The sequence below is a fragment of the Pseudonocardia sp. genome, from assembly GCF_035305885.1.
Classification (GTDB): Bacteria; Actinomycetota; Actinomycetes; order Mycobacteriales; family Pseudonocardiaceae; genus Pseudonocardia.
Map to the genome: position 1 here is coordinate 110,468 of NZ_DATGOP010000115.1, position 111,530 is coordinate 221,997.

Consider the following 111,530-nt stretch of genomic DNA (forward strand, 5'->3'; position numbering starts at 1 on the left):
GGCGCTGAAGGGCACCGACATCGAGGCCGTCAAGTCGGCCATGGAGAAGCTCGCCACCGAGTCCCAGAAGATGGGTTCGGCCCTCTACCAGCAGGCCGGCGCCGACGGTGCGGCCGGGGCCGCCACCGGTGGCGCGAGCCAGGCCGGCGGCCAGCAGGCCGGCGGCTCTGACGATGTCGTGGACGCCGAGATCGTCGACGAGGAGAAGGACAAGAAGTGAGTGACCACGACAACCGCAACGACGCTGTCGAGAACGGCGACGGGGAGCGGGTCGTGGTCCGGGACCGGCGCCGGATCGACCCGGTGACCGGCGAGGTGCGCTCTCCGGCCGAGGAGTCGGCCGGGGGCGGCCCCGACGCCACACCCGAGCAGCAGGCTGGGGAGGCGACCGGGCCGGACGCCGTCGCCGCAGCGGAGCTCGCCGCTCAGGTCGCCGAGCGCACGGCCGACCTGCAGCGGGTCACCGCCGAGTACGCCAACTACCGGCGCCGCGTGGAGCGCGACCGGGAGAACGTGCAGATCAACGCGCGCGTGCAGCTCATGTCCGAGCTGGTCACCGTGCTCGACGACATCGAGCGCGCCGAGGCCCACGGTGATCTCACCGGTCCGTTCAAGGCGGTGGCCGACAAGCTGGTGGCCGTCACGCAGAAGCTCGGCCTCGAGCCGTTCGGGATGGAGGGCGAGCCGTTCGACCCGTCCGTGCACGAGGCGGTGCAGCACGAGCCGAGCACCGTGGACGGGCCGACCGTCACCGTGATCTCCTCGGTGCTGCGCCGCGGCTACCGCATCGCCGACCGCGTGCTGCGGCCGGCGATGGTCGCGGTGGCCGACCGCCCCGACGAACTGGGGTCCGCCGACCGGAGCGAGGAGGACGGCACCAGCACGACGACCGATCCGGCCGAAGAGCCCTGATCAACGGGAAGGAGGCGGGGTGACCCAGCGGGACTGGATCGAGAAGGACTACTACCGCGAGCTGGGCGTGCCCCCCGACGCTTCGGCCGACGAGATCAAGAAGGCGTACCGGAGGCTCGCCCGTGAGCTGCACCCGGATGCCAACCCCGGCGACGCCGAGGCCGAGGCCCGGTTCAAGAGGGTCTCCGAGGCGTACGGGGTGCTGTCCGACGAGAAGAAGCGTCGCGAGTACGACGAGACGCGCGCGCTCTTCGCCGGTGGTGGCGGCCGGTTCGCCGGCGGCGGGTTCCCGGGTGGGTTCGGGACCGCCGCCGGCCCCGGCTTCGACCTGAACGACCTGTTCGGGGGCGCCTCCGGCGCCGGTGGACTCGGTGACCTGTTCGGCGGTCTGTTCGGCGGCCGGGGCGCGGGCACCACCACGACCACGCGCAGCCGGCGGGGCGCCGACGTCGAGAGCGAGCTGCGGATCGACTTCGTCGACGCCGTGCGCGGCGCCGAGGTGCAGCTGCGGCTGACCTCGCCGGGTCGCTGCGAACGCTGTGGCGGCACCGGGGCGCGGCCGGGGAGCACCCCGCGCACCTGCCCCACGTGCGGCGGCGTCGGTCTGGTCAGCCGCAGCCAGGGCGCGTTCGCGTTCTCCGAGCCGTGCCGCGACTGCCGCGGCACGGGCCGGATCATCGACGACCCCTGCCCCGAATGCGGTGGCGAGGGCATGAGCACCCGCACCCGCACGATCACCGTGCGCATCCCGCCCGGGGTGCAGGACGGGCAGCAGATCCGGCTCAAGGGGCAGGGCGAACCGGGCCGCGGCGGCGCGCCCGCTGGGGACCTGTACGTGAGGGTGCACGTCACCCCGCATCGGATCTTCGGCCGGTCGGAGCGCAACCCGGACGACATCACCCTCACCGTTCCGGTCAGCTACCCGGAGCTCGCGCTCGGCAGCACGATCACCGTGCCCACGCTGGACTCCACCGTCACGCTGCGGATCCCGCCGGGCACGGCGAGCGGGCGCACGTTCCGGGTGCGCGGGCGCGGGGTGCAGCGCAAGGGCAAGGCCGGCGACCTGCTCGTCACCGTCGAGCTGGCCGTGCCGTCGCGGCTCGACGACAAGGCCGTCGAGGCGTTGCAGTCGTACGCCGAAGCCACGAAGGACTTCGACCCGCGGGCTGACCTGTTCGGAGGTGCGCGATGACGACTGACGGCCGCGGGCTCCCGCCGGGCGCGGACATGGACAGCCCCATGTTCGTGATCTCCGTAGCGGCCGAGCTCGCGGGCCTGCACGCCCAGACGCTGCGCAGCTACGACCGGCTGGGCCTGGTGAGCCCCGGCCGGGCCGCGGGCGGTGGACGGCGGTACTCGCCGCGTGACATCGCCCTGCTCCGCGAGGTGCAGCGGCTCTCCCAGCAGGAGGGCGTCAACCTCGCGGGCATCAAGCGGATCATTGAGCTGGAACAGACGATCGACGAGCTGCGCAACCGCGTGGAGGAGCTGGAACGGGAGCTCGCCGCCGCCCGGGTCGCCGCCGAGGAGGCTGCCGCGGCGGTGCACGCCTCGTACCGGCGCGAGCTGGTCCCGGTCGACCGCCGCCAGGCGCTCGTCGTCTGGCGGCCGAAGCCGCGCGGCTGACCGGCCGTCGGCGGCCGGGCGGCCGGTTCCCGCTCCCTCCGGCGGCACGAAGTCGGGCGGCGCCCCGTCGGGCGCGCCCGACCCGGACCCGCGGAACCCGGACTGCGCCGCGCGAACGCCAGGTCAGTCCACCGTGAACGGGTCGTACTTGATCCGGTCCAGCGGGGTGCCCGCGACCAGCATCCGGGAGACGGTGGCCCGGATCATCGCGGGCGAGCCGCAGACCAGCACGTCGTGGTCGGCCCACGCCCCGTACCGGGTGACGACGTCGGCGAGGGTGCCGCGCTCGGCGCCCGAGGCGCCGTCGTCCTCCTCGACGACGGGGATCACGTCGAGCCAGGTGTTGCTGTAGGAGAACTTGCGCAGGCTCGTGAAGTCGTAGAGGTCGTCCCAGGTGCGGCCGCCGACGAAGACCTGCGTCCGGGGCTGCTCGGGACGCTGCGCGATGTCCTCCAGCAGCGCCTTCATGGGGGCGACGCCGGTGCCGCCGCAGACCATCAGCACCTCGCGCCCGGTGCCGGGGTCGACGTGCATCCGGCCCATCGGCGAGCCGAAGCGCCAGGTGTCGCCGATGTTGGTGTGGGCGACGATCGCGCGGCTGACCCACCCGCCCTCGACGGCGCGGACGTGGAAGTCCAGCGTGCCGTCCTCGCGGGGGGCGTTGGCGGGCGAGAGGTAGCGCCACAGCCGCGGCCGTTGTGGGACCTCGACGCTCAGGTACTGGCCCGCCCGGTAGGGGATCGGTTCGGGGGCCTGCACGGTGATGATCGCGATGTCCCAGCCGATGCGCTCGTGGGCGACCACCTCGCCGAACCACGTGGCGGGGCCGCGCTCGGACTCGACCGCGGTGCGCATGGCGCCGGACACGAACTCGTAGGCGTGGACCCAGGCCTCGCGCACCTCGGGGGTCCAGACGGGGCCCGCTGTGTCGGCGAGCGCGGCGAACAGCGCCTCGCCGACGGCCTCGAAGTGCCGCGCGACCACGCCGAACTTGCGGTGGTCGCGGCCGAGCTGCTCGAGGAAGGGCGTGAGCTCGTCCGGCCGGTCGATCATCTGCACGACGTGCACGAGCGCGCGCACGAGCCGGCTGCGCTGCACCTGCAGGTTGACCGGGAACAGGTCGCGGGTCTCGGGGGCGATGCGGAACAGGTTGGCGTAGAACAGCCGCCCCAGCTCGTCGACGTCCGGTTCGATCTGCGCCCAGCTGTCCCTGATGAGCCGCGCTCTTCCGTGCTCTTCACCGCGGGGCTCGCCGATGCCGGACAGGTCAGCGGTGAGCAACTGTTCAGCGGTCATGAAGGCCGGTGTCTTCCTGCTCGTCGGAACGGGGAGCCGGGACCGGGGTCCTCGCGGGCCAGCTTAACCCGGGGGCGGCCGTCCAACGGCCCTTCGAGCGCCCGGACGCCCTGGTGGGGCGGTGGACGGCGGGCACGCCGTCGAGCGCCCACCGCTAGCGCTGCGCCGCCCTTTTCCGAGTGTCCTTCCGACGAGGCGCGCCCGACGCGGTGAGGGAGGGACGTGGTGATGACCGAGCGGACCACCGGCGCGGCCGCGGATGACGCCGCGGCGCGGAACGTGGCGGTGCTGCGCACGGGGTACGCGGCGTTCGAGTCCTGGGACGTCCCGATCGTGCTCGCGCTGCTGGACCCGGACGTGCGGTGGGTGGAGGCGTCCGGCGGCCCGTTCGCGGGCACGTTCGTCGGGCCGGAGGACGTCGCGGCCGGGGTGTTCGGCCGGGTCGCGTCCGAGTGGGCGGAGTTCCACGTGGAGCCGGAGGAGTACATCGCGTCCGGGGATGCGGTCGCGGTGCTCGGCACCTGCCGTGGCACGTACCGGTCGACCGGGAAGTCGATGACGTCCCGGTTCGTTCACCTGTACCGGTTCAGGGACGGGCGGATCACCCGCTACGAGAGCATCGACGACACCGCGGTGCTCAACACCGTCGTCGGCTGATCGGGCCCGGTCCCGGGGTACGCAGTTCTGCGACTGTGCCCGTGTGGCCCCACGGCGCCACGCTGGGCGGCAGCCGGAGCGGGAACAACGCCGGGGACGAGGAGGACCCATGAGCACCGACCAGGCCGCCGCGGGCGCGGCGATCGACAACGTCGCGGCGCTGCGCGCCGGGTACGCGGCGTACGCGAACGGCGACATCCCGACGGTGCTCGCGCTGCTCGACCGGGACGTCGAGTGGGTCGGGGCGGCGGGCTCGCCGTACGCGGGCACCTACCGCGGGCCCCAGGCCGTGCTGGACGGCGTGTTCCGGCGCATCGGCGCCGAGTGGGCCGGGTTCGCGGTCGAGGCCGAGGAGTTCATCGGGACCGGGGACGCGATCGCGGTGGTGCTCACCTACCGGGGCACCTACCGGGCGACCGGCCGGTCCATGCAGGCGCGGGCGGTGCACGTGTGGCACTTCCGCGCGGGCAAGGCGATCCGGTTCGAGCAGGTCGCGGACACGGCGGTGGTGAACTCCGCGCTCGGCTGACCCGCACCGGCACAACGCACGAAACGAACCAACCTTGAGTGGAACACACTCAACTTTCCTGACGTTGTTGGTATCGACGGGCACGATGGTGCCCTGACGGACCACGTGCAGGAGGACCCGAGGGGATGGATTCCTTCAACCCCACCACCAAGACGCAGCAGGCCATCTCGGCCGCGGCGCAGGCGGCGACGCTCGCCGGCAACCCGGACGTGGGCCCCGTGCACCTGCTCGGCGCGCTGCTGGCCCAGACCGACGGTATCGCTGGGCCGCTGCTGGCCGCCGTCGGTGCCGACGCCGCAGCGGTGCGCAACGACCTCAACCAGCTGTCCAACCGGCTGCCCTCGGCGTCGGGCTCGACGGTGAGCGCTCCCCAGCTCTCCCGCGAGGCGATCGCCGCGATCAACGCCGCCCAGCGCCTCGCCACCGAGATGGGCGACGAGTACGTCTCCACCGAGCACCTTCTGGTCGGCCTCGCCACGGCTCCCAGCCAGGTCGCCGACCTGCTGCGCCGCCACGGTGCCACCCCCGACGCCCTGCGGGAGGCCTTCACGAAGGTCCGCGGGTCGGCCCGGGTCACGAGCCCCGACCCGGAGGGCACCTACCAGGCGTTGCAGAAGTACGGCGTCGACCTCACCGAGCGGGCGCGCAAGGGCGAGCTCGACCCGGTGATCGGGCGTGACGCCGAGATCCGCCGCGTCGTGCAGGTGCTGTCGCGGCGCACCAAGAACAACCCGGTGCTGATCGGTGAGCCGGGCGTCGGCAAGACCGCCATCGTCGAGGGCCTCGCCCAGCGCATCGTCGCCGGGGACGTCCCGGAGTCCCTGCGCGGCAAGCGGGTCGTGTCGCTCGACCTGGGCGCGATGGTCGCGGGCGCGAAGTACCGCGGTGAGTTCGAGGAGCGGCTCAAGGCCGTCCTGAAGGAGATCACCGAGTCGGCCGGGCAGATCATCACGTTCATCGACGAGCTGCACACGATCGTCGGGGCGGGCGCCACCGGCGAGGGCGCGATGGACGCCGGCAACATGATCAAGCCGATGCTCGCCCGCGGCGAGCTGCGGATGGTCGGCGCCACCACGCTCGACGAGTACCGCGAGCGCATCGAGAAGGACCCCGCGCTGGAGCGCCGCTTCCAGCAGGTGCTGGTGGGTGAGCCGTCGGTGGAGGACACCGTCGGCATCCTGCGCGGGCTCAAGGAGCGCTACGAGGTCCACCACGGTGTGCGGATCACCGACGCCGCGCTCGTGGCCGCCGCCACCCTGTCCGACCGCTACATCACCGCGCGGTTCCTGCCGGACAAGGCGATCGACCTCGTCGACGAGGCCGCGTCCCGGCTGCGGATGGAGATCGACTCCCGGCCCGTCGAGATCGACAGCGTCGAACGCGCCGTGCGCCGGCTGGAGATCGAGGAGATGGCGCTGGAGAAGGAGGACGACCCGGCGTCCCGCGAGCGGCTCGAGGCGCTGCGCGCCGAGCTGGCCGAGAAGCGGGAGGAGCTGTCGGCCCTCACCGCCCGGTGGCAGAACGAGAAGAAGGCCATCGAGTCGGTGCGCGAGCTGAAGGAGCAGCTCGAGGCGCTCCGCGGCGAGTCGGAGCGCGCCGAGCGCGACGGCGACCTGGGCAAGGCCGCCGAGCTGCGCTACGGGCGCATCCCGGCGCTGGAGAAGAAGCTCGCCGAGGCCACGGCCAACACGGCACCCGACGGCGACGTGATGCTGAAGGAGGAGGTCGGCCCGGACGACGTCGCCGACGTCGTCTCCGCGTGGACCGGCATCCCGGCCGGGCGGCTGCTCGAGGGCGAGACCGCCAAGCTGCTGCGGATGGAGGACGAACTCGCCAAGCGCGTCGTCGGCCAGACCGAGGCCGTGCGCGCCGTCTCCGACGCCGTGCGCCGCGCCCGGGCGGGCATCTCCGACGAGAACCGGCCCACCGGCTCGTTCCTGTTCCTCGGGCCCACCGGCGTCGGCAAGACCGAGCTGGCCAAGGCCCTCGCCGAGTTCCTGTTCGACGACGAGCGGGCGATGATCCGCATCGACATGAGCGAGTACTCCGAGAAGCACTCGGTGGCCCGCCTCGTCGGTGCCCCGCCCGGCTACGTCGGCTACGACCAGGGCGGTCAGCTCACCGAGGCGGTCCGCAGGCGCCCGTACTCGGTGGTGCTGTTCGACGAGGTCGAGAAGGCGCACTCGGACGTCTTCGACATCCTGCTGCAGGTGCTCGACGACGGGCGGCTCACCGACGGCCAGGGCCGCACGGTCGACTTCCGCAACACGATCCTCGTGCTCACGTCGAACCTGGGCTCGCAGGCCATCGCCGACCCGGCGCTCGACGACCAGGGCCGCAAGGATGCGGTGATGACGATCGTGCGCCAGCACTTCAAGCCGGAGTTCCTGAACCGGCTCGACGACGTCGTGGTCTTCCACTCGCTGTCGACCGAGGAGCTCACGGCGATCGTCGACATCCAGCTCGACCGGCTGCGGGAGCGGCTGGCCAAGCGCAGGCTGACCCTGCAGGTCACCGACGCCGGCCGGGAGTGGCTGGCCATGAACGGCTTCGACCCGGTCTACGGGGCGCGGCCGCTGCGCAGGCTGGTGCAGACCGCGATCGGCGACCAGCTGGCCAAGGAGCTGCTGGCCGGCGAGATCCGCGAGGGCGACACCGTGCGGGTCGACCTCGACCCCATGGCCGAGGGCGGCACCGGCGCCCTGATCGTCGGCCGGGGCATGCCGGTCGCCACGAGCTGACGCGATCGGGCCGGGACCGATGCCCGGCCCGATCATGCGTGGCGTTGCCGCTCGTCGGGCCGGTACCGGGCTACGCTGCTCGACCGTGGGTCTCTCGTCGACGGTGTGGTTCGTCATCGCCGTGATCGCGCTGTTGATCGGCGCAGCTCTGCTGCTGATCGACAGCCGTCGCGGCTCCGGGGCGAAGGACCGGAAGCGGTGGGCCGCCATGCGCGGCTGGGAGTTCCTGGACACCGATCCGGTGCTCCCGAGCCGCTGGCGCTACGGCACCATCCACCAGGGCGGCCCCGGCGTGGCCCGCAACCTGATCAGCGGCGACGTGCCCACCCCGGACGGGCCCCGCATGGCGTACGTGTTCGACCACGAACAGGCCGGGCGCCTGACCTCGATCCTGGTGGCCGTCCAGCTGCAGGAGCCGCTTCCCGCGGCCGTCGAGCTGCGGCTCCCGTCGGCCCCGCTGCCCGACGACGCCGGGCTCGACCTGCTTCAGCCGGTCGGCGAGCGGTACGCGTTCGTCTCCGACGCCGCGGCGGTCCGCCCGCTGCTCACCCCGCGCCTCGCCACGGCCGCCGACGCCCTCGGCGACGATGTCGAGCTCCTGTGGGGCGAGGAGTCGTGGGTGCTGGCCACCGCGCCGCTCGGCTCCAGCGTCGAGCGCGTGCAGGACCTGCTCGCCGACCTCGCCGAGTTCGCCACCGCGCTCGAGCAGGGCCTGGGCGTCCGCCTGCGCAAGGAGTGACCGGCGCGGTTCAGCGCCGTGGCCGCGTCGGCCACGAGATCCACAGCGTGCCCGAGCGGAAGAAGTAGGGTCGGGCCGTGCCCACAGCGCTCATCACCGGTGCGACGTCCGGCATCGGGGCCGCGTTCGCCGAGCGGCTCGCCCGGGACGGCCGGGACCTCGTGCTCGTCGCGCGCGACCGCGGCCGGTTGGAGGCGGCCGCCGCCCGGCACCGCGAGCGCGGGGTGTCCGCGGAGGTGCTGGCCGCCGACCTCTCGACCGCCGAGGGGCGCGAGCGCGTCGCGGAGCGGCTGGCCGCCGATGCGGCGCCGGTCGACCTGCTGGTCAACAACGCCGGGGCCGCCCAGGGGAGGTCGTTCCTGAAGGCCGACCCGGCCGCGCTGCTCGCCCAGCACGACCTGAACGTCACCGCCGTGCTGCAGCTGACGCGGGCCGCACTGCCCGGCATGGTCGAACGGGGCCGTGGCGCCGTGATCAACGTGGCGAGCATGCTGGGCCTGGTCACCGGCAGCCGCTCGACCTACACCGCCGAGAAGGCGTGGGTCACGGTCTTCACCGAGGGCCTCGCGGCCTCGCTCGCCGGCACCGGGGTGCGGGCGCTCGTGCTGTGCCCCGGCTTCGTGCGCACGGAGTTCCACGAGCGCGCGGGTTTGGACGTGGGTGCGCGCCGCGGGCCGCTGTGGCTGGACGCGGAGCGCGTCGTGGAGGAATGTCTCGCCGACCTGGCGAGGGGGAAGGTGGTATCCGTGCCGAGCCCGCAGTACAAGGTGCTCGCCGCCCTGATCGACCTGCTGCCGCGGCCGGTGCTGCGGCGGGTGATCGCCGCGGGTGAGCGATGAGCGCGGACACCGAGCGGGAGCAGCTCGCGGCGCTCGTCCGGGAGCTGGGCGTGGTGCACGGGCGGGTCACGCTGTCGTCCGGCGCCGAGGCCGACTACTACATCGACCTGCGCCGGGTGACCCTCGACCACCGCGCCGCACCGCTGGTCGGGCGGCTGCTGCGGGTGCTCACGGCCGACTGGGAGTACTCCGCGGTCGGCGGCCTCACCCTGGGCGCCGACCCGGTGGCCGACGCCGTGCTGCACGCGGCCGCCGCCGAGCGGGCCGTCGCACCCGAGACGCCCCCGGTCGACGCGTTCGTCGTCCGCAAGGACACCAAGAAGCACGGGATGCAGCGGCGCATCGAGGGGCCGGACATCGCCGGCCGCAAGGTGCTCGTCGTGGAGGACACCTCGACGACCGGCAACTCGGTGCTCACGGCCGTCCGCGCGGTGCAGGAGGCCGGAGCAGAGGTCACCGGTGTCGCGACCGTGGTGGACCGCGACACCGGTGCCCGGGAGGCGATCGAGGCCGAGGGGTTGCGCTACCGCGCGCTGCTCGGCCTGGCCGACATCGGCCTCGCCTGATCGTTCCTGCTCACTCGACGGTGATGCGGACCGCGTCGAAGGCCGGGGTCTGGTCCGCGCGCTGCATCATCGGGATGCGGTGCGACCCGTCACCGGCCCACACGGCGCACTGCGCGGTGCCCGCGGTCGGCATGCCGGACACGGTGATCTCGACGAAGTCCGGGCCCTCGCCGCCCTCGTTGTCCTGGGTGGCGAGGAAGAACTCCGGCTCCGGCTCGGCGTCGGGGGCCTCGCTGGTGCTCTCGAGCATGCGGCACGCGGTGTGGAAGTGGCCGCGCTGGATGCCGTCCTCGTTGAGGAACGAGCTCTCCAGGTAGTAACCGCCCGCGGCAGCGCCGAGGAAGCGGTCGCGGATCAGGTTGCGGGTGCTCACCGTGATCGTGAACTCCTCGCCGGCCTTCACGGTCTCCGGCGACTCGGTGATCAGCAGCGACGGGCTCTTCTCCTCGGACGCGACCTCGCCGAACGCGGTGTCGACGCAGCGCGGCGCCTCCTGGAACCCGTTGTGCGGCTCCAGGTCGCTGTTCGAGCAGTCCCGGCCGAGGACGTCGAGCCCGTTGTTGTCCTCGTCGCCGCCGTTGTTGTTGTTGCCGTTGTTGTTGTTGCCGTTGTTGTCGTTTCCGTTGCCGTTGTTGTCCTTGCCCTTGTTCTCGTTGTCCTTGCCGTTGTCGCCGTTGCCGCCGTTGCCGCGGCGCTCGCCGTCGGCGTCGGCGTCCTTCTCGTCGGCGTCCTCCTCGTCGCCCTCGGCGGCGTCCTCGTCACCGTCGGCGGCGTCGGCCTCGGCGTCGTCGTCGCCGTCGTCGTCCGGGGCGTTGACAGCCGCGGGCTCCGCGGCGTCGGCCCCGCCGACCTCGACCACCTCCGTGCCGTGGCCGGAGTGGCCGCTGTCGGCGTAGGCGGCCCCGCACGCGGTGGGCAGGAGGGTCGCCAGTACGGCGGCGGCGCAGAGCGCGACCTTGCGGGGGGTGGTCGAGCGGTGCCGTGCAGTGCTTGTCGGGGACACGGGTCCTCCGTTCGGGGTCGGGGACGGTCACACCAGCGGGGGGTAGCTGGTGCAGCGGCGCGGTGAGCGGGGAGCTAGCGCCGCATGGAGTGCCGCGCCCTGCGGGAGCGCGGCATCCGGTGGGAACCGGACGAGGAAACTCGGTGGGAGCCGGAATCGGTGACCGCGCGGTGGGAGCCGGTGTCCGCCACGGCGTCGATCGGGCCGGTGTCGGAGACGGCGGCGTGCGATCCGGTGTCGGTGAGCGTGGCGGTGCCGCGGCGCGACCGGACGGCGGCCTGCGGACCGGTGTCGGGGGACAGGCGGTAGGCGCCGCTGTCGGTGACCGTCGCCACGGGGATGTCGGACAGCGGGGAGAACCGACCGGTCGCGTCGTCGCGCGGAGCCGGGATCGCGGCCACCGCGGAGAGCTCCGGCATGCGCGCGGCCGGCTGCGAGATCGGCGGCTGCGGAACGGTGACCCGCTCCCGGCGGCCGGCGGCCGTCGGCCGGGTGCGCAGGCCCCAGAACAGGGCGATCGCGGCCAGCAGCGCGGCGACGAACACCAGGAACGGCACGAGGAGGTCGCTCATCTGGGTGCCGCCGCCCAGCAGGCCGGGCCCGTGGTGGGGCAGCGCCGAGTAGTCGACCAGGCCGGTGCTCTCGAGGTAGCCGTGGTGGCGGGTCACGAACGTGGCCGCGGTCTCGGCGAACTGGCGGACCAGGTCGTTCTGGGTGCTGGCGCGCACCTCGGAGATCACCGGCAGCACCATCCCGTGCGCCTCGCGCAGGCGCTGCACGAAGGTGCGGTCGTACTCCGAGCCGGTCTTCGAGGAGATCTCGGACATCCACCGCATCTGCTCGGCGCTGGGGCCGCTCGGCAGGGGGACGCCGAGCTGGTCGGCGACGCTGCGCACCTCCTCGTCGAGCTGGGCGTGCTCCTCGGCGAGCTTGCGGCCGACCTCGCGCACGTCCTCGCTGGTGGCCATCTGCTGGGCCTGTTGTGCGGTGGGTCCTTCCCAGAGCCCGGCGAGCCGGACCTTGACGAGCAGGTCGCGGTCGGCGGGCCCGAGCGGGCCCCACTGGGTCTGGGTCCAGCCGCTCGTGCCGGGCGCCCCGGCGGACCAGGACTGGTACACCGAGGCCGAGACGGCCAGCAGCACCGTGACGACGACGGCACCGCGGAGTATTCGGGGGATCCGGCGGAGCATGTGGGCCTTTCTGTTCTTTCCGGGGAGCGAGGTGGGGAGCTGGGGGAGCGCTCGCTCAAGCCATGTCGAACTGTTCGGTGTGGATGCGTTCCGGACTGGCGCCCAGGAGGTCCAGGGCGCTCATGGCGTCGGTGACCAGGGCGGGCGGGCCGCAGATGAAGAAGTCGACGTCATCGGGTCGGTGCCCGCCCAGGACGGAGGCGAGCAGCTCGGCGTCGACGCCGCCCGTCGGGCCGTTCCACCCCTCCACCGGCCGGCGCAGCACCTCGGTGACCTCGAGGTCGAGCACTCGGCGCAGCTGGGCGAGCTCGGCCCGGAACAGCAGGTCCTGCGGTGCGCTCGCGACGACCACGAGCCGGTAGGTGCGGGGGTCGTTCCGGTGCGCGGCGGTGCGCAACATGCTCATCATCGGGGTGATGCCGACTCCGCCCGCGATCATCACGAACCCCGCGGAGTGCTCGGAGTCGTTGGTGAACGCGCCGTGCGGGCCGTCCACCCACACGGTGGCGCCCACCGGGAGCTTTCGCAGCGCCCGCGTGAAGTCACCGGTGTGGCGGATCGTGAACTCGGTGGCATCGGAGTGGGCGCTCGACGCGATCGTGAACGGGTGCTCCTCGGCCATCACCGAGCGGTCCAGGCGGATCCAGGCGAACTGGCCCGGCTCGAACGCCCAGTTCGTCGCGGGCCGGTCGGCCCGGCGGCGCGGGGTGAGCACCAGGGTGCTCACCGTCGGGTTCTCCCGCCGGATGTCGCGGACGACGAACTCGGTGGACGGGTCGAACAGCGGGCGGAACACCCAGCGGTGCCCGAACACGAGCACGAGCACCACGGCGAACAGCAGGAACATCGTGCCGATCAGGGCGTCCCGGACCAGCTTGTCGAGCAGCCAGATGTGCATGGCCGACGCGACGATCGCCGTGGCCGCGAGCGCGATGTGCGACCACTTCCACAGCTCGTAGGACAGCTGGGCGCGGTTGCGCAGCACGGCGAGCACGGCCAGCCCGACCAGTGCCAGCGTCGCGATCGTCGCGGCGCGGGCCCGCCCGGGGGCGTCGGTGAGGTCGAGCAGGGTGATGTTGGCCGGATCGGCCGCGACCACGCAGGCGAGGTGGGCGAACACCAGCGCCGCGGTGACCACGCCGAGGAAGCGGTGCAGGTCGATCACCGACTCGATGCCGAACGCGCGGGTCAGCGAGCGCAGCCGCGACGGAAGCACCGCCGCGGACACGAGCGCCGACAGCGCGAGCAGACCGGTGAGCACCGAGAGCCGGTTCCAGAACCCACCGGTCGACAACCCGCCGTTCGACGGCAGCGCGAGGTAGGCGAGCGCCGGGGCGGCCATGGCGACCCCGAACCCGCTCAACCACGCCACGCGCAGTAGCCGCTGATCCATGGCCGGTGACGGTAGGAGGTGCCGCCGCGTCCTGGTTGCGAAGCTGAGAGTGCCTTGGGCCGGAAGCGGCTGCCGGCGCGACGAATGGCGTCCGATTGCGCCATCTGCCGTAATGCTTGGACCGAACGCGATGTATCGCCTTCAGGCAGTGACCGCTCATCCTTGCGATCCGGAGCCAATCTGCCGCTCGTCGACGGCCCCGTACCGCACGATGACGTCACTCAGCGCGAACGTGCGCGGCGAGTCGCCGGACGGGTCGGTGACCGGGCGAATCGTGATCGTCCTGAGACGAACCGCATCGAGCGCTGCTCGGCGCATCCCCAGGCCGCGAGCATGCCACGGGCCGGAAGATCACGAGATGATCACAGTACGGATCGCGACCGTAACCCGCGCCGCGGCCGCGGCGGCGGGGTGGACAACGCCGCCTGGAGTGGTCTGCTGGGTTCCCCGGGGCCGCCCTCGCCGGGTGGCGGGGCATCATCGGGCGCATGGAGGTGGAGGCCGAGGCGGCCGGGCCCAGCGAGTGGACCGTGGCGGGCCAGGTGGGCGTCGGTCCGTGGCCGGGCGGACGCGCGGCGTGGCCGCGCGACGACCGGTACGACCCCGAGTTGCTCGAGCACGGCGACTCGCGCAACGTCGTGGACGCGTACCGGTACTGGCGCCGCGAGGCGGTGGCCGCCGACCTCGCCCGCCGGGCCCACCCCTTCCACGTGGCGATCGAGAACTTCGGCCACGACCACAACATCGGCACGGTGGTGCGCACCGCCAACGCCTTCGCCGCAGCGGGCGTGCACATCATCGGCCGCAGGCGCTGGAACCGGCGCGGGGCGATGGTGACCGACCGCTACCTGCGGGTGCACCACCACGACGACGTCGCGGGCCTCGCCGCGTTCGCCGCCGACCACGGCCTCGCGGTGGTGGCCGTGGACAACACGCAGGGCGCGGTGCGGATCGAGACGTGCGAGCTGCCGCGGCACTGCGTGCTGCTGTTCGGGCAGGAGGGTCCGGGGATCACGGCGGAGGGGCGCGAGGTCGCCGCGCTGACCGTCTCCATCGCCCAGTTCGGCTCCACCCGCTCGATCAACGCGGGCGTGGCCGCCGGCATCGCGATGCACACGTGGATCCGCCAGCACGCCGACCTCGACGCCGCCTGGTGACCCCGGCGGGCCCGCTCGGTCAGGCGGGCGCCAGCTCGTCGGCGGGCACCACGAGCAGCGCGGGCACCGGTGGCGCGCCGGGCGCGCGGTAGAGGTCGTTGGCGGCGAACAGCCAGTCGGCCGACTCCGGGAACGTGAGCAGGTGGACGTCCCCGCTGCGCAGCCGGACCCGCTCGCCCGCGGCGAGCGTGCGGCCGCGGCGGACCAGCTCGCCGAGGTCGTTGAGCACCCTGGCCGCGATCGCGGGAGCGGTGGCGAAGAGGATGAGCTCGGGGTGGCCGAAGCCGGACAGGCCGACCGTGTAGACGTACGGCGGCCCGTCCTCGTCGCCCGGCATCGGTTGCAGCGCCCAGCCGTGGCGACGGATCGTGTCGCGTTGCCAGGCGCCGTACTGGTCGGCCTGGTGGGTGGATGCGATGGGCTCCATGTGTCGAACATACATTCGAACACCGACGAAATCAGTCAGGCGCGCGGCGCGTGATCCGTAGGCTCGCAGGCGTGCCGACCGACCGCCAGACGCTGCTGTTCGACGCGGACGACACGCTGTGGGAGAACAACGTCCGCTTCGAGCGGGTCATCGACGCCTACCTCGACTGGCTGGCCCACCCCACGCTCGACCGCGCGGCCACCCGCGCCGTGCTGGACGAGGTGGAGCGCGCCAACGTCGCCGTGCACGGCTACGGCACCGCGAGCTTCCTGCGCAGCCTGCACGACTGCTTCGAGCGGCTCAGCGAGCGGCCGGTCGGCCCAGCGGAGGCTCGGGAGATCGAGCAGCTCGCGGCGGCGCTCGTGGCCGACGAGGTCGAGCTGGTGCCGGGGGTCGCGGAGACCCTCGCCGAGCTCGGCAGCCGGCACGAGCTGATGCTGCTCACGAAGGGCGACCCGGCCGAGCAGCAGCGCAAGATCGACGCGTCGAACCTCGCCCACCACTTCGCGAGCGTGCACATCGTGGCCGAGAAGGACGTGCGCACCTACCGGTCGCTCGTCGCCGAGCGGGGCCTCGTCCCGCAGGCGACGTGGATGATCGGCAACTCCCCGCGCTCGGACATCCTCCCGGCCAGGGCGGCCGGGCTGAACGCGGTGTTCATCCCGAACCCGCACACCTGGGTGCTGGAGCACGACGAGCTCGACCCCGCCGACCGCGGGGTCCTGCACCTGGAGCACTTCCGCGCCCTGACGGAGCACTTCTGATGGCCGTCGACCCGCGGGTGGACCCGGCCGTCTCGGTCGTGTTCGTCTGCCACGACGGCCGCGGCCGGGTGCTGCTGGCCCGCCGCGGCGCGGGCGCCCGCGACGAGCCCGGCACGTGGGACACCGGCGCGGGCGCGCTCGAACACGGCGAGTCGTTCGCCGACGCCGTGCGCCGGGAGGTGCGCGAGGAGTACGCGGCCTCCCCGCAGGACGTCGAGACGATCGGCGTCCGCAACGTCCTGCGGGGCGGCTCGCACTGGGTGGCCGTCGTCAACGCCGTGCGCGTGGACCCGGCGGCCGTGGCGATCGGGGAGCCGCACGAGTTCGACGAGCTGGGCTGGTTCGACCTCTCCGGACTGCCCGCGCCGCTGCACTCGCAGCTGCCCGCCACCCTCGAGCTGTTCCGCGGGTGGCTCAGGGGCGGGCCTTCGCGTACTCGCCCACCCGCTCCATGACGGCGGCGCCCACCTTGCCCGGGTGGCCTGCGTCGAACGGCGGCTGCGGGTCGTACTCGATGTAGACCTGCGTGGCCTGGGCCGCGACGTCGTCGACGAGGAGCGAGACGAGCTGGATCGCCATGTCGATGCCCGCGGACACCCCCGCTGCGGTGATGATCCGCCGGTCCGGGTGGGTGACCACGCGCTCCTGCACCGGGACCGCGCCGAACCGGCGCAGGTGCTCCGCGAAGCCCCAGTGGCAGGTGGCGGTCAGCCCGTTCAGCAGCCCGGCGGCGGCGAGGGCGAGCGAGCCGCTGCAGACCGAGGTCGTGAAGCGGGTGCCGGGGTGCACGGCGCGCAGCCAGTCCAGGTACGGGCCGCCGCCGAGCAGGTCCGCCGTCCCGATCCCGCCGGGCACCACCACGACGTCCGGCGCGGGCACCTCGTCGAACGAGGCGTCGACGGTGAGCCCGAGGAACCCGTTGTCGGTGCGGACCTCACCGCGGTTCTCCCCGGTGAACACGACGTCCAGCTCGGGCACGCGCTGCAGCACCTCGTAGGGGCCGACCGCGTCCAGCGCGGTGACGCGGGGGAACAGGGCGATGGCGACCAGCACGGTCGGCTCCTCTCTAGCGCACCGCGAAGCGGCGGCGGTAGTGGTCGGGCGGTACGCCGAGGCGGCGCAGGAAGGCGCGGCGCATGGTCTCGGCCGATCCGAAGCCCGCGCGGGCGGCGGCGACCGTGACGAGCACCGGTTCGGTCTCGAGCAGGCGGCGGGCCACCTCGACGCGCACCCGCTCGACGTAGTCGCCCGGCGGGCAGCCGATGGCGCGGGTGAACTCCCGGCTGAAGTGCCGTTCGCTCATCCCGACGCGGGAGGCGAGCACGCCGACGCGCAGGTCGGCGGTGGGGTCGGCGTGGATGAGGTCCTGGGCCTCCCGCACGGCGGGCCGGCGCGCGGGCGGCGTCCACACCGGGCCCGCGAACTGGCTCTGCCCGCCCGGCCTGCGCAGGAACACCACCAGGTGGCGGGCCACCAGCTGCGCGACCTCGGCGCCGTGGTCGGCCTCCACGAGCGCGAGCGCGAGGTCGATCCCCGCGGTCACGCCCGCCGACGTCCAGACCCGGCCCTGCCGCAGGTAGATGGCGTCGGGCCTTACGTCGACCGCCGGGTGGGCGCGCGCGAGCTCGCCCGCGTAGTGCCAGTGGGTGGTGGCGCACAACCCGTCCAGGAGCCCGGCCGCGGCGAGCGCGAAGGAGCCGGTGCACACCGACACCACGCGCTCGGCCCGGTCCGCGGCCCGGCGCAGCCACCGGACGAACGGGTCGTCCGCGGTCAGGCCGACGGTGCCCTCGCCGCCCGGCACGAGCAGCGTCCCGATCGCGCCCGACTCGGGCAGCGCCGCGTCGGCCACCAGCTGCATGCCGCTGTGCCCCCGCACCGGCCCCGGCCGCTCCGCCACCAGCGACACGCGGTAGCCGTCGCCGGTCCCCCGCCGCTCGACCAGGCGCCCGGCGCCGGTGAGCACCTCGTGCGGCCCGGCCACGTCGAGCGGCTGCACGCCGTCGAACAGCGGGATCAGGACCTCGTGGGCGGGCACGGCTCCAGACTCGTCCGGCCCGATCTTGGCGTCAACGACGTGGATCCCTCGCTTTCGGACATCCGGCAGACTGGCCAGATGGCTGCCGGGGACGTGGACTGGAGGGAGCGGGCGGGCGTCGCCGAGCGCGCTGTCGTCCGCCGGCACCTGCGCCGCATCGGCGGTGTGCTGCCCGGGACGCGGATCGGCCGCGTGCGCTGGCCCCGCCGCCGGCCCACCTGGCCGGTGCCGTGGCACTACTGGTGGCAGGCCCATCTGCTCGACTGCCTGATCGACGCGCAGCTGCGGGCGCCGAACCGGTCGCGGGCCAAGGCGATCGCGGCGTTCGCCCGCAGCGTGCGGCTGCGCAACGGCGGCTCGTGGCTCAACCGGTACTACGACGACATCGCCTGGTTGGGCCTCGCGCTGCAGCGCGGGGGCACGCTCGTCGGGCGGTCCGGGCCGTCGGCGCTGCCCCGCATCCTGGGCCGGCTGCACGACGGGTGGACCGAGCACGGTGGCGGTGGGATCTGGTGGCGCCGCGACGACGACTTCAAGGCCGCCCCGGCCAACGGGCCTGCGGCCATCCTGCTCGCCCGCGACGGCCAGGTCGAGTTCGCCGCGGCCATCACCGACTGGATGGCCGAGACGCTCGTCGACCCCGACACCGGCCTGGTCCGCGACGGGGTGCGCGTCGCGCCCGACGGCTCCGTGCGCGCCGTCGAGCCGTACGTCTACACCTACAACCAGGGCGTCTACCTGGGTGCGTGCGTCGAGCTCGCCGCCCGTGACGGCCACCAGCGCTGGACCGACCGCGCGCTGGCCGTCGTCGACGCGGTGCGGCAGCGGCTCGCCGGGCCCGACGGGGTGCTGCCCGGTTCCGGCGGAGGCGACGGCGGGCTCTTCGCCGGCATCACCGCTCGCTACCTCGCCGACGCCGCCCTGCGCCTGCCCGAGCTCGCCGACGCCGCCCGCGAGCTGGTCTTCGCCAACGCCGAGGCCGTGTGGAAGGGGCGGGCCGAGATCCACGGCGGGCCGGTCTTCTCGGCGCAGTGGCGGGACCCGGCGCCGGAGCCGCGGCCCGGGCTGGCGGAGGCGGACCTGTCGGTGCAGCTGTCCGGCTGGATGCTCCTGGAGGCCGCCGCCCGGCTGCAGGAGGCGTGAGGCGAGGGACTCGGCCCAGGCACCCCACCCGGAGCGCGACTCGCCGGCACCGAGAGCGCGACTCGCCAGCACCGAGAGCGCGACTCGCCGGCACCGACAGCGCGACTCGCGTGCGCCGGGACCGCGACTCGCGCGCATCCAGGGCGCGACTCGCCGACGGGTCAGGCCGCGTCGCGCAGGTCCTCGCGCTCGTCCTCGGGGTGGGCGGCGGTCTCGTCCACCGGCTTGCGCACGTCCTGCACGTAGCGGTAGACGCCGAAGCCGCTGCCGACGACGAAGAACCCGACGGCGAGGATCGTGGCCGCCTCCTTGAGCCACGGGAACGTCTCGAGCAGGCCGGCGCCGTAGTAGCCGAGCATGATCAGGGTGGGCACCCACATCAGCGCGCCGACGGCGTTGGCCACGATGTAGCGGCGGTTGTCCATGCGGGCGGCGCCCGCGATCATCGGTGCGAGCGTGCGCACCCAGGGCAGCCAGCGGGCCACCACGATCGCCCAGAAGCCCCAGCGGTCGAAGAACGCGGCGGCCCGTTCGAGGTTGGCGCGGTTGAGGATGCGGCCCTCCCGCCGGGCGAGCATGCGGGTGCCCGCGAAGCGGCCGACCAGGTACCCCACCTGGTTGCCCGCGACCGCGACCCCGGCGGCGACGAACCCGAGGGTCCATGCGCTTGCCTCGTGCGCGCCGTGGGCGAGCACCACGCCCGCGGCCAGCAGGAGGGAGTCACCGGGCAGGAACATCCCGATGATGAACGCGCACTCCAGGAAGACGAAGGCGAGGACGACGGTCCACACCGTGACCGGCCCGGCCTGGTCGAACGGCCCGGCCAGGGCGAGCAGCGGTGCGACGGCGGTCACGGGACTCCAGGGTAGGGGCTCGAAGGAGCCTCGCGGCCCGCTCGCGCGGCGTTACGCCGCCTGCCTGCCCGGCCTGCGCCGCGCGCGCACGAGCTCGACGACGATCGGCAGCACCGAGATCGCGACGATGAGGATGAGGATCAGCTCGATGTTCTCGCGCACGAAGTCGAACTGGCCGAGCCAGAACCCGAGGGCGGTCACGCCCGCCGCCCACGCGACGCCGCCGATGAGCGAGTAGGTGAAGTAGCGGCGCGGGTCCATCCGCCCCACGCCCGCCATCACCGTGATGAACGTGCGCACGATCGGAACGAAGCGGGCGAGCACGATGGCGCGGTTGCCGTACTTGTCGAAGAACGCCTTGGTCTTCGCGACGTGCGCGGGCTTGAACAGCCGCGACTGCGGCTTGTCGAAGATCGCCGGCCCCGCCACGTAGCCGACCCAGTACCCGGTGGCGTTCCCGACGAAGGCCGCCACCACGAGGATGGCGCACACCAGCCAGAGCGGGGTGTCGATCGCGCCGCGCGCGACGAACAGGCCCGCGGTGAACAGCAGCGAGTCACCGGGCAGGAAGAAGCCGAGCAGCAGGCCGCACTCGGCGAAGATGATCAGGGCGAGTCCGACGAGCGCCCACGGCCCGAGCCACGAGATGATCGTGTCGGGCTGCAGCCACTCGGGGCCGAGTGCGAGCGTCACGCCAGCAGACGGTACCGGTCACCCGAGCGGGGGCAGCACTCCCGGGGCCAGGAGGGACACCAGCGCGAGCAGCGTGCCCAGCGCGACGCCCCCGAGCAGGGCGAGCACGAGGGCACCCCGCGCGCTCGCGCGGGGCCGCACCGGCGCGCGGGGCGCAGGCCGCACGGCGCTCCGGCCGGCTGCGCCGCTCGCCCTGGCCTGGAGCGCTTCGGCGAGCCGCCGTTCGGACTCGTCGGTCGCGGTCACGCGACCATCGTGCCGTACCGGCGTCAGGTGCGCGAACCCATGACCCGGGCGACGGCGTCCAGCGCGCGGCTGGCGGTCGACTTGACGGTGCCGCGGCTGATGCCGGTGGCCTCGGCGATCTCGGCCTCGGAGAGCCCGCCGTAGTAGCGCAGCACCAGGACCTCGCGCTGCCGGGGCGGCAGGGTGGCGAGCGCGTCGACCACGGCCTGGTGCTCGGCGGACAGCATCGCGAGCGACTCGGCCGAGCGGGCGTTGACCTGGTGCGGGGGCACGTAGTCGCGCGCGGTGCGCCTGCGCCGCAGCACCGAGCGCGAGCCGTTCACCACCGCCGTGCGCAGGTAGCCGACCGCGGCCGCCTCGTCGCGCAGGCTGGACCAGTTGCGGTGCAGCCCGGCGAACGCCTCCTGCACCACGTCCTCCGCGGTGCTCGGGTCGTCGACGAGCAGCAGGGCCAGGCGGACCATCCGCATGCGGTGGTCGCGGTAGAGATCGGAGATCGTGAGCGGCGCGCCGGGCCGATGGGCATGCTCCGGCCGCGCGTCGAGGCGTCGCAGGCGCGACAGCGTGGCCTCGACGGCGTTTCCCCCGCCATCCCGCAGCACCCCGTAGAGCCTAGTCGTCACCGCCGGGACGGACGTCGAGCGGGCCGTGCGGGATACTGCTGGCGAAAGCCGCGAGTCGAGGAGGGTCAGCCGTGCCGATCGCCACCCCCGAGATCTACAACGAGATGCTGGACAAGGCCAAGAGCGGCGAGTACGCGTACCCGGCCATCAACGTCACGAGCTCGGAGACCCTGAACGCCGCGCTGCGCGGCTTCGCCGAGGCGGAGAGCGACGGCATCATCCAGATCTCCACCGGGGGCGCGGAGTTCCTCTCCGGTGGCAAGGTCAAGGACATGGTCACCGGCGCCGTCGCGCTGGCCGAGTTCGCGCACGTCGTCGCGAAGAAGTACCCGATCCACGTCGCGCTGCACACCGACCACTGCCCCAAGGACAAGCTCGACACCTACGTCCGCCCCCTGATCGCCATCAGCCAGGAGCGGGTCGACCGGGGCGAGAACCCGCTGTTCCAGTCGCACATGTGGGACGGGTCGGCCACCGAGCTGCACGAGAACCTGCGGATCGCCGCCGAGCTGCTCGACAGCGCGGTCAAGGCGAAGATCATCCTCGAGGTCGAGATCGGCGTCGTCGGCGGTGAGGAGGACGGCATCGCCAACGACATCAACGAGAAGCTCTACACCGCCCCCGGCGACTACGAGGCCACGGTCGAGGCGCTCGGCGGTGGCGAGAAGGGCCGCTACCTGCTCGCGGCCACCTTCGGCAACGTGCACGGCGTCTACAAGCCGGGCAACGTGAAGCTCCGCCCGGAGATCCTCAAGACCGGCCAGCAGGTGGCCGCGGCGAAGCTGGGGCTGCCCGAGGGGTCGAAGCCGCTCGACCTGGTCTTCCACGGCGGGTCCGGCTCGCTGCTCGAGGAGATCCACGAGGCCGTGAGCTACGGGGTGGTGAAGATGAACATCGACACCGACACCCAGTACGCGTTCACGCGCCCGATCGCGGGCCACATGTTCACCAACTACGACGGCGTGCTGAAGGTCGACGGCGAGGTCGGCAACAAGAAGGCCTACGACCCGCGCTCGTACATGAAGCTCGCCGAGGCCTCCATGGCCGAGCGGGTGAAGCTGGCCTGCGAGCACCTCAAGTCGACGGGCACCACCCTTCGATGACCGTCCACCGCAACCTGCTCGAGCCCGAGCCCACGCTGCTCCCGGTCGACCCGGCCGCCGCCGAGCTCGACCGGGGCACGCCCGCCCCCGAGGTGGCCGCGGCCCACCCGGCGTCGAGCCTCGCCTGGGCCGTGCTCGCCGAGGAGGCGCTCGCCCGCGGCGAGACGATCGTCGGGTACGCCTACGCCCGCACCGGCTACCACCGCGGGCTCGACCAGCTGCGCCGCTCCGGCTGGAAGGGCAGCGGCCCGGTGCCGTGGTCGCACGAGCCCAACCGCGGGTTCCTGCGGGCGCTGGGCGCCCTCCAGAAGGCCGCCGCGGCCATCGGGGAGACCGACGAGGCGGAGCGCTGCCGGGTCTTCCTCGCCGACTCCGACCCGGAGGCGGCCACCGCGCTCGGCCTCGGCTGAGGCGATGCCCTCGGCGATCGGGGTGCGCCGCCGGCTCGTGGCCGGGACCCGCAGGTTGCAGGTGTCGGCGCTGCCGATCGCGCAGTGCGCCGTGGCCGCGGGCGTCGCGTGGTTCGTGGCGAACGACGTGGTCGGGCACGTCGCCCCGTTCTTCGCCCCGATCGCCGCGGTGATCAGCCTCGGCGTGTCGCTGGGCAGCAGGTTGCGCCGGGTGGCCGAGCTGGTCGTCGGCGTGAGCCTCGGCGTGCTCGTGGGCGACCTGCTGATCTCGGTCATCGGCAGCGGGGCGTGGCAGATCACGCTCGTCGTCGCGCTGGCCATGGCCGTGGCCGTGTTCACCGACGGGGCGACGCTGCTGGTCGCGCAGGCCGGGGCGTCCGCGGTGCTCGTGGCCACGCTCCTGCCACCGGGCGGGGCCGGCGGGTTCGACCGCTGCATCGACGCGCTGGTCGGCGGGACGGTCGGCCTGCTCGTCGCGGCGGTGCTGCCCGCCGACCCGGTCGGCCCGGTGCGGCGGCAGGCCCGCGCGCTGCTCGACGAGCTCGCGGCCGTGCTCGTCCGCACCGCGGAGGCCATGCGGAAACGCGACCCCGCCGCCGCCTCCGCGGCCCTGGCCAGGGCGCGGGCCAGCCAGCCGCTGATCGACGAGCTGCGCGGCGCGCTGCGGGGCGGCCACGAGGTCACCCGGTTCTCCCCGCTGCTGCGCCCTCGCCGCCGCGAGCTCGCCCGGTTCGCCGAGCTCGCCGAGCGCGCCGACTACGCGATGCGCAACGCGCGGGTGCTGGTGCGCCGCACCTACACGGCGCTCTGCGACGACGAGCCCGCTGCGTCCCAGCTCGCGGACGTGCTGAGCGAGCTGGCGGGCGCGGTGCGCATCCTCACCGCGCAGCTGGGCCGCGACGGGAACCGGGAGCTGGCCCGCGAACCGGTGCTCGATGTCGTGCGCCACGCGCGGGCGCTGGCCCGCACGGTCACGCCCGGGCCGTCCGAGGCGGTCATCGTGGCGCAGGCGCGCTCGATCGCCCTCGACCTGCTGCAGGCCACCGGGATGTCCCGGTCGGAGGCCCTGGCCGCGATGCGCGGCGAGGGGAACGGTGAGGGGAACGGGGGCTGAGCCGACCGGCTCCGATGCGTCCGTCCGGGTGGTCGTACGGGCGGGTCGGTGCGATCGGGAACCAGCGGGCCGCGATCGACGTTCTCGGCGCGTGCATGTGCTGGTGCGCTGGTTCCTCGCCCCGCTCGCCCGGTTGATCTACCGCCCGGTCGTGCACGGTGCGGAGTTCGTGCCGCGCGAGGGGCCCGTGATCCTGGCGGCCAACCACAGGGCCGCCATCGACACCGCCGTGATCGCGCTGACGGCGGGTCGCCCCGTCTCCTTCCTCGGCAAGGCGGAGTACTTCACCGGCAAGGGCCTGCGCGGCCGCGCGCTGGCGGCGTTCCTGTCGGCGCTGGGCTACGTGCCCGTCGACCGCGCGAACGCGAAGGCGGGCCTCGCCGCACTGCACGCCGCGCGCAAGGTCCTCGACGCCGGGGGCGCGTTCGCGATCTACCCGGAGGGCACGCGGTCACGTGACGGCAAGCTGCACCGCGGGCACACCGGGGTGGCGAGCCTCGCGCTCTCCACCGGCGCCCCGGTCGTGCCGGTCGGGCTGATCGGCACCGAGCGGGTGCAGCCGGTGGGCAAGCTGATCCCCCGCCCGTACCGGGTGGTCGTCCGCTACGGGCAGCCGCTCGACTTCAGCCGGTACGAGGGCCTGGAGGGCTCGAGCGCCATCCGCCGCGCCGTCACCGACGAGGTGATGGACGCGATCGCCCGGCTGTCGCACCAGGAGTACGTCGACACCTACCACGAGCGGCCGGCCGCCTAGCGCCCCTTCAGCCGGGACAGCGCGAGGTAGCCGGCGAACGCGAGCCCGGCGCCGATGAACCAGCTGAACGCGGCCGCGTCGGCCGAGCCGATCAGCACCACGAGCATGGCCACGGTCGCGCCGACCGCGGTGGCCGCGATCGCCAGCGGGTTGTAGCCCTTCCGGTAGTGGTAGGTGCCGTCCGGGCTGAGCGTGTACAGGTCGTCCACCACGACCTGGCGCTTCTTCACCAGGTAGTAGTCGGCGATGAGCACGCCGTAGAGCGGACCGATGAAGGCGCCGAGCGTGTCGAGCGTGTAGTGGATGACCTCCGGGCTGGAGTAGAGGTTCCACGGGGTGATCAGGACCGAGCCGACGGCCGCGATCATGCCGCCTGCCCGCCAGCTGACCCGCTGCGGCGCGACGTTGGAGAAGTCGAACGCGGGCGAGACGAAGTTGGCGACGATGTTGATGCCGATCGTCGCGATCATGAACGTCAGCGCGCCGAGCACCACGGCGTAGGTGTTGTCCAGGCGCGCCACCGTCTCGACCGGGTCGGTGATCAGCTCGCCGAACACCGGCAGCGTCGCGGCCGTCGTGATGACGGTGAGCAGGGCGAAGGCCAGGAAGTTGATCGGGAGCCCGAGGAAGTTGCCGCGCTTGACGGCGGCGAAGGTGCGCCCGTAGCGGGCGAAGTCGCCGTAGTTGAGCATCGGGCCCGAGAAGTAGGACACCACCAGCGCGATCGCGGTGAGCATCACCGGGAGCGCGGCCCACCCGGTGATGGTGACGTCGACCAGGTTCAGGTCGATGGCGCCCCAGCCCGCCTCGGCCACGAGGTAGCCGGCGAGCAGGAACATCACCACGTAGACGGCGGGGCCGCAGAAGTCGATGAACTTGCGGATCGCCTCCATGCCGTTCCAGAAGACCGCCGCCTGCAGCACCCACATCGCGAGGAACGCGGCCCAACCGAGCAGGGAGAGCCCGGCGAACCCGTACGCCTCGGCCTCGGCGTACGGCGCGAGCCCCGGCCACAGCTTGAGCGCGACCACGACCAGCGACGCCGACGCGAGGTAGGTCTGGATGCCGTACCAGGCCACGGCGATGAGCCCGCGGATGATCGCCGGGATGTTCGCGCCCAGCACGCCGAACGCCACCCGGGAGATCACCGGGTACGGGGTGCCGGTGGCCTGGCTGGGCCGCGCCACGAGGTTGCACAGCACGTAGACGATGGAGATCCCGATCAAGAGGGCCACGAGCACCTGCCACGCGGCGAGCCCGAGCGCGAACAGGCTGCCCGCGGTGACGTAGCCGCCGACGCTGTGCACGTCGGACATCCAGAACGCGAAGAAGTTGTACGAGCCCCAGCGCTGGTGGCGCAGCGGGGCGAGGTCCTCATTGGTGAGCCGGTCGTCGTAGGGAGGGCGCACGTCCGCGTCGGAGTGGGTGAGGGAATCGGTCATCGCGCCTCCCGCAGCAGTGGTCTCGACATCGGCCGCAGTCGGACGCTAGGCGACGTACCGGCGCGTCAGCGGGCCTCACCGAGATTTTTCACGTCGTATTGCGCTGGAGGAAACAAAACTCAACTTATAATTGGCGGAGACACCTGGAAATCGCGCAGCAGGCCGGTGTAGGGCTTGGCGGGCGGGCGGGCGAACTCGCCACGGTCCCCGGTGCGCAGCCCCAGCGCCACCAGCATCTCCACGGTCCGGGTCGCGGCCGCCACCCCGTCCACGACCGGCACGCCGATCTCCGCGCTGATCTCCCTGCACAGCTCCGCCATGCCGGCGCAGCCCAGCACGATGGCGTCGGAGCCGTCCTCGGCCACGGCGCGCCTGCACTCGGCCAGCACGGCCTCCCGGGCGCCCGGCTCCTCGAGTTCGAGCACGCCGATCTCGCAGGCCCGCACGCGGCGGCAGAACCGGGCGAGACCGTAGTGCGTCGCGAGGTCCTCCGCGCGGCCCCGGGTGCGGTCGAGCGTGGTGACGACGCTGAACCCGCGGCCGAGGTAGGCGGCGGTGCGCATGGCGGCCTCGGCGATGCCGACCACCGGGCCGCGGGCCAGCTCGCGCGCGGCGTCGAGGCCGGGGTCGCCGAAGCAGGCGATCACGTAGCCGTCGGCGGACCCCTCCTGCTCCGCCCGGGCGATCTCGGCGAGCAGGCCGGGCACGGCGAGCGCCTCGTCGTAGTGGCTCTCGATCGAGGCCGGGCCCATCGACGGCGTCACCGCCCTGACCGTGGTGCCGGGGCCGGCGGCGGCCGCCGCGCAGGCCTCGATGGTGGCGGTCATCGACGCGGTGGTGTTGGGGTTGACGACGAGGATGCGTGCAGGGGCCACGTCCGCAACCTAGTGCGCCGTGCCCGCCGATGGGGTCGGCGCACGGAGTCTCCCCACCTCGAAAGCAGCGGAGTGCGCGTCCTCATCTGCGCCGTCGGGTCCCGCGGCGACGTCGTCCCGTTCACGGGTGTGGGCACCGCCCTGCGACAGGCCGGGCACACCGTCACGATCGCGGCGCACCCGTCGTACGCACCGCTGGTCACCGGGGCCGGCCTGCGGGCCCACCCGATGCCGGGCGACCTCGGGGTCCTGCTCGACCTGCCCGAGCGGTCCACCCCCGCCTACCAGGCGGGCCGGGTGCCGCGCCTGACCGAGCTGCTGTACGGCGCGGCGCGGGCGACGCTCGAGGCGGCGGCCGACGCCGACCTGCTGCTGGTGAACGGGTCGGCCCCGTTCGGCTACGACATCGCCGAGGCGCTCGGCATCCCCAGCGCGGGCCTGTTCAGCCAGCCCATGACGCCGACCAGCGCGTTCCCGCCGATCGTGCTGCACTCCGCGCGGTCGTGGGGGCCCCGAGGCAACCGGCTGCTCGGCGAGGTCGGCCTGCGCAGCATGATCCCGTTCCACCGGGCGACGGCGCGGCTGCGCCGGGACCTGGGGCTGCCGCGCCGCTCCGCGGGCGCCACCGCCGCGCGCCAGGCCCGCGAGGGGTGGCCGATCCTGCACGGCTACAGCCCCGCGGTGCTGCCCCGCCCCGCCGACTGGCGTCCCGGGCTCGAGGTGGTCGGCTACTGGTGGCCCGCCCCGGTGCCGTGGGAGCCGCCCGGCCGGCTCGTCGACTTCCTCGCCGCGGGCCCGCCCCCGGTCCTGGTCGGCTTCGGCAGCATGGCCGGTGGCCACGGCGCCCGGCTGCTGCCGCTCGTCCTGGCGGCGCTGCGCGCGGCCGGCGTCCGGGGGATCCTCCAGGCCGGCCGCGCGGGGCTCGGGGCCGACGGTCCCGACCTCGGCCCCGACGTCATCGCGATCGGGGACGCCCCGCACGAGTGGCTGCTGCCGCGGGTGGCCGCGGTCGTGCACCACGCGGGGGCGGGCACCACCGGTTCGACGCTGCGGGCGGGCGTGCCGTCCGTGCCCACCCCGGTGTTCGCCGACCAGCCGCTGTGGTCGAAGCGGCTCGTCGAGCTGGGGTGCGCGCCCGCGGTGATCCCGTTCCGCCGGTTGAGCGGGGAGCGCCTGGCCGCAGCGGTGCGCGAGGTGCTGCAGCCGCGCTACCGCGACGCCGCGCAGGCGATGGCCCGGCGGCTCGCGGACGAGGACGGCACGCGCGCGGTGGTCGAGCTGGTGGACCGGATCTCGGCGAGCCGGGCCGCCAACCCCTAGCCGAGCCCCGGCTCGGCGTCTGCCCCGGTGGTGTGGGCGGAGACCGTGCGGCGCAGGTGCGCGTGGTGGGCCGCGGCCCGCTCGCGCAGCGCCTCGGCGTCGCCGACCACGAAGGCGGCCAGCATCTGCTCGTGCTCGGCGTGCAGGGCGCGCCGTTCCGCGAGCGGCGTGTGCGCCATCGGCTGGTAGGGCTCGGTGAGGTTCCACGCCGACTCGAGCATCGCCTGCAGCCGGTGCATGCCGGCCGGGGCGACGAGCGCGAGGTGGAACCGGCGGCTCTCCCGGTTGTAGCGCCGCCCGTCGCCGTCCTCGATCGCGGCGGCCAGCTCGGCGTGGGCGGCCACGGCCCGTGCGTGGTCGTCCGGCCCCGCCTTCTCGACCGCCGCGGCCAGCGCCGCCTGCTCCAGCACCCCGCGCACGACGTACAGCTCGTCGAGCTCGGCGGGGGTCAGGCGGGCCACCGTGTAGCCGCCGCGCCGGCGGTGCTCCACCAGGCCCTCGCCGACCAGCGTCTTGAGCGCCTCCCGCACCGGGATCACGCTGACCTCGAACAGCGCGGCGACCTCGTCGCAGGGGATGGCGAGCCCGGGAGGGGCGTCGCCGGCGAGGATCACCCGGCGCAGCTCGTCGAGCACCGCCTCCGGCGCGCCCGTGCGGCGGGAGCGCGCGAGCTCGGCGACGAACGCCGCCGTGACGTCCGCGTCCGCCGCGCCGCGCCGGGTGTCGTCGGGTGCCCGGCGCCGAGACCCGTGACCGGTCATCGCTTCACCGTACGGCCGCGGTCGAGCCGAGCACCCCGGCCGACCAGCCCGGGTGGGCGGCGACGGCCTCGGCGAGCGCCCGTTGCGTGGAGATCGCGTCGTCGCCGACCGCGGTGGCCAGGCCGCCGCGCCCGGCCAGCGGGGTGAGCGACCACCACTCGCCCGCCACCGCCGCGGCGGGGTCCTCGCCCCACACGAGCACCTCCGTGCCCAGCACGCGGCGCCCGGCCAGGTGCGCCGCCGACGCCATGAGCCCGTGGTCGCCGAGCTCCTGCTCCTGCACGAGCAGCGGGCGCGCCCCGTCCGTCACGCGCACGAGCCCGTGGAACCGCCCGGACGGCTCCCCGCTGCGGCCCGCCACCAGCACCTCCCGGCACCGCAGGCGCGCGCCCTCGCCCAGCTCGGCGTGCAGCTCGCCGCGGTGGTCGGCCCGCTGCGTCACGACCGTGGGTTCGGGGAGGAACTGCAGGCCGCCACCGTCGCCGACCGTGAGCCGGACCACGAGGCGGCTCGGCCTGCCCGCCTGGCCGGGCAGGGCGAGGGTCGCGGCCACCCCGGTCAGCACGAGGTCGGCGCCCGGCCCCACCTCGACGTCGAGGAGGACGTCGTCGCCGCCGAGCGGGCTGGTCGCCGACCCGACCAGGTGCACGGTGGCGACGGGGGAGGCGGTGGCCGCGGCACCCCGCTGCGGCAGCAACGCCAGCGGCGCCTGCGAACGCAGCTCCCGAACGACGCTGCGCCCGTCCGCACCCCGCTCGACGACGACGCGGGCCGTCGCCCGCATCAGGCTGCCGCGCGTACCGACGCGACCTGCGAGATCACCCACGCCGCGACGTCGGTCGCGGCCGGGTCGCCGACCAGCGACTGCGCGATCACCGGCAGCTCCCCGCGCATCCGGTGCGCGTCGGCGGTCATGACCTCCAGGTCCGCGCCGACGAGCGGGGCGAGGTCGATCTTGTTGATGACGAGCAGGTCGGCGGTGGTGACGCCGGGGCCGCCCTTGCGCGGCACCTTGTCGCCGCCGGCCACGTCCACGACGAAGATCTGCCGGTCCACGAGCCCGCGGCTGAACACCGCGGTGAGGTTGTCGCCGCCGCTCTCGACGAGCACCAGGTCGAGGCCGGGGAACCGCTCCTCGAGCAGCTCGATCGCGTCGAGGTTCGCGGTGATGTCGTCGCGGATCGCCGTGTGCGGGCAGCAGCCCGTCTGCACCGCCTCGATCCGCTCGGGGGGAAGCACCGCGTTGCGGCGCAGGAAGTCGGCGTCCTCGGTGGTGTAGATGTCGTTGGTCACCACGGCGAGGTCGAACCGGTCGCCCAGGCTGCGGGCCAGCGCCGCGACCAGCGCCGTCTTGCCGCTGCCGACCGGGCCGCCGACGCCGATGCGCACCGCGCGGCCCCGCGGCGCGCTGGGGGCGTGCCGATCGGGCTCGGATTCGGTGGGGTCGAAGCTGATCAGGTGGCCGTGACCGTGGCCGTGACTAGCTGACAAAGAGACGCACCTGCTCTCCGTGGTGGTGGACGTGGGCCTGGGCCATGAGGTCGAGCACCGGTGCCCCGGGCGAGGGCAGCCGGTCGGGCGTGCGCTGCACGACGGCCTCGGCGACCACCGCGTCGAGCGCGGGCCGCAGCGCGACCACCTCGGCGTTGACCGCGAACGGGTCCAACCCGAGCAGCCGCACCGCCGCCGACGCGGGCCCGCTCACGGCGAGGTAGGCCGCGCACTGCGCGGCGTCCGCAGGCCCCCCGCCGTCGATCCCGACCACGGCCCCGACCAGCAGCGGGTGGTGCGGTCGCGGGTGCGCGGCCGCCAGCGCGTCGAGCACCGGGGACGGCCAGGCGGCGCGCGCGGCGCGCAGCGCGGCCCGGCCCTGCGCGCGGGAGGCGTCGCGCTGGGCGGCCGACGGGGTGCGGGCGTCGAGCTCGGCGTCCAGCGCCGGCCACGGCGCCCCGTGGCCGCGCGCCGTCGCGACGGCCGCCGCCGCGAACGCCGCGGCCACGAGGCCCGCCGTCCGCAGCCGCCCGTGGAGGAACGCGCCGAGGTCGGCGACGCCGGTGACGAGGCCGCGCGCCACCGCCTCCTCGAGCCCGCCGGAGTGCACGTGCCCGCCGCCGGGGAAGCGGGCGTCGGCGAGGGCGAGGGCGGCGAGCGAGGCCATCAGAACAGGAAGTAGCGCTGCGCCATCGGCAGTTCGGACACCGGGGCCGGCTCGACCAGCTCGCCGTCGATGCGCACGGCGAACGAGTCCGGGTCGACCTCGACCTGCGGGGTGGCGTCGTTGGCGACCATGTCGGCCTTGGCCACCGAGCGGGTGTTCGTGACCGCGACCGCGGGCTTGGTGAGCCGCAGGTGGTCCAGCCCCGCGTCGAGCGCGGCGGCGGCGACGAAGTTCCGGCTGGTCTCCGCCGCGACGAGCGGAGCGGCCCCGAACATCGGGCGCGGCACCACCGGCTGCGGGGTGGGGATCGACGCGTTGGCGTCGCCCATCTGCGCCCACGCGATGAACCCGCCCTTGAGCACCAGCTCCGGCCGGACCCCGAAGAACTTCGGCTCCCACAGCACCAGGTCGGCGAGCTTGCCGACCTCGACCGAGCCGATCTCGTCGGCCATGCCGTGCGCGATCGCCGGGTTGATCGTGTACTTCGCGATGTAGCGCCGGGCGCGCAGGTTGTCGGCCCGCCCGTCCCCCGGCAGCGCGCCGCGCGCGGCCTTCATGACGTGCGCGGTCTGCCAGGTCCGCACGATCACCTCGCCGATGCGGCCCATGGCCTGCGAGTCCGAGCTCATCATCGAGATCGCGCCCATGTCGTGCAGGACGTCCTCGGCCGCGATCGTGCTGGGCCGGATCCGGCTCTCGGCGAACGCGAGGTCCTCGGGCACGCCCGGGTTGAGGTGGTGGCAGACCATGAGCATGTCGAGGTGCTCGTCGATCGTGTTCACCGTGTGCGGGCGCGTCGGGTTGGTCGAGGACGGCAGCACGTTCGCCTGCGCGACGACCTCGATGATGTCCGGGGCGTGCCCGCCGCCCGCGCCCTCGGTGTGGAAGGCGTTGATCGAGCGGCCGCCGATCGCCTCCAGGGTGGAGGAGAGGAAGCCCGCCTCGTTGAGCGTGTCGGTGTGGATCGCCACCTGGACGCCCGAGTCGTCGGCGACGCGCAGGCAGGCGTCGATGGCGGCCGGGGTGGTGCCCCAGTCCTCGTGCAGCTTGAACCCGCCCGCGCCGGCCCGCAGCTGCTCCCACAGCGCGTCGGCGCTGGTGGTGTTGCCCTTGCCCATCAGCAGCACGTTGACGGGCAGGTGGTCGAGCGCCTGCAGCATCCGGCCGATGGCGCGCGGCCCGGGCGTCACCGTGGTGGCCTTGGTGCCCTCGGCGGGGCCGGTGCCGCCGCCGGCGAGCGTGGTGAGGCCCGCCGCGAGCGCGGTGTCGACCAGGCCGGGGGTGATGAAGTGGACGTGGCAGTCGATTCCCCCAGCGGTGAGGATCTTGCCGTTCCCGGCGATGACCTCGGTGGACGGGCCGATGACCAGCGCCTCGTCGACGCCGTCCATGGTGTCGGGGTTGCCCGCCTTGCCGATGCCGACGATCCGGCCGTCGCGGATGCCGACATCGGCCTTGATCACGCCCCAGTGGTCGAGGACGACCGCCCCGGTGATCACCAGGTCGGGGGCGCCCTCCGCGCTCGTGCGCGTCGACTGGCCCATCGACTCGCGGATCACCTTCCCGCCGCCGAACAGCACCTCGTCGCCGGACGCGGGTCCGCGGCTGCGGTCCTCGGTGACCTCGATCAGCAGGTTGGTGTCGGCCAGCCGGATGCGGTCGCCGACCGTGGGGCCGAACAGGTCGATGTAGCGGGAGCGCTCGATGGACGTCACCGGGGTCCCCTCTCGTCGAGCGCACCCGAGTACTCGAGGCGCAGGCCGGGCACCCGGCGGGCGCCGGCCAGCGGCACCAGCACGACCTCCCGCTCCACGCCCGGTTCGAACCGCACGGAGGTCCCGGCGGGGATGTCGAGGTGGCGGCCCCACGCGGCCGCGCGGTCGAACTCGAGGCCGGGGTTGACCGCGGCGAAGTGGAAGTGCGAGCCGACCTGCACCGGCCGGTCGGCCGCGTTGCTGACCGTGATCGTGATGCGGTCCCGGCCGGGGTTGAGGGGCACCGCCCCCTCGCCCGGGATGACCTCGCCGGGGCCGCCCGCCGCTGCGCCCGCCATCAGACGATCGGGCTGTGGACGGTGACGAGCTTGGTGCCGTCCGGGAAGGTGGCCTCGACCTGCACCGAGTCGAGCATCTCCGCCACGCCGTCGAGCACGTCGTCCCTGCTCAGCACTTTTCGTCCGCTCGACATGAGCTCGTTGACCGTGCGCCCGTCGCGGGCGCCTTCCAGCACGTGCTCGGTGATCAGCGCGACCGCCTCGGGGTAGTTCATCCGCAGCCCGCGCGCCTTGCGGGCCCGCGCGACGTCGGCCGCGACGTGGACGAGCAGCTTGTCGCGCTCCTGGGGGCTCAGGTGCATGAGGTCATCCTCATCGCGGTTTGTTACTCGTATGCTGCGAACGTGTTTCCGCGGTGAGTGCGGTGACGCATCGCATCCGGCCGAGGCGAGCGACGATCGCCCGATCGTGAGAAGGTGCGCCGATGAGCGAGCCGACGCAGTGGGGCCCGCCACGTCCCGGTGCGGGTCATCGACCGACAGCGCCGTACCCGACCGCTCCCCGTCCGTCGGGCCACTGGCAAGCCGCCCCGCCCCCGCCGCCGCCCGACCCGACGGCGTTCCAGCCCACCACTCCGATCCCGACCGTGCGCGCGGGTGTGCCACGCGGCGGCCCCGTCGACGACGTCTACGGCGACTACCCGGAGCCGGACCACCGCGATCGGGACTACGCCGAGCGGGACTACCCCGAGCGGCCGCGCAGGCGCGGCCAGGTGTTCTCCAGCCTGGTGCTGCTCATGGCGCTGGCCGTCTCGGCGCTGCTGTACTACCTGACGTACCAGGCCCTCGCCTCGGTCCACCTCACCTCCGGCGAGGCGCTCGCCGGGGCCGGCGGCCAGGTGGTCGGCCTCGGCACGGCGCTGTTCGGTGCGCTGGTGGTGTTCCTGCTCGCCGTGATCGCGTTCGTGGTGGCCCGCCCCAAGACGCTCGCCGGGCTCGGGCTGGCCGCGTCGATGCTGCTGCCGGTCGCCGCGCTCGTGCTCGGGCTCTGGTACGGCGGCGCGGTGTTGCGGCAGAACGTCGAGAGCGACCTCGCCCAGGCCGGCCCGGAGATCGCGGCGCAGGGCGCGGCCGAGGTGGCCGACGCCGTCATCCGGGAGCTGGAGGAGCGCGGGATCGACGCGGGCCCGGTGCGCGACCTGATCAGGAGCGCGGTCGGGTAGTCGACGGGCCGTCCAGCCCGGAGGCCAGGAGGTCGAACGCCTCCCCGAGCAGGTCCGCGAGCGCCGCGCCCGGCCGGTCCGGCCCGCCACTCGCGCACCGCGGTCTCGAGCGCGCACAGCACGATGGTCGCCACCGGCTGCGGCCGTCCGTCGCGGGCGGGGTCGACGCCCATCCGGTCGGCGAGCTCGCGGCTGCGCTGCGCCCCCCGGTGCGGGGATGCCGCCTGCACGGCCGGGCTGCGCAGGACCAGGGCGCGGACGCCAGGCCCGGCGCCGCCCGCGTGGACGGTGTCGACGACGGCCCGGCGCAGCGCGTGAGCGCCGACTCCGCGGGCGGGCGCTCCTGCAGCGCCCGGGCCACCTCGGTGACCTGCTGGTCCAGCACCGGGACGGCGACGTCCTCCGTCGAGGCGACGTAGCGGAGGAACGTCCGCGGCGCGCCCGTCCTGCTGCTCGACCACGTCGGCCGCCGGACGGGCACCCCGCGCACCAACCCGCTGATCTACCTGGACGACGACCCGAACCTCGTCGTGGTGGCGTCCACGGGCGGCAGCGATCCGCACCCGGCGTGCCCGGTGGCGTGCGGCGCCGCGTGCGGCCGCGGGTCGCCGTGGGGGAGGAACGCGAGCGGCTGTGGGCCCGGCTCGTGCGGCTCTACCGCCCGTACGCGGCCTGCGCGGCCCGCATCGAGCGCGAGATCCCGGTGGCGGTCCTCGAACCGGCTTAGGCTGTCCGGTGATCGACCGGGGAAACCGTGCCGGGGGGCTCATGACGGTGCCGTCGACCAGCCAGGACCACACGCTCGCAGCGAGGGTGGCGGTGCGGGTGCTCACCCGCGGCGGCGAGGTGGTCGGCGGGGGCTTCCTCGTCGGCACGGACCTCGTCGCCACCTGCGCCCACGTGGTGGCGAGCGCCGCCGGCGCCGACCCGTACCGGCCGGAGCCGCCTGCGGATCCGGTCCTGCTGGACTTCCCGCTGCTGCCGGGCGCCCCGGTGCGGGCCGTGGTGCACCGGTGGCTGCCGATCGCCGAGGACGGCACCGGCGACATCGCCGTGCTGCGGCCGGTCGACCCGTTGCCGGACGGGGCCCGGGTGCCACCGCTGCGGCGGGTCGACCAGCTGTGGGACCACCCCTTCCGCGTGCTCGGGTTCCCCGAGGGCATGACCGACGGGGTCTGGACCACCGGCCGGATCCGCGGCGCGCAGGGCACGCGCTGGTTCCAGCTGCAGGCGGCGGTCGGCGACCAGCCCATCGTCGAGGGGTACAGCGGCGCGCCCGTGTGGCACGAGGAGACCGGTGCGGTCGTCGGCATGACGGTGGCGGCCGACCGCAGCGGCACGACCACCACGGCCTACCTCGTACCCGTCGACCAGGTGCTCGGCGCCGACCCGGAACTGCTCCCGTGCCCCTACCGCGGGCTGGAACCGTTCGGGGAGGAGCACACCGAGTTCTTCTTCGGCCGCGACGCCGAGGTCGAGGTCCTGGCCGCCGCCGTGGCGGACCACCCGCTGGTCGCCGTGGTGGGGCCCTCCGGTGTCGGGAAGTCCTCCCTGGTCGGGGCGGGCCTCGTGCCGCGGTTGCGGGCGTCGGGCGCCCGGATCGCGTGGCTCACCCCGATCCCCGGGCAACCGGTGGAGCCGGCGTTGGCCGCCGCGCTCGCGCCCGGGGGCGGGGACGGCGCGGACGTCGTGCTCGTCGTCGACCAGTTCGAGGAGCTCGCCGCCGCCCAGCCCGCCGCCGCCCGCGAGCTGCTCGAGCGGGTGGGCGAGCTGGTGACCGGGGGCGAACCGGCCGGCCGACGCGTCCGCGCCGTGCTGACGCTGCGCTCGGCCACCCTCGACGAGGTGGTCGTGCCGGAGCTCGCGGGCATGCTCGGCGCGGGCACGGTGCTCGTGCCCGCGATGCAGCGCGGCCAGCTGCGCGAGGCCGTCGTGGCGCCGGCCGAGCGGGCCCCCGGCCTGTCGTTCGAGCCCGGGCTGGTCGACCGGATCCTCGACGACGCCGCCGCCGAGCCGGGTGGGCTGCCGTTGCTGGAGTCGCTGCTCACCGAGCTGTGGTCGCGGCGCGACGGCGGCTACCTCACGATCCGCGCCTACGAGGAGGCGGGTGGGGTGGCCGGGGTCATCGCCACCCACGCCGAATCCGTGCTGGCCGGCTTCACCGACCCCGATGACGCCGATCGGCTGCGTCGCCTGCTCACCTCGCTCGCGGCCCCCGACCGGGAGGGCCGGTTCACCCGCACCTCGCTGCCGTGGGCCGACGTGGCCGCCGACCTGCGCCCGGTGGTGCACCGGCTCGCCGCGGGCCGGCTCGTGGTGATCTCCCGGTCGTCCACCGGCACCGAGCACGTCCAGCTCGCCCACCAGGCGCTGATCGAGCACTGGCCGCGGTTGCGCGGCTGGCTCACCGAGGACCGCGACTTCCTCGCCTGGCGCGCCCAGCTCGAGGGGCAGCGGGAGCGCTGGGAGGACACCGGGCGCGACGACGGTGCGCTGCTGCGCGGCACGCCGCTGTCGACCGCGCTGGACTGGGTGCCCAAGCGGTCGGCGGACATCTCCGCGGCCGGCCACGAGTACATCCGGCGCAGCCACGCCCGCCAGCGGCGCGAGGTCCGCCGCTGGCGGCTGGTCACCGCGCTGCTGGCCGTGCTCGTGCTGGCCGCGGGTTCGCTCGCCGTCGTCGCCGTCAACCGGGGCAACCGGGTCGACCAGCAACTGCGCCTCGCCAACGCTGAGCTGGTGGCCCAGGCCGCGCTCGCACAGGCTGGGGTCGACCCCCTCGTCGCCACCCGCCTCGCCCTCACCGCGTGGCACCTCGACCCGGCCAACGGCTCTGCTCGCACCGCCCTGGTCAACCAGTACCTCGCCATGCGGTCGGTGGAGGCGGTGATCCCGGACGTCTACGGCGGCGTCGTGAGCACGATCGTCGTGCCACCCGGCACCGACCGGGCGCTGGTGCGCAGCGGCGAGGGGCTGGCGGTGCTCGAGGGCGTGTCGACCGGCACGCCCGAGCGCTGGGAGGTGCCGCTCCCCGACGGGTACCGCACCGCGCGCTTCCTCGACGACGGCGCCACGGTCGTCGTCCTCGGCAAGACCGGCGACGTCCGGTACTGGGACGTCGTCACCCGCACCGCCCGGGAGCGCATCCGGTCGGGGATCGTCCCGCCCGACACCTACGACTTCCGCTCCCGGCTGAGCCCGTCCGGGGATCGGGTGGGGTGGATGAACCGCACGGGCCCCGGAACGTACGAGCTCGAGCTGCGCGACATCCGCACCGGTGCGGTGATCCCGCACGGGGTCGGGCCGATCGTGCACCCGGGTGGTGTTGAGCTGGAACTGCCGATCGACCCGGGCCTGGTGGTGCTCCAGGCGGGGGCCGGCGGCAACGAGCCGGGGCCGCTCAGCGTGCGATCGCTGGCCGACGGCGCCGAGGTCGCCGCCTACCCGCCCGGGAGCGTCACCGTCACGCCTACCGCCGGCACCGTGCTGAGCTGCGAGCAGGACGGGTCGGTCGCGGTGCTGCGCTCGCTGGCCGATGGCGCCGAGATCCGCCGGTTCCCCCTCGTCGGACGTTGCTCCGGACGGTTCCCGCTGCTGACCAGCGCCGACCAGGAGCACCTCCTCGAGATCACCGAGTCCACCCCGGACATCAGCAGTCGGACGGTGCGCGCCACCCGCCTCGCCGACGGGCGGGTGTACGGGCTGACGCTCCCGCCCGACACGCGCTATCCGTTCACCCCGGGTGTTGGCCTCCCCCTGGCGATCGTCGGGGACGACGCGTCCCCCGTCGCTGTGCTCGCGCACGGTGAGGTCCTGCTGCGGCTGCGCGCCCGGCCGGTCCCGGCGAACCCGGAGACGACCCTGTGGCCGGTGGACGACGGGCGCTACGCGGTGGCGTTCGACGGGAACCGGGCGGTCGCGCTCGACCGCGACCTGCGCCCGCTCGGGGTGGCGATCGGACCCGAGGCCGGGGTGGCCCCCGACGCAAGTGCGGACGTCGGCAGCGGGCTGGTCCTGGTGACGCCACCACCGCACGGCTGGAAGGTCGTCGATCTCGCGGTGCCGTCCCTCGACCCGTTGTCGGTGCACCCGATCCCGGTCCGCGACGGTTCGCGCAACCCGAGGGTCGAGATCGCGGACGACCGGATCGTGGTGATGGTCCAGAACACCCTCACGACGTGGGACCGCCGGACGGGCGAGCTGATGTTCGAACCCACGCGACTGCCGGACTCGACAGCATGGCAAAGCAGTGCGCTCGCGATCCGGCCGGGTCACCCCGACGAGGTCCTCGTGCTGACCGATACCGGGGCCGCCGTCTGGGACCTCCGGCGCCGCGAGCAGGTGGCCGACCTCCCTCGCACGGACGAGACGTTGCACCCGACCGGCGCCGCGTTCTCCCCCTCCGGGGACCGCGTCGTGCTCAAGACCGTCGGTGCGCACCTGGAGGTGCGCGACCTCGCCGACGGGCGGCCGGTCCGGCCGGCCTTCCCCGCGCCGGGGACGACGGTTCTCATGGGCGTCACCGAGGACGGCTACGTGCTGACCGTGCCGGACGCGCACTTCAACCGGCTGGTTTTCTGGGACCCGGAGCGTGGCGTGCAGAGCGGCACCATCACCCTGCCCGGGACCCACGGGGTGCAGAAGACCGTCGACGGCCGGCAGCTGCCGGTGACGGCGAGCCGCGGGGGTGTGCCGTTCCTGATGCCCCTCACCGCGCGGCAGTGGGCGGATCGGCTGTGCGGGCTCACCGACCAGCCCTTCACCGAGGCGGAGCGGGCGTTGCTGCCGCCGGGCGTGGCCTTCGACCACCCCTGCACGGCCGGCTGAGCGGTGGCGGCCGTCCCTAGATCGCCATGGCGGACCGCACGTCGGTCACCGAGTCGGCGCCGCCGCGGCCCTCCGCCGTCACGCGCCCGGAGGCGAGCACGTAGTAGTGCCCCGCGGCGTCGAGGGCGAAGCCGACGTGCTGCTCGACGAGCAGCACCGACAGCCCGCCGCGCCGGGTGAGCCCGAGGATCGCCTGCTCGATCTCGGCGACCACGGACGGCTGGATGCCCTCGGTCGGCTCGTCGAGGATGAGCATCCGCGGCTGGGTGATCAGGGCCCGCGCGATCGCGAGCTGCTGGCGCTGCCCGCCCGAGAGCAGCCCGGCCCGCCTGCCGAGCAGGCCCTTGAGCGCGGGGAACAGGTCGAGCGCCTCGTCGATCAGGGCCTTGCCGCCCGGCTGGGTGTCGGCGACGACCTGCAGGTTCTCCAGCGTGGTGAGCTGGCCGAACGACTGCTGCCCCTGCGGCACGTACGCCAGACCGCGGCGGACGCGCTGGTGCGGAGGGGTGCCGGTGACGTCCTCGCCGTCCAACAGGATGCGGCCCGAGCGCGTGGGCAGGAGCCCGACCGCGGCCCGCAGCAGCGTGGTCTTGCCCGCGCCGTTGTGGCCGAGCACGGCGACCACGCCGTCGGGCGGCACCTCGACCGTGACGCCGTGGATCACGGAGGTGCGGCCGTAGCCAACCTCGACGTCGGTCATCGTGAGCATCAGGCCTCCCCGAGCACGGTCTCGACCTCGGCCTGCGAGTGGTGGCCGGGCCCGAGGTAGACCTCCTGCACCCGCGGGTCGGCCTGCACCTGCGCCACGCTGCCCTCCGCGAGCACCTTGCCGGTGTGCAGCACGGTGACCGAGTCGGCGAAGGCGCGCATGAAGTCCATGTCGTGCTCCACCACGACGACCGTGCGGTCGGCGCCGATGCGTTGCAGCAGCCGCCCGGTCTCCTCCTTCTCCTCGGCGCTCATGCCGGCCACCGGCTCGTCGAGCATGAGCAGCCGGGCGTCCTGCACGAGCAGCATGCCGATCTCGAGCCACTGCTTCTGGCCGTGCGCGAGCACCCCGGCCGGGGCGTCGACCAGGTCGGTGAGGCCGATCGTCTCGAGGGCCCGCTCGACCTCCTCCGGCACGCCCTTGCGACGCCGCAGGAGCGTGAGCGGCCCGCGGCGGTGGCCGGCGGCGATGTCGAGGTTCTGCAGCACCGTGAGCTCCTCGAACACCGTGGCGGTCTGGAACGTCCGCCCCACGCCCAGCCGGGCGATGTGGTGCACCTTGCGGCCGGTGAGCTCGTGCCCGCCGTAGCGGACCGACCCGGTGGCGGGGACGAGCCCGGACACGGCGTCGATCAGCGTGGTCTTGCCCGCCCCGTTGGGGCCGATGAGGAACCGCAGGTCGCCGGGCAGCACCGAGAGGTCGACGCCGTCGACGGCCACGAACCCGTCGAAGCTCACCGTGAGCCCGGAGATCTCCAGATAATCCCTGTTCATTTGCCTCCGCTCCGCTCCGGCCCGCAAGCCGCTCCCATCGGGTCTCCCCCAGCGGGAGGCAGGCACTCGCTCATCGCGTAGCGGGAACGGGTTCCGCGGACGCCCTGGGCGCCGCCGGCCGCACCCGCCGCCACGCCAGCGACGCGAGGCCGCCGGGCAGGAACGCGATCACGAGCATGAACAGCAGGCCCTGCGCGTAGGTCCAGCCGGACGGGAACTGCTCGGAGAGCGTGCTGCCCGCCCACGCCACGGCGATCGCGCCGAGCGCGGGCCCGAACAGCGTGGTGCGCCCGCCGATCGCGACGCCGATGAGCATCCCGATCGACGGCACGACGCCGACGTCGTTGGGCGAGACGATGCCGACGATCGGCACGGACAGCGCGCCCGCGATCCCGGCCATGAACGCGGCGGTGGCGAACGCGACCGTCTTGACGTTCGCCGGGTCGTAGCCGAGGAAGCGCACCCGCTCCTCGGCGTCGCGGCAAGCCACGAGCAGCTCGCCGTAGCGGCTGACCATCAGCTGGCGGGCCAGCGCGAGCACCAGCAGCAGCACGCCCGCGGCCGTGCAGAACAGCACGAGCCGGTTGGCCGGGTCGGACAGCGCGAACCCGAAGAAGCCGCGGAAGCCGGACAGGCCGGTGGACCCGCCGGTGCCGGTCGGGTTGCCGATCAGCAGGATCGCGAACGCGGCGGCGAGGGCCTGCGACAGGATCGCGAAGTACGCCCCGCGCACCTTCCGCCGGAACGTCGCGAGCCCGAGCACGGTCGCCACCGCCGCGGGCAGCAGCAGGATCGCGAGCAGCGTGACGACCTCGGACCGGAACGGCTCCCACCACCACGGCACGCCGTCCGACGAGATCAGCGTCATGAAGTCGGGCGTGCCGCCGGGCCCGGCGTCGGCGAGCTTCAGGTGCATCGCCATGAGGTAGGCGCCCATCCCGAAGAACACGCCCTGGCCCAGCGTCAGCATCCCGCCGCGGCCCCACGCCAGGCCGATCCCGACCCCGACGATCGCGAAGCACAGGTAGCGCCCGAGCTGGTCGAGCCGGAACGGGCTCAGCGCGAGCGGGGCCACCACGAACAGCAGCACCGCGGCGACGGCGAACGCCGCGGGCACGGCCCATCGCCTTCTCATGCGAGGCTCCTCGTGCGCACGGTGAAGATCCCCTGCGGCCGGACCTGCAGGAACGCGACGATCAGCGCGAACACCAGCACCTTGGCGATCGACGCGGTCGTGGAGTACTCGATCCAGCTCTGCGCCACGCCGAGCAGGAAGGCGGCGATCACCGCCCCCCGGATCTGGCCGATCCCGCCCACGACGACCACGAGGAACGCGTCGACGATGTAGGCCGTGCCGAGGTTCGGCGAGATCGAGCCCATCAGCGTGAGCGCCACGCCCGCGACGCCGGCGAGCCCGGACCCGATGAAGAAGGTCAACCGGTCGGTGGCGCGGGTGGAGATCCCGGAGGTCTCGGCCAGCGGCCGGTTCTGGACCGTGGCGCGGATGCGCCGCCCGAGCGCGGTGTAGCGCAGCGCCGCCGCGAGCGCGAGGAAGGCCGCGATCGCGAGCAGCAGGATGAACAGCCGGGTGCGCGGGAAGGAGAACCCGAGCACCTCGACCGGCCCGCCGAGCCACTCGGGCGCGGGGACGTCGACGCCCGCCGTGCCGAAGACGTCCCGCGCGAGCTGCTGGAGCACCAGCGAGACGCCCCAGGTCACGAGCAGGGTGTCCAGCGGCCGGTGGTACATGCGGCGCAGCAGCGCAGCCTCCAGCACCACCCCGAGCGCGCCGCCGATCGCGAACGCGATCGGCAGCGACACCACGAGCGACAACCCGGCGGAGCCGAGCACGTTCTGCGTGACGTAGGCGGTGTAGGCGCCGGCCATGATGAACTCGCCGTGGGCCATGTTGATCACGCCCATCTGGCCGAACGTCAGCGCCAGGCCGAGCGCGGCGAGCAGCAGGATGGAACCGCCGGACAGGCCGTTGAAGACCTGCGTGACGACGACGTCCACGTCAGCTCGCGAGGCCGGACGCCCAGGGGTAGGTCGTCAGGTAGGGGTCGGGCTCGATCGGCTCGCCGGACGACCACTCGGTGTGGATGAGGCCGTCGGCGCCGATCCGGCCGATGAGGGCGGTCTTGGCGATGTGGTGGTTCTCGCCGTTGACCGTGACCGTGCCCTCCGGTGCGTCGAAGGTGACGCCGTCCGCGGCGGCCTGCACCGCGGCCACGTCGAACGAACCCGCCTTCTCGACCATGCCCTTCCACAGCCACAGCGAGGTGTACGCCGCCTCCATCGGGTCGGACGTCACGCGGTTCTCGCCGTACTTCGCCTTGAACGCCTCGACGAACCGCTGGTTCGTGGGCGTGTCGATGGTCTGGTAGTAGTTCCAGGCCACCAGCTGGCCCTCGATGTTGTCCACGCCGATGCCGCCGACCTCCTCCTCGGCGATCGACACGCTGATCACCGGCATCTGCTCCGGCGTGAGGCCGAGGTTGCGGTACTCCTTGAAGAACGCGACGTTCGAGTCGCCGTTGAGCGTGTTGAACACCGCGCCTGCGCCCGCGTCGCGGACCTTGGCGACGATCGTGGCGAAGTCGGTGTGGCCGAGCGGCGCGTACTCCTCGCCCCTGATCTCGATGCCGTTCGCGGCCGCGTACGCCTTGATGATCTTGTTGGCGGTCTGCGGGAAGACGTAGTCGCTGCCCACCAGGAACAGGCTCGTGACGCCCTGCTCCTTCAGGTAATCCAGCGCCGGGATGATCTGCTGGTTGGTGGTGGCCCCGGTGTAGAAGATGTTCTTCGACGCCTCGAGGCCCTCGTACTGCACCGGGTAGAACAGCAGCGCGTTGTTGCTCTCGAACACCGGCAGCATCGCCTTGCGCGACGAGGACGTCCAGCCGCCGAACACGGCCGCGACGCAGTCGCTGCGGATGAGCTTCTGCGCCTTCTCCGCGAAGATCGTGGGCTCCGACGCGCCGTCCTCGGCCACGACCTGCAGCTGCTTGCCCAGCACCCCGCCGGCGGCGTTGATCTGCTCGGCGGCGAGGGACAGCGAGTCGAAGACCGTGTTCTCGCTGATCGCCATCGTGCCCGAGCGCGAGTTCAGGAAACCGATCTTGATCTCGCTACCGGACGTGTCGACGCAGGACGGCGCGGCGGCCGCGCCCGAGGGGTCTGCGGAGTCGACGCGCGCGCCGCAGGCGGACAGCACCAGGCCGACGGTCAGCAGGGCGGCGGCCCCGATCACCCGGCGAGATCGCGATGTGGTCACAGGCGAACCTTTCCGACGACGACGGGCCGCCGTGCTCCGGCCCTCGGGCGAACGTAGGAACGCCGTGTTTCGCGCGTGATCAGTTCAGGTGAACACGATGTGTCGTGGCCCTACCGTCCGTCACCGCTGTCCCGCGTTCAGGGGCGTACCAGCAGCCAATCGGAGGTGTGTCGATACCAGGTCCGCCGCGGAACCGGACGCGGGTGGGCTACGCCGTCCGCGACCACGACCGCCGGTTCGCACCCCACCTGGACGGCCCGGCCGATCGCGGAGCCGGTGCCGCGGGGTGCGCGGGCGGGGACCGGGCGCAGCCGCCCGTCCGGGGCGCGCCCGCTCCACCCGGCCCGCACGGCGATGCCCCGCGGGCCCGGGGCGACCACGAGCCTGCGGGCGTGGCCGCGCAGCACGAGGTGCTCGTCGCAGTAGCACTCGCCGCGGACGTCGCGGATCTCCCCGCGGCCCACGAGCACGCCGCCGGTGTCGTCGCGCGCGAGCGGCACGGCCTGCGCGGTCCCGGCCACGGCGAGCTCCGCCGCGGCCTCCCCCGTCGGCAGGCCCCACGCCGCGCTGGCGGGCGAGCGCCGCGCGGGCACGTAGGCGACCTCGATGTCCAGCCGCTCGGTGCGCAGCAGCCGCACCAGCACGGCCGCGAGGTCGGCGTCGGTGCCCGCGACCACCACGCGGCGCGGCGCGCGCTCGGCGAGCACGGGGTCGAGCTCGGTGCGGCCGGGGCGAGCGGGCAACGCCACCGCCGGGAGGGCAGCGAGCGGACCACCGGGGCGACTACCGTGCACGGGGAGCCGCCGGGCCTGCCCCTCGTCGGAGCAGGTCAGCAGCACCACGTCCGAATCGATCGGGCTCACTGATCGGTTACCCTTCCCCGCCGCGGTTGAGGCGCGGCCAGGACTGGAGTTTCACATGCCGGCGATCGTGCTGATCGGCGCCCAGTGGGGCGACGAGGGCAAGGGCAAGGCCACCGACATCCTCGGTAGCCAGGTCCAGTGGGTGGTCCGTTACCAGGGCGGCAACAACGCCGGCCACACGGTGGTGCTGCCCGACGGTCAGGACTTCGCCCTGCACCTGATCCCGTCGGGGATCCTCACGCCCGGCGTCAAGAACGTCATCGGCAACGGTGTCGTGGTCGACCCGGGTGTGCTGCTCGACGAGCTGTCCGGGCTCGAGGCGCGTGGTGTGGACACGTCCAACCTGCTGATCAGCGCGGACGCGCACTTGATCATGCCGTACCACGTGGCCATCGACAAGGTCACCGAGCGGTTCCTGGGCAAGGCCAAGATCGGTACCACGGGCCGCGGGATCGGCCCGGCCTACCAGGACAAGGTGGCCCGCGTCGGCGTGCGCGTCGCCGACGTGCTCGACGAGAAGATCCTGCACCAGAAGGTCGAGGCCGCCCTCGACTACAAGAACCAGGTGCTGGTCAAGGTCTACAACCGGCGTGCGCTGTCGGTCGACGAGGTCGTCGACACCGTGCTGGCGCACGGCCGCAGGTTCGCCGACCGGATCGCCGACACCCGGTTGCTGCTCAACAAGGCCCTCGAGGCCGGCGAGACCCTCCTGCTGGAGGGTTCGCAGGGCACCATGCTCGACGTCGACCACGGCACCTACCCGTTCGTCACCAGCTCGAACCCGACGGCGGGCGGCGCGGCGGTCGGTTCGGGCATCGGGCCGAACAAGATCACGCGGGTGATCGGGATCCTCAAGGCCTACACCACCCGCGTCGGCTCCGGCCCGTTCCCCACCGAGCTGCTGGACGAGATGGGCGAGCGCCTGCGCAAGGCAGGCGGCGAGGTCGGTGTCACGACCGGGCGGCCGCGCCGCTGCGGCTGGTTCGACGCGGTGATCGGCCGCTACGCGGTGCGCGTCAACGGCATCACCGACTTCTTCCTCACCAAGCTCGACGTGCTGTCCGGCCTGGAGACGGTTCCGATCTGCGTCGGCTACGAGGTGGACGGCCGGCGGGTGGACGACATGCCCATGACCCAGACCGACGTGCACCACGCCCAGCCGGTCTACGAGGAGCTACCGGGCTGGTTCGAGGACCTCTCGGCGTGCCGCACCTTCGCCGACCTCCCCGCGAACGCCCGCGCCTACGTGGAGCGGATCGAAGAGCTCACCGGGGCGCCGGTCAGCGCGATCGGGGTGGGGCCCGGCCGCGACCAGACGATCACGCGGGACGTCTGACGGCTTGGGCCGCAGGGCGGGTGCGAACACCACCAGCACCGCCACGACCACCAGCACCGCCGCGGCCACCGGGCCGGCGGGCCAGGGCAGCGGGGGCCGGTGCGGCCAGCCGATGAGCAGCACCGCGGCCGCGGCTGCCACGGCCCCGGACAGCAGAGGTGCGATCGTCCAGCAGACGTCGCTCGTTCGGTGCCCGGCCCGGTTCACGCTGGGAGAATAGGCCGAATCCGGTGCGTTGTAGACCCGATCGCGTGAACGGGGTGGCGGACGACCCCGAAGGGTGAGCGCTCGCCGCGGCGGGTGCCCCCTTCGGGACGCCCCCGTCGCGCGGTCGGTGGACGGGCCGAAGCGGCTGGTCACCCGGGGTTCGCGGTCAGAACGTGGCGATCGGGTTGACCGGGCTGCCGGAGCTGCCGGCGAAGCGGACCGGCGCGACCGCGAGCTGGAAGTCCCACTGGCCGAGCTCGGCGGCCGTCGCCGCGCACGCCTCCAGGTCGCAGTTGTCGAGCATCCACAGGCCCATCGCGACGAGGGCCACGGCGTGGACCGGCATCAGCACGTCGTCGTAGCCCGAGGGCTGGACGTCCTGCGGGGTGTCGGCGCCGATCAGCGCGACCTGCCGCTCGTGCAGCCACGGGAGGGATGACGCGTGCCACCCGGCCTGCGTGATGCCGCCCGAGGGTCCCGACTCGTGCCGGGCGCGGCCGTAGCCGGTGCGCAGCAGCACGGCGTCGCCCGGGCCCACCCGCACACCCTGCTGGCGTTCGGCCTCCTCGAGGTCGTCGGGGAACACGCCCTGCCCCGGCTCCAGCCACGGCACGCCGCGGACCCGGGCGACGTCCAGCAGGACGCCGCGGGTCACGATCCCGTTCGCCGCCGCGGTGACCGCCGCCCAGCCGGACCCGGTCGCGGGATCGACCAGCGAGTGCGGGCGCCCGTTGTACATCGCGCCGTCCCAGAACAGGTGGCACGGCGAGTCGACGTGGGTGACGGTGTTGCCGTGGAAGGTGAGCCCGACGTGTTCGGAGGAGAAGCCCCAGCGCCGGTCGGCGTGGAACGCGGGCGGCATGTGCTCCGCGCCCGGCATGTCGGCGGTGCACGGGCAGGCGGTCGTCGCCCGCTCCATCTCCCCCGGCGCCGTGATCTCCCACGCGCACGACACGCTCCGGCCGTGGCGCACGGCCCGCGCCGCGGCCAGCCGGACCTCGTCGGTGACGAGGTTCAGGGTGCCGAGCTCGTCGTCGTCGCCCCACCGCCCCCAGTTCGACAGCGTCTCGAAGTACCCGAACACCTCGTCCTGGGTCGGCACCGGCCCCTTCGCCGTCATCCGAGCTCCACCCCCGGTCCGCGTTGGTACCGGCATCACACCAGATGATCGGGTCGCCGCGCCGAGCGGCGGCTCCACCACAGGATCGGCGGGATCAGGGCCCGGCCGATGAGCCGGTACGGCCGGGCGTTCAGCCAGGGGTCGCGCGCTCCTCGAGCGCCACCCGCGCCCGGCGGTGCTCGCCGAGCAGGAGCCCCGGCTTCGGAAGCCGGCGGACCACCTCGATCCCCGCGAGGTGCTCGATGTTGTTGAAGCCGTACTGGCCCGGGCTCACGAACCGCAGCGGGGCGCCGTGTGCGCCGTCCAGCGGCACGCCGCCGAGCCGGTCGGCGAGCAGCACGTCGTCGGCGAGCGCGTCCCGCAGGTCGATGGCGGAACGAGACCCCGGACCAGCGCTGGTCGGTGGCCGACCGGGTGGCGACGCAGTGGAAGTCGGCGACGAGGTCGGCGCGGGACAGGCCGCGACCAGCTCGGCGATCGGGAGCCGCAGCGCGTGCTCCACCGCGCCGGTGACCGCGAGCACCGGATCGTCCGGCACCTGCGGCGGTGGGCGCAGCGACCGCCCGAACCGCGGGAAGTCGGCCCGACGGCGCCGGCCCGGCGGGAGCGCGCGTCGGGTGGGGGACGGCCGGTCGCTGAGCGCCACGCGGTCGAGGATCGGGCGCGCGGGGCGCCGGCCCCTCCCGGGTGCGGGGGAACCAGCTCCCCCGCGCGGGGGAGACCTCAGGCGGCGCAGCTGCCGGTGTCGACCTCGCGGCGCAGCCCGCTGGCCGCCTGCACCGCGCCCGCGACCTGGTCGACGGTGAGGACGAAGCCGGTCTCCTGGTCGTCCAGCGCGGCGCCGAACACGACGCCGATCACCCGGCCGTCCGGCGCGATCATCGGGCCGCCGGAGTTGCCGGAGCGGACCACGGCGCGGACCGTGTAGACCTCGCGGGTGACCTCGCCGTCGTCGTAGATGTCCGGGCCCTTGAGCCGGATCATCGACCGGACCTTCGCCGCCGTGGCCGTGTACGGGCCGTCGAGCGGGTAGCCGACGATGATCGCGTCGTCGCCCGCCGCAGCGGGCCGCGGGTCGAACTCGAGCGGGTCGGCGTCGAGGTCGGGCACGCGGAGCACGGCGATGTCGATGGCGGGGTCGTAGAGCACCACGTCGGCGTCGAGCTCCCGCACCCGCCCGCGGCGTCCGACCACCTCGACGCCCGTCTCGGCGGTGCCCGCGACGACGTGCGCGTTGGTCATCACCAGCCCCGGCCCGATCACGAAGCCGGTGCCCTCGAGCTGGCGGGCGCACGACGGGGCGCGCCCGCGGACCTTGAGCACGCTGTTGGCGACCTCCGCGACGATCGGGCTCTGGGCGAGCGCCGGGTCCGGCGCGCCGACCTCGGTGATCGGGGTCTGGGTGAACGGGCTCAGCACGTCCGGGAAGCCGGAGTTGTTGAGCAGCTGCCGCAGCTCCTCGGGCAGCGCCTTGGCCGCCTCGGGCATCACGTTGTCGACCGCGCGCAGCACCTCGGAGCCGCGGACGCCCGCCGCGAGGCCCGGGAAGCTCGCCGAGGCGAGCGGGAGCGCGACGAGCCAGGCCGCCACGACGACCGTGATCGCCTGCAGCACCGAGCCCAGCGTGGAGTCGACCTGCAACGACCGGTGGCCGGTGATGCGGTCGCGGATGCGCCTGCCGAAGAACACGCCGGTGGTCTCGCCGAGCGCCACCAGCAGCACGACCACGACGATGCTGACGATCACGCGCGTGGTGGGCGCCTCCACGCCGGCCGCGATCAGCGGCGCCAGCCGCACGCCGAGCACGGCGCCGGTGAGCACGCCGACGAACGACAGCAGCGCCACGGCCATGCCGTGACGCCACCCGGAGACCGCCGCGATCAGAGCGAGAACGACGACGACGAGATCGACCCAGCTCACGTCGCCACTGCCCCCGCCCTCACGATCCTGCGACCTCCTGCCGACCGGCCTTGGCCGCCGACCACGCTGCGTCGAGGTCCATCACCCGAGTGGTGTCCCACGGACGCGCCCATCCGCCCCTATCCAACAGCGCGGACAATAGGCCCCCCGTGAAACCCCAGACGAGCAACCCCGCCGTGACGAACGCGGGACCGATGAGCCCGGACGGGTGACGGACCCGGATGCGGCGGCGCGGATCCGCGAGCGCAGCGATCGGAACCCGTACCACGCTGGCCGTTTCCCGCGGGTCGACGGCGTGCACCGCCACCGGGCGCGCCCAGTGGGCGAGCACCGGGGTGACGATGAAGCCGCTCGGCGGCACGAACAGGTCGGGCAGCACCGCGAGCGGCACGACCCCGTCCGGCTCGACGCCCGCCTCCTCCTCGGCCTCCCGCAGGGCGGTGGCCACGGCGTCGGGATCGCCGTCGTCGGCGCCCCCGCCGGGGAAGGCGACCTGCCCCGCGTGGTCGCGCAGGGTGCTCGCGCGCTCGACGAGCAGCACGTCCGGGCCGTGGTCGGCCTCGTCGCCGAAGAGGACGAGCACCGCGGCGCGCCGGCCGTCGGCGGGCGGGGGCATGCGGTGGTGCACCAGCTCGGTGGCGCCGACCCCCTGGACGCCGGAGAGCAGCGGACGCAGCCATCCCGGGGCCCGCTCGGGCTGCAGGGAAGGGCTCACGACAGGCGCTCCACGGCCGCGGCGACCTCGTCGGCCGTGCGGAACGGGGTGGGCGGGTCGACCCGGGCGACCGTGCCGTCGGCCCGCACGACGTACGAGGCGGGCAGCGCGGGGGGCACGTCGAGGGCGGCGCGCACCGCGCCGTCGGCGTCGACGACCGACGGCAGCCGGACCCCGAGCTCGGCGAGCAGCGCCGCCGCGGCGCGCGGGTCGTCGCGGGTGTCGACGGTGAGCACCGGGACCGCCCCGGGGCGCGCGGCGTACTCGGCGAGGGCGGGCAGCTCCTCCCGGCAGGGCACGCACCAGGACGCCCACACGTTCACCAGCGCAGGCCTGCCCGCGAGCGCCGCGCCCAGGTCGACGGAGCCGGGCGCGCCGAGGCAGGCGGCGCTGACCCCGGCGAGCGGGCCCGCGGGCGGCGCCCCGGTCGGCGCCGGGCACGGGATCGGGCCCGCCGCGGCCCTCGCCTCGGCGAGGTCGGCGTCGGAGACCTCCACCTGATCCATGTTCCCAGGCGCCGGGCCCGGCGTGTCGCGGTCACGGGGCCACAGCACGACCACCGCCACCACCGTGAGCAGCACGACGACCAGCGTGGTGACGACCTCCGAGCGGCGCACCCGGAGCTCCCGGGTCACGGGGCGTCGGCGTCCTCGCCGCCCGCCGCGGGAGGTGCCTGGTCGTCGGGGATGCCGACCATCTCGAGCAGGCGGGTGCGCGAGGGGCCCTTCACGAGGGCGGCTGCCTGCTCCGGGTCGGTGGGGCCGGTGCCGTAGGCGGGGCAGTCGGCCGACAGGGTGCACGCGCCGCACGCCGGCTTGCGCGCGTGGCAGACGCGCCTGCCGTGGAAGATCACGTAGTGGGACACCATCGTCCAGTCCCGCTTCGGCACGAGCGCGCCGACCGCGTGCTCGACCTTGACCGGGTCCTCCTCGTTCGTCCACGCCCAGCGGCGGACCAGCCGCCCGAAGTGGGTGTCGACCGTGATGCCGGGGACGCCGAACGCGTTGCCGAGGATGACGTTGGCGGTCTTGCGGCCGATCCCGGGGAGGGCGACCAGCTCCTCGAGGGTGTTCGGCAGCACGCCGTCGTGCTTCTCGACGAGCGCGCGGCCCAGCCCGATCAGCGCGTTGGCCTTGTTCCGGAAGAACCCGGTGCTGTGGATCATCTCCTCGAGCTCGGCGCGGTCAGCCTGCGCGTAGTCGAGCGCGGTGGGGTAGCGCCGGAACAGCGCCGGTGTGACGGAGTTGACCATCTTGTCGGTGGACTGCGCCGACAGGATCGTGGCGACGGCGAGCTCCAGCGGGGTGGTGAAGTCCAGCTCGCAGTGGGCGTCGGGATGGGTGGCGGCCAGCGTCCGCAGCATGCGCGCGACGCGCCGGGAGCGGCCGAGCGGTGGCTCGCCCGCGGCGACCCGTTTGGCGAGCCGGGCCGCGCTGCGTGCCGTCGCGGTCGGTGTCGGCGTGCTCCGGGAGGCGATGGTCACGCTGGAGGAGCCTACGGAAGGCCACCGACAGCCCGTGACCCGCGGCGGCGTGCGCGGGCGGCCGCGCAGGGCGTCTACGATGGTCACGAATCGGTAACGGGATGGGAACTCGTCGACCCCCTTTGCAAGTCCTCGACCCCGGTGCGAGACCATCGGAGGCGACATGACTGCCTGGTTGTCCGTCCTCGTACCGCTGCTGGTGATGTTCTTCGCGCTCGGTATGGAGCGTGTGGAGTCCCGGCTGCGGGAGGCGACCGTGCGTCCGGAAGAGGTCGAGGAACTGCTCGAACGGCCACGGCCGGACGAGGTGCGCGCCCTGTTCCGGCAGGGGTCCGGGCGCGCGCTCGAGCTCTTCCGCCTCCGCAACCGCGGCTCGCGGGGGCGCAAGCCCGCCCGCCGCAACAAGGCGGCGTGAGCGGGCGCACGGACGAGACCGGGTGAAATGCGCCTGGTCGGGCAGGCGATTCGACGGCTGCGGCGTCACCAAGGGTGCGCACAGCCCCTAGACTGACCGGCCGGTGATCCGGCCGCGGGGCAGCGGCCTGGGACGAGGAGCGACGCAGTGGACGAGGTACTGATCCGCGCAGGGATCTTCCAGGGTGTTGACCCCCAAGCGGCTGAGGCGCTGGCCCAGGCGCTCGAGCCCGCGGAGTTCCCGCGCGGCCACGTGATCTTCGCCGAGGGCGAGCCGGGCGACCGGCTCTACATCGTGGGCAGCGGCAAGGTCAAGGTCGGGCGGAAGTCGCCGGACGGCCGGGAGAACCTGCTGATGGTGGCGGGCCCGTCCGACATGTTCGGCGAGCTGTCCATCTTCGACCCGGGCCCGCGCACGTCGACGGCCACCGCGGTCACCGACGTCCGCGCGTACACGATGGACCGCCCCGCGCTGCGCGAGTGGATCGCGAAGCGGCCGGAGATCGCCGAGCAGCTGCTGCGCGTGCTGGCCCGCCGGCTGCGCCGCACCAACAACGCGCTCGCCGACCTCATCTTCACCGACGTCCCCGGGCGCGTCGCGAAGGCGCTGTTGCAGCTCGCCCGCCAGTTCGGCTCCCAGGAGTCGGGCCTGCTGCGCGTCACGCACGACCTCACCCAGGAGGAGATCGCCCAGCTCGTCGGGGCGAGCCGCGAGACGGTCAACAAGGCGCTCGCCGACTTCGCCCACCGCGGCTGGCTGCGGCTGGAGGGCAAGAGCGTGCTGATCCTCGAGCCCGAGCGGCTCGCGCGCCGCGCCCGCTAGCGGGCACCCGGACCACGCGAACGGCACCGCCTCGAGCGGTGCCGTTCGTGCGTCTGCCCCTAAATTTCTGGTACGGCAGTACCAGAATGTGCGACCCTGGGGCCATGTCGTCCTCAGCGTCGTCCTCAGCGTCGCTCGCCGACTACCGCGCCGCCCTCACCGCTCCGGGGGCGGCGGTGCCGGTCCTCGCGTCGGCCGTCGGTCGGTTCCCGATCGCGATGCTGCCGCTGGCGACGCTGCTCTACGTCCAGCGCGCGACCGGGTCGTTCGCCGCGGCGGGCGTGGTGTCGGCCGGGCAGATGATCGGCGTGGCCGCGGGTTCGGTGGCCCAGGGCCGCGTGATCGACCGGATGGGCCCGAGCCGCCCGCTGCTCGTGATCGTGGCGATGTTCGCCGCGGCGATCACCGCCCTCGTGGCCGCCGTCGAGACCGGGCAGCCGATCCCCGTGGTGGTCGCCGTGGCCACGGTCGCGGGCGTGGTCCGGCCCGCGCTCGAGGGCGCCTCCCGGTCGCTGTGGGCCGTTCTCGTGCCGCCCGGGCCCGCCCGCTCGGCCGCCCTGACCTACGAGGCCATCAGCCTCGAGGTCTTCTTCATCCTCGGGCCGGCGATCGCCGCGTTCCTCGTGGCGGCGCCGTGGCCGGGCCTCGGCCTCGCGGTGGCGGGCACCGGGATGGTGATCGGGGCCGCCGGGTTCGCGCTGAGCCCGCCCGCGCGGCGCGTCGGCGGGTCGCCCGCCCGCGAGGGCGTCCCCCTGCTCGGGGCGCTGGCGCGGCCGGGGATGCGCACGGTGGCGGTAGCGTCGCTCGGGTTCGGCCTGGTCATCGGGTCGGTCGAGGTCGGCCTGCCCGCGGTCACCGCCGCGGCGGGCTCGCCGACACTGGGCGGCGTGCTCCTGTCGGCGTGGTCGATCTCCTCGGTGCTCGCGGGCGTGCTCTACGGCATGCGCCCGTGGCCGCGCCCGCTGCACCTGCGGCTGCCCGCGCTGCTGTTCGGCTTCGCGGTGCTCGTGGCCGCCATGGCGCTGGTCGGGCCGACCGGGTCGCTGACCGTGCTCGTGATCACGATGGTGCTGTCCGGCACGCTGATCACGCCGCAGGTCACCGGCCACTCCCTCGCCGTGGACCTCGCCGCCCCGCCCGGCGCGGCCGCCGAGGCGTTCGGCTGGGTGATCACGGCGGCGACGCTGGGCATCGCCGCGGGCCAGTCCAGCGCGGGGTTCGTGGTGGAGGCGTTCGGCCCGCCCGCCTCGTTCGTGTCGGCCGGGACCGCGGGCGTGCTGCTCGCGGGGGTGCTGTGGCTGCGCCGGGCGACGCTGCTGCCCCGCCCGGCCCCGGCGCCGGTGGCCTGATGTCAGGAAAGCCACATCCATGAACGTGGGCTTCGTGGATGTGGCTTTCCTGAAGCCGGGTCAGCAGCCCCGCAGGTGGTCCAGCTGCGCGCGCACCGACAGCTCCGCAGCGGGCCACAGCGACCGGTCCACGTCGGCGTAGACCAGCTCCACCACCTGCCGGGGCGTCGCGTCCGGACCGAGGACCTCCAGCGCCGAGCGCACCTGCTGCAGGCGCTCCTCCCGGTGGGCGAGGTACTCCGCCGCGACCGCGGGGGCGTCCGGGAGCTCGGGCCCGTGGCCGGGCAGGACGGCGGTACCGGACGGGAGGTCGGCGAGGCGGCGCAGCGAGCCGAGGTAGGGCCCGAGCGCGCCGTCGGGGTGGGAGATCACGGTGGTGCCGCGGCCGAGGATCGTGTCGCCGGTCAGCACCGCCGGGCCGGCGCCCGGGCCGTCGAGCAGGAACGACAGCGAGTCCGACGTGTGGCCGGGGGTGGCGACCACCCGCAGCTCCACGCCCGCGGCCGACACGACGTCGCCGTCCCCGAGCGCCTCGGAGCCGAGCACGAGCGACGGGTCGAGCGCCCGCACCGGGGCGCCCGTGAGCTCGGCGAACCGGCGTGCCCCTCCCGCGTGGTCGTGGTGGCGGTGGGTGAGCAGCACCAGCGCGACCGGGCCGTGCGCGGCCACCCGCCGCAGGTGCTCCTCGTCCTCCTCCCCGGGGTCGACCACGACGCACGCCTCCTCGCCCGGCGCCCGCAGCACCCACGTGTTGGTGCCCTCGAGCGTCATCGGGGAGGGGTTCTCGGCGAGCAGCACCGAGGCCAGCGGGGTCACCGGCCGGAGCACCCCGTAGGCGGGCCCGCTCATGCGAGCCCCGCCGCGGGGAACACGGTGTCGTCGGGCAGCACGGACACGAGCCGGTCACCGTCCCGGCGCACCACCGGGGTGATGGGCCGGATCACCCGGGTGGGCGCGGCGGCGAGCACCGCGGCGCAGTCGGTGAACCCGGCGATCTCCTGCAGGGTCCGCGCCGTCGGCGGCATCAGCTTCATCTCGTCCTCCTGCCAGCGTTCGAGGGCCTCGTCGGGGTGCCACCACAGGGCCTCGACGGCCTCCGTGGTGTGCGCATCCGCCTCCTGCCCGTCCGGCACCAGGGCCACGAAGAACGCGGTGTCGTAGCGGCGGGGGTAGACCGGCGGCGTGATCCAGCGGGCCCACGCGTGCAGCAGGTCGGCCCGCAGGACCAGCCCCTCCGCCGCCAGCACCTCGCCGAACGACCGCCGTCGGGCGACGACGTCGGCCCGGTGCCGGTCCAGCCCGTCCGGCACCCGCGGCCCGGCCAGCAGCACGCCGCACTCCTCGAAGGTCTCGCGGACCGCGGCCTGCACGAGCGCGCCCGCGAGGTCGACGTCCACCCCGAGGCGGTCGGCCCACCACCGCGGCTCCGGCCCCGCCCACAGCCCGGGGTGCGGCCGGTCGCTTTCGTCCACACCGCCGCCGGGGAACACGGTCATCCCGCCCGCGAACACCATCTCCGCGGCCCGGCGTTGCAGGAAGACCTGCAGCGGGGAGCGGCCGCGTGGCGGGCGGGGGTGGTCGCGCACCAGGAGCACGGTCGCGGCGGGCCGCGGGATCACCGGTGCGGAGGTCATGTCGGGGAGGCTAGTGGGACGCCGCGGGTGGCGAGGCAGGATGTGCGCCATGGATCGGCTGCGGGTGGGTCTGGTCGGTGGGGGCCCGTGGGCCCGCACGGTGCACGCGCCCGTCCTCGCGGCGCACTCCGGCACCGAGCTCGCGGCCGTGTGGACGCGCAGGCCGGAGGTCGCCTCCGAGCTGGCAGCCGAGTTCGGGGCCCGCGCCCACACCGATCTCGACGTGCTGCTCGACTCGGTGGACGCGGTCGCGTTCGCGGTGCCGCCGCAGGCGCAGGCGCGGCTCGCGCTCGTCGCCGCCGCCGCGGGCAAACACCTGATCTGCGAGAAGCCGCTCGCGGCCACCGTCGAGGAGGCCCGCGCGCTGGCCGAGGCCGTCGAGCGGACCGGTGTGCACTCGTCGATGGTCCTGACGATGCGCTACGCCCCCGCCGTGCGGGACTGGCTCGCCGAGATGCCGAACGAGCCCGCGGGCGCGGACACCGTGGCGTTCGCCCGCTGGATCTCCGGCTCCCTGCTGGGCGGGCCGTACTGCCGGTCGCGGTGGCGGATCGAGGAGGGCGCGCTGTCCGACCTCGGCCCGCACGTGATCGACCTGCTCGACGCGGCGCTCGGCCCGGTCGTCGAGGTGCCGTGGGCGCGCCACGAGGAGCCCGACCTGTGGCGGTTCGGGCTCCTGCACGCGGGCGGGGCGCAGAGCACCGTGACGCTGTCGATGCGCGTGCCGGTCGACCCCTCGGAGATCGAGTTCACCGTCCTCGGCGGCGCAGGCAGGCACCGGCTCGCCGGCCGCGGCGCCGACGCGCCCTCCTGCTACGCCGCGTTGCTCGACGAGCTCGTGGCCGCCGTCGACGGCTCCGGCCCGCCGCCCGCGCTCGGCGTCGCGCGCGGGCTGCGCCTGCAGGAGCTGGTGGCCGCGGTGCGCGCCGCGGCGGATCAGGCGCTGTAGTCGTCGGGCGGGACGCCGCGGTGGCTGCCGTTGGTGGGCACCCCGTTGGTGATCCGGCGGCCGATGCGCTGCCTGCGCCCCTCGAGCAGCTCGGCCTGCAGGCGGGCCAGCAGCTGGCGGTCCGCGTCGCTCAGCCGGGCGATCGAGTCGCTGCGCATCCCGGTCTCGTCGCGGCCCGCGTCGGGCGCGGCCGGCTCCTCCGCCTCGTCGGAGCGCTCCCGGTCAGCGTCGGAGAAGCGGTGCCGGGCCGGGGGACGGGGCGCGGGGCGAGGGGAGCGGTCGGGCTCGTCCTCGGCCCGCTCCTCCTCCCGGCCTCCGGCGGGCTCGTCGAGCGCGGAGGGCGCCATCGCCCAGGTACCGGAGAGCCACTCCTGCGACCACTCGTCGTCGAACTGGCGGGCGGCCGGGCCGTCCACGGCGTCGTCGGAGCCGCGGTCGTCGGGGCGCCGGTCCTCGGCCTGCCCGTTGTCGGCCTGCCCGTTGTCGGCCTGCCCGTCGTCGGCCTGCCCGTCGTCGGCCCGTCCGTCGTCGGCCCGTCCGTCATCGGCACGGCCCAGCGGGCCGTCCTCCGGCCGGGTGGGGTCCAGCAGCGGGGCGAGCAGGGGCTGGTGCAGTGGCCCGTTCAGCGGGTCGGCCAGCGACTCCAGCGCGGGCGTCTCGCGCCGCTCCGGCGCGTCCCGGACCGGTTCCGGCCGCTCGTCCTGCGGCGGGGCGAACCCGTCCCGCTCGTCGTCGACGCGCCGCAGCGGCGGACGCGACTCGCCCACCGGGAGCGGTCGCGGCACCGGGTTCGGCCCGTTCCGCTTGACCAGCGGGATCGGCTTGGGGGCCGACCGCGAGATCGGGGTGACGGTGGGGCGGGGCCGTTCGTTGCGCGCCCGCAGCGGCGTGGGGCGGGCGGGGCGCCGGCCGTCGTCCACCGGGACCGGCCGCGGCGCCGCGAGCGGGTGCGGTGAGGGCGGCTCGGGGAACGGCTCGTCGGCGTCGACCGCGGGCTCGGCGCGGGCCTCCTCGGGCACGTCCCGCCGGGCGTCGTCGGCCTCTTCGGCGGGCTCGTCGCGCTCGTCCCGGTCGTCGGCGTACCGCTCCCGGGGGGCGTCGAGCCGGTGCGCCGGCTCGGTGCTGAGCTCCCGCTCCGCGGGCCGCAGCCGCGCGGTGGCGGCGGCGCTGTCCTCGGCGGCCCTGTCCTCGACGGCGCTGTCCTCGGCGGCCCTGTCCTCGACGGCCCTGTCTTCGGCGGCCCTGTCCTCGGCGGGGGTGTCCTCCACGGTGCCCTCGACGACGCGGTGCTCGAGGTCGCCCGCGCGGTCGGTCTCCTCGGCGAGCCGCGGTGTCGGGCTGGGCGCGGCGAGGGGGTGCGGCTCCGGCGCGCGCCGCCGGGGCGGCAGCTCGGTGGGCTGGGCGAGCGCGTGCCGCTCGGGCGGGGGCGCGGGCTGCGGGCGAGGCGCGGGCTCGGGCCGCCACGGGCGCTCGTCGGTCACGTCGTCGCGCAGCTCGACCGCGACCTCGAGCGCCGCGGCGTGGTAGGCGGGGATCGGGCCGTCGGCGGGCAGCACCTCGACCGAGGCGGGGGCGCCCGCCCGTTCGAGCGCCGCGGCGAGCTGGTAGGTCAGCACGTCGGCGCGACGGGTGCGGTCGTGCACCCGCACCAGGACGACCGGGTGCGGGAGCGGCCCGGGCGCGGTGCCGGCAGGGGTGAGGCGACGGGCGAGCAGCACGGTGCAGCCGGTGAGGGGGCGCGCCGGGAAGTCCAGCACGGCGCCGGCGACGGGGTCGTCGCCCGCGGGGGCGGCGAACCGGTGCTCGGTGCCGTCCTCGGGCTCGGGCGGCGGGAGCGCGGCCGCGGGCCCGAGGTCGGTGCGGGCGGTGTGCGCCGCGGTGACGAGCGCCGACCGCACGTGCGGGGGCAGGACCGCCTTCGCGGCGACGAGGCTCGCGGTGAGCATCTCGACCGCGCGGGCGTCCTCGCCGAGGGCGACCAGCTCGCGGGCCCAGCGCAACAGGTCGTCGTCGACCCGTCCGGCCAGAGCCAGCAGCAGGTCGTGCGTCGTGCCCGACGTCGGGTCCTCCACCTGGCCTCCTCCCCTCGAGTCGGTCGCTCCCCTCACGCGCCGACCAGCGCCGTGGCCGATCGCCACAGCGGCCTGGATCCGATGATGGCTGCCTGGTGGTAGGAGGAGCGCTCCCCGTGCGCCGGGAGCACCTCCACGCACGGTGTGCGGTCGCCGTGGGCGCGCATCACCCGTTGGAGCGTCCCGGCGAGCTCCCACGGCCGTTCGGCGCCGATGACGAGCACGATGCGTTGCCCGCCGCGCCACGACTGGCGGAGCTCGACGCAACCGGGGTGGCCGCGCACGACCGCGAGCACGGCCAGCGCGGCGGTGTCGACGGCGCCGTTCCCCGGCTCGAACTCGGCCTGGGTCGGGGGCGGCTCCGCGGCCGGGTGCACGGCGTCGACGAGCGGGTGCGTGGAGCCGACCGCGGTCTCGAGGAGCTCGCGCTCGTCGTCGGTGATGGCCGCGCGGTGGCGCAGCAGCTCGCGGGGCAGGGTCGAGGCGAGCACCTCCTGGCCGCCGTCGGCCAGCCAGTCGCGCATCCGCCACAGCAGCTCGTCGGGAAGCCGCCCGGCGAGCCGCAGCAGCAGCTCGTGGCACGCGGCGGCGCGGGCGCCGCTCACGGCTCCGCCAGCTCCACGACCAGCTCGACCTCGACCGGGACGCCGAGCGGCAGCTCGGCCACCCCGACGGCGGACCGCGCGTGCTTGCCCGCCTCGCCGAAGACGTCGGCCAGCACGTCGGAGGCGCCGTTGATGACCTTCGGCTGCTCGACGAAGCCGGGCGCCGACGCGACGAACCCCACGACCTTCACCACACCCGCCACCGCGTCGATGCCCACGAGCGCGTCGACGGCGGCGAGCGCGTTCAGCGCGCAGATCCGCGCGAGGCCCGCCGCCTCGTCGGTGCTGATCTCGGCGCCCACCTTGCCCAGCGCGGCGGGCTTGCCGTCGACGAGCGGCACCTGGCCGGCGGTGAACACGAGCGAGCCGGAGCGGCGCGCGGGGATGTAGGAGCCCGCGGGCGCGGGCACGGACGGCAGCGTGATGCCCAGCTCGGCGAGACGCTGGCTCGGGGTGCTCACGGCGTCAGCTCCGCACCGGGCGCTTGAACCACGCCACGAGCTGCTCGGGGTTCGCGCCGGTCGTGACGGTGACGAGCTCCCAGCCGTCCCGGCCGAAGTTGTTGAGGATCGCCTGCGTGTTGTGGATGAGCACGGGGGCGGTGAGGTATTCCCACCTGACGTCCGACGAACCGGGGGAGGTCATGACAGGTCACTGTAGCCAGCGCCTCATCCGCTCGGGCGGCCGGTCGCGTCGGGCCTCCGTAACCTGGAACGGTGAGTTCCACCGGTTGGCCAGCGGCGCTGTCGGCGGCGCGCCTGCACGTCGTGTCCGGCAAGGGCGGCACGGGGAAGACGACCGTGGCCGCGGCGTTGGCGCTGGCGCTGGCCTCCGAGGGCAGGCGCACGCTGCTCGTGGAGGTCGAGGGGCGGCAGGGCATCGCGCAGCTGTTCGACACCGCCCCGCTCCCGTACGAGGAGCGCCGGATCGCGATCGCCCCGGGCGGCGGCGAGGTCAGGGCGCTCGCGGTGGACGCCGAGGCGGCCCTGCTGGAGTACTTCGAGCTGTTCTACCGGCTCGGGATGGCCGGCCGAACGCTGCGCCGGATGGGCGCCGTCGAGTTCGCCACCACGCTCGCCCCCGGGCTGCGTGACGTGCTGCTCACCGGCAAGGTCAAGGAGTGCGTCAACCGGCGCGACGCCGACGGGCGCCCGGTGTACGACGCCGTGGTGCTCGACGCCCCGCCCACCGGCCGTGTCGTGAAGTTCCTCGACGTCACCAAGGCGATGGCCGAGCTCGCGCGCACCGGCCCCATCCACGGCCAGGCGGCGGGCGTGGTGGAGGTGCTGCACTCCCCGCTCACCGCGGTGCACCTGGTCACGCTGCTGGAGGACCTGCCGGTCACCGAGACCCTCGAGACCGTCGACGAGCTCACCGAGGCCGGGTTCCCGGTGGGTTCGGTGATCGTCAACCGGGTGCGCAAGCAGTGGCTGCCGGACCGGTCGGTGGCCGCCGCGGCCGGCGGCCGGGTCGACGCGGGCCGCATCCGCGCCGGGCTCGCCTCCGCGGGCCTCGACCTGCCCGCCGAGGTGATCGACGGGCTCGTCGCCGAGACCGTGGAGCACGCGGTGCGCGTCAACGAGGAGGCCGCGGCGTCGGCGCGGCTGGAGGAGGCGTCGGGGCTGCCGCGCCTGGAGCTGCCCGAGCTGGTGGAGGGCGTGGATCTCGGTTCGCTCTACGAGCTCGCCGAGGCGCTGCGCGACCAGGGCGTCGGCGAGCAGGCGCTCGCGGAGTCGCGGTCGTGAGCCCGCGCCCCGCGCCCGTGCTGGACGTCGACGCCCTGCTGGACGACCCGGACACGCGGATCATCGTGTGCTGCGGCTCCGGCGGCGTCGGCAAGACCACCACCTCGGCCGCCCTCGCCATCCGCGCCGCCGAGCGCGGCAGGCGCACCGTGGTCCTCACCATCGACCCGGCGCGCAGGCTCGCGCAGGCGCTCGGGATGGAGGCGCTGGGCAACGAGCCCGGTCGCGTGGCGGGGGCGCGCGGCGAGCTCTACGCGATGATGCTCGACATGCGCCGGACCTTCGACGAGATGGTCTACGCGCACGCTGACCCCGAGCGCGCCGAGGCGATCATCGCCAACCCCTTCTACCAGACCATCTCCTCGTCGTTCTCCGGCACGCAGGAGTACATGGCGATGGAGAAGCTGGGGCAGCTGGCGTCGACCGGCGAGTGGGACCTCATCGTGGTCGACACCCCGCCCTCGCGCTCCGCGCTGGACTTCCTCGACGCCCCGCAGCGCATGTCCACCTTCCTCGACGGCCGGATGATCCGGCTGCTCTCGGCGCCCGCGCGGGCGAGCGGCCGCGGGCTGCGCAAGATCGTGGGGGCGGGCTTCTCGCTGTTCGCGAAGGCCGTCTCGACGATCCTCGGCGGCCAGATGCTCGCCGATGCCTCGGCGTTCGTGCAGGCGTTCGACACGATGTTCGGCGGGTTCCGCGAGCGGGCCGCGGCCACCTACGCCCTGCTGCGCTCGCCCGGCACCGCGTTCCTCGTGGTGGCCGCGCCGGAACCGGACGCGCTGCGGGAGGCCGCCTACTTCGTCGAACGGCTCGCCGCCGACGGCATGCCGCTCGCGGGGCTCGTGCTCAACCGCACCCACCCGGTGCTCGCCGACCTCTCCGCCACCCGGGCCCGCGCCGTGGCCGAGGAGCTGCGCTCGGCGCCGCTCGCGGCGGCCGTGCTGCGGCTGCACGCCGACCGCGTGGACCTGGCCGAGCGGGAGGAGCGCCTGCTGTCGCGGTTCACCAGCGCCCACCCGGGCGTCGCGGTGGCGCAGGTGCCCGCGCTGGCGGGCGACATCGACGACCTGGACGGGCTGCGCGAGGTCGGTGAGCGGCTGGCGGGCGTGTCGGAGTCGGCCGCCGAGGCGGTGGGCTCGGCCCGCTGACGGCCGGCCGCGACTCGCGCGCACTGAGAGCGCGACTCGCGCGCACCCGTCGAGCAGGGCGAGCTCGTACGACGGCGGCCCCGGCGGCGCAGGCTCACGTACCAGTCGGCCTCGAACGTGGTCTCGAAGCCGAACAGCCGTGTGTAGAACTCGTGCGCCTCTCCCTTCCGGGTCGTGCCGATCACCGGGTAGAAGCTGGTCAGCTGCACGGTTCCTCCCCATTTACATACCATCGGTATGCGGAGAGAGCGCGCATACCATCGGTATGTCAACGGAGGGGTCATGACGAGGGCGCAGCAGCGGGAACGGACCCGGGCGGTGCTGGTGGAGGTGAGCAGGCAGCTGTTCGCCACGCGCGGGTACGCCGCCGTCGGGCTCGCGGAGATCGTGCGGACCGCGGGCGTCACGAAGGGCGCGCTCTACCACCACTTCGAGGGCGGGAAGGCCGACCTCTTCCGCGCGGTGCTCGCGCAGGTGCAGGCCGACGTCGGGCGCGCGGTGGCGGCCGCGGCGGACGCGGAGGCCGACCCGTGGGACCAGCTCGTGGCGGGCTGCCGGGCGTTCCTCACCGCCAGCACCGCCGACCCGGGCGTGCGGCGGATCATGCTCGTCGACGGCCCCGCCGTGCTCGGGTGGAGCGAGTGGCGCGCGATGGACGAGGCGACCTCGGCCCGCCACCTCGCCGAGGCCCTCACCGGCCTCGTCGAGACGGGCGTGATCGCGCCGCAGCCGGTCGAGCCGCTCGTGCGCCTGCTGTCCGGCGCGATGAACGAGGCGGCGCTGTGGCTCGCGGAGACCGCCGCCCCCTCCGCCCTGGACGCCGTGCTCGCGCCCCTGGTCCGGATGCTGGGGGCGCTGCGCGCATGAGCGCAGCCGGGCTCACGCCGTCTCGCCCAGCCTCCTGCGCCGCGCCTGCACCTCGGCGGCCTTGGCGAGCTGCGCGGCCGTCTCGGCCGCAACGGACTCGTAGTGGGCGGTGCGCGCGGCGTGCAGCAGGTCGGCCCACGAGCGGACGTTCGGCCGGGCCCGCAGCAGCGCCCTGCGCTCGCGTTCGGTCATGCCGCCCCACACCCCGAACTCGATGCGCTGGTCGAGGGCGTGGGCGAGGCACTCGGTGCGCACCGGGCAGGTGCGGCAGAACAGCTTCGCCTCGCGCTGGCGCGCCCCCTGGACGAACAGGCCTTCTGCGTCGGTCGTCCGGCACCGCGCAGCCCCCCGCCAGTTCCACCGGCCCGTCATGCTCGACCCCTCCCCGGATCCCGTGTCGTCACGACCAGCACGGACGGATTCTCGGAGGGCTCGGTTCCACCCGGGAACCGAGCAAAACTACTCAATCGCGGTCGGGCGATCTCCCCTACTCCGTCCGGGGGCGCGCGTACCCTTGCGCCCCGTGAGCTTCCCGCGCCACCTCGCCCGGCCGATCGGCCTGTTGCTCGGGCTCGGTCTCCTCGCGGGTGTCGTCGTCGCGGGGATGACCTTCCCCGTCGCCGCCGGTCTCGGGCTGATCGCGAGCGACACCGGCGACAGCGTCAACACGGTCTCGGCCGACCTCGTCGACGGCCCGCTGCCGCAGACCACCACGATCACCGACTCGTCGGGTGCCCCGATCGCCCGGTTCTTCGAGCAGGGCCAGAACCGCCAGTCCGTCACGGCCGACCAGATCTCGCCCGCCATGAAGGCGGCGATCGTCGCCATCGAGGACCGGCGCTTCTACCAGCACAACGGGGTCGACTGGCAGGGCACGCTGCGCGCGCTCGCGGCGAACTCGGCGTCCGGCACGGTCGTGCAGGGCGCGTCCACGATCACCCAGCAGTACGTCAAGAACTACATGCTCTACGTCGCCGCGGAGACGGAGACGGAGCGGCTCAAGGCCACCGAGCAGACGCCGGCGCGCAAGTTGAAGGAAGCGCAGATCGCGCTCCAGATGGAGCAGCGGTTGTCGAAGGAGGAGATCCTCACCCGCTACCTCAACATCGTGTCGTTCGGCAACGGCGCGGCGGGGATCGCGGCGGCGGCGCGCACGTACTTCAACACCACGCCGGACAAGCTCACGGTCCCCCAGGCCGCGCTGCTCGCCGGCATGGTCAACAGCACCTCGGCGTTCGACCCGGTGCGCAATCCGCAAGCGGCGCTGGAGCGGCGCAACCTCGTCATCCAGCAGATGCGCGACCAGCAGATGATCGACGAGGCGCAGGCGGAGGCGGCCCTGGCCTCCCCGCTCGGGGTGGTCACCCCGCTCAACACCCAGCCCAACGGCTGCATCGGCGCGGGCGACGCCGGGTTCTTCTGCAAGTACGTCGTCGACTACCTCACCGAGGCGGGCTTCTCCCGCGAGCAGCTCAACCGCGGCGGCTACACGATCAGGACCACGCTCGACCGCAACGTGCTCAACCACATGAAGGCCTCGCTCGACGCCGAGGTGCCGCCGAAGCAGCCGAACGTGGCCAACGTGATGTCGGTCGTGCAGCCGGGCACCGACAAGCACCGGGTGCTCGGCATGGCCTCCAGCCGCACGTTCGGGCTCGACGCCGAGGAGATGGAGACCAGCTACGGCCTGCCGTACGAGCCGGTCAACCTGGGCGCCGGGTCCGTCTACAAGATCTTCACCGCCGCCACCGCCCTCGAGAAGGGCATGGGCATCAACTACGAGCTCTCGGTGCCGCCGAGCGGGTACGCCTCGCCGATCTACGTCGACGGCGCGGGACGTCCGCTGCCGGTCCGCAACTCCAGCGACAACCTGCCCGAGCGCATGACCCTCACCGACGCGCTGGCGCAGTCGCCGAACACGGCGTTCATCAAGCTGGAGGAGTTCACCGGCGTGCCGCCGGTCGTCGACATGGCGGTCCGGCTGGGCATGCGCTCGCTCGCCAAGACCCCGTTCGTCGACCCGGCCACGGGGCGGCCGACCGACCGCTCGATCGCGGAGGTCACCAAGGCGCAGAACCTGGCGTCGTTCACGCTCGGCGTGAGTCCCACGAGCGTGCTGGAGCTCGCGAACGTCGGCGCCACGCTCGCCAGCGCGGGCGTCTGGTGCCCGCCCAGCCCGATCGAGTCGATCACCGACCCGGACGGCAACCCGGTCCCCGTCACCGAGGCCCCGTGCGAGCAGGTCGTCGAGCCGGGCCTGGCCAACGCGATGTTCAACGCGCTCAGCAAGGACGACCAGCCCGGCGGCACCGCCGCGGGCGCCGCCCGCCAGGTGGGCTGGAACCGCCCGATGGCCGGCAAGACCGGCACCACCCAGCAGCACAAGTCGGCGGCGTTCGTCGGGTTCGTCCCGCAGATGTCCGGCGCGGTGATCACGTTCGACAACTCCCGCTCGCCGCGCCCGCTCTGCGACGGCGCCGGATCGCCGTTCCCCTGCCGCAGCGGCAACATCTTCGGCGGCAAGACGCCGGCCGAGACGTGGTTCGGCGCGATGAAGCCGCTGCTCGACCCGTTGCCGCCGCTGGCGCTGCCCGCTGTGGAGGAGCGGTTCCTGGAAGGCGGGGAGGAGTCGCGCGTCCCCGACGTCATCGGCGAGTCCGAGAACGAGGCCCGCGAGGAGCTGGAGGACGCCGGCTGGCGCGTGTCGGTGCGCGAGGTGGACAACGCGGCCGACCGGGGCACGGTCGTCGGCCAGAGCCCGCGCGGGTCGGCGCTGCCCGGGGAGACGATCGAGCTCAGCATCTCCAGCGGCGAGGCGCCCCCGCCGCCGGACGCGCCCGGCGACGACGATGACGACGATGACGACGATGACGACGACGGGGACTAGCCACGCGTGAGGTCCGGGCTCACCCGCCCCGGTGATGCGCCGCGCCGCGGCGCCGCGCGTTCCTCGATCGGGGCGCCGCCCGCGCCTACCATCCGCCCACGTGGGTGCCTGTTCGGATGATCCGTCGTCCGCGCGGGACGCGCCGGTCGACGGGACGCCCGAGGAACGCAGGCCCGCGCCGGAGTGGCTCGACCCGCCGCCCCGGCCGCGCGTGGTCGAGGACCCCGGGATCCTCGGGCTCTCCCGCCGGGCCCGCGGGCGGTGGGGATCGCGGCTGTTCAACGCGTTCTTCGTGCTGGTCTTCGCGGTGATCCTGATCCAGATGGTCTCGGCGATCCTCGAGAACCCCTGGTAGCGCGGGCCACACCGGGGCGCCGCCCAGCGCGGCCGCCACGGGTGGGGCGGGTGTCTGCGGATACCCTGGCCGACGAGGGCAGGCCCGCGCCCCGAGGGGAGGTGACGAGCGATCGCCACGCAGCTGAGCGCCCCCACCTCGCTCCGCGTCCGCAGCGTGCTCGCCATCCCGGCGTTCCGCAGGCTGTGGGCGGTCACCTCGGTCGCGGCCATGTGCGACTGGATGAGCCTGCTCGCGCTCTCGGCGCTCGCCACGCAGCTCACCAGCGGCTACACGGCGCAGAGCTTCGCGCTCGGCGGCGTGGTCGCCACGAAGCTGCTCCCCGCGCTGGTGCTGGGCCCGCTCGCGGGCGCGCTGGCCGACAAGTTCGACCGCCGCCGCGTGATGGTGGTGTGCGACCTGCTCCGGTTCTGCCTCTTCGTCTCGATCCCGCTCGTCGGGTCGCTGTGGTGGCTGTTCGTCGCCACGTTCCTCATCGAGATCTGCGCGCTGTTCTGGATCCCGGCCAAGGACGCGTCGGTGCCCAACCTGCTGCGCAGGCCCGACCAGGTGGAGACGGCCAACCAGATCAACCTCGTGATGACCTACGGCGTCGCGGTGATCACCGCCGGCAGCCTGTTCGCGGTGATCAACCGGGTCGGCGGGGTCGTCGGCGGCAGCGCGTCGGCCCTGTCCACCGTGTTCGTCGCCCTGGTCATGAGCGGGGTCGCCTACCTCGTCATCGCGCTCACGGTCTGGTTCCGCATCCCGGAGATCTCCGGGCGCGCCGCGCAGGGCAGGGCGGCGGCCCCCGGCCTGGTCGCGATGCTGCGCGACGGGGCGTCGTTCGTCGTCCGCACGCCGCTGGTGCGGGGGCTCGTGATCGGCATCATCGGTGCGTTCGCCGCGGGCGGCACGGTGGTGGGCTCGGCCACGCTGTACGCCGCCAGCCTCGGCGGGGGCAACGCCGCGTACGGCGTGCTGTTCGCGGCGGTGTTCATCGGGCTCGCGATGGGCATGGGGGCGGCGCCGCGGATGGCCCGCCGGATCCCGCACAACCGGCTGTTCGGGGCCGCGATCGTCGCGGCGGGCCTCGCGCTCGTGCTGGTCTCGCTCGCGCCGCACCTGTTCGTCGCGATCGGGGCCGTGATGCTCGTCGGCGGGTTCGCGGGCATCGCCTTCCTCACCGGCCTCACGATCATCGGCTCCGAGGTCGCCGACGAGGTGCGCGGCCGGATCGTCGCGTTCGTCCAGTCGATCGTGCGGCTCACGCTGCTCGGGTCGATGGCGCTCGTCCCGGTGTTCGTCGGTGTGGTGAGCGCCCGCCGGATCGACGTCCTCGGCTACCCGGTGCTCATCGACGGCACCCGCGTGGTGATGCTGGTGGGCGGGGTGGTGGCCGCGGTCGTCGGGATGCTCGCCTACCAGCAGATGGACGACCGCAGCACCGAGCCGATCCTGCCCAGCCTGCTGGCCGCCCTGCGCCGCGGCGAGCCGCGCCACGGCGACGGCGTCCTGATCGCCGTGGAGGGCGCTGCGGCCGAGGAGACCACCGAGCAGGCGGCGCGGCTGGCCCAGCGGCTGCGGGCGGCGGGCCACCTCGTGGTGGAGCCCGACGGCGGGGAGCGCGACCGGGAGCGCTGGGCGACCGCCACCCGGGAGGCGGCGCTGTCCGGTGCGCGGGCGCAGGCCCTCGCCGCCGCGGCGGTGCGGGCCGACCAGGTGGAACGGGTGATCCGCCCGGCGTTGGCCAAGGGAGCGATCGTGGTCGTGGACAGGTTCCTGGCGAGCCCGCTGGTGCAGTTCGGGGTGGCGGCCGACCGCGCGTCGTCCTCCGGGCAGCCCGAGCTCGACCCCGCCGAGCTGGAGAGCCTCGCCGCGTGGGCGACGGGCAGGCTGCGGCCGGACGTCTCGGTGCTGCTCGACCGCGCACCGGTGGAGAAGCCACCGCCCGCGGCGGGTGTGGAGGAGCACGTGCGCGTGCAGCGGCTGCTCACGCGGATGGCGGCGGCGGAGCCGCACCGCTACGTGGTCGTCGACGCCGACGGGGCGCCGGACGAGGTCGCGGAGCGCGTCTTCGCCGGGCTGCGACCCGTGCTGCCGAAGCCGCCCGCCCGCGACTCGGATGCGGCGGTGACGCGATGACGGTGTGGGACGAGGTGGTCGGGCAGCCGGCCGCCGTCGCCGAGCTGTCCGCCGCGGCCTCCGATCCGGCCGCGTTGACCCACGCGTGGCTGTTCACCGGGCCGCCGGGGTCGGGCCGGTCGGTGGCGGCGCGCGCGTTCGCCGCCGCGTTGCAGTGCCCCCGGCACGGGTGCGGCGAGTGCGCGTCCTGCCACACCGTGATGGCCGGTACCCACTCCGACGTGCGCGAGGTCGTGCCCGAGGGGTTGTCGATCTCGGTGCGGTCGATGCGGCAGCTGGTGCAGTCCGCCGCGCGCCGCCCGGCCACGGGCCGCTACCAGATCCTGATCATCACCGACGCCGACCGGCTCACCGAGAACGCCGCCAACGCGCTGCTGAAGTCGATCGAGGAGCCGCCGGAGCAGACGATCTTCCTGCTCTGCGCCCCGTCGGACCACCCGGAGGACGTGGCCGTCACGATCAGGTCGCGGTGCAGGCCGGTCCCGCTGCGCACGCCGTCGCCCGAGGCGATCGCCGACGTGCTGGTCCGCAGGGACGGCATCGACCCCGAGACGGCGCGGTGGGCGGCGTCGGTGTCGGGCGGGCACGTGGGGCGGGCCCGCAGGCTCGCCCGCGACCCCGCCGCGCGCTCCCACCGCGAGCTGGTGCTGGGGCTGCCGCTGCGGGTGCGCAACCTCGGCGACGCCTTCGCCTACGCGGGCGACCTGGTGCGCGACGCGAAGGCGGAGGCCGCCGAGCTCAGCGAGAGCCGTGACGCGGCCGAGCGCGAGGAGCTCGCCGTCGCGATGGGCGCGGGCGGCACCGGCAAGGGGGCGGCGGCGGCCGCGCGCGGGGCGAAGGCCGCCGAGCGCGACCTGGAGCGCCAGCAGAAGTCCCGCAACACGCGCACCCAGCGCGACGCGCTGGACCGGGCCCTGGTCGACCTGGCCGGGTTCTTCCGCGACGCGCTGGTCGTCGGCAGCGGGGCGCGGGTCCCGCTCATGCACCCGGACCGCGAGGCCGACGCGCGCCGGGCCGCCACCGACTCCTCGCCCGAGTCGCTGCTGCGCAGGCTGGAGGCGGTGCTGGCCTGCCGTAGCGCGCTCGACCAGAACGTCAAGCCGGAGGTCGCGGTCGAGGCGATGATGACCGCCCTGCAACGCGGCTGAGAGCGTCGGGGGCGTCCGGCAGAATCGTCCGGGTGGGGCGACCGGCGGACACCGTCATCTCGGCGCGGGAGGCGGAGGTGCTGGCCGCCGTCGGCGAGCACCTGAGCAACGCCGAGATCGCGGCCAAGCTGTTCATCTCGGTCCGCACGGTCGAAAGCCACGTCTCGTCGCTGCTGCGCAAGCTCGGCGCGGCCGACCGCAGGGCGCTCACCCAGATCGCCGCCGAGCGGGCAGGCCCCCCGCGCTCGCGGGCGTCCGCGGCAGCCCTCCCGCCCGCGCTCACCTCGTTCGTGGGCCGGGCGAAGGAGCGCGCTGAGCTCGCCGGAGCGCTCGACGGGCACCGGCTGGTCAGCGCCGTCGGGCCGGGCGGGGTGGGCAAGACCCGCCTCGCGCTCGCCGTGGCCGCCGACGTCGCCCACCGCTACGCCGACGGCGTCTGGTACGTCGACCTCGTTCCCGTCACCGACGCCTCGATGATCGCGCCGACGGTCGCGGCCGCGCTCGGCCTCGAGGAGCAGCAGGGCCGCACCCGCAGGCAGACGCTGCTCGAGTGGGCGTCCGGCCGGCGCGCGCTGCTGATCCTGGACAACTGCGAGCACCTCCTGGACGGCGTCGCCGACCTCGTGGAGCGGCTGCTCGCCCACGGAGCGGGCATCACGGTGCTCGCCACCAGCAGGGCCCGGCTGTTGCTGCCGTTCGAGCGGGTGTTCCCGGTGGAGGGGATGTCGGTCGGCGACGACGCGGTGGCGCTGTTCACCGAGCGGGCCGCGGCGGCGGGCGTCGTGCTCGGCCCGGAGGAGCGGCCCCGCATCGGCCGCATCTGCCGCGGGCTCGACGGCGTCCCGCTCGCCATCGAGCTGGCGGCCGCCCGGCTGCCCGCGCTCGGTGTCGACGGGCTGGAGGCGGGGCTGTCCGACCGGCTGCAGCTGCTCACCGGGGCGCGCCGGGTCGACAGCAGGCACCGGTCCCTGCGCTCCACGCTCGACTGGAGCTACGCGCTGCTCGAACCGCAGGCCAGGCAGGTGCTGCGCCGCGTGGCGGTGTTCGCGGGACCGTTCCGGGCCGAGAGCGCGGCCGCGGTCGCGGCGATGGCGGTGCGCGAGGTCGCCGCCCACCTCGCGGCGCTGGCCGACCACAGCCTCCTGGTGCCGGTCACCTCGGCCGACGGCACCCGCTACCGCGCCCTGGAGACCGTCCGCCAGTACGGCGTCGAGCTGCTCGGCGACGAGGAGGAGCTGGAGGAGACCCGGTCCCGGCACCTGGCCTGGGCGCTGCAGGCCGGGTCCGAGCTGCTCGCCGACGAGGCCGTCGACACGTTCGGCTGGCGCACGCGGTTCGACCGGCTCGCCGACGAGCTGCGGGCCGGCCTCGGCTGGGCGGTGGCGAGCGGGTCGAAGGACGCGTACGGGGGCAAGGTGCTGCTCGCCACGCTGTGCCTGCGCCGCGGCATCGTGGGCGAGGCGCAGTGGCGCTTCGAGCAGGCCGCCGAGCTGGCGCCGGACGACCGGCAGGCGGCCGAGGCGCTGCAGCTCGCCGGCGGTGTGGCCGCCAACCGGCTCGCGGGCGACGACGCGATCCGGCTGCACCGCACGGCCGCCGACCTCTGCGTCCGCGCCGGTGACCCCGCGGCGGCGGCCCGCAACCTCGCGCGCGCCGCCGAGCTGTGGAACCGCGCGTCGGGCACCATCGATGCCCGGCCCGACGAGCTTGCGCCCGCCGCGCTGCTCGACGAGGCCTCCCGCCTGGCCGCGGACGACGACCTGGTCACCCGGGCCCGGATCGCTGCCGCCCGGGCTTCTCGGTCCCCGAGACCGACGAGGCGAGCGCCGAGCTCGCGCAGCACGCGCTGGAGGTCGCGCGAGCGTCGGGCGACGTGATGGCCGAGAGCTCCGCGCTGGACCGGCTCACCACCATCCGGCTCTCGCGCGGGGAGGGACGGGCGGCGCTCGCCAGCGCGGTGCATCGCATCGAGCTGCTCGACCCGCTGGTGCTCGATCCGTGGGTCGGCTTCGAGCTGTCCGACGCCTACGTCATGTCCGTCGAGTCCGCGATCGCCGCGGGCGACCTCGCCGAGGCGCGCCGGCTCGCCGAGCGGATGCGCGACCTGCCCCACCACCGCGAGGACCCGCACGTCGCGGTCGCCCGGCTGATCGTGGTGGCCGCCCTGGAAGGCGACTGGCAGCGCGCCCTGGTGGCGGGCGACCGGTTCCGCGAGGGCTGGGAGCGGGCCGGGAGCCCGCGCGTCCCCACGCTGCGGCGCGCCGCGCGGGCGATGGCCACGGTCCACGGCATGCGCGGCGACACCGCGGCCCACGACGAGTGGATGCGGATCTTCACCGCGCTCGTGCCCAAGGCCCGGCAGACCCACGACCAGCACACGAGCGCCTTCTTCGAGGCGCTGATGCTGTTGCACCTGGGCCGCGCCGGCGAGGCGGTGCAGCGCCTGGACGTGCACCCCCACGAGCTGCGCCGGTGGTACCAGGGCATCTGGCGGCCGTGGTACGCCGCTGCGTGGGCGGAGGCGGCCGTTCTCGCGGGCGAGCCGGACGCCGCGGAGCGGATCGCGTCGGTGCAGGCCACCACCGCCGAGAACGCGGTCACGGCCGCCCTCGTCGCGCGGGCCGCGGCGCTCGCGGCGGGCGACCGCGCGGGCGTGCTCGCCGCCGCCGACGCGCTGGAGGCGGCCGGCTGCCGCTACCAGTGGGCGCGCAGCCTCGTCCTCGCCGGCGGGGCTGACCGCGAGCGCGGTGCCGCGGAGCTCGCCGTGATGGGCGCCGTCATCGCGTAGCCGGGCAGCACGCACGGACGCGGATCCGTGGTCGATCCGTGGTCGGCACGGATGTCCCGGAAGCCCAGGTCGACGATCGTTCTCCCCGTGCTGAACCCGTTCCACGCGATCGACGTCCTCGCCGCCGAGCACCGCCGCGAGCTGGAGGCCGACGCCGCCGCCCACCGCCTGGCCCGCACCGCGCGCCCGCACGCCCCCCGCTGGCGCGCCTGGCGGGGCGCGCTGCGCGTCGCGATGCTCGTCCGGCCCGCCCGCCCGGTCGCGTCGGACCGGTGCGCCGCCCGCCCCGCGGGATGAGGGGTCAGCCCGCGGGCAGGGCGCGGGCGTAGCGGTCGGCGAGGGTGCGGATGTGGTCGACCAGCTCGGGCGGCTCCGAGACGCGGAAGTCAAGTCCCAGCATCCCGATCCACACCGCCACGATCTCCAGGCTGTCGCCGCCGGTGACGAGCACACAGCGGTCGTCGTCCACCGTCTCCACCACGCCCACGGTCGGGTTGATCCGGGCGAGCACCTCCTCCGCGGGGGCGTCGACCTCGATTCGGGCGTGCACCGACCACCCCGCGAACGCGACCTGCCGCAGCACGAACGCCGTGTAGTCGCCGCCCGGCAGGGGGTCCGGGCGGAACCGCGGCCCGCCGGGCGCCTTGAGCCGCATCCAGTCCACGCGGTAGCTGTGCCAGTCCCGGGTGCGCCGCTCCCGCGCCACGACGTACCACCGCTGCTGCCAGCTCACCAGCCGGTACGGCTCGGCCTCCACGTGCTCGCCGTCGCGGTAGTCGAACCGGATGCCCACGTGGTCGCGCACGGCGACCGCGAGCTCGGTGAGCAGGGCCGGGTCCACCGCCGGGTCGGTGACGTTCGTGGCGGTGTTCGCGGGGCCGGTGGAGGTGCTCTCGTGCAGGGCGCGGACGCGGCGGCGCAGCCGCGAGGGCAGCACGTGCTCGAGCTTGGCCAGCGCCAGCGCGCTCGACTCCTCGATGCCGCGGACGGCGGTCACCGCCTGCAGCCCGACCGCGATCGCCACGGCCTCGTCGTCGTCGAGCAGCAGGGGCGGCAGCTTGCCCTGGTCGCCGAGCCGGTAGCCGCCGCGCGGGCCGCGGATCGTGTCGATCGGGTAGTCGAGGGCGCGCAGCCGTTCCACGTCCTTGCGCGCGGTCCGCTCGCCCACGCCGAGCCGGGCCGCGAGGTCCGCCGCGGGCCACGTGCGCGGGGTCTGGAACAACCCGAGCAGCGCGAGCAGGCGTCCCGAGGTTTCGCGCACATCCCCTCCGAGTACAGGAACGAACCGTGCCGGTACTGCTCCTGACGTAGCCGCCATGACCAGCACCCAGACGCTCCCCGTCCGCCCCTTCGAGATCGCGATCCCCCAGGCCGCCCTCGACGACCTGCAGCGCCGGCTGGAGAACACCCGCTTCCCGGTGCCCGCCCCCGGGGACGACTGGAGCCACGGCACGCCGGTCGGCTACCTGCGGGAGATGGTCGAGCACTGGCGGACGTCGTTCGACTGGCGGGCGCCGGAGGAGCGGATGAACGCCTTCCCGCAGTTCCTCACCGAGATCGACGGCCAGACCGTCCACTTCGTGCACGTCCGCTCGGCCGTCGAGGACGCCACCCCGATCGTGCTGACCCACACCTACCCGGGCTCGTTCGCCGACTTCCTCGACGTGATCGGCCCGCTCACCGACCCGGTGGCGCACGGCGGCCGCCCCGAGGACGCCTTCCACGTCGTGATCCCGTCGATCCCCGGCTTCGGGTTCAGCACCCCGCTGGCCGACGGCGACTGGACGGCGGCGAGGGTCGCCCGCACCTGGGACGCGCTCATGCGCGGGCTCGGCTACGACTCCTACGCCGCCCACGGCAGTGACATGGGTGCGAACGTCTCCCGCGAGCTCGCGATCCTCGACCCGGAGGGGTTCCTCGGCGCGCACGTGCTGCAGCTGTTCTCCTTCCCGTCCGGCGACCCCGCCGAGTTCGAGAGGATGACGCCCGCCGACCACGCCGCGCTGGAGTTCGCGGGCTGGTTCCAGACCGTCAACGGGTACGCGCAGATGAACGCCTCCCGCCCGCAGACGATCGCGGCCGCGCTGTCGGACTCGCCGGTGGGCCAGCTCGCCTACAACGAGCTGTTCGAGAACTTCGGCAACGGCACGAGCCTGGTCGGCCGCGACCAGGTGCTGATGCAGGTCACGCTCTACTGGCTCACCAACACCTCGGCCACGGCCGTGCGCTACTACCACGCCGAGCGGAACGCCGAGCCCGTCGTCAACCACGGCCCGATCGGCGTCACGGTCTTCGCCGACGACTTCAAGTCGATGCGGCCGTTCGCCGAGCGGGACAACACCAACATCGTGTCCTGGACCGAGCGTCCCCGCGGCGGCCACTTCGCCGCCATGGAGGTTCCGCAGGACCTGGTGGAGGAGATCCGGGCCTGCTACCGCCGCTGAGGCATCTCGAAGAAGATCATGGGGTTGGCGCCCGGCCCGCGGACCGGCGCCAGCCCCAGCTCCTCGCGCAGCCCGGTGAGCGCCGTGTAGGCGCCCCGGGCCTTCGCGCGGGACGGGGTGAAGAACGGCGCGCCCCGCTGCCGCAGCCACCGGACGACGACCGCCCCCTCGTGCAGCGGCAGCGTGGTGCGGAAGTGGTACACGTCGTGCACGCTCACCGGGATGCCGGACGGCACCCGCGGGAACAGGTGCCGCAGGTACCAGCGGGCGAACCGGCCGGTGTGCGCGGCGTCGACGAACAGGTAGCCGGCGTCGGCGGGCACCCGGTCCAGGGTCTCGGCGATGTCGCCCTGCACGAACGTCCAGCGGCCCTCGGCGAGGTCGCAAGGCACGTTGCGCACCACGTGGTCGACCCGGTCGAAGCTGTGCAGCGCCCCCACCCCGTTGTCGCGCAGGGCGGACAGGATCCACGACGTCGACCACCCGTGGAACGTGCCCAGCTCCACCACCACGCCCGGCTGCACGGCCCGCAGCAGCAGGTAGGTGATCTCCGCCTCGAGGTCGTCGAGCTGCGGGCGCATCCGCGAGCCCATCGACTCGGCGTACTCCCGCTGCTGCTTGCCCACCTCCGCGAGATCGCCCGCGTACTCCCGGTAGAGCGCACCGACGTACGCGAGGTCGATCTCGTTCACGGGCAGCCTCCCCGGGGGTCGATGTCGGGGCGGCAACTGTATCCGCCGGTCAGGGACACACCGGGCCGGGCGAAAGGGCGCGCAGGGGCGGTCGCTACACTGGGCCCCGCACCACTCGCCGCCTTAGCTCAGTCGGTTAGAGCGACGCACTCGTAATGCGTAGGTCTGGGGTTCGACTCCCCAAGGCGGCTCCAACCAGGGCAGGATCCACCGGCCGTCCGGCGGATGCCCTCCTGCTCACCGCCGTTCGGTCGGTCGCGGTTCGTCCACCGCGGCCCGTGGGATCGACACCGCGGGGACGATCGCGGCGAGAGCGCCGATCGAGATGACGGCGAGCCCGATGGTGAGGCCGGCTCCCGGGTGCGCGAGGAGCCCGCTGATCACGGCGAGGCCGACCGCGGTGCCGAACTGGAGCGCGCTGGACGCGGCGCCGGAGGCCACGCCGCTGTGCTCCGCAGGCACGCCGGTGGTGGCGGCGGTGAACATGGCGGGGAACACCAGGCCCATGCCGAGGCCCGCCACCGCGAGGCCGGGGACCGCGGCGAGGTAGCCGGCGCCGGTCGCGACGGCCGGGATGAGCGCGGCCGCCCCGGCGGCGCCGATGACCAGGCCGGTCGAGACGACGACGCCCGGTCCGCAGCGGGCCGGCAGCCGCTCGCCCACGAGGTTGCCGATCGTGATCGCCGCCGTGGGGAGCAGGAACGCGAGCCCCGCCTGCAGCGCGGTCAGGTCGAGGCCGGTGCGGAAGTGGATGGTCAGTACGTAGGGGATCGACTGCAGGGTGATCCCGAAGGCGGCGATGACGGCCGTCGCCGCCCGCAGCCCCTGGTGGGCGAACAGCGACAGCGGCAGCATCGGCGCGCGCACGGTGGCCTCCGTCCGCAGGAACACGCCGGCCGATACCGCGGCGGCGAACCCGGTGCCGAGGACGGCGACCGGGGAGACGCCGGGCTCGGACAGCTGTGAGACGGCGAGGACGAACAGCGTCGCGGCGGTCGTGCCGGTGATCGCGCCGACCGGGTCGAACCCCCCGCGGCCGATCCGCCCCGCGTCGGGGGCGAGGACGAGGACCGCGCCGACGGCGGCGAGCGCCGTGAGCGGCACGTTCACCAGGAAGACGCCCCGCCAGTCGAACTCGGTGAGGATCCCGCCGAGCAGGGCGCCGAGGCTCAGGCCGCTCGCCCCGGAGGCGGCCCACGCCGTCATCGCGCGGCCGCGGGCGCGGCCCTCGGGGAAGGTCGAGGTGATCAACGACAGGGTCGAGGGGAACAGCGCCGCCGCGCCCAGGCCCTGCAGCGCTCGCGCGACCAGCAGGACCGCGGGCGTGCCGCTGAACGTGCCGAGCAGGGAGGCCGCCGCGAACAGCAGCATCCCGAACAGGAAGGTCCGCCGCCTGCCGAGCAGGTCGGACAGGCGCCCGAACAGCAGCAGGAACCCGCCGAAGGTCAGGGCGTACGCGCTGACGACCCATTGCACCTGGCCGCCGGTGAAGCCGAGCTCCCGGTCGATGTCGGGCAGGGCGACGTAGACGATCGTGAAGTCGAGCCCGGTGATGAGCGAGGACAGCCCGAGCAGGCCGATCGCGAACCGGGTGCGGGCGCGGGTGGAAGGCGGCATGCGCAACTCCGAGTTAGTCATCAGTTGGTGACTGTCACCAACTGTATACTTCCTCGGGTGGCGAAGGAGCGTCGGATCGACCGGGCCGAACGGGACCCGGACCTCGGGATGCTGGCCGCGCGGCTGCTCTACCCGCTGCAGGAGGAGCTGTTCGCCCGGCTCGCCGAATGCGGCCACGACCAGGTGCGACCGCGGCACGGCGCGATCCTGGCCTACCTCGACGAGGCGGGCGCCACACCCACCGAGCTGGCGCGGATGTCCGCGCAGCACAAGCAGGTGATCGGCCGCCTGCTCGACGAGCTCGAGGACCTCGGCTACGTCGAGCGGCGCCTCAACCCGGCGGACCGCCGCAGCAAGCTCGTCGTGCTCACCGACCGCGGCCGGGACGAGCAGGCCCAGGCCGACCGGATCCTCGGCGAGATCGAGGCACGTCTCGCCCGGAAGATCGGCGAGGACCGCTACGCCCGGTTCCGGTCCCTCCTGCGCGACCTGGTCGGCCCCGACCCCGGTTAGCCGAGGACGCGGACCGTGTTCCCGGCGACCGCGGGTTGGGTGTGGTCGACGAAGAGCTTGGCCACGAGTTCCTTGCGGCTGGTCACGCCGACCTTGTCGAAGATGGCCTTGACGTGGTCGCGCACCGTGTGCGGCGACAGGTGCAGGCGGCCGGCGATGTCGCTGGTGGCGAGCCCGCCCGCGATCAGCTGGGTGATCTCGGCCTCGCGCGGGGACAGCTCGTAGGCGGCGATCACGACCGCGGCGACCTCCGACGCCTTGGCGGGTTCGATCACCATCGCCGTCGAGGTGACCCGCCCGTCCGGGCCGCGCAGGGCCGTCCCGTGGCAGATCAGCCAGCCGCCGGTCCGGGAACGGACCCGGATGCGGGCGTCCGCGGACGTCCGGGCCGACAGGGCGGTGCTCAAGACCCAGGCCGGCACGTCGATGCCGAACCGGGTGGGGAGCCCGGCGCTGGGCGGCATCTCGGCGAGCAGCCGCCGGGCTCGGGCGTTGATCGAGATCAGGTTGACGTCGGTGTCGAAGACCAGCACGCCCGCGCCACCGGAGTCGCCCGTGGATGGCACCGGCGCCGGCCGGGCGTAGGACCGCAGGCGGTGGGCGAGCGGGCCGGACAGGCGGCCGAGCAGGAGGGTGTCGTCGTCGTCGAACGGCCGTCGGCCGCGCTCCCGGAACAGGCTCAGCATCCCCCAGGCCCGTCCGTCGACCCGGAACACCGCGCGCAGCTCGTCTGCGAGGTTGCGCGGCCGCATGAACCTCTCGTAGAGCGCCGACATCCTGGGCCGGTCCCCGGTGGTCGCGCGCAGCGCCGCCGCGGGCACGGCGGCCCGGACCAGGTCGCGGAACAGGACGACGTTCTGCTCGAACAGCTCCGACTCCCAGTAGGCGCCGCAGCCGCCTTCGCTGAGGTTCTCCACGAGCACGGGTGCCGCGGTGAGCCCGGTGACCGGGTCCGTCGCCCGCCACAGGGCGGCGTCGAACGGGACGTGGCGCCGCAACCCGGTCGAGGTCCGGCGGAACAGCGCGAGCGCGTCGGGTGCCGTGGCGACACCGCTCAGCAGCTCGCGCGGCGAGGACGTGCGCACCTCGCCGATCGTCCCCGCGGTGCGGCCCGCCCGCCACCCCGCATTCGAGGGGGATCGCCCCGCAGACGCGGGATCCGGTTCCGGGCGCCGGGCCCGGATCGTGGTCGGCGTGTCCGATGGATCGGGGGAAGTGATGACTGGACAAGGACCGACGGTCCTCGTGGTCGGCGCCGCGGGGAAGTTCGCGGGGCTCGTCGTCCCCGAGCTCGCCGCGCGGGGCGCGGTCGTGCGGGGGTTCGTGCGCGGTGAGGCGCAGGCGGCGATCGCCCGGAAGAACGGCGCGGCCGAGGCCGTGCTCGGCGACCTGCGCGACGAGCGGAGCCTCGCCGAGGCGATGCGGGGCGTCGACGCCGTCTTCCACGTCGGGCCCGCGTTCGCCGTCGACGAGGCGCGGCTCGGCCTGAACGTCGTGGCGGCGGCGCAGCGCACCGGCGTCGCGAAGGTCGTGTTCTCCGGGGTGGCGCACCCGTCCGACCGCCTGGAGAACCACGCCGCGAAGCGCCCGGTCGAGGACGCCCTGTTCCGGTCCGGGCTCGAGTTCGTCGTCCTGCAGCCGGTGACGCTGTACCAGAACATCGCCGGGGCGTGGCCGGGCGTGCTGGAACACGGCGTGTTCGCCGAACCGTTCGCGAGCTCGGCCCGGATCGCCCGCGTCGACTACCGCGACGTGGCCGAGGTCGCCGCGATCGCCCTCACCGGGGACCGGCTCACGTACGGGACGTTCGAACTGTGCAGCGGCGAGGTGCTCGACCGCCACGAGGCGGCCGCGGTGATGGCCGAGGTCCTCGGTCGCCCGGTCCGGGCCGCCGAGATGAGCTTCGACGAGTGGGCCGCGGCCGTGGCCGGGCTGTTCGACGCGCGGCAGCTGGCCTCGTTCGGCGAGGTCTTCCGCCTGTACGACGATCACGGGCTGCGTGCCAACGGGGTGGTGCTCGAGGCCGTCCTCGGGCGCAGGCCGCGCACCCTGCGCGACTACGTCCGCGACCTCGCCGCGGGGGAACGGACCCAGGTGTGACGGTTTCCCGCGGGCGGCCTCCGTCAGGGCGCGAACCGTTCGAGACCGGTGACGCGGAGGAGCTCCAGCGCCGAAACCCCGGGCGTCCCGGGCGGGGCCGAGTAGACCAGGACGGCCTGATCGGTGTCCGGCTCCTGGAGGACGTCGCAGTCGAGGGTGATCCGGCCGAGCTGCGGGTGGTGGACCGTCGCGCTGCCGCCGCGCAGCCTCCCGGAGCGGGCGGCGCGCCACAGCTCGTCGAACCGCGCGCTGCCGCGCCGCAGGTCGGCGATGAGCCGGGTGAGGTCCCGGTCGTCGGGGTAGCGGGCCCGGGCGGTGCGCAGGCAGCCGACGCAGTCCGCGGCGGAGTCCGAGTCCGGCGGCAGCGGGATGCGGCCGAGGCCGGGACCGAGGAACCGCTGCCGGATGAGGTTGCGCTCGGCGGGAGGCATCGTCGAGAAGTCCCCGAACAGCGCGGCGGCGAGGGGGTTCCAGGCGAGCACGTCGGACTTGGCCGACAGCACCAGTACGGGCAGGTCGGACATCCGGTCGAGCAGGCGCAGCAGGCCGGGGCGGACGTGCATCGGGACGCCGCCCGTCCCCGGGGGAGCGGAGCCGGCCAGCCGGAACAACGTGTCGCGGTCGTCGTCGGTGAGGCGGAGCGCCCGGGCGAGTGCGCCGAGGACCTGGGGGGACGGCTTCGGGCCGCGGCCCTGCTCCAGCCGGATCACGTAGTCGACACCGACGCCGGCGAGCTGGGCGAGCTCCTCGCGGCGCAGCCCCGGCACCTGCCTGCGCCTGCCGGCGGGCAGCCCGACGTCGGCGGGCTTCACACGGGCCCGCGCGGTGCGCAGCACGGCGGCGAGCTCTGCCCTGTCCACCCCCCGCATCCTGCCGGATCGCCCGGTCGTGCGGGTGGGACCGCCGGTCCCATGCGTCGGTGGTCCTGGTGCCCGGCCCGGATGGCCGGTGACGCTGTCGCCATGGCGACGACGGCCCTGGTCACCGGGGCGAACAAGGGGTTGGGGCTGGAGACCGTGCGACGGTTCGCGGCCATGGGCTGGGACGTGTTCCTGACGTCCCGGGACGCGGCGCGGGGCAGCGCGGCGGCGGCGGAGCTGGACGTGCGGTTCGTCCAGCTCGACGTCACCTCCGACGGCTCCGTCGCGGCGGCCGCGGACGCCGTGGAGGCACAGGTCGGTCGGCTGGACGTGCTGGTGAACAACGCGGGTGTCGGCGCAGTGCCGCACCCGCCGGGGGACACCCGGGTCGCGGAGCTGCGGGAGGTGTTCGAGGTGAACGTGTTCGGCCCGGTGCGGGTGACGAACGCCTTCCTGCCGTTGCTGCGCGCCGCCGAGCACCCGAGGGTCGTGATGGTGTCCAGCGGGCTGGGCTCGGTCGTCGTGTCCGGTCGTCCGGACGCGCTCGCCCTGGTGCCTCCGCAGCTCGGCTACCCGGCGTCGAAGGCGGCGTTGAACATGGTCACGAGCCAGTACGCCCGAGCGCTGGAGGGCATCAGGGTGAACGCCGTCGACCCCGGCTTCACCGCGACCGACCTCACCCGCCACCGCGGTCACCAGACCGTCTCCGAGGGCGCCGAGGTGATCGTCCGGCTGGCCGACATCGGCCCGGACGGCCCGACCGGTGGCTTCTTCGACCGCAACGGGACCGTGCCGTGGTGACCTTGTCCGTCGGCCTGCACCCGGGCGCCGTCGACCACGGGCGCTACCCCGGCCTCGACGAGAAGACGTTGGCGGCCCGGATCGCGGCGGGTGAGGCGGCGCTGCGCGCGGCCCGGCTCGACGTCGTGACGTGCCAGGTCTCCGCCGACCCGGACGAGGCGGAGGCGCAGGTCCGCAGGTGCGTGGCCGGCCGACCGGTCGAGGCCGTCATGATCGGTGCGGGCCTGCGCACGGCGCCGGAGCACACCCTGCTGTTCGAACGGCTGGTGAACCTGCTCAACCGGCTCGTCCCCGGCGTGCGGTTCTGCTTCAACACCTCCCCGGAGGACACCGTCGATGCGGTGCGGCGGGGCAACCGTCGGGCGTGAGAGCCGCCGTGTGCGTCCCGGGGCGGGCCGCGAGCGATCACGGGTCGTCGATCCGGTTCCGCCGGCGGTGAACACGGGCCCGGCCGGGGCCGACCACGCCTACCGTCGGCGCCGTGACGGCCATCGCGACGCGCACGGTCACCTACCCCGCTGACGGCCTGACGATGGTCGGTCACCTCGCGCTCCCCGCCGGTGCCGACCGCAGGCCCGGGGTCCTGATCGGGCCGGAGGGGACGGGGGTCGACGACGTCCCGCGCAGGCGGGCCGAGGCCCTCGCCGAGCTCGGGTACGTCGCGCTGGCGTTCGACATCCACGGCGGGCGCTGGTTCACCGATCCGCAGGAGATGCTGGCGCGCTGCATGCCCCTGCTCGCCGACCCCGACCGGATGCGCGACATCGGCCGCGCGGCGCTCGACGCGCTGCGCGCCGAACCGCGCACCGACCCCGACCGGATCGCCGCGATCGGCTACGGCACCGGCGGCGCGATCGCGGTGGAGCTGGGGCGCGCCGGTGTCGAGCTGCGTGCGATCGCGACGGTCAACGGGCTGTTCCCGGGCCGGCCGGGCGAGGCGGCGAACATCCGCTGCCCGGTGTGGGCCGGGGTCGGCTCGGAGGACCCGATCCAGCCGCCCGCGCAGCGGGAGGCGTTCACCGCCGAGATGCAGGCCGCGGGGGTCGACTGGCGCCTCGTCGTCTACGGCGGCGCCCTGCACGCCTTCCACCAGGAGGTGACGCGGACCGACCAGGTCCTGCTCCCCGGCGTCGGCTTCCACCCGCGCCACGCCGAGCGGGCCTGGCGCGACGTCGTCGCCCTGCTCGACGAGTGCCTGCCCGTACCGCGCGATCGTGCAGCCGGCTGAGCCCCGCACCGACCAGGGCGGGAGCGCCGCGCGGACCCGTCACCCCCCGCGACGGGCCCGCGCGACGTACCGGACGTTCCAGCCGATCAAGCCGGCGAACGTCACGACGGTGAGGGCCGTGCCCAGGCCGACCACCACCGAGACCGGCAGCAGGTAGATCAACGGAACCCGCACCACCGCCAGCGAGAGCAGCCCCCCACCCCAGACCGCCGAGCTGAGCCGCACCCCGCGGCGCACCTCGGGGTTCGAGCGGAAGGCCTCGGTGAGCGCTCCCGCCTTGTGCGGGCTGAAGCTCTGCATCGCGGCCAGCGTGAGCGGGGTGCCCCACCTGCTGCTCACCAGGAACACGAGCGCCACCCCGGCCAGGGTGATCGAGTCCTGGACCAGAAGGACCCGCTCGTCGCCGCTCACCACGGCGAGCAGCAGGCCCACCCCGAACACCACGAGCATGAGCGTGGCGAAGGGGTTCAGCCTGCGGCGGCGCACGACCTCCCAGCCGATCCGCAGCCCGGCGACCCCCGTGGCAGCGAGCAACGCGGGCCAGTCCGCCACCCCGGCGACGTGCAGCGCGTAGTAGGTGGCCAGGGGCAGACCGATGTCCAGCCCGAGCCCGCGGACCACCGCCGCGGGCCGGAACCGGACCGCGTCCTGGAAGTCCTCATCGGTGGCGGCGGCGTTCACCGCGGTTCCAGGTCGGCGTCGGCGATCCAGGACCCGTGGAAGCCGGACGGCACCCCGCGCGGCAGCTGCACGGCGGCCACCGGTGGGCCGGCGACGTCGGTGGCGTCGAGCACGAGCAGCTGCGACGCGCTGCCGTCCCGGCGGGTGGTGATGGACAGCAGCCAGCCGTCGTCCTCCGCCCGGTCCGGCGCGCCGGACGGCACGAACACGGCCTCGCCCGCCACCGTGTCGGTCCCCAGGTCGTGCTCGGTGCGCGTGCCGTGGGCGGCGTCGAACTTGACGATCCCGGCGCGGCCCCGGGAGTCGGACACCGCGTAGCGGTAGCGGGCCTCCCGGCCGACGCGCTCGTCGTCGACGGTGGGGAACTCGACGGCGCGGTCGTCGAGCGGGCTCTCCGCGACGGTCCCGGAGGCGGGGTCGAGCACCCAGCGGTGCAGGCGGGCGGACCCGGTGGCGGCGGCGTCGGCGGCGAGCCCGGCGGGATCGGTACCCAGCCCGTCCCACATGGCCACGGCGTCGGCGGCGGCGTAGCGGGCGGCGTCGAGGACCACCCGGCCCGCCGCGTCGGTGTGCGCGTTGCCGACGTGGAAGACGTAGTTCGGCTCCACCTCGAACCAGCGGACGGTGCCCGGCCGGTCCAGCGGCATCACGCCGATGCGGGCGCCGTAGCGGTCGTCCCAGCCGTACGGCATGCCGCGGCCGAGCCGTTCGAGCTGGAACGTCATCGGCAGGTCGAGGAACACCGCGTGCCGATCGGTGATGGCGAAGTCGTGCATCATCGTGGCGCCCGGCACGTCGATCTCCGCGCTCTCCACGAGCTCGCCGTCCGCGGACAGCCGGTGGTAGGTCAGGTACGGCGGGCGCATCCCGTACCCGAAGAAGTGCAGCTCGCCGGTCGCCGGGTCGGTCTTCGGGTGCGCCGTCATCGCCGTGGTGAGCCGGCCGTCGAAGTCGCAGGTGCCGACGGTGTCCAGCTCGGGTGTGAGCACGTGCGGGAAACTGCTCTCGACCAGCGCCATGATCCGGCCCGCGTGCTCGATCACGTGCGTGTTCGCGTGCCCGACCCCGTGGTCGATCGTGCCGTCGGCGCGCACCAACGACTCGCCCGCCAGCGCCCGCGTGCGCACCCAGCGGTTGCGGTACCACTCCGCGCGCCCGTGGCGCAGCCGCACCCCGTGCACCATGCCGTGCCCGGTGAACCAGTGCGCCGACGGCTCGCCGGGCAGCGGGTTGGGCCCGTTGCGCAGGTAGCGCCCCACCAGCTCGGGCGGGAGCGCGCCCTCCACCGGGAGGTCGATCGCGTCGATCTCGTCGGCGACGGGCGCGAGGTGGCCGGTGACGTGCAGGTGCGGGGTGCTGGTCACGGCGAGGAGCATGCACCTGCCGCAATCGACATGTCAATACTGTCATGTCAGTTTTGACATGTACGATCTCGGCATGTCGTTGTCGCACGCGCTGCTCGGGTTGCTCGCCGTCGAACCGCGCAGCGGGTACGAGCTCACCAAGGCGTTCGCCGGCGATCTCGGCCGCTACGCGTGGCAGGCCGGCCACACGAGCATCTACCCGGAGCTGGCCCGCCTCGCCGAGCGCGGCTTGGTCGCCGTCACCGGGGAGGGCGCGCGGGGCAGTCGCACCTACTCGGTCACCCCGGAGGGCTACGCCGAGCTGCGGTCCTGGGTCCTCTCGCCGCCGTCGCGGGGGAAGGTGCGCAACGAGGAGGTGCTGCGCATGTTCCTGCTCTCCGCGCTCGATCCGGCCGATGCGCTGGTGGTGCTGCGCAGGATCGTCGAGCACGCGGCCGAGGAGGGCGCCCGGCTGCGCAAGCTGGTGGACGACGCCCCCGCCGCGATCCCCGCGGGCTCCGCCGGCTTCGGCTACCTCGCCGCCGAGTTCGGCGCCCGCCAGTTCGAGGCCGTGCACGGCTGGGCGCAGTGGGCGATCGAGAAGCTGGAGGCCGCCGCGGCCGAACCGGCCTGACCGCCCGGAGCCCGCGCACCGGGTCGACGGTGTTCGATCACGTCCATGAGCGATCTCGCCGGCGGCGCAGTCGTGGTCGCGCACCTGGTGCTGGCCGCGGTGTGGCTGGGCTCGATGGTCTACAGCCTCGCGGTCGTGCAGCCCCGGCTTCTTCGGCGAGTCGCGGTCTCAGTGCGCGCGAGTTGCGGTCTCGGTGCGCGCGAGTCGCGGGGTCAGTGCGCCCAGGTCGCCCGCTGGGCGCGCTCGCGTTCCCGCGGTCGTTCCCCACCGAGGAGGGCGCTGGCGAGAATCAGGTGATCGTTGACGCGATCACCGATTGTGGTCGCCTCCGCGCGGCCCATAGCGTGGCCGCGGTTCTCACCCGATCGACGCAACGGCGCCGTTCGCGGTCGTCCGCCTGGTGCGAAGTCGCGCGATCCCCAGCTCGCCGACCCCGGCCGACCGCTCGTGCCCGGTCCATCGCGGTGGGACGACGTTCCCCATCCTTGACCGGAGGAAGCCAACAGTGATCCGGAGCACCAAGCGCACGGTCGTGGCGGCGCTCGCCGTCTCGGCGGTCGCCGTCCTGCCCGCCGGCATCGCCCCCGCCGCGGCAGCGGCCGAGCCCGCCGCGGCGCCGGCGGCGTCGGCCGCGGTGGCGGAGGAAGGGCTCCGTCCCCTGATCGAGATGATCACGGCGGACAAGAAGGGCCGCTTCTACACGCTGAACGCCGCCGAGGCGGCCACCGCGGAGCGGGTGAACGGCTTCACCCGCACCGACGAGTCCGAGGGCATCAGCATGTTCAACCGCGAGAAGGAGGGCACGATCCCGGTCCACCGCCTGCGGCTGCGCAGCGGCCACCAGGCGTACCTGCTCGCCACGAACCCGGACGAGATCAAGAAGCTGAGCGACCCGGCCGACCCGGAGCGGCGGTTCGAGGACGAGGGCGTGCTCGGCTACGTCTACCAGCGGTCGCAGGGCGACGAGACCCTCCGGCTGGTGCGGTACACGAAGAACGGCGACTGGCGGGTCTCGGTGGAGAACCGCAAGGACCTCATCGACGCCGGGTTCCGCGTCGACGGTCCCCTCGGGCACGCCCCCAGGAGCTGATCGCGCGAGCGATCGACGCCACCACTGGCGGGCCGGTTTCGAACCGGCCCGCCAGTCGCGTTGCGGGCCCGTACGCTTCCCGGAGTATTCGCGGTGCCGCCCCTGAACCGATGACCTCATCCCCTGCGCACGGGATCGTCGTGATCCGACGTCCGGGACAACCGATCCGGGTGCGGGTGGGTCGTTCGGCCGGGATGGCGTCGACGAGGAGGAGCAGGGGTGTCCACGAGGCCCGATGAGCGTGCCACCGGGTTCGCCGTCGCGCTGCGCTCGCTGCGCGAGCGCGCGCTGCTCACCCAGGAGCAGCTGGCCGAACGATCCGGGCTGAGCGTGCGCACGATCCGCCGCATGGAACGCGGCAGCCCCGAGGGGCGCCCGCAGAGCGGGTCGCTGCGCCGCCTGATGGACGCCCTCGGCCCCGAGGCCTCGGAGCTCGCGCTGTTCGTGGATCCGGGCGGCGAGACGCGGACGCCGCCGCCCGAGCCCGCGGCTCCGGTGCCGCGGCAGCTCCCGCTCGCCCCGCCCCACTTCACCGGCCGCGACGCCGACCTCGCGGCGGTGGCCGAGGCGCGGGCCGGGGAAGGCCCGGTCATCGTCACCATCGACGGCATGGCGGGGATCGGCAAGACCGCCTTCGCCGTCCACGCCGCCCACCGGTGGTCCCCCGACTACCCGGACGGCCAGCTGTTCCTCGACCTGCAGGGCCACGCGCGCGGCGTACCGCCCGTCGACCCGGGCGACGCGCTGCACCGGCTGCTGCGCTCGCTCGGCGTCCCCGAGTCGCACGTCCCCGACGACGTGGCCGGGCGGGCCGCCCTGTACCGCAGCCACCTCGCCGAGCGGCGCGTGCTCGTGCTCCTCGACGACGCCGTGGACGAGGCCCAGGTCGCGCCCCTTCTCCCCGCGGCGCCCGGCTGCCTCGCGCTGATCACGAGCCGGGCGCGGCTCACCGGGCTCGACGTCACGCGCGCGCACACCCTGGACCTCCTGCCGGCCGAGGACGCCCTCGCGTTGTTCATCCGCACCTCCGGGCGCAGCGCCGGTGCGGCGGAGCCGACGGAGCAGCTGGCGGAGGCGGTCGAGCTGTGCGGGCGGCTCCCGCTGGCGATCCGGCTGGCCGCCGCCCGCCTGCGTTCCCGGCCGTCGTGGACCGCGGCCCACCTCGTCGACCGCCTGCGCGACGTCCGGTACGTCGCCGAGCTCGAGGCCGGGCACCGGAGCGTGGCCGCGGCGCTCGAGCTCTCCTACGTCCAGCTCGACCCGCAGCAGCGCCACGCCTACCGGATGCTGGGCCTGCACCCCGGCGTCGAGTTCGACCTCGCGGCGGCGACCGCGCTGATCGGGCGGTCGGCCACGGACGGCAGGCGGCTGGTCGACCACCTCGTCGACGCGCACCTGCTGCAGGAACCCGCCCCCGGCCGCTGCCGCTTCCACGACCTCACGCGCGTGCACGCCGCGCGGGCCGCCCGTGAGGAGGACGCCGAGCCCGACCGCCTCGCGGCGCTGCGCAGGCTCGTCGACCACTACTGCCGGTTCGCGCGCCGCGCCGTCGAGGCCACGTTCCCCTTCGACCGGGAGGACAGGTTCCGGTCGGCGTCGAGCCCGCTGGGCGAGCGGACCGCCGCCGACGACGCCCCCGCCGCCGCGGCGTGGCTGGAGACCGAGCTGCCGAACCTGCTCACCGCCGCGGAGCTCGCGGACCGGCACGGCTGGCCGGACCGGCTCGTCGAGCTGTCGGTGACCCTGCACCGCCACCTGCGCAGCCGCGGCCGGTTCCGGGACGCCGCCGACCTGCACGCCCGTGCGCTCGCAGCCGCCCGCGCGGTGGGTGACACCGTCGGTGAACTCGACGCGCTCAACGACCTCGGGCACATCCGCAGGCTCCGTGGGGAACGCGAGCGGTCCGCCGAGCTCTTCACCGAGGCCCAGCGGATCGCCCGGGCCGCCGCCGACCGCCACGGCGAGCTCAACGCGTTGATCGGGCTCGGCCAGGTGCACCTGATGCAGAGCAGGTACCCGCAGGCCGCGGGCTGTTTCACCGAGGCCCGCGGCATCGCTGCGCAGAACCGCTACCGCAGCCGCGAGCTGGACGCGCTGCTCGGGCTCGGCTGGGTGCACATGGCTCAGGGGATGCAGGCCGTCGGCGTCTTCGCGGACGCCAACGCGCTGGCCCGCGCCATCGGGCACCCGCAAGGCGAGGTGCTCGCCCTGAGCGGGCTGGCGCGCTCGTACCGGCTCGCCCGCCGGACCGCCGAGGCCGAGGCCCACGCCGAGCGGGCGTTGCAGCTCGCCCGCGCGTCGGGCGAGCAGGTCGGCGAGCTGGACGCCCTGATCGCGCTGGCGTCGCTGCGCCGCGACCGCGGCCTCCACGACGACGCGGACCTGCGCTACCGGGAGGCGCTGCGGCTCGCCGCCGAGATCGGCAGCGGCAGCTACCGGTTCGAGGCGCTGTACGGCATCGGGCGGCTCCACCACGGTGCCGGGCGGCACCGCGAGGCGCTGCAGCACCACGAGGAGGCGCTCGACCTCGCGACCCGGCTCGGCCAGGCCGCTGAACAGGTCCGCGCGTACGACGGGCTCGCGCACGCCGAGAAGGCGCTCGGCGACGGCGCCACGGCGCGCCGGCACTGGGAAACGGGGTTGGCGATCCTCGCCCGACTCGGCTCGGAGGGGACGGAGGACCCCGAGGTGGGTGTGGCGTCGATCCGCGAGCAGCTGCGGCATCTCGGCAGGTCGGACGCCTGAGCCCGCTATTGGATAGCTGGTTCCAAAACGTGTTACGGTGTCGGCGTGCCGCGCCCCCGGACCTTCGACGAGGATCGCGCCGTCGACGCCGCGATGCGCACGTTCTGGGTCAACGGCTACGAGGCCACCACCACGGAGGAGCTGTGCGCGGCCACAGGGCTCGGCCGCAGCAGCATCTACAACGCCTTCACCAGCAAGCACGAGCTCTTCCGGCGCGCGCTGGTCCGCTACCTGGACACGATGACGGCCGACCAGCTGGGCATCCTCGAAGACGAGGCGCGGTCGCCGGTCGAGCGGCTGCGGGACCTGTTCGCGGCGGTGGTCGACGGGGAGGTGGCGACGCGGCGCGACGGGCGAAGCATCGGCTGCCTCGCGGTCAACACCACCGTCGAGCTCGCAGGCCGCGACCCGGATGCGGCCGCGATCCTCGAGCGGGACCACGAGCGCCGCGCCGCGGCGCTGCGCGTCGTCATCGCCGCGGGCCAGCGGGCCGGTGAGATCACGTCGCGGCGCGACCCGGACGCGCTCGCGCACTACCTCATCGCCGTGATCGGCGGCATCCGCGTCTCCGGGCAGGCCGGGGCGGACCGGCCCACCCTGCAGTCGATCGCGGATGCGGCCCTCGATGCGCTGACCGGTTGACCGCGCCTCGGCGGTCGCCTGCCACCTTCGCTTCCGCTTGTTATGTATGGATCAGTCCAAAACATCGGAGGAGTCGTGCCCCGCGCCGTGTACGTACTGGCCCTCGGCATCTTCGCCATGGTCACGAGCGAGTTCGTGGTCGCGGGCCTGATGCCGCAGATCGCGGCCGGGCTCGACGTCTCGATCCCCCAGGTCGGGTACCTGATCACGGCGTTCGCCGTCGCGATGGCCGTCGGCGGGCCCGTGCTCACCGTGTTCGTGATGCGATTGCGGCCGAAGACCGCGTTGATCGGGCTGTTCGCGCTCTTCCTCGCCGGAAACGTGCTGGCCGCGGTCGCGCCGAACTACCCGGCGATGCTGGTCGCGCGGCTGGTCACCGGCACCGCCTCGCAGGCGTTCTTCGGCGTCGCCGTGTCCGTCTGCGCGGTCCTCGTGCGGCCGGAGGTGCGGGGCAGGGCGACCTCGGTCGTCCTGAACGGCCTCATGTTGGGCACGCTGCTCGGGCTCCCGCTCGCCACGTTCGTCGGCGACGCGTACGGCTGGCGCACCGCGTTCTGGGCGATCTCGGGGCTCACCGTGCCGGCGGCGCTCTGCACGCTCGCCTGGGTGCCTCGGCTCGCGCGGGTCGCGGCCGGCCCGCTGCGCACGGAGCTGGGCGTGTTCCGGCGGCCGCGGCTGTGGCTGGTGCTGTCGACCAGCCTGCTCGTGATCGGTGCGACGTTCTCCGCCTTCAGCTTCCTCAACCCGATCCTCACCCGGGTCACCGGCTTCGACCCGGCCGCCGTCCCGGTGCTGCTCGTGGCCTACGGCGCCGCGACCGTCGTCGGCAACGTGGTCGTCGGGCGCCTCGCCGACCGCCACGCGCTCGCCGTGCTCGTCGGCGGGCTCTCGCTGAACCTGGCCTTCCTCACCGGCTTCGCGCTGTTCGCCCAGCTCGGCGTGGTGGCTGTGGTGTGCGCGGTGGGGATCGGCCTCGTCGGCGTGACGATGAACCCGGCGCTGGTCGTGCGGGTGCAGCGGGCCGGCAACGTCGGCCCGCTGGTCAACACGATCCACGGCTCGTTCATCACGGGCGGGATCATCGTCAGCTCCGCCGTCGGCGGGCTCGTCATCGACGCGTTCGGGCTGCGGGCGCCGCTCTGGCTCGGGGCCGGGCTCGCGCTGCTCGGGCTGCTCACGCTCGTGCCCGACCTCGCCCGCCGTCGGGCCGCGCCGGAGCTGCGTCAGCGCCAGGTCGTGGCCTGAGCGGCGAAGAGCTCGGGGTCGCTCGCGGCGGCGAGGCCGGGCACCGCGCCGCGCAGCGACGTGAACTGCGGGTGCTCCGGGAGGGGCCGGGCCTCGGCGCCGAGGGCGGCCGACCAGAACCGCGCGGCCCGGTCCGCCTCCGCGCTGGGGGTGCCGATGATGACGGCGTAGACGCGGCTTCGGTGCACCCGCCGGACGCTGGTTGCCAGCTCCCGGCGCGATCACGTTTGTGCGATCACGCGCGGCCCGCTAGCGTCACGCGGCGTGACTGCCGGGTCGGCCATGGGCCACACACGGAAGGGGCGCCCGGCCGGCGCGTGACGCGCCCGCGGGCCCGCAGCCCGCCCTCTCCCCGAGGTTCCCGCACCCGTTCGGAGGCTTCGAGAGAGAGGATCGACCACCCGCATGCCCGCTGACTTCCAGCGATGGGTCATCGACGAGTTCCGCGCCAACGGCGGACGCGTCGGCGGCCCGTTCGCAGGCGCCCGCCTGCTCCTGCTCACCACCACCGGCGCACGCTCCGGCGCCCCGCACACCGTGCCGCTCGCCTACCTGCCCGACGGCGAGCGGTTCCTCGTGATCGGCTCTGCGGGCGGCTCGCCGCGCCACCCGGACTGGTTCCGCAACCTCGTCGCGAACCCGCAGGTCATCGTCGAGGACGGGGTCTTCGTCACCGACGCGAAGGCCGTCGTGCTGCAGGGGGAGGAGCGCGACCGGGCCTTCGCCCGCGCCGTGGAGACCGACCCGGGGTGGGCGGAGTACGAGGCCAGGTCCGGGCGGGCACTGCCGGTCGTGGCGCTGTACCCGCAGCCCGGTCCGCCGCGGTTCGCGGGCGAACCGGTCAGCACCGGTACCGCGCTGACCCGGATCCACGACGCGTTCCGGCGCGAGCTCGCCCTGATCCGCGCCGAGGTCGCGGCCGCGGGCCCGACCGTCGGCGCCCAGTTGCGCGTCAACTGCCTCACGCTCTGCGCGGGCCTGCACAACCACCACGTGGGCGAGGACGGCGCGATCTTCCCGATGCTCGCCGAGCAGCGGCCCGACCAGGCGCCGACCCTCGACCGGCTGCGGGCCGAGCACGGGCGGATCGCGGCGCTCGTCGACGACCTGCAGGAGGTGCTCGCCGGGCCGGCCGACCCGGCGCGGCTGCGGGACGAGGTCGACCGCCTCACCGAGGAGCTCGAGGCCCACCTGGCCCGAGAGGAGGCGGATCTCGTCGCGGCGCTGGACGCGGCCTTAGGGTGATCGCGTGACGGGCGACGTGCTGATCCGCCAGCTCGAGTACCTCGTCGCCTTGGCCCGGGAGCGGCACTTCGGGCGCGCCGCGCGTGCCTGCCACGTCAGCCAGCCCGCGCTGTCGGCCGCGATCCGCAGGCTGGAGCGCGAGCTGGACGTCCCGATCGTGCTGCGCGGGCAGCGGTTCGGCGGCTTCACCCCGGAGGGCCAGCGGGTCGTGGGCTGGGCCCACCGGATCCTCGCCGAGCGCGACGGGCTGCGCACCGATCTGGACCGGATGCGCGGCGGGCTGAGCGCGACGCTGCGGATCGGGGCCATCCCCACGGCCGTGCCCGCGACACCGCTGATCACCGCCCGGTTCGAGGCCGCCCATCCCCGGGCCCTCGTGCGGATCGAGGCGCTGTCGTCCCGGGAGATCGCGCGCCGGCTCGCCGACTTCGAGCTCGACGTCGGGGTCACCTACCTCGACGACGAGTCGGCCGCCTCGATGAAGGTGGCCCAGCTGTACCGGGAGCGCTTCCTGCTGCTGATGCCCGACGACTGCCCGCTGGCGGAGGAGGCGGTCGTGGAGTGGGCCGCCGCGGCGGAGCTGCCGCTGTGTTCCCTCACGCCCGACATGCGCAACCGGCGGATCCTCGACGCCGCGATGGCGACCGCCGGGACCCGGCTCACGCCCGTGGTGGAGACCGACAACGTCGGTGCGATCTACGCCCACGTCGCGAAGCGGGGGCTCGCCAGCATCGTCTCGCACGCGTGGGTGCACGCGTTCGGCGTTCCCCCCGGCAGCCGCGTGCGCCCGCTCGCGGAGCCCAACCCGAATCCGCCGGTCGGGCTGGTCGCGCTGCCGCGGGAACCCCCGTCGATCCTCGTGGCCGCGGTGTGGGCCGCGATGGAGGGCACCGACCTGTCCGCCGAGCTCGAGCGCTCGCTCGCCGAGGCGATCGACCGCGGCGCGTAGTCTCGAACGCCCGTTCGGATCCTTCCACGGGGTTGTCCACAGGTTGTGGAACCACCTGGGTGAGGATGGTCGGCATGACGAGCGTCCGTTGGGGAGTGATCGGTCCGGGCAAGATCGCGGCCAAGGTGGTGCAGGACTTCGTGCACCTGCCCGACGCCGAGGTCGTCGCGGTGGCATCGCGATCGGCCGACCGCGCCAGGGCGTTCGCCGACGCCAACGGCGTCGAACGGGCCTACGGGTCCTACCGGGAGGTCGTGGACGACCCGGACGTGGACGCGCTCTACATCGCCACGCCGCACCCCCAGCACCGCGCGGCGGCGCTCGCGGGGATCAAGGCGGGCAAGGCGCTGCTGGTCGAGAAGTCGTTCACGGTCACCCCGGCCGCCACGCGGGAGATCGTCGAGGCCGCCCGCGGCGCCGGTGTGTTCGTGATGGAGGCGATGTGGACCCGCTTCCAGCCGGCGATCGTGCGGCTGCGCGAGCTGCTCGCCGACGGCGCCATCGGCGAGGTCCGGGGGGTGCAGGGCGAGCTGGGGGTGGACGCCCCCACCGACCCGACCGACCGCTTCTACAACCCCGCGCTCGGCGGCGGTGCCCTGTTCGACCTCACCGTCTACCCGGTCTCGTTCGCGCAGATGCTGTTCGGCACGCCGGACTCGGTCTCCGCGCACGGTGTCCTCACCCCGTCCGGCGTGGACGTCGAGGAGGCCGTGCAGCTCGGCTGGGCCGACGGGCGCACGGCCTCGCTGTTCACGTCGATCCGCTGCGCGACCCCCGGCCAGATGCGGGTGTTCGGCACCGGCGGGTGGATCGACGTCCTGCCCCGGTTCCACCACCCGGACACGATCGTGCTGCACCGCGCCGGCCGCGAGCCGGAGGAGATCACCCGCCCGCACACCGGCGGTGGTTACTTCCACGAGCTGCGCGAGGTGACCGACGGCGTGCTCGCCGGGCGGACGGAGAGCGCGGTGATGCCGCTCGCCGACACGATCGCGGTGCAGGACGTGCTCGGCGCGGTGGCCGACCAGCTCGGGATGCGACCGCAGGAGGGCCCGGCCGAGCTGGACTGAGTCGCCCGATCGTGGGCTGTCCTTCCGGTTACCTTCAATGTGCACCGGTGGCCCCGCTGCGATCCTGATCGCGTGGGGCGGTGCATGATCGTGGACGACAACGAGGGTTTCCTCGCGGTCGCCCGCGATCGCCTCACGCGCGACGGCATGGACGTCGTGGGCACCGCCACCTCGCAGCGCGAGGCGCTGCGGCTCGCGGAGCAGCTGCACCCCGATGTCGTGCTCGTCGACATCAGCCTCGGCGCCGAGAGCGGCTTCGAGGTCACCCGCCGCCTCGTGGAGGACTTCCCCGACCTCGAGGCCCGCGTCGTGCTGATCTCCACCCGCGACGAGGACGACTTCGCCGACCTGATCGCGGCGAGCCCGGCGGCCGGCTTCCTGCCGAAGGACCTCCTGTCCGCCGGGGCCGTGTGCGCCCTGGTGGGCGCCGCGCGCAGCTGACCGCCGCGCCGGGCGGCGGTCAACGCTTCTCGAGGAACGTGAGCACCGCGAGCACGCGACGGTGGTCGTCGTCGGTGTCGGGCAGGCCCAGCTTGGTGAGGATGCTGCGCACGTGCTTCTCGACGGTGCCCTCGGTGATCCACAGCCGGCGGGCGATGCCCGCGTTGGACCGGCCCTCGGCCATGAGCGCGAGCACGTCGCGTTCGCGTTCGCTGACCACGGCGAGGGGGTCGTTGCGCTTGCGGGCGCTGACGAGCTCCTGCACCAGCGCCGGGTCGACGACCGAGCCGCCCCGCGCGATGCGCTCGAGCGTCTCGATGAACTCGGCGACGTCGCTGACCCGGCTCTTGAGCAGGTACCCGATCCCCCGCCCGCTGGCGAGCAGCTCCATGGCGTGGTCGACCTCGGCGTGGGCGGACAGGACGAGGATCCCCACGTCCGGGTGGCTCCGGCGGATCTCCTTGGCCGCGTCGAGCCCCTCCGTGGAGTGCTCCGGCGGCATCCGGATGTCGACGATCACCAGGTCGGGTTGTTCCTCGCGCACCAGCTCCAGGAGGCGCGTCGCGTCGCCGGCCTGCCCCACCACCTCGAACCCGCTCCGATCGAGCAGGCTGGCCAGGCCCTCCCGGAGCAGGACGTCGTCATCGGCAACGACAACCCGCACCGCGGTCATGCCGCGATTATCGGTGCCCGCCGCGGCACTTCCCACACCGAGGCCGCCCCTCGTCCATATGCGCGCGATCCGTTGCACCGTCCGCTACGCGGCGGCCGACCCGCGCTGCTCCCGTCGCGCGACGTGGGCGGTCAGCGCGGCCGCGACCAGGCAGGCCACCGCGCCCATCGCGAGGCCGGCCCGCCCGCCGAAGTGCTGGCTCACGTACCCCGCGATCGGGCCGCCGATGGGGGTCGAGCCGAGGAACGCGACCGCCCACAGCGCCATGACCCGACCGCGCATGTGCGGCTCCGAGCTGAGCTGGAGCGTGCTGTTGCCCGTGGACTGGAACGCCACGCTCGCGGCGCCGACCAGGCCCATCCCGAGCAGCGCGAAGCCGAGGTTCGGGGCGAGCGCGGTCGCGAGCATCGCCAGGCCGAACGCGAAGGCGGCGGCCGCGAGCGACCACAGCCCGGTGCGGCCCCACGCCGCCATGCACAGGCCGCCGATCACCGCGCCGACGCCCATCGCGGCGGTGAGGAAGCCGTAGGTGCTGGCGTCGCCCGCGAACGTCTCGCTGGCGACGATCGGCAGCACGACCTGGAACTCGTAGGCGAGGCACCCGATCAGCGCCATCGTCAGCAGCGGCACGGCGAGCACGGGCGTGCGGCGAACGTAGTCGAAGCCCTCGCGCAGCTGGCCGGGCGCGCGGGGCGCAGGCGTGGTCGGGGTGAGCGCGGCGAGGTCGAGGCGCATCAGCGAGCCGATGACGAAGGCGAAGCTGAACGCGTTGAGCAGGAAGCACACGGCGATGCCGCCGGTGGCGATCACGATGCCGGCGAACGCGGGCCCGACGGCGCGCGCGACGTTCGCGAGCACCGAGTTCAGGCTGACGGCGTTGCGCAGCTTGTCCGGCCCCACGAGCTCGAGCACGAACGTCTGGCGCGCCGGGTTCTCGACGCAGTTGACCGCTCCGAGCACGAACGCGAGCACGTAGACGTGCCACAGCTGGACGGTCCCGGTGGCGGTGAGGACACCGAGGGCCGCCGCCTGCGCGCCCATGACGACCAGCAGCGCGATGATCAGCTTGCGCTTGTCGAGCCGGTCGACCACGACGCCGGCGTACGGGCCGAACAGCAGGATCGGCAGCGTCTGCAGGGCGACGACCACGCCGACGGCGGTGGCCGACCCGGTGAGCTGCAGGACCAGCCACGACTGCGCGATCGTCTGCATCCAGGTGCCCGCGAGCGAGACGGCCTGGCCCGAGATGTAGCGGCGGTAGTTCGGGGTGGAGAGGGAAGCGAACATCTGGCGACGCAGCGCGTCGAGCGGAGCGAGCGTGCGTTCGCCGATCAGCGTCATATGACCTCCGTATAGTTGCTTGCCAATAGGCAACTATACGCTCGTCTGACGGGTGCCGCCGCGCGAGGCGCGCTCACCCGCGCGGCGAACCCACGCCGTCGGCGAGTCGCGCTCTGGATGCAGGCGAGTCGCGTTCTCGGTCTCGGCGAGTCGCGCTCTGCGTGTGCGCGAGTCGCGGCGTGAGTGTGCGCGAGTCGCGGTGAGGATGTGCGCGAGTCGCGCTGTGCGTGTCGGCGAGTCGCGGAGTGGGCGTGCCCGGAGCTACGCGGATCCCGGGGCCGGCCCCGTGCTGCCGCGCACGACCAGGTGGGTCGCCAGCTCCACGCGCGGCGGCGGGCCGGGCATGTGGTCGTCCGCGTCGAGCAGCAGTCGCACGGCCTCGGCCGCCATCCGGGCCAGCGGCTGGCGCACCGTCGTGAGCGGCGGGGAGGCCAGCTCGGCGAACGCGATGTCGTCGAACCCCACGACGCTGAGGTCCTCCGGGATGCGCAGCCCGCGCGCCGCCGCCTCCTGGTAGACGCCGAGCGCCTGCATGTCCGACCCCGCGAAGATCGCGGTCGGTGGGTCGGGCAGGTCGAGCACGGCGCGGGCACCCTCGCGGCCGCCCTCGGTGCAGAACTCGGTGAACCGCACGAGCCGCTCGTCGACCGGGATCCCGGCCCGGCCGAGCGCGGCGCGGTAGCCCTCCACCCGCTCCTGGCTGCACATCAGCTTCGGACGCCCGGAGATCGCGGCGATCCGGCGGTGGCCGAGCGACACGAGGTGCTCGACGGCCGACAGGCCGCCCGCCCAGTTGGTGGCGCCGACGGTGGCGAACGACGGGTCGCTGCCGCCGACGGGGTCGAGCAGCACCACGGGCGTGTGCAGGGCCGACAGTTGCGCGACAGCTTCGGGGGCGGCTTCGTTGACGACGAGCACGAGGCCGTCCGAGCGGCGGGTGGCCAGCCGGTCGAGCCAGCGCGGGTCGCCCGCGGGGGCGCGGCCGGTGGAGGTCAGCACGATCTGGCTACCCACCTTGTGCGCCTCGGCCTCCGCGCCGCGCAGCACGTCGACGACCCACGGGGAGTCGAGGCCGGGGACCGCCATGTCGATGAGGCCGACCGGGCGCTGCGGGCCCGAGGAGCGCCGCTGGTACCCGCGATCGGCCATGATCTGCTGCACCCGCTTGCGCGTCGCGGCCGAGACGTCGGCCCGGCCGTTGAGGACCTTCGACACGGTCGGCACGGACACGCCTGCGGAAGCGGCGATCTCGGCGATCGTCACGCGACGGCTCGACATGACGTTCCTCCCATGGCTTGACGCTGGGCGGGTCCGAACCTACCGTCGACGCCGCCATCCGCAAGTCTCGGAAACTTTCGATCCGGAGGAGACGTGTCCGTCAGCACAGAGGCCTCACGGATCGCCGAGCTCATCGCCCGGATGACGCTGGAGGAGAAGCTCGCCCAGCTGGTCGGCCTGTGGGAGGGGCGCGGCGGCTCAGGCGAGGGCGGCGACGTCGCCCCCATGCAGGACGCGATGCAGGGCGAGGACGCGGGTTTCGAAGCTTTCGCCGCAAACGGCCTCGGCCAGCTCACCCGCCCGTTCGGCACCGCCCCCGTCGACCCGGAGGAGGGGGCGCGGGCGCTGGCGGCGAAGCAGCGCTGGCTCGTCGAACACACCCGCCTCGGGATCCCCGCGCTCGTCCACGAGGAGTGCCTCACCGGCCTCGCCGCCTGGAAGGCCACCACGTTCCCGGCGCCGCTGTCCTGGGGTGCGAGCTTCGACCCCGAGCTCGTCGAGCGAATGGGCGCGGCGATCGGCGCGTCCATGCGCAGCCTCGGCGTGCACCAGGGCCTCGCCCCGGTGCTCGACGTCGTGCGCGACGCCCGCTGGGGCCGGGTCGAGGAGTGCATCTCCGAGGACCCGTACGTCGTCGGCACGATCGGTACCGCCTACGTGCGGGGTGTGCAGTCCTCGGGCGTGATCGCCACGCTCAAGCACTTCGTCGGCTACTCGGCCTCGCGGGCCGGCCGCAACCTCGCCCCGGTGCACGCCGGCCCGCGCGAGGTGGCCGACGTGCTGCTGCCCCCGTTCGAGATGGCCGTCCTCGACGGCGGCGTCGACTCGGTCATGAACTCCTACGCCGAGATCGACGGGCTCCCGGTGGGTGCGGACGCCGCCCTGCTCACCGGCGTGCTGCGCGACCGGTGGGGGTTCACCGGGACCGTGGTGGCCGACTACTTCTCCGTCGCGTTCCTGCACACCCTGCACAAGGTCGCGGCCGACCTGGGTGACGCCGCTGCGCAGGCCCTCGCCGCCGGGATCGACGTCGAGCTGCCCACCGGCACCGCGTACCTGCAGCCGCTCGCCGAGCGGGTGCGGTCGGGCGAGCTGCCGGAGGCGCTCGTCGACCGGGCCCTGGAGCGGGTGCTGCGCCAGAAGGCGCGGCTCGGCCTGCTCGACCGGCGGCCGGAGGACTACGCCGAGGTCGGCCCCATCGACCTCGACCCGCCCGAGCACCGGGCGCTGGCCGCCCGGCTCGCCGAGGAGTCGGTGGTGCTGCTGTCCAACGACGGCACGCTGCCGCTGCGGGCCCCGTCCCGGGTGGCCGTCGTCGGCCCGAACGCCGACGACACCGCCGCCCTCTTCGGCTGCTACAGCTTCCTGAACCACGTCCTGTCGCTGCACGAGGGCGTGGAGCCGGGCCTGGAGATCGCGACGGTGCTGGAGGCGCTGCGCGCCGAGCTGCCCGACACCGCGATCACCCACGTGAAGGGCGCCGACGTCGACGGCGCCGACACCAGCGGGTTCGCCGACGCGGTCGCGGCGGCGCGGGACGCCGAGCTGTGCGTGGCCGTCGTCGGCGACCGGGCCGGGCTCTTCGGCCGGGGCACCTCGGGCGAGGGCTGCGACGCCGACTCGCTCGACCTGCCCGGCGTGCAGCGCCGGCTCGTCGAGGAGCTGCTCGACACCGGCACCCCGGTGGTGCTGGTGCTGCTCACCGGCCGCCCGTACGCGGTCGACTGGGCGCTCGAGCGCTGTGCCGCCGTCGTGCAGGCGTTCTTCCCCGGCCAGGAGGGCGCCGCCGCCATCGCGGGCGTGCTCTCCGGGCGGATCAACCCGTCGGGCCGGCTGCCGGTGACCATGCCGCGCTCGGTCGGCGCCCAGCCCTACAGCTACCTGCACCCGCCGCTGGGCGGGGCGAGCTCGGTGAGCAACCTCGACCCCGCGCCCGTCCGCCCGTTCGGGTACGGGCTGTCCTACACGACGTTCGCCCACTCCGACCTGCGGGTCGCCGAGGCGCAGGTCCCGACCGACGGCGCGATCGTGGCCCGCTGCCGGGTCACGAACACCGGCGACCGCGCGGGCGCCCACGTCGTGCAGCTCTACGCCACCGACGTCGTCGCCTCCGTGACCCGGCCGGTCGTGCAGCTGCTCGGCTACGCGCGGGTGCACCTCGAGCCGGGCGAGAGCGCCGAGGTCGAGCTCGACGTGCCCACCCAGCGGCTCGCCTTCTCGGACCGGCGGATGGTGCGGGTCGTCGAGCCGGGCACCGTGCGGCTGTTCATCGGGCGCAGCTGCGCCGAACCGGTGCTGGAGGCCCAGGTGGAGCTCACCGGCCCCGTGCACGAGGTCACCACGGCGGACCGGCGGGTGGTGCGGGTGTCCACCCGGGTCGGCTGACCGGCCCGGCTAGAAGCGACCGCCCCCGCCGCGCCGCCCCCGGCTGGCCGAGCCGCCGAAGCCGCCGGGCGAGAAACCGCCCCGGCTCCGGCTGCCCCCGCTCCGGTAGCTGCCGCGGGAACTCCGGTGGCCCCCGCTGCGGTAGCTGCGGGCGGCGCCGGAGAGGATCCCGCCGAGGATCATGCCCGCGAGGTCGGCGCCGGTGCTCGCGGTGACGCCGGGGCGCGACCACTGCGACACGTCGCCCTTGGCCAGCCGCAGCGCGTCCTGGGCGAGCGCGTCGGCCATCTGCGCCTCGCGCAACGCCGCCGCGGGGTCCGGGCCGGTGGCCTGTGCCAGGTGCCTGCGGGCCTCGGCGAGCCGGGTGCGGGCCTCGGCGCCGATGGCCCCGCGCCGGGTCGCCACGAACTCCTCGGCGGCCGCGACGCTCGCCCGCGCGGTGAGCAGCGCCTGGTCGAGCGCGGCCCGGGTCTTGCGCTCGCGCTCGGCGGCGGCGCGGGCGTCGGCGATGCCCTGGTCGAGGGCGGCGTTCGCCTCGCTGAGCAGCCGCAGCGCCGCGATCGGGTCTGGTTGGGGGCCGGACGCCGCCTCGTCCGCCGCGGCGAGCGCGGCCGACGCCCGCGCGACCACCGGCGCGACCGCGTCGCCGGGCATCGCCTTGGCCTCGGCCAGGTCCAGCTCGACCTCCGACCGCGCGGCGGGGATCCGCTCCGCCGCTTCGGCGAGCTCGGACTCGCGACGGGAGATGCCGTCGATCAGCGTCTCGGCCTGCGCGATCGCGTCCTCGGCGGCCCGGCCCGAGACGACGGCGGCCGCTCGGTCGCCGCTGCCGAGCTCCTGCTGGGCCTCGGCGATCTCGGCGTCCGCGGCCGTGAACAGCTCGCGCGCCTGGTCCAGGTCGCCTGCCACCGGCTCGAGGGCCGCCGCCGCGTAGCGGGACCGCAGCGCCGACCACGTCGCGTCGGCCTGCGGCAGCCGGGCCTTCGCCGCCTCGAGGCGGGTGCGCAGCTCGGCGACGTACTCGGGGGCCCGCGCCTCGAGGCCGCGCAGCGCGTCGAAGGCCTCGACCTGCTCCTCGAGCCGGTCGTCCGCCGCCGAGGCGATCCGGATGATCTCCGCGTACATCGAGCGCGCGGTGGGCTCGTCCTCCGGCTTGTCGTCGTCGAGCTGCTGGCGCAGTTCGAACGCGCGCAGCATGTCGGCGCGCGACTGCTCCAAGGCGGCCGCGAACCGCGCCACCGCCTCCTCACCGTAGTGCGCCCGCGCCGCGGTCAGCTCCTGCTCGGAGCTGCGGACGGCCTCGTCGACCTCGATGAGGGCGGCGCTCGCCCGGTAGGCGAGGTCCTCGGTCGGAACGTCGGCGAACTCGTCCGGCTGCGCCTGCGGGGCGGCCGGGGCCTGCGCCGCCCCGGCGGCGCGGCGGCGCCTGCGGTACAGCAGGTACGCCCCGCCCGCGGCGGCGGCGCCGACCGCCACGAGGCCGGTTCCGAACCCACCACCGCCGCCCGAGCGCAGCCCGTCGGCCATCGCGATCGCCGCGGCGGCCCACTCGTCGTCCGACAGCCGCGGCTCGACGTCCTCGGTGCGGACCCGGTCCACCCGGGACTCGTCGACCGGGAACCCGTCGGCGATGGACACGCCGTAGGCGCGGTCGCGGACGGCGACGGCGAGCAGCGCGTCCTCGTCGCCGAGCTGGGAGGCCACCGCGGTCTGGTCGGCCCAGTCCTGCCCGCTCGCGCCGTCGAACGACTCGACGAACACCACGAACAGGTCCACACCGCGCTCGGACCGCAGCTGCGCGATCGCGTCCTGGATCTGGTCGATCTCCCCCGGCGCGAGCACGCCCGCCCGGTCGGTGACCCGATCGTCGAGGCGCATCGGGGGGTCGGCGGCCGCGGTGCCCGCACCCAGCACCAGCGCGGCGAGCACGCCGAGCAGCATCGACAACCTGCGCACACTGACCTCCGTCGATCGGCAGGTGCCCATCATCGCGCGCCGGTCCACCGGCGTCGGATCGGCCATCGGGTGCGGCGGGGCGAGCGCCCACGATGAGAGGGTGGCAGCCATCGACCTCCGCCCGATCCCCGTCACCCGCGACCCCGGCCGTCGGCTGCCGCAGCTGTTGGCCGGCCTCGCGCTCTACGGCGTGAGCATGGCGATGCAGATCCGCAGCGGTCTGGGTCTCAACCCGTGGGACGTGCTGCACGAGGGCCTCGCCCGGCAGACGCCGCTCAGCTTCGGCACCATCACCGCGATCACCGGCGCCATCGTGCTGCTGCTGTGGATCCCGCTGCGCCAGCGGCCCGGCGTCGGCACCGTGGCGAACGTGGTGGTCATCGCGGCGGTGGTCGACGTCGCGCTCGCGCTGCTGGGCCGCCCCGACGCGCCGGCCGCCCGGATCGCGCTGCTCGTGGGCGGCATCGTCCTGAACGGGGTGGCGACCGCGGCGTACGTCGGGGCGCGCCTCGGGCCCGGCCCGCGCGACGGCCTCATGACGGGGCTGTCGGCGCGGACCGGGCGCTCGGTGCGCCTGGTGCGCACCTCGATCGAGGTGGCGGTGCTGGCGACCGGGTGGCTGCTCGGCGGGACCGTGGGGGTGGGCACCGTGCTCTACGCGCTGGCGATCGGCCCGCTCACCCAGGCGTTCCTGCCGTTCTTCGCGGTGCGCACCCGGCCGGCCTGATCAGGCGGGCACCGGGGCGGGGGCCTCCACGTCGCCCAGCCGCCACGGCCGCACGACCACCGTGAGCACGAGCAGCGACAGCACCAGTCCGCCCGCGATCGTCGCGCCCATGGCGGCCGCGTCGTTGCCCAGCAGCCCGACGACCGGGGAGATCAGCGCGCCGACGCCGAACTGGGTGGCGCCCAGCAGCGCGGCCGCCGTGCCCGCCGTCTCGCCGTGCCGCGCGAGCGCCACCGCGGGCGCGTTCGGCAGGCCGAAGCCGACCGACAGCAGCACCATCCAGAGCGGGACGAGCACGCCGAACAGCCCGCCGACGCCGGAGGCGGCGACGGTGACCAGCAGCAGGCCCGCCGCCGCTGCGACCGCGATCGCGCCGAGCAGCAGCTGGCGCGGCTCGAAGCGGCGCAGCAGCACCGGGTTGAGCTGGCTGGCGAGGATCAGCCAGATGGCCCCGCTGGAGAACGCGAGCCCGAACTGCTGCTGGTTCAGCCCGAACTGCTCCTGGAACACGAACGACGCGCCCGAGACGTAGCTCATCACGGCCGACATCGCGAGGCCCGCGACGAGCACCAGCCCGACGAACGTGCGGTCGCGCAGCAGCCCGCGGTAGGTCCGCAGCGTGCCCAGGACCCCCGAGGTGACGCGTCGCTCGGGCGGCAGCGTCTCCGGCAGCGACCGCACCGCGACGGGGACGAGCACGAGCGCGTAGAGCGCGAGCACGGCGAACACGCCGCGCCACGAGGTGAAGCTGAGGATCCACGCCCCCAGCGTCGGGGCGAGCACCGGGGCGGTGCCCATGACGAGGATGAGCCGCGACAGCAGGGTGGCCGCCGCGCGGCCCGTGTAGAGGTCGCGCACGATCGCCATCGCGATCACCGCGCCGGCGGCGGCGCCGAGGCCCTGCAGCACCCGCAGCGCGCCGAGCACGGCCACGTTCGGCGCGACGATGCACAGCACGGACGCGAGGACGTGCACGGCGGCGCCCGCGAACAGGGGTCGCCTGCGGCCGAAGCGGTCGGCGAGCGGGCCGATCACCAGCTGGCCGAGGCCCAGGCCGAGCAGCGTTCCGGTGAGCGTGAGCTGCACGGTGGCGTCGGACGTGAGCAGCTCGTTGGCGATCGTGGGGAGGGCCGGCAGATAGAGGTCGATCGTCAGCGGCCCGAGCGCGATGAACGCGCCGAGCACCAGGACCAGCCGGATGCGGGCCCCCGGGGTCTCCGGGGCGGCCGAAGGAACTCGGTCGGGAGCAAGCGTCACTGATCGATCAAGAAGAGCGGCGGCCCCGGCATTCCGCTTCACCCGAAGGTGTGGGGCACGACACTGGGTGCGTGCTGATCTCCGACCTGACGACGCCCGCCCTGCTCGTCGAGCGCGACGTCCTCGACGCCAACCTCGCGACGATGAGCGCGGCCCTGCCCGGTCCGCGGCTGCGCCCGCACGTGAAGGCGCACAAGACCACGGCGCTCGCGCGCAGGCAGGCGGCGCACGGGCACGAGGGGTTCACCTGCGCCACGGTGCGCGAGTGCGAGGTGATGGCGGCCGCGGGCCTGGGTGCGGACCTCCTGCTCGCCAACGAGGTGCTCGACACCCGCCGCCTCGGCGCGCTGGTGGCGGACGGGGCGCGGGTGACGGTGGCCGTCGACTCGCCCGAGACGATCGCCGCGGCCGCCGCGGGCGGGGTCGGTGAGGTGCTCGTGGACGTGAACGTGGGGCTGCAGCGCTGCGGCTGCCCGCCCGAGCGGGCCGGTGAGCTGGCCGCCGCCGCGCGGGCCGCGGGCCTGCACGTGCGCGGCGTGATGGGCTACGAGGGCCACCTCATGCTCGTGCCCTCCCCGGAGCGTGCCGAGCGGACCCGGGACGCGATGCAGGTCCTCCTGCGCGCGGCGGCCGACGTCGGCGGCGAGGTGGTCAGCGCGGGCGGCACCGGCACCTACCTCGACAACATCTGGGCCACCGAGATCCAGGCGGGCTCGTACGCGCTCATGGACACCGCCTACGCCCGGCTCGGCCACCCGTTCGGGCAGGCCCTGTCGGTGCTGGGCACGGTGATCTCGGTATCGCCCGGCCACGCCGTGGTCGACGTCGGGCTCAAGGCGTTGGGCATGGACCACGGCCTGCCCGCGATCGAGGGTGCCGAGGTGCGGCGGTGCTCGGACGAACACACGACGTTCGTGCCCGCCGAGCCGGTGCGCGTCGGCGACCGCGTGCGGGTGCTGCCCGCCCACGTCGACCCGACGGTCGTCCTGCACGAGCGGATGCACCTCGTCGACGGCGAGACCGTGCTCGAGACCTGGCCGGTGGACATGCGCGGGTGGTGACGCGGTGGGTGGGACCGCGCGGGGCCGTCGACGTAACGTGCACCCATGCTCGTCGAACGCATGCGCGCCCACACCTCCACGATCTTCGCCGAGATGTCGGCGCTCGCGGTGCGGACGGGCGCGATCAACCTGGGCCAGGGCTTCCCCGACACCGACGGCCCGGCGTCCCTGCTCGACGACGCCGCCGCCAACATCAAGGCCGGGATCAACCAGTACCCGCCCGGCATCGGCGTGGCCGAGCTGCGCACGGCGGTGGCCGAGCACCAGAAGCGCTTCTACGGCCTCGACGTCGACCCCGACGCCGTCCTGATCACCACGGGGGCCACCGAGGCGATCGCGTCCGCCGTGCTCGCGCTGTGCGAGGCGGGCGACGAGGTCGTGACGTTCCAGCCCTACTACGACTCGTACGCCGCCACGATCTCCCTGGCCGGCGCGCAGATCCGGCCGGTGCCGCTGCGGCCCGACGGCACCGGGTTCGCGTTCGACCCCGACGAGCTGCGGGCCGCGTTCTCGTCGCGCACCCGGCTGGTGCTGGTCAACACGCCGCACAACCCCACCGGCACGGTGTTCGACCGCGACCAGCTCGCGCTGATCGGCGAGCTCGCCGCCGAGCACGACGCCGTGGTCGTCACCGACGAGGTGTACGAGCACATGCTCTACGACGGGCGCCCGCACGTGCCGATGGCGACCCTGCCCGGGATGGCCGAGCGCACGCTCACGATCTCCTCGGTCGGCAAGACGTTCTCGGTGACCGGCTGGAAGGTCGGCTGGGTGCACGGGCCCGCCGAGCTGGTCGCGGCGGTGCGCGCGGTCAAACAGTTCCTCACCTACGTGAGCGGTGCGCCGTTCCAGCCCGCGATCGCGACGGCGCTGGGCCTGCCGGACGAGTTCTACGCGCAGCTGGCGAGCGACCTGCAACGCAAGCGCGACCTGCTGTCGGCGGGGCTGCGCGAGGCGGGCTTCCGCGTGTTCGACACCGCGGGGACGTACTTCGTGGTCACCGACGTCACCCCGCTCGGCGTCACCGACGGCGCCGAGTTCTGCTGGAGCCTCCCCGAGCGGGTCGGCGTCGCCGCGGTGCCGGTGTCGGTGTTCTGCGCCGACCCGGACCTGGGCCGCTCGCTCGTCCGCTTCGCGTTCTGCAAGCGCGACGAGGTGCTCACCGAAGCGGTGTCGCGGCTCGTCGCGCTGCGCGCCACCGCGGGCTGAGGTGGCCGGCTGGCGCAGCCGGCAGGCGGCCTACGACGACGCGGCGAGCCCGCCGCGCAGCGCCTCGCCGCTGTGCAGGCGCTCGCGCTGGACCGGGCCGCGCCCGGCCCGGTGCGGCTGCTGTCGCTGTGCGCGGGCCAGGGGCGGGACGTGCTCCCGGGGCTCGCCCGGCACCCGCGCGGCGCCGACGTGCGCGGCCGACTGGTCGAGTTCGACCCGGGGCTCGCCGGCGCGGCCCGGGCGGCCGCGCCCGTGGCGGTCGAGGTCGTGGTCGCCGACGCGGGGCACACGGCCGCCTGCGCCGGCGCGGTGCCTGCCGACCTGCTGCTCCTCTGCGGGATCTTCGGCAACGTGGCCGACGAGGACGTCGCGCGCACCGTCGCTGCGGTGCCGTCGCTGCTCGCCACCGGCGGGACCGCGATCTGGACCCGGCACCGGCGGGCGCCCGACGCGACCCCGGGGATCCGGGCGTGGTTCGCCGCGGCGGGCGTCGCGGAGACAGGCGTTCGTCGCCGCGCCGGGCGAGGGCTGGTCGGTCGGGGCGGGCGTGCCGCGGGCGGCCTCCACGCCGCAGGCCGAGCCGGGGCGGCTCTTCTCCTTCGCCGCTGATCAGGGCGACGCCGCGGGCACGCCGGTGGGCGTGGTGGCGGCGGCGACGGTGTCCAGCGAGAGCCCGAGGGCCTCGGCGAGCGCGGCGACCGTGAAGAACGCGGGCGTGGGGATCCGCCCCGTCTCGATCTTGCGGAGGGTCTCCGCCGAGATCCCGGCGGCCGCGGCCACCTCGACCAGGCTGCGGTCGCCGCGCGCCTCGCGCAGGAGCGCGCCGAGGCGCTGGCCGCGCTCGCGGTCGGCGGGGGTCAGCGGGACGCGCACCATGCGACCGATAGTAATACCGGTATAGTTATCGAAATGATCGAGCTGAAGACCGCCTCCGAGGTCGACGCCTGCGCCGCCGCCGGCAAGATCGTCGCCGACGTGCTGACGGCCGTGCGCGCTCACGCGAAGCCGGGCGTCACCACCGGGGAGCTGGACCGGCTCGCGGCCGACCTCATCGCCGACGCCGGGGCGACCCCGAGCTTCCTGGGCTACCACCCGTCGTGGGCGCCCACCCCGTACCCCGGCGTGATCTGCGCGAGCGTCAACGACGCGATCGTGCACGGCATCCCGGGCACGCAGCGGCTGCGCCCCGGCGACCTGCTGAGCGTCGACCTCGCCGTGCACCTCGACGGCTGGTGCGCCGACGCGGCGTTCAGCACGGTCATCGGCGAGGGCGCCCCCGAGGACGTCGCGTTGATCGAGACCGCGGAGCGAGCGCTCGCCGCCGGGATCGCGGCCGCGCAGGCCGGGGCCCGGCTGGGCGACATCGCGCACGCCATCGGCACGGTCGTGCGCGGGGGCGGCTACGGGCTGCTCGCCGACCACGGCGGCCACGGCGTGGGCCGCTCGATGCACGAGGCACCGAGCGTGTCGAACGAGGGCAGGCCGGGCCGCGGGCTGGTGCTGCGGCCGGGCCTGGTGATCGCCCTCGAGCCGATGCTGCAGGCGGGCGGGGCCGACTCCTACCGCCACGACCCCGACGGCTGGACGATCCGCACCGCCGACGGCAGCCGCGCCGCGCACGCCGAGCACACGATCGCGATCACCGAGGACGGGCCGCGGGTGCTGACCGCGGGGCGCCCGGACTGCTAGACACGAACGGTGGCTGTCACGGCGCTGTACCGCTACCCCGTCAAGTCCATGCTCGGCGAGCGGCTCGAGCGATGCCGGATCGACGAGAGGGGCGTGCCGGGCGACCGCGCGTACGCGCTCGTCGACGTCGAGACCGGCACCGTCGCCACCGCGAAGGTGCCGCGCCGCTGGGGCGCCCTGCTCGGCTTCTCCGCCCGCTGCGTGGGCGAGCCGAACGGGGAGCCGCCGCCGGTCGAGATCACGTTCCCCGACGGGTCGGTGCACCACAGCGACGACGAGGACATCGACGCCGCGCTGAGCGCCGCCATCGGCCGCGAGGTCCGGTTGACCGCCACGCCGCCCGAGGGGGCGGCGTTCGAGGAGGTGTGGCCGGACATCGACGGGCTCGCCCCGGAAGCGGTCATCGCGGGCACCCGCGTGCGCGACGAGGACACCGGCGAGCCGGTGAGCCGCTTCGACCTCGCCGCGATGGCCCCGCAGCCGGCGTTCTTCGACCTCGCGGTGCTGCACGTGATCACCACGGCCACGCTGCGCAGGCTGCGCGAGCTCGCGCCGGGCGCCACGTTCGACGAGCGGCGCTACCGCCCGAACGTCGTGCTGGACGGCGGTGCGGCCGACGGCGGCGCCGACTTCGTGGAGAACGGCTGGGTGGGCCGGGAGATCGCGTTCGCGGGCGGCGCGACCGCCACCGTGTCGATCCCGACCATGCGGTGCGTCATGACCACGCTCGCGCAGGGCGACCTGCCGCGCGACCCCGACACCCTGCGCATCGTCGCCAAGCACAACCGCGTGGAGATCCCCGGCCTCGGGACGTGGGCGTGCGCGGGCGCCTACGCCGACGTCACGAGCCCGGGTGAGCTCGCGGTGGGGGCGCCCTACCAGGTCAGGTGAGCCCGGCGAGGGCGCCGGCGATGCCCTCGGCCCACGCGAGCAGCCGCTCGTCCGCCCCCGGAGCGGCCGCGCACTGCAGGCCCACCGGCAGCGCGGGGCCGTCGGGCTCGGCCCGCACCGTCCCCGCCGGCAGCGACAGGGCCGGAGCGCCCGCCTGCGTCCACGGCACGCTCATGATGGGGCTCCCGGTCGTGTCCAGCCCGCGCGGCGCGGGCCCGGTGGCCGACGGGCAGATCCAGACGTCGATGCGAGCGTCCGCCATGAGCTGCGGCAGCCTGCGGCGCAGGGCGTGCACGCCGTCGAGCGCGGCGCGGTAGGTGTCGGCGTCGATCGCGCGCCCCTCCCGGATGCCGGCGGCGGTCCGCGGCCGGTACCGCTCGGCGTACCGGTCGAACCACGGCTCGTGGGTGCGGGCCAGCTCGACGAGGTTGACCACCTCCTGGCGCCGGTTGACCTCGGCGATGTCGTCGAACGCCGCGACCTCGCGCACCTCGTAGCCCGCCTCGCGCAGCGCGGCGACCTGCCGGTCGAACGCGGCGCGGGCGCCGGCGTCGGCCTGGTCGAGGTAGGGCCCCACCGGCACGGCGAGCACCGGGAGCTCGGCGGGCGCGACCGGGGCCCACCCGTCGACGAGGGCGGCCGTCGCGACGGCGGCGAGCCGCGGCTGCGCGGCGAACAGCCCGACCGTGTCGAACGTCGGCGCGTTCGGGATCACCCCGTCGCAGGGCACCCGCCCGTACGTGGGCTTGAAGCCGACGCACCCGCAGTACGCGGCGGGCCGGACGACCGAGCCGATGGTCTGGGTGCCCAGCGCGAGCGGCACGAGCCCGGCGGCCACCGCGGCCGCCGACCCGCTGCTCGACCCGCCCGGGGTGTGCTCGGGGTGGTGCGGGTTGCGGGTCGGGCCAGGCGAGAAGTAGGCGAACTCGGCGGTGACGGTCTTGCCCGCCACCACGGCACCGGCGGCCTGCAGCCGGGTGACGGCCGTGGCCTGCGGCCCGTCGAACAGCTCCGCGGGCAGGTCCGACCCGGCGCGGGTGGGGAGCCCGTCGACCCGGAACACGTCCTTCACCCCGAGCGGCACGCCGTGCAGCGGCGGCCGGTGGGCGGGGTCCGGCCAGCGCTGCGCGAGCGCTTCGACCGCGGCGCGGACCCGCTCGGCCCGGCCCGGCTCGTCGACGAACGCGTGCAGGTCTGCGTCGTCCCGTTCGATCCGGTCGACGACGTCGGTGATCTCCGCGGCGGTGGACACGCCCCGACCATAGGCGGCCGGACGCACCGCAACGGCCATCGACGTTCGGACAGGTGCGCCCCACCCGCCGGTTCCGGCATCATCCGGACATGCCCGACGCCGTGCCCTTCACGCCCGAGACCGCCGCCGCCATCGCGCACGCCCGCCAGCACGGGGTCGGTGATCTGCTGCGCCGCACGGCGGCGCGCTACCCGGACAAGCTCGCGGTCGTGTGCGGCGAGCGTCGCTTCACCTACGCGGAGTTCGACGCCGCGGTCAACCGCACCGCCAACGCGCTCGCCGCCCGCGGCGTGGCGAAGGGCGACCGGCTGGCGCTGCTGTCGCGCAACTGCTGGGAGTACGCGGTGATCGCGTTCGCGACGGCGCGGCTGGGCGTGGTCCTGGTGCCGGTGAACTTCATGCTCGGCCCGTCGGAGATCGCCTACATCCTCGGCCACTCCGGCGCCACCGGGATGGTGGTGCAGGACGCGTTCACCGCGGCCGCGGAGCAGGCGATCGCGGAGGCCGGGCTGACCGGGGGCGTGCGGGGCCGCATCGGCGGCGCGGCCGACGGCTGGGAGGACGTCGCCGACTGGTGGACGGCAGGGCCCGACCACGACCCGCAGGTGGCCGTCGCCGACGACGACCCGCTGCGGCTGATGTACACCTCGGGTACGGAGTCCCGGCCGAAGGGCGTGATGCTCTCGAGCCGGTCGCTGATCGCCCAGTACGTCTCCTGCGTCATCGACGGGGGCATGAGCGTCGA

Annotated in this window: 114 protein-coding genes, 1 tRNA gene and 1 pseudogene (2 of these 116 running past the window's edge); 62 read left to right on the forward strand and 54 right to left on the reverse strand. The window is 74.5% G+C overall.

The genetic code is table 11. From position 1 onward, the window contains the following. The 4 genes in view from dnaK to VKZ81_RS25125 are tightly spaced (at most 19 nt apart) and all read left to right on the forward strand, a layout consistent with a single transcriptional unit that may run on beyond the window. On the forward strand, positions 1-220 hold the 3' end of the coding sequence (gene dnaK / locus VKZ81_RS25110; protein ID WP_324244139.1) for a molecular chaperone DnaK. It extends 1,646 nt beyond the left edge of the window; 220 of the gene's 1,866 nt are visible here — the last part of the coding sequence; the start codon falls outside the window, past its left edge; it ends in the stop codon at positions 218-220. Continuing rightward, positions 217-912 (forward strand): nucleotide exchange factor GrpE, encoded by a 696-nt coding sequence (gene grpE / locus VKZ81_RS25115; RefSeq protein WP_324244140.1) that lies wholly within the window; start codon positions 217-219, stop codon positions 910-912. The genes dnaK and grpE overlap by 4 nt, the downstream gene beginning before the upstream one ends. Positions 913-931: 19 nt before the next feature. Further along, the gene (gene dnaJ, locus VKZ81_RS25120; RefSeq protein WP_324244141.1) at positions 932-2,104 is read left to right on the forward strand and encodes a molecular chaperone DnaJ; all 1,173 of its coding nucleotides are present in this window, start codon (positions 932-934) and stop codon (positions 2,102-2,104) included. Then, a complete protein-coding gene (locus VKZ81_RS25125) occupies positions 2,101-2,538 on the forward strand; it encodes a heat shock protein transcriptional repressor HspR (RefSeq protein WP_324244142.1) in 438 nt (145 codons plus the stop codon). The genes dnaJ and VKZ81_RS25125 overlap by 4 nt, the downstream gene beginning before the upstream one ends. 123 nt (positions 2,539-2,661) lie before the next feature. Here the strand turns inward: VKZ81_RS25125 and VKZ81_RS25130 are convergent, their stop codons facing one another. After that, a complete protein-coding gene (locus VKZ81_RS25130) occupies positions 2,662-3,834 on the reverse strand; it encodes an FAD-binding oxidoreductase (protein ID WP_324244143.1) in 1,173 nt (390 codons plus the stop codon). Positions 3,835-4,062: 228 nt separating this feature from the next. On the opposite strand from VKZ81_RS25130, the gene VKZ81_RS25135 reads away from it, so the two are divergent. From VKZ81_RS25135 to pyrE, 6 genes are all read left to right on the forward strand, one after another. After that, entirely contained in the window at positions 4,063-4,491 is a 429-nt protein-coding gene (locus tag VKZ81_RS25135) for a nuclear transport factor 2 family protein (protein WP_324244144.1), read from the forward strand. A gap of 109 nt (positions 4,492-4,600) precedes the next feature. After that, positions 4,601-5,020, forward strand: coding sequence for a nuclear transport factor 2 family protein (locus VKZ81_RS25140; protein ID WP_324244145.1), 420 nt, complete (start codon positions 4,601-4,603; stop codon positions 5,018-5,020). A gap of 125 nt (positions 5,021-5,145) precedes the next feature. Then, positions 5,146-7,761, forward strand: a complete 2,616-nt coding sequence (clpB, locus tag VKZ81_RS25145; protein WP_324244146.1) for an ATP-dependent chaperone ClpB — start codon at positions 5,146-5,148, stop codon at positions 7,759-7,761. A gap of 85 nt (positions 7,762-7,846) precedes the next feature. Further along, entirely contained in the window at positions 7,847-8,500 is a 654-nt protein-coding gene (locus VKZ81_RS25150; protein WP_324244147.1) for a TtfA family protein, read from the forward strand. 77 nt (positions 8,501-8,577) lie between these two features. Further along, positions 8,578-9,339 carry an SDR family NAD(P)-dependent oxidoreductase gene (locus VKZ81_RS25155; protein WP_324244148.1) on the forward strand — a complete coding sequence of 254 codons (762 nt, stop codon included), beginning with the start codon at positions 8,578-8,580 and terminating at the stop codon, positions 9,337-9,339. Next, the gene (gene pyrE, locus VKZ81_RS25160) at positions 9,336-9,905 is read left to right on the forward strand and encodes an orotate phosphoribosyltransferase (protein ID WP_324244149.1); all 570 of its coding nucleotides are present in this window, start codon (positions 9,336-9,338) and stop codon (positions 9,903-9,905) included. Before VKZ81_RS25155 ends, pyrE begins: the two co-directional genes overlap by 4 nt. 10 nt (positions 9,906-9,915) lie before the next feature. On the opposite strand, the gene VKZ81_RS25165 is transcribed toward pyrE, so the two are convergent. The 3 genes from VKZ81_RS25165 to VKZ81_RS25175 form a co-directional block, all read right to left on the reverse strand. Then, positions 9,916-10,908, reverse strand: a complete 993-nt coding sequence (locus VKZ81_RS25165) for a hypothetical protein (RefSeq protein ID WP_324244150.1) — start codon at positions 10,906-10,908, stop codon at positions 9,916-9,918. Positions 10,909-10,982: 74 nt separating this feature from the next. Further along, on the reverse strand, positions 10,983-12,098 hold the full coding sequence (locus tag VKZ81_RS25170; protein WP_324244151.1) for a DUF4142 domain-containing protein: 1,116 nt from the start codon (positions 12,096-12,098) through the stop codon (positions 10,983-10,985). A gap of 55 nt (positions 12,099-12,153) precedes the next feature. Further along, on the reverse strand, positions 12,154-13,491 hold the full coding sequence (locus tag VKZ81_RS25175) for a ferredoxin reductase family protein (RefSeq protein ID WP_324244152.1): 1,338 nt from the start codon (positions 13,489-13,491) through the stop codon (positions 12,154-12,156). A gap of 488 nt (positions 13,492-13,979) precedes the next feature. Between VKZ81_RS25175 and VKZ81_RS25180 the strand changes: the two genes are divergently transcribed. Then, on the forward strand, positions 13,980-14,648 hold the full coding sequence (locus VKZ81_RS25180) for a TrmH family RNA methyltransferase (protein WP_324244153.1): 669 nt from the start codon (positions 13,980-13,982) through the stop codon (positions 14,646-14,648). A gap of 19 nt (positions 14,649-14,667) precedes the next feature. Here VKZ81_RS25180 and VKZ81_RS25185 read toward each other — a convergent pair whose 3' ends face one another. After that, positions 14,668-15,075, reverse strand: coding sequence for a DUF4262 domain-containing protein (locus VKZ81_RS25185; RefSeq protein WP_324244154.1), 408 nt, complete (start codon positions 15,073-15,075; stop codon positions 14,668-14,670). A gap of 71 nt (positions 15,076-15,146) precedes the next feature. Between VKZ81_RS25185 and VKZ81_RS25190 the strand changes: the two genes are divergently transcribed. Together VKZ81_RS25190 and VKZ81_RS25195 are read left to right on the forward strand one after the other, a co-directional pair. Continuing rightward, the gene (locus VKZ81_RS25190; protein ID WP_324244155.1) at positions 15,147-15,839 is read left to right on the forward strand and encodes an HAD family hydrolase; all 693 of its coding nucleotides are present in this window, start codon (positions 15,147-15,149) and stop codon (positions 15,837-15,839) included. Beyond that, positions 15,839-16,294 (forward strand): NUDIX hydrolase, encoded by a 456-nt coding sequence (locus VKZ81_RS25195; protein ID WP_324244156.1) that lies wholly within the window; start codon positions 15,839-15,841, stop codon positions 16,292-16,294. Before VKZ81_RS25190 ends, VKZ81_RS25195 begins: the two co-directional genes overlap by 1 nt. Here VKZ81_RS25195 and VKZ81_RS25200 read toward each other — a convergent pair. Together VKZ81_RS25200 and VKZ81_RS25205 are read right to left on the reverse strand one after the other, a co-directional pair. Further along, positions 16,254-16,892 carry a DJ-1/PfpI family protein gene (locus VKZ81_RS25200; protein ID WP_324244157.1) on the reverse strand — a complete coding sequence of 213 codons (639 nt, stop codon included), beginning with the start codon at positions 16,890-16,892 and terminating at the stop codon, positions 16,254-16,256. The genes VKZ81_RS25195 and VKZ81_RS25200 overlap by 41 nt on opposite strands. 13 nt (positions 16,893-16,905) lie before the next feature. Beyond that, positions 16,906-17,877 (reverse strand): GlxA family transcriptional regulator, encoded by a 972-nt coding sequence (locus VKZ81_RS25205; RefSeq protein ID WP_324244158.1) that lies wholly within the window; start codon positions 17,875-17,877, stop codon positions 16,906-16,908. Positions 17,878-17,955: 78 nt separating this feature from the next. On the opposite strand from VKZ81_RS25205, the gene VKZ81_RS25210 reads away from it, so the two are divergent. After that, positions 17,956-19,020, forward strand: a complete 1,065-nt coding sequence (locus VKZ81_RS25210; RefSeq protein ID WP_324244159.1) for a glycoside hydrolase family 76 protein — start codon at positions 17,956-17,958, stop codon at positions 19,018-19,020. Between the two features lie 161 nt (positions 19,021-19,181). Here the strand turns inward: VKZ81_RS25210 and VKZ81_RS25215 are convergent, their stop codons facing one another. The 4 genes from VKZ81_RS25215 to VKZ81_RS25230 are packed head-to-tail and all read right to left on the reverse strand — an operon-like array spanning position 19,182 to position 21,436. Continuing rightward, positions 19,182-19,874: a DedA family protein gene (locus VKZ81_RS25215; protein WP_324244160.1), complete on the reverse strand. Its 693-nt coding sequence runs from the start codon at positions 19,872-19,874 to the stop codon at positions 19,182-19,184. A 51-nt stretch (positions 19,875-19,925) separates the two neighbouring features. Beyond that, positions 19,926-20,567 carry a DedA family protein gene (locus VKZ81_RS25220; protein ID WP_324244161.1) on the reverse strand — a complete coding sequence of 214 codons (642 nt, stop codon included), beginning with the start codon at positions 20,565-20,567 and terminating at the stop codon, positions 19,926-19,928. Positions 20,568-20,585: 18 nt separating this feature from the next. Next, positions 20,586-20,813, reverse strand: a complete 228-nt coding sequence (locus VKZ81_RS25225) for a hypothetical protein (RefSeq protein ID WP_324244162.1) — start codon at positions 20,811-20,813, stop codon at positions 20,586-20,588. Between the two features lie 23 nt (positions 20,814-20,836). Then, complete coding sequence (locus tag VKZ81_RS25230; RefSeq protein ID WP_324244163.1) at positions 20,837-21,436, reverse strand: SigE family RNA polymerase sigma factor; 600 nt, start codon at positions 21,434-21,436, stop codon at positions 20,837-20,839. Positions 21,437-21,507: 71 nt separating this feature from the next. On the opposite strand from VKZ81_RS25230, the gene fbaA reads away from it, so the two are divergent. The 4 genes from fbaA (at position 21,508) to VKZ81_RS25250 (ending at position 24,817) form a co-directional block, all read left to right on the forward strand. Next, the gene (gene fbaA, locus VKZ81_RS25235; RefSeq protein ID WP_324244164.1) at positions 21,508-22,539 is read left to right on the forward strand and encodes a class II fructose-bisphosphate aldolase; all 1,032 of its coding nucleotides are present in this window, start codon (positions 21,508-21,510) and stop codon (positions 22,537-22,539) included. Beyond that, positions 22,536-22,949: a DUF3151 domain-containing protein gene (locus VKZ81_RS25240; RefSeq protein ID WP_324244165.1), complete on the forward strand. Its 414-nt coding sequence runs from the start codon at positions 22,536-22,538 to the stop codon at positions 22,947-22,949. Before fbaA ends, VKZ81_RS25240 begins: the two co-directional genes overlap by 4 nt. A gap of 4 nt (positions 22,950-22,953) precedes the next feature. Then, complete coding sequence (locus VKZ81_RS25245) at positions 22,954-24,063, forward strand: FUSC family protein (protein ID WP_324244166.1); 1,110 nt, start codon at positions 22,954-22,956, stop codon at positions 24,061-24,063. Positions 24,064-24,154: 91 nt separating this feature from the next. Next, positions 24,155-24,817 (forward strand): lysophospholipid acyltransferase family protein, encoded by a 663-nt coding sequence (locus VKZ81_RS25250; RefSeq protein WP_324244167.1) that lies wholly within the window; start codon positions 24,155-24,157, stop codon positions 24,815-24,817. Here the strand turns inward: VKZ81_RS25250 and VKZ81_RS25255 are convergent. After that, positions 24,814-26,259 (reverse strand): NCS1 family nucleobase:cation symporter-1, encoded by a 1,446-nt coding sequence (locus VKZ81_RS25255; protein WP_324244168.1) that lies wholly within the window; start codon positions 26,257-26,259, stop codon positions 24,814-24,816. The two genes, VKZ81_RS25250 and VKZ81_RS25255, sit on opposite strands and share 4 nt — an antisense overlap. Before the next feature lie 119 nt (positions 26,260-26,378). Next, positions 26,379-27,134 carry an aspartate/glutamate racemase family protein gene (locus VKZ81_RS25260; RefSeq protein ID WP_324244169.1) on the reverse strand — a complete coding sequence of 252 codons (756 nt, stop codon included), beginning with the start codon at positions 27,132-27,134 and terminating at the stop codon, positions 26,379-26,381. A 72-nt stretch (positions 27,135-27,206) separates the two neighbouring features. Here VKZ81_RS25260 and VKZ81_RS25265 point away from each other — a divergent pair, with 72 nt between their 5' ends. Next, complete coding sequence (locus tag VKZ81_RS25265) at positions 27,207-28,454, forward strand: glycosyltransferase (RefSeq protein WP_324244170.1); 1,248 nt, start codon at positions 27,207-27,209, stop codon at positions 28,452-28,454. On the opposite strand, the gene VKZ81_RS25270 is transcribed toward VKZ81_RS25265, so the two are convergent. From VKZ81_RS25270 to VKZ81_RS25300, 7 genes are read right to left on the reverse strand one after another with little or no spacing between them, the layout of a single operon-like run. After that, positions 28,451-29,215: a GntR family transcriptional regulator gene (locus VKZ81_RS25270; RefSeq protein WP_324244171.1), complete on the reverse strand. Its 765-nt coding sequence runs from the start codon at positions 29,213-29,215 to the stop codon at positions 28,451-28,453. The two genes, VKZ81_RS25265 and VKZ81_RS25270, sit on opposite strands and share 4 nt — an antisense overlap. Before the next feature lie 4 nt (positions 29,216-29,219). Then, positions 29,220-29,999, reverse strand: a complete 780-nt coding sequence (locus VKZ81_RS25275) for an urease accessory protein UreD (RefSeq protein ID WP_324244353.1) — start codon at positions 29,997-29,999, stop codon at positions 29,220-29,222. Next, positions 29,999-30,706 carry an urease accessory protein UreG gene (ureG, locus tag VKZ81_RS25280; RefSeq protein WP_324244172.1) on the reverse strand — a complete coding sequence of 236 codons (708 nt, stop codon included), beginning with the start codon at positions 30,704-30,706 and terminating at the stop codon, positions 29,999-30,001. Before ureG ends, VKZ81_RS25275 begins: the two co-directional genes overlap by 1 nt. Continuing rightward, the gene (locus tag VKZ81_RS25285) at positions 30,696-31,373 is read right to left on the reverse strand and encodes an urease accessory protein UreF (protein ID WP_324244173.1); all 678 of its coding nucleotides are present in this window, start codon (positions 31,371-31,373) and stop codon (positions 30,696-30,698) included. Before VKZ81_RS25285 ends, ureG begins: the two co-directional genes overlap by 11 nt. Then, entirely contained in the window at positions 31,373-33,088 is a 1,716-nt protein-coding gene (locus tag VKZ81_RS25290; RefSeq protein ID WP_324244174.1) for an urease subunit alpha, read from the reverse strand. The genes VKZ81_RS25285 and VKZ81_RS25290 overlap by 1 nt, the downstream gene beginning before the upstream one ends. Beyond that, positions 33,085-33,426: an urease subunit beta gene (locus VKZ81_RS25295; RefSeq protein ID WP_324244175.1), complete on the reverse strand. Its 342-nt coding sequence runs from the start codon at positions 33,424-33,426 to the stop codon at positions 33,085-33,087. Before VKZ81_RS25295 ends, VKZ81_RS25290 begins: the two co-directional genes overlap by 4 nt. Beyond that, positions 33,426-33,728, reverse strand: a complete 303-nt coding sequence (locus VKZ81_RS25300; RefSeq protein WP_324244176.1) for an urease subunit gamma — start codon at positions 33,726-33,728, stop codon at positions 33,426-33,428. The genes VKZ81_RS25295 and VKZ81_RS25300 overlap by 1 nt, the downstream gene beginning before the upstream one ends. A gap of 284 nt (positions 33,729-34,012) precedes the next feature. On the opposite strand from VKZ81_RS25300, the gene VKZ81_RS25305 reads away from it, so the two are divergent. The 4 genes and pseudogenes from VKZ81_RS25305 to VKZ81_RS25320 all read left to right on the forward strand — a co-directional run bounded on the left by VKZ81_RS25305 (position 34,013) and on the right by VKZ81_RS25320 (position 39,415). Beyond that, complete coding sequence (locus VKZ81_RS25305) at positions 34,013-34,588, forward strand: hypothetical protein (protein ID WP_324244177.1); 576 nt, start codon at positions 34,013-34,015, stop codon at positions 34,586-34,588. A 449-nt stretch (positions 34,589-35,037) separates the two neighbouring features. After that, positions 35,038-35,094, forward strand: a pseudogene (locus VKZ81_RS25310) (hypothetical protein); the annotation flags it as partial. 62 nt (positions 35,095-35,156) lie between these two features. Further along, positions 35,157-35,315, forward strand: a complete 159-nt coding sequence (locus tag VKZ81_RS25315) for a nitroreductase/quinone reductase family protein (protein ID WP_324244178.1) — start codon at positions 35,157-35,159, stop codon at positions 35,313-35,315. 41 nt (positions 35,316-35,356) lie between these two features. After that, the gene (locus VKZ81_RS25320; protein WP_324244179.1) at positions 35,357-39,415 is read left to right on the forward strand and encodes a serine protease; all 4,059 of its coding nucleotides are present in this window, start codon (positions 35,357-35,359) and stop codon (positions 39,413-39,415) included. Positions 39,416-39,431: 16 nt separating this feature from the next. On the opposite strand, the gene urtE is transcribed toward VKZ81_RS25320, so the two are convergent. From urtE to VKZ81_RS25350, 6 genes are all read right to left on the reverse strand, one after another. Next, positions 39,432-40,124 carry an urea ABC transporter ATP-binding subunit UrtE gene (urtE, locus tag VKZ81_RS25325; protein WP_324244180.1) on the reverse strand — a complete coding sequence of 231 codons (693 nt, stop codon included), beginning with the start codon at positions 40,122-40,124 and terminating at the stop codon, positions 39,432-39,434. Further along, positions 40,124-40,897 (reverse strand): urea ABC transporter ATP-binding protein UrtD, encoded by a 774-nt coding sequence (gene urtD / locus VKZ81_RS25330; RefSeq protein WP_324244181.1) that lies wholly within the window; start codon positions 40,895-40,897, stop codon positions 40,124-40,126. Before urtD ends, urtE begins: the two co-directional genes overlap by 1 nt. 70 nt (positions 40,898-40,967) lie before the next feature. After that, a complete protein-coding gene (gene urtC, locus VKZ81_RS25335) occupies positions 40,968-42,032 on the reverse strand; it encodes an urea ABC transporter permease subunit UrtC (protein ID WP_324244182.1) in 1,065 nt (354 codons plus the stop codon). Then, entirely contained in the window at positions 42,029-42,913 is an 885-nt protein-coding gene (gene urtB, locus VKZ81_RS25340) for an urea ABC transporter permease subunit UrtB (protein ID WP_324244183.1), read from the reverse strand. Before urtB ends, urtC begins: the two co-directional genes overlap by 4 nt. Before the next feature lies 1 nt (position 42,914). After that, positions 42,915-44,174 (reverse strand): urea ABC transporter substrate-binding protein, encoded by a 1,260-nt coding sequence (gene urtA, locus VKZ81_RS25345; protein ID WP_324244184.1) that lies wholly within the window; start codon positions 44,172-44,174, stop codon positions 42,915-42,917. A 137-nt stretch (positions 44,175-44,311) separates the two neighbouring features. After that, positions 44,312-45,037, reverse strand: a complete 726-nt coding sequence (locus VKZ81_RS25350) for a hypothetical protein (protein WP_324244185.1) — start codon at positions 45,035-45,037, stop codon at positions 44,312-44,314. Positions 45,038-45,092: 55 nt separating this feature from the next. Between VKZ81_RS25350 and VKZ81_RS25355 the strand changes: the two genes are divergently transcribed. Beyond that, entirely contained in the window at positions 45,093-46,373 is a 1,281-nt protein-coding gene (locus VKZ81_RS25355; RefSeq protein ID WP_324244186.1) for an adenylosuccinate synthase, read from the forward strand. A gap of 373 nt (positions 46,374-46,746) precedes the next feature. Here the strand turns inward: VKZ81_RS25355 and VKZ81_RS25360 are convergent, their stop codons facing one another. The 6 genes from VKZ81_RS25360 to nth all read right to left on the reverse strand — a co-directional run bounded on the left by VKZ81_RS25360 (position 46,747) and on the right by nth (position 51,812). Further along, positions 46,747-47,700, reverse strand: coding sequence for a cyclase family protein (locus VKZ81_RS25360; RefSeq protein WP_324244187.1), 954 nt, complete (start codon positions 47,698-47,700; stop codon positions 46,747-46,749). A gap of 130 nt (positions 47,701-47,830) precedes the next feature. Then, positions 47,831-48,346 carry a molybdopterin-dependent oxidoreductase gene (locus VKZ81_RS25365; protein WP_324244188.1) on the reverse strand — a complete coding sequence of 172 codons (516 nt, stop codon included), beginning with the start codon at positions 48,344-48,346 and terminating at the stop codon, positions 47,831-47,833. Positions 48,347-48,423: 77 nt separating this feature from the next. Continuing rightward, positions 48,424-49,620 (reverse strand): MarP family serine protease, encoded by a 1,197-nt coding sequence (locus VKZ81_RS25370; protein ID WP_324244189.1) that lies wholly within the window; start codon positions 49,618-49,620, stop codon positions 48,424-48,426. Positions 49,621-49,639: 19 nt separating this feature from the next. Next, complete coding sequence (locus tag VKZ81_RS25375) at positions 49,640-50,335, reverse strand: NUDIX hydrolase (RefSeq protein ID WP_324244190.1); 696 nt, start codon at positions 50,333-50,335, stop codon at positions 49,640-49,642. Further along, complete coding sequence (locus VKZ81_RS25380; protein ID WP_324244191.1) at positions 50,332-50,970, reverse strand: TlpA family protein disulfide reductase; 639 nt, start codon at positions 50,968-50,970, stop codon at positions 50,332-50,334. The genes VKZ81_RS25375 and VKZ81_RS25380 overlap by 4 nt, the downstream gene beginning before the upstream one ends. Then, positions 50,967-51,812, reverse strand: a complete 846-nt coding sequence (gene nth, locus VKZ81_RS25385; RefSeq protein WP_414709474.1) for an endonuclease III — start codon at positions 51,810-51,812, stop codon at positions 50,967-50,969. Before nth ends, VKZ81_RS25380 begins: the two co-directional genes overlap by 4 nt. 169 nt (positions 51,813-51,981) lie before the next feature. Between nth and VKZ81_RS25390 the strand changes: the two genes are divergently transcribed. The 3 genes from VKZ81_RS25390 (at position 51,982) to VKZ81_RS25400 (ending at position 54,404) form a co-directional block, all read left to right on the forward strand. Continuing rightward, positions 51,982-52,233 carry a hypothetical protein gene (locus VKZ81_RS25390; RefSeq protein WP_324244192.1) on the forward strand — a complete coding sequence of 84 codons (252 nt, stop codon included), beginning with the start codon at positions 51,982-51,984 and terminating at the stop codon, positions 52,231-52,233. A gap of 147 nt (positions 52,234-52,380) precedes the next feature. Beyond that, entirely contained in the window at positions 52,381-53,055 is a 675-nt protein-coding gene (locus tag VKZ81_RS25395; RefSeq protein ID WP_324244193.1) for a Crp/Fnr family transcriptional regulator, read from the forward strand. 104 nt (positions 53,056-53,159) lie between these two features. Then, entirely contained in the window at positions 53,160-54,404 is a 1,245-nt protein-coding gene (locus tag VKZ81_RS25400; protein WP_324244194.1) for an MFS transporter, read from the forward strand. Between the two features lie 60 nt (positions 54,405-54,464). Here the strand turns inward: VKZ81_RS25400 and VKZ81_RS25405 are convergent, their stop codons facing one another. Both VKZ81_RS25405 and VKZ81_RS25410 read right to left on the reverse strand, forming a co-directional pair. Next, positions 54,465-55,253 carry an MBL fold metallo-hydrolase gene (locus VKZ81_RS25405; RefSeq protein WP_324244195.1) on the reverse strand — a complete coding sequence of 263 codons (789 nt, stop codon included), beginning with the start codon at positions 55,251-55,253 and terminating at the stop codon, positions 54,465-54,467. Next, positions 55,250-56,038, reverse strand: a complete 789-nt coding sequence (locus tag VKZ81_RS25410; protein ID WP_324244196.1) for an NUDIX hydrolase — start codon at positions 56,036-56,038, stop codon at positions 55,250-55,252. The genes VKZ81_RS25405 and VKZ81_RS25410 overlap by 4 nt, the downstream gene beginning before the upstream one ends. 49 nt (positions 56,039-56,087) lie before the next feature. Between VKZ81_RS25410 and VKZ81_RS25415 the strand changes: the two genes are divergently transcribed. Continuing rightward, positions 56,088-56,987: a Gfo/Idh/MocA family protein gene (locus VKZ81_RS25415; protein ID WP_324244197.1), complete on the forward strand. Its 900-nt coding sequence runs from the start codon at positions 56,088-56,090 to the stop codon at positions 56,985-56,987. Here the strand turns inward: VKZ81_RS25415 and VKZ81_RS25420 are convergent. From VKZ81_RS25420 to sp36, 4 genes are read right to left on the reverse strand one after another with little or no spacing between them, the layout of a single operon-like run. Further along, the gene (locus tag VKZ81_RS25420) at positions 56,975-59,059 is read right to left on the reverse strand and encodes a hypothetical protein (RefSeq protein WP_324244198.1); all 2,085 of its coding nucleotides are present in this window, start codon (positions 59,057-59,059) and stop codon (positions 56,975-56,977) included. The genes VKZ81_RS25415 and VKZ81_RS25420 overlap by 13 nt on opposite strands. 32 nt (positions 59,060-59,091) lie before the next feature. Continuing rightward, positions 59,092-59,664: a hypothetical protein gene (locus tag VKZ81_RS25425; RefSeq protein ID WP_324244199.1), complete on the reverse strand. Its 573-nt coding sequence runs from the start codon at positions 59,662-59,664 to the stop codon at positions 59,092-59,094. Then, positions 59,661-60,125: a RidA family protein gene (locus tag VKZ81_RS25430; RefSeq protein WP_324244200.1), complete on the reverse strand. Its 465-nt coding sequence runs from the start codon at positions 60,123-60,125 to the stop codon at positions 59,661-59,663. The genes VKZ81_RS25425 and VKZ81_RS25430 overlap by 4 nt, the downstream gene beginning before the upstream one ends. A gap of 4 nt (positions 60,126-60,129) precedes the next feature. Then, positions 60,130-60,309 carry a Sp36 family protein gene (gene sp36, locus VKZ81_RS25435; protein WP_324244201.1) on the reverse strand — a complete coding sequence of 60 codons (180 nt, stop codon included), beginning with the start codon at positions 60,307-60,309 and terminating at the stop codon, positions 60,130-60,132. A gap of 71 nt (positions 60,310-60,380) precedes the next feature. On the opposite strand from sp36, the gene bagA reads away from it, so the two are divergent. From bagA to VKZ81_RS25450, 3 genes are all read left to right on the forward strand, one after another. Further along, on the forward strand, positions 60,381-61,409 hold the full coding sequence (gene bagA / locus VKZ81_RS25440) for an ATPase BagA (RefSeq protein WP_324244202.1): 1,029 nt from the start codon (positions 60,381-60,383) through the stop codon (positions 61,407-61,409). Continuing rightward, positions 61,406-62,557 (forward strand): ATPase BagB, encoded by a 1,152-nt coding sequence (bagB, locus tag VKZ81_RS25445; RefSeq protein WP_324244203.1) that lies wholly within the window; start codon positions 61,406-61,408, stop codon positions 62,555-62,557. The genes bagA and bagB overlap by 4 nt, the downstream gene beginning before the upstream one ends. Positions 62,558-62,839: 282 nt before the next feature. Next, positions 62,840-63,424 (forward strand): TetR/AcrR family transcriptional regulator, encoded by a 585-nt coding sequence (locus VKZ81_RS25450; RefSeq protein ID WP_324244204.1) that lies wholly within the window; start codon positions 62,840-62,842, stop codon positions 63,422-63,424. Between the two features lie 12 nt (positions 63,425-63,436). Here the strand turns inward: VKZ81_RS25450 and VKZ81_RS25455 are convergent, their stop codons facing one another. Continuing rightward, positions 63,437-63,796 (reverse strand): WhiB family transcriptional regulator, encoded by a 360-nt coding sequence (locus tag VKZ81_RS25455; protein WP_324244205.1) that lies wholly within the window; start codon positions 63,794-63,796, stop codon positions 63,437-63,439. A 151-nt stretch (positions 63,797-63,947) separates the two neighbouring features. Here VKZ81_RS25455 and VKZ81_RS25460 point away from each other — a divergent pair, with 151 nt between their 5' ends. The 7 genes from VKZ81_RS25460 to VKZ81_RS25490 all read left to right on the forward strand — a co-directional run bounded on the left by VKZ81_RS25460 (position 63,948) and on the right by VKZ81_RS25490 (position 73,023). Further along, entirely contained in the window at positions 63,948-66,311 is a 2,364-nt protein-coding gene (locus VKZ81_RS25460) for a transglycosylase domain-containing protein (RefSeq protein WP_324244206.1), read from the forward strand. Between the two features lie 100 nt (positions 66,312-66,411). Then, positions 66,412-66,666 (forward strand): hypothetical protein, encoded by a 255-nt coding sequence (locus VKZ81_RS25465; protein ID WP_324244207.1) that lies wholly within the window; start codon positions 66,412-66,414, stop codon positions 66,664-66,666. 156 nt (positions 66,667-66,822) lie between these two features. Next, positions 66,823-68,790: a bifunctional MFS transporter/dTMP kinase gene (locus VKZ81_RS25470; RefSeq protein ID WP_324244208.1), complete on the forward strand. Its 1,968-nt coding sequence runs from the start codon at positions 66,823-66,825 to the stop codon at positions 68,788-68,790. Continuing rightward, positions 68,787-69,938, forward strand: a complete 1,152-nt coding sequence (locus VKZ81_RS25475) for a DNA polymerase III subunit delta' (RefSeq protein ID WP_324244209.1) — start codon at positions 68,787-68,789, stop codon at positions 69,936-69,938. The genes VKZ81_RS25470 and VKZ81_RS25475 overlap by 4 nt, the downstream gene beginning before the upstream one ends. A gap of 32 nt (positions 69,939-69,970) precedes the next feature. After that, positions 69,971-71,815, forward strand: a complete 1,845-nt coding sequence (locus VKZ81_RS25480) for an ATP-binding protein (RefSeq protein ID WP_324244210.1) — start codon at positions 69,971-69,973, stop codon at positions 71,813-71,815. Continuing rightward, positions 71,812-72,726, forward strand: coding sequence for a hypothetical protein (locus VKZ81_RS25485; RefSeq protein ID WP_324244211.1), 915 nt, complete (start codon positions 71,812-71,814; stop codon positions 72,724-72,726). The genes VKZ81_RS25480 and VKZ81_RS25485 overlap by 4 nt, the downstream gene beginning before the upstream one ends. Before the next feature lie 87 nt (positions 72,727-72,813). Beyond that, the gene (locus VKZ81_RS25490; protein ID WP_324244212.1) at positions 72,814-73,023 is read left to right on the forward strand and encodes a hypothetical protein; all 210 of its coding nucleotides are present in this window, start codon (positions 72,814-72,816) and stop codon (positions 73,021-73,023) included. Positions 73,024-73,027: 4 nt separating this feature from the next. Here the strand turns inward: VKZ81_RS25490 and VKZ81_RS25495 are convergent, their stop codons facing one another. After that, complete coding sequence (locus VKZ81_RS25495) at positions 73,028-73,987, reverse strand: helix-turn-helix transcriptional regulator (protein WP_324244213.1); 960 nt, start codon at positions 73,985-73,987, stop codon at positions 73,028-73,030. Positions 73,988-74,042: 55 nt separating this feature from the next. Between VKZ81_RS25495 and VKZ81_RS25500 the strand changes: the two genes are divergently transcribed. After that, positions 74,043-75,170, forward strand: a complete 1,128-nt coding sequence (locus VKZ81_RS25500; protein WP_324244214.1) for an epoxide hydrolase family protein — start codon at positions 74,043-74,045, stop codon at positions 75,168-75,170. Here the strand turns inward: VKZ81_RS25500 and VKZ81_RS25505 are convergent. Next, positions 75,158-75,862 (reverse strand): class I SAM-dependent methyltransferase, encoded by a 705-nt coding sequence (locus tag VKZ81_RS25505; protein ID WP_324244215.1) that lies wholly within the window; start codon positions 75,860-75,862, stop codon positions 75,158-75,160. The genes VKZ81_RS25500 and VKZ81_RS25505 overlap by 13 nt on opposite strands. 117 nt (positions 75,863-75,979) lie before the next feature. Between VKZ81_RS25505 and VKZ81_RS25510 the strand changes: the two genes are divergently transcribed. Then, positions 75,980-76,056 (forward strand) — tRNA-Thr (locus VKZ81_RS25510). 43 nt (positions 76,057-76,099) lie between these two features. Here the strand turns inward: VKZ81_RS25510 and VKZ81_RS25515 are convergent. Continuing rightward, positions 76,100-77,479 carry an MFS transporter gene (locus VKZ81_RS25515; protein WP_324244216.1) on the reverse strand — a complete coding sequence of 460 codons (1,380 nt, stop codon included), beginning with the start codon at positions 77,477-77,479 and terminating at the stop codon, positions 76,100-76,102. 57 nt (positions 77,480-77,536) lie between these two features. On the opposite strand from VKZ81_RS25515, the gene VKZ81_RS25520 reads away from it, so the two are divergent. Beyond that, positions 77,537-77,992 (forward strand): MarR family winged helix-turn-helix transcriptional regulator, encoded by a 456-nt coding sequence (locus VKZ81_RS25520; protein WP_324244217.1) that lies wholly within the window; start codon positions 77,537-77,539, stop codon positions 77,990-77,992. Here VKZ81_RS25520 and VKZ81_RS25525 read toward each other — a convergent pair. Continuing rightward, entirely contained in the window at positions 77,989-79,077 is a 1,089-nt protein-coding gene (locus VKZ81_RS25525) for a helix-turn-helix transcriptional regulator (protein ID WP_324244218.1), read from the reverse strand. The genes VKZ81_RS25520 and VKZ81_RS25525 overlap by 4 nt on opposite strands. A 133-nt stretch (positions 79,078-79,210) precedes the next feature. Here VKZ81_RS25525 and VKZ81_RS25530 point away from each other — a divergent pair, with 133 nt between their 5' ends. Further along, positions 79,211-80,092, forward strand: a complete 882-nt coding sequence (locus tag VKZ81_RS25530) for an NmrA family NAD(P)-binding protein (protein ID WP_324244219.1) — start codon at positions 79,211-79,213, stop codon at positions 80,090-80,092. A 23-nt stretch (positions 80,093-80,115) separates the two neighbouring features. Here VKZ81_RS25530 and VKZ81_RS25535 read toward each other — a convergent pair whose 3' ends face one another. After that, on the reverse strand, positions 80,116-80,952 hold the full coding sequence (locus VKZ81_RS25535) for a helix-turn-helix transcriptional regulator (protein ID WP_324244220.1): 837 nt from the start codon (positions 80,950-80,952) through the stop codon (positions 80,116-80,118). A 102-nt stretch (positions 80,953-81,054) separates the two neighbouring features. Between VKZ81_RS25535 and VKZ81_RS25540 the strand changes: the two genes are divergently transcribed. The 3 genes from VKZ81_RS25540 (at position 81,055) to VKZ81_RS25550 (ending at position 82,981) form a co-directional block, all read left to right on the forward strand. Beyond that, on the forward strand, positions 81,055-81,753 hold the full coding sequence (locus VKZ81_RS25540) for an SDR family NAD(P)-dependent oxidoreductase (RefSeq protein WP_324244221.1): 699 nt from the start codon (positions 81,055-81,057) through the stop codon (positions 81,751-81,753). Then, positions 81,750-82,121 carry a hypothetical protein gene (locus tag VKZ81_RS25545; protein ID WP_324244222.1) on the forward strand — a complete coding sequence of 124 codons (372 nt, stop codon included), beginning with the start codon at positions 81,750-81,752 and terminating at the stop codon, positions 82,119-82,121. The genes VKZ81_RS25540 and VKZ81_RS25545 overlap by 4 nt, the downstream gene beginning before the upstream one ends. 113 nt (positions 82,122-82,234) lie before the next feature. Continuing rightward, entirely contained in the window at positions 82,235-82,981 is a 747-nt protein-coding gene (locus VKZ81_RS25550; RefSeq protein ID WP_324244223.1) for a dienelactone hydrolase family protein, read from the forward strand. A gap of 39 nt (positions 82,982-83,020) precedes the next feature. Here VKZ81_RS25550 and VKZ81_RS25555 read toward each other — a convergent pair whose 3' ends face one another. Continuing rightward, a complete protein-coding gene (locus VKZ81_RS25555; protein ID WP_324244224.1) occupies positions 83,021-83,662 on the reverse strand; it encodes a VC0807 family protein in 642 nt (213 codons plus the stop codon). Then, a complete protein-coding gene (locus tag VKZ81_RS25560; RefSeq protein ID WP_414709471.1) occupies positions 83,659-85,026 on the reverse strand; it encodes a carotenoid oxygenase family protein in 1,368 nt (455 codons plus the stop codon). The genes VKZ81_RS25555 and VKZ81_RS25560 overlap by 4 nt, the downstream gene beginning before the upstream one ends. A gap of 73 nt (positions 85,027-85,099) precedes the next feature. Here VKZ81_RS25560 and VKZ81_RS25565 point away from each other — a divergent pair, with 73 nt between their 5' ends. The 5 genes from VKZ81_RS25565 to VKZ81_RS25585 all read left to right on the forward strand — a co-directional run bounded on the left by VKZ81_RS25565 (position 85,100) and on the right by VKZ81_RS25585 (position 91,361). Continuing rightward, positions 85,100-85,639, forward strand: coding sequence for a PadR family transcriptional regulator (locus tag VKZ81_RS25565; protein WP_324244226.1), 540 nt, complete (start codon positions 85,100-85,102; stop codon positions 85,637-85,639). Between the two features lie 505 nt (positions 85,640-86,144). Beyond that, on the forward strand, positions 86,145-86,729 hold the full coding sequence (locus VKZ81_RS25570; RefSeq protein WP_324244227.1) for a hypothetical protein: 585 nt from the start codon (positions 86,145-86,147) through the stop codon (positions 86,727-86,729). 219 nt (positions 86,730-86,948) lie between these two features. After that, positions 86,949-89,474 (forward strand): ATP-binding protein, encoded by a 2,526-nt coding sequence (locus VKZ81_RS25575; protein WP_324244228.1) that lies wholly within the window; start codon positions 86,949-86,951, stop codon positions 89,472-89,474. A 45-nt stretch (positions 89,475-89,519) separates the two neighbouring features. Continuing rightward, positions 89,520-90,116 carry a TetR/AcrR family transcriptional regulator gene (locus VKZ81_RS25580; protein ID WP_324244229.1) on the forward strand — a complete coding sequence of 199 codons (597 nt, stop codon included), beginning with the start codon at positions 89,520-89,522 and terminating at the stop codon, positions 90,114-90,116. Positions 90,117-90,191: 75 nt separating this feature from the next. Continuing rightward, positions 90,192-91,361 carry an MFS transporter gene (locus VKZ81_RS25585; RefSeq protein WP_324244230.1) on the forward strand — a complete coding sequence of 390 codons (1,170 nt, stop codon included), beginning with the start codon at positions 90,192-90,194 and terminating at the stop codon, positions 91,359-91,361. Here VKZ81_RS25585 and VKZ81_RS25590 read toward each other — a convergent pair. Next, positions 91,340-91,549, reverse strand: a complete 210-nt coding sequence (locus VKZ81_RS25590) for a hypothetical protein (RefSeq protein WP_324244231.1) — start codon at positions 91,547-91,549, stop codon at positions 91,340-91,342. The genes VKZ81_RS25585 and VKZ81_RS25590 overlap by 22 nt on opposite strands. 217 nt (positions 91,550-91,766) lie before the next feature. Between VKZ81_RS25590 and VKZ81_RS25595 the strand changes: the two genes are divergently transcribed. From VKZ81_RS25595 to VKZ81_RS25610, 4 genes are all read left to right on the forward strand, one after another. After that, complete coding sequence (locus VKZ81_RS25595) at positions 91,767-92,606, forward strand: nitroreductase/quinone reductase family protein (protein WP_324244232.1); 840 nt, start codon at positions 91,767-91,769, stop codon at positions 92,604-92,606. 4 nt (positions 92,607-92,610) lie between these two features. After that, entirely contained in the window at positions 92,611-93,555 is a 945-nt protein-coding gene (locus tag VKZ81_RS25600; RefSeq protein ID WP_324244233.1) for a LysR family transcriptional regulator, read from the forward strand. A 74-nt stretch (positions 93,556-93,629) separates the two neighbouring features. Further along, positions 93,630-94,625 carry a Gfo/Idh/MocA family protein gene (locus VKZ81_RS25605; protein ID WP_324244234.1) on the forward strand — a complete coding sequence of 332 codons (996 nt, stop codon included), beginning with the start codon at positions 93,630-93,632 and terminating at the stop codon, positions 94,623-94,625. 90 nt (positions 94,626-94,715) lie between these two features. Further along, positions 94,716-95,066 carry a response regulator gene (locus VKZ81_RS25610; protein ID WP_324244235.1) on the forward strand — a complete coding sequence of 117 codons (351 nt, stop codon included), beginning with the start codon at positions 94,716-94,718 and terminating at the stop codon, positions 95,064-95,066. Between the two features lie 19 nt (positions 95,067-95,085). Here VKZ81_RS25610 and VKZ81_RS25615 read toward each other — a convergent pair whose 3' ends face one another. The 3 genes from VKZ81_RS25615 to VKZ81_RS25625 all read right to left on the reverse strand — a co-directional run bounded on the left by VKZ81_RS25615 (position 95,086) and on the right by VKZ81_RS25625 (position 98,358). Beyond that, complete coding sequence (locus VKZ81_RS25615) at positions 95,086-95,739, reverse strand: response regulator transcription factor (RefSeq protein ID WP_324244236.1); 654 nt, start codon at positions 95,737-95,739, stop codon at positions 95,086-95,088. Positions 95,740-95,823: 84 nt separating this feature from the next. After that, positions 95,824-97,080: an MFS transporter gene (locus tag VKZ81_RS25620; RefSeq protein ID WP_324244237.1), complete on the reverse strand. Its 1,257-nt coding sequence runs from the start codon at positions 97,078-97,080 to the stop codon at positions 95,824-95,826. Positions 97,081-97,341: 261 nt separating this feature from the next. Continuing rightward, the gene (locus VKZ81_RS25625) at positions 97,342-98,358 is read right to left on the reverse strand and encodes a LacI family DNA-binding transcriptional regulator (RefSeq protein ID WP_324244238.1); all 1,017 of its coding nucleotides are present in this window, start codon (positions 98,356-98,358) and stop codon (positions 97,342-97,344) included. Between the two features lie 93 nt (positions 98,359-98,451). Between VKZ81_RS25625 and VKZ81_RS25630 the strand changes: the two genes are divergently transcribed. Beyond that, positions 98,452-100,743 carry a beta-xylosidase/alpha-l-arabinosidase gene (locus VKZ81_RS25630; RefSeq protein ID WP_324244239.1) on the forward strand — a complete coding sequence of 764 codons (2,292 nt, stop codon included), beginning with the start codon at positions 98,452-98,454 and terminating at the stop codon, positions 100,741-100,743. Positions 100,744-100,752: 9 nt separating this feature from the next. Here VKZ81_RS25630 and VKZ81_RS25635 read toward each other — a convergent pair whose 3' ends face one another. Continuing rightward, positions 100,753-102,810, reverse strand: a complete 2,058-nt coding sequence (locus VKZ81_RS25635; protein WP_324244240.1) for a TPM domain-containing protein — start codon at positions 102,808-102,810, stop codon at positions 100,753-100,755. On the opposite strand from VKZ81_RS25635, the gene yczE reads away from it, so the two are divergent. Next, positions 102,800-103,426, forward strand: coding sequence for a membrane protein YczE (gene yczE, locus VKZ81_RS25640; protein ID WP_324244241.1), 627 nt, complete (start codon positions 102,800-102,802; stop codon positions 103,424-103,426). The two genes, VKZ81_RS25635 and yczE, sit on opposite strands and share 11 nt — an antisense overlap. Here yczE and VKZ81_RS25645 read toward each other — a convergent pair whose 3' ends face one another. After that, on the reverse strand, positions 103,427-104,683 hold the full coding sequence (locus VKZ81_RS25645) for a multidrug effflux MFS transporter (RefSeq protein WP_324244242.1): 1,257 nt from the start codon (positions 104,681-104,683) through the stop codon (positions 103,427-103,429). It lies immediately after the preceding gene. A gap of 71 nt (positions 104,684-104,754) precedes the next feature. On the opposite strand from VKZ81_RS25645, the gene VKZ81_RS25650 reads away from it, so the two are divergent. From VKZ81_RS25650 to VKZ81_RS25660, 3 genes are all read left to right on the forward strand, one after another. After that, a complete protein-coding gene (locus tag VKZ81_RS25650) occupies positions 104,755-105,744 on the forward strand; it encodes an alanine racemase (RefSeq protein WP_324244243.1) in 990 nt (329 codons plus the stop codon). A gap of 45 nt (positions 105,745-105,789) precedes the next feature. Then, positions 105,790-106,953 carry a pyridoxal phosphate-dependent aminotransferase gene (locus tag VKZ81_RS25655; RefSeq protein WP_324244244.1) on the forward strand — a complete coding sequence of 388 codons (1,164 nt, stop codon included), beginning with the start codon at positions 105,790-105,792 and terminating at the stop codon, positions 106,951-106,953. A 72-nt stretch (positions 106,954-107,025) separates the two neighbouring features. After that, entirely contained in the window at positions 107,026-107,562 is a 537-nt protein-coding gene (locus tag VKZ81_RS25660) for a hypothetical protein (protein WP_324244245.1), read from the forward strand. On the opposite strand, the gene VKZ81_RS25665 is transcribed toward VKZ81_RS25660, so the two are convergent. Then, a complete protein-coding gene (locus tag VKZ81_RS25665) occupies positions 107,563-107,829 on the reverse strand; it encodes a helix-turn-helix domain-containing protein (protein WP_324244246.1) in 267 nt (88 codons plus the stop codon). A 33-nt stretch (positions 107,830-107,862) separates the two neighbouring features. On the opposite strand from VKZ81_RS25665, the gene map reads away from it, so the two are divergent. Both map and VKZ81_RS25675 read left to right on the forward strand, forming a co-directional pair. Continuing rightward, entirely contained in the window at positions 107,863-108,642 is a 780-nt protein-coding gene (gene map / locus VKZ81_RS25670) for a type I methionyl aminopeptidase (protein WP_324244247.1), read from the forward strand. 9 nt (positions 108,643-108,651) lie between these two features. Further along, a complete protein-coding gene (locus VKZ81_RS25675; protein WP_324244248.1) occupies positions 108,652-109,533 on the forward strand; it encodes an MOSC domain-containing protein in 882 nt (293 codons plus the stop codon). On the opposite strand, the gene VKZ81_RS25680 is transcribed toward VKZ81_RS25675, so the two are convergent. Continuing rightward, the gene (locus tag VKZ81_RS25680; RefSeq protein WP_324244249.1) at positions 109,526-110,785 is read right to left on the reverse strand and encodes an amidase; all 1,260 of its coding nucleotides are present in this window, start codon (positions 110,783-110,785) and stop codon (positions 109,526-109,528) included. The two genes, VKZ81_RS25675 and VKZ81_RS25680, sit on opposite strands and share 8 nt — an antisense overlap. A gap of 89 nt (positions 110,786-110,874) precedes the next feature. Between VKZ81_RS25680 and VKZ81_RS25685 the strand changes: the two genes are divergently transcribed. After that, positions 110,875-111,530: the beginning of an acyl-CoA synthetase gene (locus VKZ81_RS25685; protein ID WP_324244250.1), read on the forward strand. The gene runs 940 nt beyond the window's last position; only the first 656 of its 1,596 coding nucleotides appear in the window; the start codon lies at positions 110,875-110,877; its stop codon lies beyond the right edge, outside the window.

Excerpts from the sequence above, each read along its gene's own strand:
- VKZ81_RS25170 (WP_324244151.1), bottom strand. The coding sequence starts at position 12,098 with ATGCTCCGCCGGATCCCCCGAATACTCCGCGGTGCCGTCGTCGTCACG.
- VKZ81_RS25140 (WP_324244145.1), top strand. The coding sequence starts at position 4,601 with ATGAGCACCGACCAGGCCGCCGCGGGCGCGGCGATCGACAACGTCGCG.
- VKZ81_RS25595 (WP_324244232.1), top strand. The coding sequence starts at position 91,767 with ATGCCCGCTGACTTCCAGCGATGGGTCATCGACGAGTTCCGCGCCAAC.
- VKZ81_RS25615 (WP_324244236.1), bottom strand. The coding sequence starts at position 95,739 with ATGACCGCGGTGCGGGTTGTCGTTGCCGATGACGACGTCCTGCTCCGG.
- VKZ81_RS25185 (WP_324244154.1), bottom strand. The coding sequence starts at position 15,075 with ATGGAGCCCATCGCATCCACCCACCAGGCCGACCAGTACGGCGCCTGG.
- urtE (WP_324244180.1), bottom strand. The coding sequence starts at position 40,124 with ATGCTCACGATGACCGACGTCGAGGTTGGCTACGGCCGCACCTCCGTG.
- VKZ81_RS25605 (WP_324244234.1), top strand. The coding sequence starts at position 93,630 with ATGACGAGCGTCCGTTGGGGAGTGATCGGTCCGGGCAAGATCGCGGCC.
- VKZ81_RS25180 (WP_324244153.1), top strand. The coding sequence starts at position 13,980 with ATGGAGGTGGAGGCCGAGGCGGCCGGGCCCAGCGAGTGGACCGTGGCG.
- VKZ81_RS25655 (WP_324244244.1), top strand. The coding sequence starts at position 105,790 with ATGCTCGTCGAACGCATGCGCGCCCACACCTCCACGATCTTCGCCGAG.
- VKZ81_RS25515 (WP_324244216.1), bottom strand. The coding sequence starts at position 77,479 with ATGCCGCCTTCCACCCGCGCCCGCACCCGGTTCGCGATCGGCCTGCTC.
- VKZ81_RS25295 (WP_324244175.1), bottom strand. The coding sequence starts at position 33,426 with ATGGCGGGCGCAGCGGCGGGCGGCCCCGGCGAGGTCATCCCGGGCGAG.
- VKZ81_RS25415 (WP_324244197.1), top strand. The coding sequence starts at position 56,088 with ATGGATCGGCTGCGGGTGGGTCTGGTCGGTGGGGGCCCGTGGGCCCGC.
- VKZ81_RS25625 (WP_324244238.1), bottom strand. The coding sequence starts at position 98,358 with ATGTCGAGCCGTCGCGTGACGATCGCCGAGATCGCCGCTTCCGCAGGC.
- clpB (WP_324244146.1), top strand. The coding sequence starts at position 5,146 with ATGGATTCCTTCAACCCCACCACCAAGACGCAGCAGGCCATCTCGGCC.
- urtC (WP_324244182.1), bottom strand. The coding sequence starts at position 42,032 with ATGAGAAGGCGATGGGCCGTGCCCGCGGCGTTCGCCGTCGCCGCGGTG.
- VKZ81_RS25285 (WP_324244173.1), bottom strand. The coding sequence starts at position 31,373 with ATGGCCTCGCTCGCCGCCCTCGCCCTCGCCGACGCCCGCTTCCCCGGC.
- VKZ81_RS25270 (WP_324244171.1), bottom strand. The coding sequence starts at position 29,215 with ATGACCGGTCACGGGTCTCGGCGCCGGGCACCCGACGACACCCGGCGC.
- VKZ81_RS25475 (WP_324244209.1), top strand. The coding sequence starts at position 68,787 with ATGACGGTGTGGGACGAGGTGGTCGGGCAGCCGGCCGCCGTCGCCGAG.
- VKZ81_RS25360 (WP_324244187.1), bottom strand. The coding sequence starts at position 47,700 with ATGACGGCGAAGGGGCCGGTGCCGACCCAGGACGAGGTGTTCGGGTAC.
- VKZ81_RS25320 (WP_324244179.1), top strand. The coding sequence starts at position 35,357 with ATGACGGTGCCGTCGACCAGCCAGGACCACACGCTCGCAGCGAGGGTG.
- VKZ81_RS25135 (WP_324244144.1), top strand. The coding sequence starts at position 4,063 with ATGACCGAGCGGACCACCGGCGCGGCCGCGGATGACGCCGCGGCGCGG.
- VKZ81_RS25355 (WP_324244186.1), top strand. The coding sequence starts at position 45,093 with ATGCCGGCGATCGTGCTGATCGGCGCCCAGTGGGGCGACGAGGGCAAG.
- pyrE (WP_324244149.1), top strand. The coding sequence starts at position 9,336 with ATGAGCGCGGACACCGAGCGGGAGCAGCTCGCGGCGCTCGTCCGGGAG.
- map (WP_324244247.1), top strand. The coding sequence starts at position 107,863 with ATGATCGAGCTGAAGACCGCCTCCGAGGTCGACGCCTGCGCCGCCGCC.
- VKZ81_RS25450 (WP_324244204.1), top strand. The coding sequence starts at position 62,840 with ATGACGAGGGCGCAGCAGCGGGAACGGACCCGGGCGGTGCTGGTGGAG.
- VKZ81_RS25405 (WP_324244195.1), bottom strand. The coding sequence starts at position 55,253 with ATGAGCGGGCCCGCCTACGGGGTGCTCCGGCCGGTGACCCCGCTGGCC.
- VKZ81_RS25500 (WP_324244214.1), top strand. The coding sequence starts at position 74,043 with ATGACCAGCACCCAGACGCTCCCCGTCCGCCCCTTCGAGATCGCGATC.
- VKZ81_RS25130 (WP_324244143.1), bottom strand. The coding sequence starts at position 3,834 with ATGACCGCTGAACAGTTGCTCACCGCTGACCTGTCCGGCATCGGCGAG.
- VKZ81_RS25275 (WP_324244353.1), bottom strand. The coding sequence starts at position 29,999 with ATGCGGGCGACGGCCCGCGTCGTCGTCGAGCGGGGTGCGGACGGGCGC.
- VKZ81_RS25635 (WP_324244240.1), bottom strand. The coding sequence starts at position 102,810 with ATGGCTGCCACCCTCTCATCGTGGGCGCTCGCCCCGCCGCACCCGATG.
- sp36 (WP_324244201.1), bottom strand. The coding sequence starts at position 60,309 with ATGACCTCCCCCGGTTCGTCGGACGTCAGGTGGGAATACCTCACCGCC.
- VKZ81_RS25240 (WP_324244165.1), top strand. The coding sequence starts at position 22,536 with ATGACCGTCCACCGCAACCTGCTCGAGCCCGAGCCCACGCTGCTCCCG.
- VKZ81_RS25210 (WP_324244159.1), top strand. The coding sequence starts at position 17,956 with ATGGCTGCCGGGGACGTGGACTGGAGGGAGCGGGCGGGCGTCGCCGAG.
- VKZ81_RS25195 (WP_324244156.1), top strand. The coding sequence starts at position 15,839 with ATGGCCGTCGACCCGCGGGTGGACCCGGCCGTCTCGGTCGTGTTCGTC.
- VKZ81_RS25530 (WP_324244219.1), top strand. The coding sequence starts at position 79,211 with ATGACTGGACAAGGACCGACGGTCCTCGTGGTCGGCGCCGCGGGGAAG.
- urtD (WP_324244181.1), bottom strand. The coding sequence starts at position 40,897 with ATGAACAGGGATTATCTGGAGATCTCCGGGCTCACGGTGAGCTTCGAC.
- VKZ81_RS25175 (WP_324244152.1), bottom strand. The coding sequence starts at position 13,491 with ATGGATCAGCGGCTACTGCGCGTGGCGTGGTTGAGCGGGTTCGGGGTC.
- VKZ81_RS25620 (WP_324244237.1), bottom strand. The coding sequence starts at position 97,080 with ATGACGCTGATCGGCGAACGCACGCTCGCTCCGCTCGACGCGCTGCGT.
- VKZ81_RS25540 (WP_324244221.1), top strand. The coding sequence starts at position 81,055 with ATGGCGACGACGGCCCTGGTCACCGGGGCGAACAAGGGGTTGGGGCTG.
- VKZ81_RS25245 (WP_324244166.1), top strand. The coding sequence starts at position 22,954 with ATGCCCTCGGCGATCGGGGTGCGCCGCCGGCTCGTGGCCGGGACCCGC.
- VKZ81_RS25665 (WP_324244246.1), bottom strand. The coding sequence starts at position 107,829 with ATGGTGCGCGTCCCGCTGACCCCCGCCGACCGCGAGCGCGGCCAGCGC.
- VKZ81_RS25455 (WP_324244205.1), bottom strand. The coding sequence starts at position 63,796 with ATGACGGGCCGGTGGAACTGGCGGGGGGCTGCGCGGTGCCGGACGACC.
- VKZ81_RS25390 (WP_324244192.1), top strand. The coding sequence starts at position 51,982 with ATGACTGCCTGGTTGTCCGTCCTCGTACCGCTGCTGGTGATGTTCTTC.
- VKZ81_RS25255 (WP_324244168.1), bottom strand. The coding sequence starts at position 26,259 with ATGACCGATTCCCTCACCCACTCCGACGCGGACGTGCGCCCTCCCTAC.
- VKZ81_RS25300 (WP_324244176.1), bottom strand. The coding sequence starts at position 33,728 with ATGCACCTGAGCCCCCAGGAGCGCGACAAGCTGCTCGTCCACGTCGCG.
- VKZ81_RS25565 (WP_324244226.1), top strand. The coding sequence starts at position 85,100 with ATGTCGTTGTCGCACGCGCTGCTCGGGTTGCTCGCCGTCGAACCGCGC.
- VKZ81_RS25400 (WP_324244194.1), top strand. The coding sequence starts at position 53,160 with ATGTCGTCCTCAGCGTCGTCCTCAGCGTCGCTCGCCGACTACCGCGCC.
- VKZ81_RS25410 (WP_324244196.1), bottom strand. The coding sequence starts at position 56,038 with ATGACCTCCGCACCGGTGATCCCGCGGCCCGCCGCGACCGTGCTCCTG.
- VKZ81_RS25125 (WP_324244142.1), top strand. The coding sequence starts at position 2,101 with ATGACGACTGACGGCCGCGGGCTCCCGCCGGGCGCGGACATGGACAGC.